95 protein-coding genes (2 of these 95 cut by a window edge) are annotated in these 115,343 nt (G+C 64.4%); 42 read left to right on the top strand and 53 right to left on the bottom strand.

Features of this window, described 5'->3' with window-relative positions; all coding sequences use genetic code 11:
- Together AABA84_RS19025 and AABA84_RS19030 are read right to left on the bottom strand one after the other, a co-directional pair.
- Positions 1-820, bottom strand: partial view of an efflux RND transporter permease subunit gene (locus tag AABA84_RS19025; RefSeq protein WP_212243850.1) — the beginning only. Its footprint begins 2,351 nt before the window's first position; only the first 820 of its 3,171 coding nucleotides appear in the window; the start codon lies at positions 818-820; its stop codon lies beyond the left edge, outside the window.
- A complete protein-coding gene (locus tag AABA84_RS19030) occupies positions 817-2,028 on the bottom strand; it encodes an efflux RND transporter periplasmic adaptor subunit (RefSeq protein WP_338312739.1) in 1,212 nt (403 codons plus the stop codon). Before AABA84_RS19030 ends, AABA84_RS19025 begins: the two co-directional genes overlap by 4 nt.
- 360 nt (positions 2,029-2,388) lie before the next feature.
- Here AABA84_RS19030 and AABA84_RS19035 point away from each other — a divergent pair, with 360 nt between their 5' ends.
- The 7 genes from AABA84_RS19035 (at position 2,389) to AABA84_RS19065 (ending at position 11,106) form a co-directional block, all read left to right on the top strand.
- The gene (locus AABA84_RS19035; RefSeq protein WP_338312740.1) at positions 2,389-3,543 is read left to right on the top strand and encodes an iron-containing alcohol dehydrogenase; all 1,155 of its coding nucleotides are present in this window, start codon (positions 2,389-2,391) and stop codon (positions 3,541-3,543) included.
- Positions 3,544-3,560: 17 nt separating this feature from the next.
- The gene (locus AABA84_RS19040) at positions 3,561-5,111 is read left to right on the top strand and encodes an AMP-binding protein (RefSeq protein ID WP_338312741.1); all 1,551 of its coding nucleotides are present in this window, start codon (positions 3,561-3,563) and stop codon (positions 5,109-5,111) included.
- A gap of 419 nt (positions 5,112-5,530) precedes the next feature.
- Positions 5,531-7,129: an ABC transporter substrate-binding protein gene (locus tag AABA84_RS19045; RefSeq protein WP_338312742.1), complete on the top strand. Its 1,599-nt coding sequence runs from the start codon at positions 5,531-5,533 to the stop codon at positions 7,127-7,129.
- Positions 7,130-7,256: 127 nt separating this feature from the next.
- Entirely contained in the window at positions 7,257-8,204 is a 948-nt protein-coding gene (locus AABA84_RS19050; protein ID WP_338312743.1) for an ABC transporter permease, read from the top strand.
- A 9-nt stretch (positions 8,205-8,213) separates the two neighbouring features.
- Positions 8,214-9,107 (top strand): ABC transporter permease, encoded by an 894-nt coding sequence (locus AABA84_RS19055; RefSeq protein WP_212243843.1) that lies wholly within the window; start codon positions 8,214-8,216, stop codon positions 9,105-9,107.
- Positions 9,107-10,114, top strand: coding sequence for an ABC transporter ATP-binding protein (locus AABA84_RS19060; RefSeq protein ID WP_338312744.1), 1,008 nt, complete (start codon positions 9,107-9,109; stop codon positions 10,112-10,114). Before AABA84_RS19055 ends, AABA84_RS19060 begins: the two co-directional genes overlap by 1 nt.
- Positions 10,111-11,106, top strand: coding sequence for an ABC transporter ATP-binding protein (locus tag AABA84_RS19065; RefSeq protein WP_338306017.1), 996 nt, complete (start codon positions 10,111-10,113; stop codon positions 11,104-11,106). The genes AABA84_RS19060 and AABA84_RS19065 overlap by 4 nt, the downstream gene beginning before the upstream one ends.
- 104 nt (positions 11,107-11,210) lie before the next feature.
- On the opposite strand, the gene AABA84_RS19070 is transcribed toward AABA84_RS19065, so the two are convergent.
- The 7 genes from AABA84_RS19070 to AABA84_RS19100 form a co-directional block, all read right to left on the bottom strand.
- Entirely contained in the window at positions 11,211-13,187 is a 1,977-nt protein-coding gene (locus AABA84_RS19070; protein ID WP_338312745.1) for an acetyl-CoA carboxylase biotin carboxylase subunit, read from the bottom strand.
- A complete protein-coding gene (locus tag AABA84_RS19075) occupies positions 13,184-14,800 on the bottom strand; it encodes an acyl-CoA carboxylase subunit beta (protein WP_338312746.1) in 1,617 nt (538 codons plus the stop codon). Before AABA84_RS19075 ends, AABA84_RS19070 begins: the two co-directional genes overlap by 4 nt.
- A gap of 89 nt (positions 14,801-14,889) precedes the next feature.
- The gene (locus tag AABA84_RS19080; RefSeq protein ID WP_338312748.1) at positions 14,890-15,756 is read right to left on the bottom strand and encodes a 3-keto-5-aminohexanoate cleavage protein; all 867 of its coding nucleotides are present in this window, start codon (positions 15,754-15,756) and stop codon (positions 14,890-14,892) included.
- A gap of 198 nt (positions 15,757-15,954) precedes the next feature.
- Complete coding sequence (locus tag AABA84_RS19085; protein ID WP_338312749.1) at positions 15,955-16,755, bottom strand: helix-turn-helix domain-containing protein; 801 nt, start codon at positions 16,753-16,755, stop codon at positions 15,955-15,957.
- A 172-nt stretch (positions 16,756-16,927) separates the two neighbouring features.
- Complete coding sequence (locus tag AABA84_RS19090; RefSeq protein WP_338312750.1) at positions 16,928-17,584, bottom strand: glutathione S-transferase family protein; 657 nt, start codon at positions 17,582-17,584, stop codon at positions 16,928-16,930.
- Positions 17,584-18,747, bottom strand: coding sequence for an acyl-CoA dehydrogenase family protein (locus AABA84_RS19095; RefSeq protein WP_338312752.1), 1,164 nt, complete (start codon positions 18,745-18,747; stop codon positions 17,584-17,586). Before AABA84_RS19095 ends, AABA84_RS19090 begins: the two co-directional genes overlap by 1 nt.
- A gap of 123 nt (positions 18,748-18,870) precedes the next feature.
- Positions 18,871-20,007: an acyl-CoA dehydrogenase family protein gene (locus AABA84_RS19100; RefSeq protein ID WP_338312754.1), complete on the bottom strand. Its 1,137-nt coding sequence runs from the start codon at positions 20,005-20,007 to the stop codon at positions 18,871-18,873.
- Positions 20,008-20,271: 264 nt separating this feature from the next.
- Here AABA84_RS19100 and AABA84_RS19105 point away from each other — a divergent pair, with 264 nt between their 5' ends.
- Together AABA84_RS19105 and AABA84_RS19110 are read left to right on the top strand one after the other, a co-directional pair.
- On the top strand, positions 20,272-21,822 hold the full coding sequence (locus AABA84_RS19105) for an acyl-CoA synthetase (RefSeq protein ID WP_338312755.1): 1,551 nt from the start codon (positions 20,272-20,274) through the stop codon (positions 21,820-21,822).
- Between the two features lie 74 nt (positions 21,823-21,896).
- Positions 21,897-23,117, top strand: a complete 1,221-nt coding sequence (locus AABA84_RS19110; RefSeq protein ID WP_338312756.1) for an ABC transporter substrate-binding protein — start codon at positions 21,897-21,899, stop codon at positions 23,115-23,117.
- A 126-nt stretch (positions 23,118-23,243) separates the two neighbouring features.
- Here the strand turns inward: AABA84_RS19110 and AABA84_RS19115 are convergent, their stop codons facing one another.
- A complete protein-coding gene (locus AABA84_RS19115) occupies positions 23,244-24,728 on the bottom strand; it encodes a glycosyltransferase family 2 protein (RefSeq protein WP_212243826.1) in 1,485 nt (494 codons plus the stop codon).
- A gap of 48 nt (positions 24,729-24,776) precedes the next feature.
- Complete coding sequence (locus AABA84_RS19120; RefSeq protein WP_212243819.1) at positions 24,777-25,547, bottom strand: helix-turn-helix transcriptional regulator; 771 nt, start codon at positions 25,545-25,547, stop codon at positions 24,777-24,779.
- A 186-nt stretch (positions 25,548-25,733) separates the two neighbouring features.
- On the opposite strand from AABA84_RS19120, the gene AABA84_RS19125 reads away from it, so the two are divergent.
- The 3 genes from AABA84_RS19125 (at position 25,734) to AABA84_RS19135 (ending at position 29,820) form a co-directional block, all read left to right on the top strand.
- On the top strand, positions 25,734-27,995 hold the full coding sequence (locus AABA84_RS19125) for a marine proteobacterial sortase target protein (RefSeq protein ID WP_338312757.1): 2,262 nt from the start codon (positions 25,734-25,736) through the stop codon (positions 27,993-27,995).
- Between the two features lie 100 nt (positions 27,996-28,095).
- The gene (locus tag AABA84_RS19130) at positions 28,096-28,665 is read left to right on the top strand and encodes a class GN sortase (RefSeq protein ID WP_338312758.1); all 570 of its coding nucleotides are present in this window, start codon (positions 28,096-28,098) and stop codon (positions 28,663-28,665) included.
- A gap of 162 nt (positions 28,666-28,827) precedes the next feature.
- Positions 28,828-29,820, top strand: coding sequence for a glycosyltransferase (locus AABA84_RS19135; RefSeq protein WP_212243814.1), 993 nt, complete (start codon positions 28,828-28,830; stop codon positions 29,818-29,820).
- 11 nt (positions 29,821-29,831) lie between these two features.
- Here the strand turns inward: AABA84_RS19135 and AABA84_RS19140 are convergent, their stop codons facing one another.
- Positions 29,832-31,478, bottom strand: coding sequence for a glycosyltransferase family 2 protein (locus AABA84_RS19140; RefSeq protein ID WP_338312759.1), 1,647 nt, complete (start codon positions 31,476-31,478; stop codon positions 29,832-29,834).
- Between the two features lie 199 nt (positions 31,479-31,677).
- Here AABA84_RS19140 and AABA84_RS19145 point away from each other — a divergent pair, with 199 nt between their 5' ends.
- Both AABA84_RS19145 and AABA84_RS19150 read left to right on the top strand, forming a co-directional pair.
- Positions 31,678-33,897: an acetate--CoA ligase family protein gene (locus AABA84_RS19145; protein WP_338312760.1), complete on the top strand. Its 2,220-nt coding sequence runs from the start codon at positions 31,678-31,680 to the stop codon at positions 33,895-33,897.
- Between the two features lie 146 nt (positions 33,898-34,043).
- Complete coding sequence (locus AABA84_RS19150; protein WP_212243811.1) at positions 34,044-34,874, top strand: MlaD family protein; 831 nt, start codon at positions 34,044-34,046, stop codon at positions 34,872-34,874.
- Between the two features lie 40 nt (positions 34,875-34,914).
- On the opposite strand, the gene AABA84_RS19155 is transcribed toward AABA84_RS19150, so the two are convergent.
- From AABA84_RS19155 to urtA, 9 genes are all read right to left on the bottom strand, one after another.
- The gene (locus AABA84_RS19155) at positions 34,915-37,905 is read right to left on the bottom strand and encodes an autotransporter outer membrane beta-barrel domain-containing protein (RefSeq protein WP_246549925.1); all 2,991 of its coding nucleotides are present in this window, start codon (positions 37,903-37,905) and stop codon (positions 34,915-34,917) included.
- Positions 37,906-38,225: 320 nt separating this feature from the next.
- Entirely contained in the window at positions 38,226-39,266 is a 1,041-nt protein-coding gene (locus AABA84_RS19160; RefSeq protein ID WP_212243804.1) for an aliphatic amidase, read from the bottom strand.
- Positions 39,267-39,309: 43 nt separating this feature from the next.
- Complete coding sequence (locus AABA84_RS19165) at positions 39,310-39,687, bottom strand: FmdB family zinc ribbon protein (protein ID WP_212243803.1); 378 nt, start codon at positions 39,685-39,687, stop codon at positions 39,310-39,312.
- 94 nt (positions 39,688-39,781) lie between these two features.
- Positions 39,782-41,011: a formamidase gene (gene fmdA, locus AABA84_RS19170; RefSeq protein WP_212243802.1), complete on the bottom strand. Its 1,230-nt coding sequence runs from the start codon at positions 41,009-41,011 to the stop codon at positions 39,782-39,784.
- A 28-nt stretch (positions 41,012-41,039) separates the two neighbouring features.
- Entirely contained in the window at positions 41,040-41,729 is a 690-nt protein-coding gene (urtE, locus tag AABA84_RS19175; protein WP_212243799.1) for an urea ABC transporter ATP-binding subunit UrtE, read from the bottom strand.
- A gap of 10 nt (positions 41,730-41,739) precedes the next feature.
- On the bottom strand, positions 41,740-42,495 hold the full coding sequence (gene urtD, locus AABA84_RS19180) for an urea ABC transporter ATP-binding protein UrtD (protein ID WP_338312763.1): 756 nt from the start codon (positions 42,493-42,495) through the stop codon (positions 41,740-41,742).
- A gap of 65 nt (positions 42,496-42,560) precedes the next feature.
- Entirely contained in the window at positions 42,561-43,703 is a 1,143-nt protein-coding gene (gene urtC, locus AABA84_RS19185) for an urea ABC transporter permease subunit UrtC (RefSeq protein WP_212243793.1), read from the bottom strand.
- 17 nt (positions 43,704-43,720) lie between these two features.
- Complete coding sequence (urtB, locus tag AABA84_RS19190; protein ID WP_018316774.1) at positions 43,721-44,647, bottom strand: urea ABC transporter permease subunit UrtB; 927 nt, start codon at positions 44,645-44,647, stop codon at positions 43,721-43,723.
- A gap of 131 nt (positions 44,648-44,778) precedes the next feature.
- Positions 44,779-46,038 (bottom strand): urea ABC transporter substrate-binding protein, encoded by a 1,260-nt coding sequence (urtA, locus tag AABA84_RS19195; RefSeq protein WP_338312764.1) that lies wholly within the window; start codon positions 46,036-46,038, stop codon positions 44,779-44,781.
- A 170-nt stretch (positions 46,039-46,208) separates the two neighbouring features.
- Between urtA and AABA84_RS19200 the strand changes: the two genes are divergently transcribed.
- On the top strand, positions 46,209-49,580 hold the full coding sequence (locus AABA84_RS19200; RefSeq protein WP_338312766.1) for a hybrid sensor histidine kinase/response regulator: 3,372 nt from the start codon (positions 46,209-46,211) through the stop codon (positions 49,578-49,580).
- Positions 49,564-50,490, top strand: a complete 927-nt coding sequence (locus AABA84_RS19205) for a response regulator (protein WP_212243789.1) — start codon at positions 49,564-49,566, stop codon at positions 50,488-50,490. Before AABA84_RS19200 ends, AABA84_RS19205 begins: the two co-directional genes overlap by 17 nt.
- A gap of 244 nt (positions 50,491-50,734) precedes the next feature.
- On the opposite strand, the gene AABA84_RS19210 is transcribed toward AABA84_RS19205, so the two are convergent.
- Positions 50,735-52,237: a flavin-containing monooxygenase gene (locus tag AABA84_RS19210; RefSeq protein ID WP_338312767.1), complete on the bottom strand. Its 1,503-nt coding sequence runs from the start codon at positions 52,235-52,237 to the stop codon at positions 50,735-50,737.
- Between the two features lie 124 nt (positions 52,238-52,361).
- A complete protein-coding gene (locus AABA84_RS19215; protein ID WP_338312768.1) occupies positions 52,362-53,108 on the bottom strand; it encodes a S1 family peptidase in 747 nt (248 codons plus the stop codon).
- Between the two features lie 110 nt (positions 53,109-53,218).
- Here AABA84_RS19215 and AABA84_RS19220 point away from each other — a divergent pair, with 110 nt between their 5' ends.
- Entirely contained in the window at positions 53,219-53,854 is a 636-nt protein-coding gene (locus tag AABA84_RS19220) for an HAD-IA family hydrolase (RefSeq protein WP_338312769.1), read from the top strand.
- 130 nt (positions 53,855-53,984) lie between these two features.
- Here the strand turns inward: AABA84_RS19220 and mtnA are convergent, their stop codons facing one another.
- The 3 genes from mtnA to AABA84_RS19235 form a co-directional block, all read right to left on the bottom strand.
- Complete coding sequence (mtnA, locus tag AABA84_RS19225; RefSeq protein WP_338312770.1) at positions 53,985-55,091, bottom strand: S-methyl-5-thioribose-1-phosphate isomerase; 1,107 nt, start codon at positions 55,089-55,091, stop codon at positions 53,985-53,987.
- Between the two features lie 18 nt (positions 55,092-55,109).
- The gene (locus AABA84_RS19230; protein ID WP_338312771.1) at positions 55,110-55,985 is read right to left on the bottom strand and encodes an S-methyl-5'-thioadenosine phosphorylase; all 876 of its coding nucleotides are present in this window, start codon (positions 55,983-55,985) and stop codon (positions 55,110-55,112) included.
- A 275-nt stretch (positions 55,986-56,260) separates the two neighbouring features.
- Positions 56,261-56,533 (bottom strand): phosphopantetheine-binding protein, encoded by a 273-nt coding sequence (locus AABA84_RS19235; RefSeq protein ID WP_212243778.1) that lies wholly within the window; start codon positions 56,531-56,533, stop codon positions 56,261-56,263.
- A gap of 357 nt (positions 56,534-56,890) precedes the next feature.
- Between AABA84_RS19235 and AABA84_RS19240 the strand changes: the two genes are divergently transcribed.
- From AABA84_RS19240 to AABA84_RS19270, 7 genes are all read left to right on the top strand, one after another.
- Positions 56,891-58,108: an acyl-CoA dehydrogenase family protein gene (locus AABA84_RS19240; RefSeq protein ID WP_338312772.1), complete on the top strand. Its 1,218-nt coding sequence runs from the start codon at positions 56,891-56,893 to the stop codon at positions 58,106-58,108.
- 39 nt (positions 58,109-58,147) lie between these two features.
- Positions 58,148-59,128: an amino acid--[acyl-carrier-protein] ligase gene (locus tag AABA84_RS19245; RefSeq protein WP_212243775.1), complete on the top strand. Its 981-nt coding sequence runs from the start codon at positions 58,148-58,150 to the stop codon at positions 59,126-59,128.
- A gap of 114 nt (positions 59,129-59,242) precedes the next feature.
- Positions 59,243-60,118 carry an acyl-CoA acyltransferase gene (locus AABA84_RS19250; protein ID WP_338312773.1) on the top strand — a complete coding sequence of 292 codons (876 nt, stop codon included), beginning with the start codon at positions 59,243-59,245 and terminating at the stop codon, positions 60,116-60,118.
- 326 nt (positions 60,119-60,444) lie between these two features.
- Positions 60,445-63,312, top strand: coding sequence for a PAS-domain containing protein (locus tag AABA84_RS19255; RefSeq protein ID WP_338312774.1), 2,868 nt, complete (start codon positions 60,445-60,447; stop codon positions 63,310-63,312).
- A gap of 207 nt (positions 63,313-63,519) precedes the next feature.
- Positions 63,520-64,497, top strand: a complete 978-nt coding sequence (locus AABA84_RS19260) for a tripartite tricarboxylate transporter substrate binding protein (protein WP_212243772.1) — start codon at positions 63,520-63,522, stop codon at positions 64,495-64,497.
- 157 nt (positions 64,498-64,654) lie between these two features.
- Positions 64,655-65,140 carry a tripartite tricarboxylate transporter TctB family protein gene (locus AABA84_RS19265; RefSeq protein WP_338312775.1) on the top strand — a complete coding sequence of 162 codons (486 nt, stop codon included), beginning with the start codon at positions 64,655-64,657 and terminating at the stop codon, positions 65,138-65,140.
- A gap of 4 nt (positions 65,141-65,144) precedes the next feature.
- Positions 65,145-66,653, top strand: coding sequence for a tripartite tricarboxylate transporter permease (locus tag AABA84_RS19270; protein WP_338312776.1), 1,509 nt, complete (start codon positions 65,145-65,147; stop codon positions 66,651-66,653).
- 105 nt (positions 66,654-66,758) lie between these two features.
- Here AABA84_RS19270 and AABA84_RS19275 read toward each other — a convergent pair whose 3' ends face one another.
- On the bottom strand, positions 66,759-68,453 hold the full coding sequence (locus tag AABA84_RS19275; RefSeq protein ID WP_338312777.1) for a bifunctional diguanylate cyclase/phosphodiesterase: 1,695 nt from the start codon (positions 68,451-68,453) through the stop codon (positions 66,759-66,761).
- 223 nt (positions 68,454-68,676) lie between these two features.
- On the opposite strand from AABA84_RS19275, the gene AABA84_RS19280 reads away from it, so the two are divergent.
- Complete coding sequence (locus AABA84_RS19280) at positions 68,677-68,937, top strand: hypothetical protein (protein ID WP_212244123.1); 261 nt, start codon at positions 68,677-68,679, stop codon at positions 68,935-68,937.
- 6 nt (positions 68,938-68,943) lie between these two features.
- Here the strand turns inward: AABA84_RS19280 and AABA84_RS19285 are convergent, their stop codons facing one another.
- The 3 genes from AABA84_RS19285 to mtgA form a co-directional block, all read right to left on the bottom strand.
- Positions 68,944-69,588 carry a hypothetical protein gene (locus AABA84_RS19285; protein ID WP_338312778.1) on the bottom strand — a complete coding sequence of 215 codons (645 nt, stop codon included), beginning with the start codon at positions 69,586-69,588 and terminating at the stop codon, positions 68,944-68,946.
- A 143-nt stretch (positions 69,589-69,731) separates the two neighbouring features.
- The gene (gene rpmF, locus AABA84_RS19290) at positions 69,732-69,914 is read right to left on the bottom strand and encodes a 50S ribosomal protein L32 (RefSeq protein ID WP_007598106.1); all 183 of its coding nucleotides are present in this window, start codon (positions 69,912-69,914) and stop codon (positions 69,732-69,734) included.
- Between the two features lie 168 nt (positions 69,915-70,082).
- Positions 70,083-70,757, bottom strand: coding sequence for a monofunctional biosynthetic peptidoglycan transglycosylase (mtgA, locus tag AABA84_RS19295; protein ID WP_338312779.1), 675 nt, complete (start codon positions 70,755-70,757; stop codon positions 70,083-70,085).
- A gap of 161 nt (positions 70,758-70,918) precedes the next feature.
- Between mtgA and AABA84_RS19300 the strand changes: the two genes are divergently transcribed.
- Positions 70,919-71,842 (top strand): polyprenyl synthetase family protein, encoded by a 924-nt coding sequence (locus AABA84_RS19300; protein WP_097668290.1) that lies wholly within the window; start codon positions 70,919-70,921, stop codon positions 71,840-71,842.
- A 9-nt stretch (positions 71,843-71,851) separates the two neighbouring features.
- Entirely contained in the window at positions 71,852-72,544 is a 693-nt protein-coding gene (locus AABA84_RS19305; protein ID WP_338312780.1) for a DUF1345 domain-containing protein, read from the top strand.
- A 45-nt stretch (positions 72,545-72,589) separates the two neighbouring features.
- On the opposite strand, the gene AABA84_RS19310 is transcribed toward AABA84_RS19305, so the two are convergent.
- Complete coding sequence (locus AABA84_RS19310) at positions 72,590-74,437, bottom strand: caspase family protein (protein WP_338306064.1); 1,848 nt, start codon at positions 74,435-74,437, stop codon at positions 72,590-72,592.
- 162 nt (positions 74,438-74,599) lie between these two features.
- On the bottom strand, positions 74,600-75,028 hold the full coding sequence (locus AABA84_RS19315) for a GFA family protein (RefSeq protein ID WP_338306065.1): 429 nt from the start codon (positions 75,026-75,028) through the stop codon (positions 74,600-74,602).
- A gap of 95 nt (positions 75,029-75,123) precedes the next feature.
- On the opposite strand from AABA84_RS19315, the gene AABA84_RS19320 reads away from it, so the two are divergent.
- From AABA84_RS19320 to AABA84_RS19330, 3 genes are all read left to right on the top strand, one after another.
- Positions 75,124-75,498 carry a nuclear transport factor 2 family protein gene (locus AABA84_RS19320; protein WP_212243760.1) on the top strand — a complete coding sequence of 125 codons (375 nt, stop codon included), beginning with the start codon at positions 75,124-75,126 and terminating at the stop codon, positions 75,496-75,498.
- A gap of 170 nt (positions 75,499-75,668) precedes the next feature.
- Positions 75,669-76,538: a class A beta-lactamase gene (gene bla / locus AABA84_RS19325; protein ID WP_338312781.1), complete on the top strand. Its 870-nt coding sequence runs from the start codon at positions 75,669-75,671 to the stop codon at positions 76,536-76,538.
- Between the two features lie 48 nt (positions 76,539-76,586).
- On the top strand, positions 76,587-78,194 hold the full coding sequence (locus AABA84_RS19330) for a Na+/H+ antiporter (RefSeq protein ID WP_212243757.1): 1,608 nt from the start codon (positions 76,587-76,589) through the stop codon (positions 78,192-78,194).
- 151 nt (positions 78,195-78,345) lie between these two features.
- On the opposite strand, the gene AABA84_RS19335 is transcribed toward AABA84_RS19330, so the two are convergent.
- The 3 genes from AABA84_RS19335 to AABA84_RS19345 all read right to left on the bottom strand — a co-directional run bounded on the left by AABA84_RS19335 (position 78,346) and on the right by AABA84_RS19345 (position 80,422).
- Positions 78,346-79,161 carry an N-acetylmuramoyl-L-alanine amidase gene (locus tag AABA84_RS19335; RefSeq protein ID WP_338312782.1) on the bottom strand — a complete coding sequence of 272 codons (816 nt, stop codon included), beginning with the start codon at positions 79,159-79,161 and terminating at the stop codon, positions 78,346-78,348.
- 3 nt (positions 79,162-79,164) lie between these two features.
- Positions 79,165-79,329, bottom strand: a complete 165-nt coding sequence (locus AABA84_RS19340) for a hypothetical protein (RefSeq protein ID WP_338312783.1) — start codon at positions 79,327-79,329, stop codon at positions 79,165-79,167.
- Between the two features lie 196 nt (positions 79,330-79,525).
- Entirely contained in the window at positions 79,526-80,422 is an 897-nt protein-coding gene (locus AABA84_RS19345; RefSeq protein ID WP_338312784.1) for a TauD/TfdA dioxygenase family protein, read from the bottom strand.
- A gap of 134 nt (positions 80,423-80,556) precedes the next feature.
- On the opposite strand from AABA84_RS19345, the gene AABA84_RS19350 reads away from it, so the two are divergent.
- Together AABA84_RS19350 and AABA84_RS19355 are read left to right on the top strand one after the other, a co-directional pair.
- Positions 80,557-80,946, top strand: coding sequence for a DUF7662 domain-containing protein (locus AABA84_RS19350; RefSeq protein ID WP_212243754.1), 390 nt, complete (start codon positions 80,557-80,559; stop codon positions 80,944-80,946).
- Positions 80,939-81,361, top strand: a complete 423-nt coding sequence (locus AABA84_RS19355) for a type II toxin-antitoxin system VapC family toxin (RefSeq protein ID WP_212243753.1) — start codon at positions 80,939-80,941, stop codon at positions 81,359-81,361. The genes AABA84_RS19350 and AABA84_RS19355 overlap by 8 nt, the downstream gene beginning before the upstream one ends.
- Positions 81,362-81,371: 10 nt before the next feature.
- Here AABA84_RS19355 and ispG read toward each other — a convergent pair whose 3' ends face one another.
- The 3 genes from ispG to AABA84_RS19370 are packed head-to-tail and all read right to left on the bottom strand — an operon-like array spanning position 81,372 to position 84,151.
- Positions 81,372-82,655 (bottom strand): flavodoxin-dependent (E)-4-hydroxy-3-methylbut-2-enyl-diphosphate synthase, encoded by a 1,284-nt coding sequence (gene ispG, locus AABA84_RS19360; RefSeq protein ID WP_338312785.1) that lies wholly within the window; start codon positions 82,653-82,655, stop codon positions 81,372-81,374.
- Positions 82,656-82,667: 12 nt separating this feature from the next.
- The gene (locus AABA84_RS19365) at positions 82,668-83,621 is read right to left on the bottom strand and encodes a DMT family transporter (RefSeq protein ID WP_338313013.1); all 954 of its coding nucleotides are present in this window, start codon (positions 83,619-83,621) and stop codon (positions 82,668-82,670) included.
- A 35-nt stretch (positions 83,622-83,656) separates the two neighbouring features.
- Complete coding sequence (locus tag AABA84_RS19370; RefSeq protein WP_212243748.1) at positions 83,657-84,151, bottom strand: Fur family transcriptional regulator; 495 nt, start codon at positions 84,149-84,151, stop codon at positions 83,657-83,659.
- 155 nt (positions 84,152-84,306) lie between these two features.
- Here AABA84_RS19370 and AABA84_RS19375 point away from each other — a divergent pair, with 155 nt between their 5' ends.
- Genes AABA84_RS19375 through AABA84_RS19385 form a run of 3 tightly spaced genes read left to right on the top strand, consistent with a single transcriptional unit; the run spans position 84,307 to position 87,519 of the window.
- Positions 84,307-84,789 carry a MarR family winged helix-turn-helix transcriptional regulator gene (locus AABA84_RS19375; protein WP_212243746.1) on the top strand — a complete coding sequence of 161 codons (483 nt, stop codon included), beginning with the start codon at positions 84,307-84,309 and terminating at the stop codon, positions 84,787-84,789.
- Complete coding sequence (locus tag AABA84_RS19380) at positions 84,782-85,945, top strand: HlyD family secretion protein (RefSeq protein ID WP_338312786.1); 1,164 nt, start codon at positions 84,782-84,784, stop codon at positions 85,943-85,945. The genes AABA84_RS19375 and AABA84_RS19380 overlap by 8 nt, the downstream gene beginning before the upstream one ends.
- Before the next feature lie 17 nt (positions 85,946-85,962).
- The gene (locus AABA84_RS19385; RefSeq protein WP_338312787.1) at positions 85,963-87,519 is read left to right on the top strand and encodes an MDR family MFS transporter; all 1,557 of its coding nucleotides are present in this window, start codon (positions 85,963-85,965) and stop codon (positions 87,517-87,519) included.
- A 175-nt stretch (positions 87,520-87,694) separates the two neighbouring features.
- Here AABA84_RS19385 and AABA84_RS19390 read toward each other — a convergent pair whose 3' ends face one another.
- The 6 genes from AABA84_RS19390 to pcaF all read right to left on the bottom strand — a co-directional run bounded on the left by AABA84_RS19390 (position 87,695) and on the right by pcaF (position 94,418).
- On the bottom strand, positions 87,695-88,789 hold the full coding sequence (locus AABA84_RS19390; RefSeq protein ID WP_338312788.1) for a phosphotransferase: 1,095 nt from the start codon (positions 88,787-88,789) through the stop codon (positions 87,695-87,697).
- 48 nt (positions 88,790-88,837) lie between these two features.
- Positions 88,838-90,526: a methyl-accepting chemotaxis protein gene (locus AABA84_RS19395; RefSeq protein WP_338312789.1), complete on the bottom strand. Its 1,689-nt coding sequence runs from the start codon at positions 90,524-90,526 to the stop codon at positions 88,838-88,840.
- Between the two features lie 255 nt (positions 90,527-90,781).
- Positions 90,782-91,384 (bottom strand): protocatechuate 3,4-dioxygenase subunit alpha, encoded by a 603-nt coding sequence (gene pcaG / locus AABA84_RS19400; protein WP_212243730.1) that lies wholly within the window; start codon positions 91,382-91,384, stop codon positions 90,782-90,784.
- Positions 91,385-92,086, bottom strand: coding sequence for a protocatechuate 3,4-dioxygenase subunit beta (pcaH, locus tag AABA84_RS19405; protein WP_212243729.1), 702 nt, complete (start codon positions 92,084-92,086; stop codon positions 91,385-91,387).
- Positions 92,087-92,178: 92 nt separating this feature from the next.
- A complete protein-coding gene (locus tag AABA84_RS19410; RefSeq protein WP_212243728.1) occupies positions 92,179-93,072 on the bottom strand; it encodes a dioxygenase family protein in 894 nt (297 codons plus the stop codon).
- Between the two features lie 137 nt (positions 93,073-93,209).
- The gene (gene pcaF / locus AABA84_RS19415; protein ID WP_063199236.1) at positions 93,210-94,418 is read right to left on the bottom strand and encodes a 3-oxoadipyl-CoA thiolase; all 1,209 of its coding nucleotides are present in this window, start codon (positions 94,416-94,418) and stop codon (positions 93,210-93,212) included.
- Positions 94,419-94,634: 216 nt separating this feature from the next.
- Here pcaF and mutS point away from each other — a divergent pair, with 216 nt between their 5' ends.
- The gene (gene mutS, locus AABA84_RS19420) at positions 94,635-97,373 is read left to right on the top strand and encodes a DNA mismatch repair protein MutS (protein ID WP_338312790.1); all 2,739 of its coding nucleotides are present in this window, start codon (positions 94,635-94,637) and stop codon (positions 97,371-97,373) included.
- Positions 97,374-97,484: 111 nt separating this feature from the next.
- On the opposite strand, the gene AABA84_RS19425 is transcribed toward mutS, so the two are convergent.
- The 6 genes from AABA84_RS19425 to AABA84_RS19450 all read right to left on the bottom strand — a co-directional run bounded on the left by AABA84_RS19425 (position 97,485) and on the right by AABA84_RS19450 (position 104,004).
- Positions 97,485-99,161: a methyl-accepting chemotaxis protein gene (locus AABA84_RS19425; RefSeq protein WP_338312791.1), complete on the bottom strand. Its 1,677-nt coding sequence runs from the start codon at positions 99,159-99,161 to the stop codon at positions 97,485-97,487.
- A 378-nt stretch (positions 99,162-99,539) separates the two neighbouring features.
- Complete coding sequence (locus tag AABA84_RS19430) at positions 99,540-100,349, bottom strand: hypothetical protein (RefSeq protein WP_338312792.1); 810 nt, start codon at positions 100,347-100,349, stop codon at positions 99,540-99,542.
- 168 nt (positions 100,350-100,517) lie between these two features.
- Positions 100,518-101,027 carry an OsmC family protein gene (locus AABA84_RS19435; protein ID WP_028139616.1) on the bottom strand — a complete coding sequence of 170 codons (510 nt, stop codon included), beginning with the start codon at positions 101,025-101,027 and terminating at the stop codon, positions 100,518-100,520.
- A gap of 54 nt (positions 101,028-101,081) precedes the next feature.
- On the bottom strand, positions 101,082-101,867 hold the full coding sequence (locus AABA84_RS19440; protein ID WP_212243724.1) for an ABC transporter ATP-binding protein: 786 nt from the start codon (positions 101,865-101,867) through the stop codon (positions 101,082-101,084).
- 4 nt (positions 101,868-101,871) lie between these two features.
- The gene (locus AABA84_RS19445; protein ID WP_338312793.1) at positions 101,872-102,717 is read right to left on the bottom strand and encodes an ABC transporter permease; all 846 of its coding nucleotides are present in this window, start codon (positions 102,715-102,717) and stop codon (positions 101,872-101,874) included.
- Between the two features lie 315 nt (positions 102,718-103,032).
- Complete coding sequence (locus AABA84_RS19450) at positions 103,033-104,004, bottom strand: aliphatic sulfonate ABC transporter substrate-binding protein (protein ID WP_338312794.1); 972 nt, start codon at positions 104,002-104,004, stop codon at positions 103,033-103,035.
- A 188-nt stretch (positions 104,005-104,192) separates the two neighbouring features.
- On the opposite strand from AABA84_RS19450, the gene AABA84_RS19455 reads away from it, so the two are divergent.
- Positions 104,193-106,982: a [protein-PII] uridylyltransferase gene (locus AABA84_RS19455; RefSeq protein WP_212243720.1), complete on the top strand. Its 2,790-nt coding sequence runs from the start codon at positions 104,193-104,195 to the stop codon at positions 106,980-106,982.
- A gap of 52 nt (positions 106,983-107,034) precedes the next feature.
- Here AABA84_RS19455 and AABA84_RS19460 read toward each other — a convergent pair whose 3' ends face one another.
- Positions 107,035-107,940, bottom strand: coding sequence for a LysR family transcriptional regulator (locus AABA84_RS19460; RefSeq protein ID WP_212243716.1), 906 nt, complete (start codon positions 107,938-107,940; stop codon positions 107,035-107,037).
- Between the two features lie 179 nt (positions 107,941-108,119).
- Here AABA84_RS19460 and AABA84_RS19465 point away from each other — a divergent pair, with 179 nt between their 5' ends.
- Positions 108,120-108,488 carry a nuclear transport factor 2 family protein gene (locus AABA84_RS19465; protein WP_246549924.1) on the top strand — a complete coding sequence of 123 codons (369 nt, stop codon included), beginning with the start codon at positions 108,120-108,122 and terminating at the stop codon, positions 108,486-108,488.
- A 77-nt stretch (positions 108,489-108,565) separates the two neighbouring features.
- Here the strand turns inward: AABA84_RS19465 and AABA84_RS19470 are convergent, their stop codons facing one another.
- Complete coding sequence (locus tag AABA84_RS19470; RefSeq protein ID WP_212243714.1) at positions 108,566-109,096, bottom strand: methylated-DNA--[protein]-cysteine S-methyltransferase; 531 nt, start codon at positions 109,094-109,096, stop codon at positions 108,566-108,568.
- Positions 109,097-109,136: 40 nt separating this feature from the next.
- Here AABA84_RS19470 and AABA84_RS19475 point away from each other — a divergent pair, with 40 nt between their 5' ends.
- The 3 genes from AABA84_RS19475 (at position 109,137) to AABA84_RS19485 (ending at position 112,359) form a co-directional block, all read left to right on the top strand.
- Entirely contained in the window at positions 109,137-109,550 is a 414-nt protein-coding gene (locus AABA84_RS19475) for a DUF1304 domain-containing protein (RefSeq protein ID WP_212243713.1), read from the top strand.
- A gap of 177 nt (positions 109,551-109,727) precedes the next feature.
- Complete coding sequence (locus AABA84_RS19480) at positions 109,728-110,969, top strand: ABC transporter substrate-binding protein (protein WP_212243711.1); 1,242 nt, start codon at positions 109,728-109,730, stop codon at positions 110,967-110,969.
- Positions 110,970-111,138: 169 nt separating this feature from the next.
- The gene (locus AABA84_RS19485; protein WP_338306099.1) at positions 111,139-112,359 is read left to right on the top strand and encodes an ABC transporter substrate-binding protein; all 1,221 of its coding nucleotides are present in this window, start codon (positions 111,139-111,141) and stop codon (positions 112,357-112,359) included.
- 241 nt (positions 112,360-112,600) lie between these two features.
- Here the strand turns inward: AABA84_RS19485 and AABA84_RS19490 are convergent, their stop codons facing one another.
- Complete coding sequence (locus AABA84_RS19490; RefSeq protein ID WP_338312795.1) at positions 112,601-113,026, bottom strand: DUF1330 domain-containing protein; 426 nt, start codon at positions 113,024-113,026, stop codon at positions 112,601-112,603.
- 182 nt (positions 113,027-113,208) lie between these two features.
- Here AABA84_RS19490 and AABA84_RS19495 point away from each other — a divergent pair, with 182 nt between their 5' ends.
- On the top strand, positions 113,209-115,343 hold the 5' portion of the coding sequence (locus AABA84_RS19495; protein WP_212243707.1) for a transglycosylase domain-containing protein. Its footprint extends 79 nt past the window's final position; only the first 2,135 of its 2,214 coding nucleotides appear in the window; its start codon is at positions 113,209-113,211; the stop codon falls past the right edge of the window.

The following is a 115,343-nucleotide window of genomic DNA, read 5'->3' on the forward strand; positions in this document are numbered from 1 at the left end:
CACCGAGCTCGATGCGGGCGACGTCACGCAGACGCACCGTGCGGCCGTCGGAGCCGGCCTTGATCAGGATGTCCTCGAACTGCTTCTGGTCCTTCAGGCGGCCCGTGAAAGTGAGGTTCGGCTGGAAGGCGCGATCGGCAATCGGCGGCTCGGCGATCTGGCCGCCCGCGATCTGCACGTTCTGGGCACGGATCGCGGCCAGCACCTCCGCAGAGGTCAGGCCGAGATTGGCAATCCGATCAGGATCAAGCCACAACCTCATCGAATAATCGCGTGCGCCAAAAATCTGGATGTCGCCGACGCCGTCGAGGCGCAGCAGCTGGTCGCGGACCTGGAGCAGCGCGTAGTTGGAGATGTAGAGCTGGTCGAAGGTGTCGTCCGGCGACAGCATGAACACGACCATCAGGATGTCGGGCGAGTTCTTGCGGGTGGTGACGCCGTTGCGCTGGACCTCCTCGGGCAGCCGCGGCTGCGCGATCGCGACGCGGTTCTGCACCAGCACCTGGGCCTTGTCGAGATCGGTGCCGAGCTTGAAGGTGACGGTGATGGTGAGCTGGCCGTTCGAGGTCGCCTGGCTGTAGAGATACAGCATGTCCTCGACGCCGTTGATCTCCTGCTCGATGGGAGCCGCGACCGTGTCGGACACGGTCTGCGCGGAGGCGCCGGGATATTGCGTGGTGACGACGACGGTTGGCGGCACCACTTGCGGATATTCGGACACCGGCAGCGTGGTGTAGGCGAGCGCACCGACGATCAGGAGCACGATCGACAGCACCATCGCCAGGATGGGCTGGTTGATGGAGAGACGACCGAGATTCATGACTTGTCACCGGGCTTGCCACCGGCTGGCGCAGTCTGCGGGGCAACCTTGGCGCCGACACGGGCACGCTGGATGCCGTTGACGATGACTCGGTCCTCGGCCTTCAATCCTTCGCGGATCACGCGCAGGCCGTCATCGAGCGGGCCGAGCACCACGGGACGCGCCTCGACGGTGTCGTCCGGTTTCACCACGAACACGATCTTGCGGGACTGGTCGGTCGCAACAGCGACGTCCGGAATCAACAGGGCCTCATAGGGCGCGCTGCCGATCAGCCGGACGCGACTGAACTGGCCGGGCAGGATCGACAGATCGGTGTTCTTGACCACGGCGCGGCTGCGCAACGTGCCGGTCGAAACGTCGAGCCGGTTGTCGAGGAAGTTGATGGTGCCTTCATGCGACGGCTTGGTTTCGCCGGCCAGCGTCACCTGCACCGGATTCGCCGTGTCGCGCGAGCTCGGGCGCCGCCCTTCGAACCACAGCTTGCTGTATTTGATGAAGGTCGCCTCATCCATGTCGAAATAGACGTAGATCGGGTCGAGCGTGACGATCGAGGTCAGGAGGGTCGAAGAACCATTGTCGCTGCCCTGCACGAGATTGCCGGGGCTGACGAAATGGCGGCTGACGCGGCCGGTCAACGGTGCCGTCACATGCGTGAACTCGATGTTCAGTCTGGCGGCTTTCAGCGCGCCTTCAGCCTGCACCTCCGCGGCATGCGCAGCTTGCAGGGCCTGACGGCGCTGATCGACGACCTGCTCGGAGACCGCGCTGGTCTGCACCAGGCTGAGGCCGCGGTCGAGCTCGCGCTTGGCCAGCTCCACCTTGGCGCGGGCATCCGACAGCTGTCCCTCGGCCTGCGTGGCCACTGCCTCGAACGGACGCGGGTCGATCACGTAAAGCAGATCGCCCTGATGCACGATGGCGCCGTCCTGAAATTCGACCGAGTTGACGAAGCCGCCGACGCGCGGACGCACCTGCACCTCCTCCACCGCTTCGAAGCGGCCGGTGAACTCGTCCCAATCGGTGACGGTGCGCTTGACCGGCTGGGCGACCGTCACGGGCGCGGGCGGCGGGGCAGCGCCTTGCGAGGCAGGCTGCCCGCAACCGGCGAGCGCGAATGTCGCGCCGACAAACGCGGCGATTGCGCCCAGTCGAGCCAGAACGAAATCGTGCTTTTTGACAAACTGCTCGCTTCCGTCCGGTCCGCTCATCTCAGGTCCTCGCCTAAAAGCCGCAGAAACAGCAGGGTACTCGCCTACCCGCGGGGGACACAAGATGGGTTTCAATGATGAACTCTTCAAGACCGCAGGGTGTGCAATGCTCGGACGGACGCCCTGGCCGGATGGCGGGTTGACAGCCAGATAGCGGGCTTGGCGCAAGGTGATTAGTGGGCGGATTGCGAATGGCGTTATTCGCCGTGCTCATGAATTGGGGAGATGCGATGCGAGCGTTCTGCTCACCCTCCCTGGAGGGGAGGTAAGAAGCGCCAGCGCCTTCACACATGACGGGCGCGATGGGCTCGGCTAGATTGCTCCCACAAGAACAAGACGAATTGTCCGGGGAGGACAGGCGTGCACCAGGGACGTGTCGTTTTCGGCGCGATCGAGGAGGTCGTGTTCGGCCATCCTGCAACTGAGGCCATCGTCGCGCAGATGGACCGGCTGGGAACGCGCCGCGCCTTCCTGATGGTTTCGGGCACGCTGAACCGGCAGACCGACGAAATCGAGAAGATCAAGCAGGCTTTGGCCTCCCGCTGCGCCGGCCTGTTCGATGCCATGCCGGCGCACACGCCGCGCGAGGCGGTGATCGCGGCAACCAACGCGGCGCGCGAGGCCGGCGCCGACCTGATCGTCACGGTGGGCGGCGGCTCGATCACCGACGGCGCCAAGGCGGTGCAGCTTTGCCTCGCCAACGGCATCGACGATATCGACGGCATCGAGCGGATCCGCGTGCACAAGGGCGTCGCACCGGAGATGACGGCGCCGACGGTGCGCCAAGTCAGCGTGCCGACCACGATCGCCGGCGGCGAGTTCTCATCCATTGCGGGCGTGACCAACCGCAGCGCGCATGTGAAGCAGATGCTACGGCATCCGCTCGCCGTGCCGCGCGCGACCATCCTCGATCCCGCGATCACCGTCCACACCCCGGAATGGCTGTTCCTGTCGACCGGCATCCGCGCCGTCGATCATTGCGTCGAGGCGATCTGCTCGCGCGAGACGCATCCCTACGCCGATGCGCAATCGGTGAAGGGACTTGCCATGCTCGCCGACGCGCTGCCGCGGGTGAAAGCCGATCCCGCCGATCTCGACGCGCGGATGGACGCGCAGATCGGGACGTGGCTGTCGATGGGCGCGCTCGCCGCCGGCGTTCCCATGGGCGCGAGCCACGGCATCGGCTACGTGCTCGGCGCAGCCTTCGACGTGCCGCACGGCTACACCTCCTGCATCATGCTGCCGGCGGTGATGCGCTGGAATGCGAGCGCCAATGCCGAGCGGCAGATGATCGTCGCGGCCGCCATGGGCTTTCCCGGCCACAACGCTGCCGACGTGCTCGATGCCTTCATCCGCTCGCTGGGCATGCCGCGCAGCCTCACTGAGGTGCAGGTGTCGCCGCAGCATTTCGACGCCATCGCCGAGCAGGCGATGCGCACGAACTGGATCCCGCGCAATCCGCGCAAGATCGAAGACCCGGCGCAGGTGCGCGAAATCCTGCTTCTCGCCGCATAACCAAAGCCGGAGGATAGATGTACCCAGGTCAGCATGCCCGCCTACGCCCGCTGCAGCCCGCCTTCATCATGGCGGCCACAGGCGAGGCCGTCACCTATCGCGAGCTCGATGCGCGCAGCAACCGGCTGGCCCACCTGTTCCGCAAGCACGGCTTGAAGCGGCTCGACCACTACTCGATCTTCATGGAGAACAATTCGCGCTATCTGGAGGCCTGCGGCGCCGGTGAACGCTCCGGGCTGTACTACACCTGCATCAACTCCTTCCTGACGCCGGGCGAGCTCGCCTATCTGCTCGTCAACAGCCAATCCCGGATCCTGGTCACGTCGGCGGCGAAGCTCGACATCGCCCGCGAGGCGATAAAGGCCTGCCCCGACATCAAGCTCTGCATCGTCGCCGACGGCCCGGGCGAGAGCGAGCGCATCGTCGGGCTTGCGGACGTGACCGCTGACATGCCGGCGACACCGATCGCGGATGAACGGCTCGGCACGGCCATGCTCTATTCGTCCGGCACGACGGGACGGCCGAAAGGCATTTTGCGGCCGCTGCCGGATGAGCCGCCGAAGCACAATCTGCCGCTGTTCGATTTCCTCACCAAGCTCTGGCACTATCGGGAGGGCATGGTCTACCTCTCGCCGGCGCCGCTCTATCACTCGGCGCCGCAGGCGGCCGTGAACCTCACGATCCGCATGGGCGGCACCGTGATCATCATGGAGAGTTTCGATCCCGAGCGTTACCTCGAGCTCGTCCAGCGGTGGGGCATCACCCACACCCAGCTGGTGCCGACCATGTTCTCGCGCATGCTGAAGTTGCCGGCGGAGGTGCGCGGCCGTTACGACCTGTCCTCGCTGGAGATCGCCATCCACGCCGCCGCGCCCTGCCCGGCGCTGGTCAAGGACGACATCATCAAATGGTGGGGACCCATCATTCACGAATATTACGGCGCGACGGAGGGCCTCGGCTTCACCGCCTGCAACAGCGAGGAATGGCTTAGCCATCGCGGCACCGTCGGCAAGGTGCTGCTCGGCGACCTGCACATCCTCGACGAGAACATGCGGGAATGTCCGACCGGCACCCCCGGCCAGGTGTGGTTCAAGACCGCCTCGCCGTTCGAATATTTCAACGATCCGGAAAAGACCAAGGAAGCGCGCTCGGCGGACGGCAGCATGAGCACGGTCGGCGATGTCGGCTATGTCGATGCCGACCGCTTCCTGTACCTGACCGACCGCGCGACCTTCATGATCATCTCCGGCGGCGTGAACATCTATCCGCAGGAATGCGAGAATTTGCTGATCACCCATCCGAAGGTCGCCGACGCCGCAGTGTTCGGCGTGCCCAATCCCGATCTCGGCGAAGAGGTGAAGGCGGTGGTACAGCCGATGCCTGATGTCGTGCCGGGCGAGGCGCTCGCCGAAGAGCTGATCGCATTCTGCGCAAGATCGCTGTCGCGACAGAAGGTGCCGCGCTCGGTCGATTTCGAGAAGGAATTGCCGCGGCTGCCGACGGGGAAGTTGTACAAGCGCCTGCTGCGGGACCGGTATTGGGGGAACAAGGTGTCGCGGATCGTGTGAGAGCGTCTGTCCGCTCGTGGGCATCATGCGCGAGACGTGACCAAACAAATGGTGTCGTCCCGGGGCGCGACGAAGTCGCGAACCCGGGATCCACAACCACAGGGAATAGTTGTGGCGCGAGCAGGTCACCCCGAGTCTTCGCCAAACGTCTCCCTGTGGCTATGGGTCCCGGATCTTCGCTGCGCTCGTCCGGGACGACAGCGAGATTGTTGATCCTGCATCGCGCAACATCCGCACAGGAACCATCTCTTCGCACTGCACTGTCACATTGTGAGACGATGAAAGCCCTGCGGCCTTGCGTCATCCGAATTGTCGAGGCGGCATGCGGCCTTACGGGTTGCCTCCCTCGACTTGCGTGCTATCGTCAGCACAAACAGGCCGCAAAAGGCCCAAAAGACTGGTGTCCAGGGAGGATGAGCATGCGGAGCGTGTGGGCGCTCGCCGCAATGGCGACGCTATCTGTGCTGACGGCCTCAACCACCACGCTCGCCGGCGAGCCCAAGCAGGGCGGTGTCCTGCGGATGTATCACCGCGACAGTCCGGCCAACGCGTCCATCCTCGAAGGCGCGACCTATTCGGTCAACGTGCCGTTCATGGGCGTCTTCAATAACCTCGTCATTTACGACCAGCACATCGCGCAGAACAGCCCTGACACCCTGCGGCCGGAGCTGGCCGAAAGCTGGTCCTGGGGCAACGACAACAAGAAGCTGACGTTCAAGCTGCGCCAGGGCGTCAAATGGCATGACGGCAAGCCGTTCACATCGGCCGACGTCAAATGCACCTTCGATCTCCTGATGGGCAAATCGCAGCAGAAGCTTCGGCAAAATCCGCGCAAGGCCTGGTACAATGAAGTCAACGAGATCACGACGAGCGGCGATTTCGAGGTCTCCTTCGACCTGAAGCGGCCGCAACCCTCGCTGCTGGCGATGCTCGCCTCCGGCTATACGCCGATCTATCCCTGCCACGTCTCGCCCGCGGACATGCGCACTCATCCGGTCGGAACCGGACCGTTCAAGTTCGTCGAGTTCAAGGCCAATGAATCGATCAAGCTGACGCGAAATCCGGACTATTGGAAGGAGGGCCTGCCCTATCTCGACGGCATCGAGTACACGATCATCACGAACCGCTCGACCGCGATCCTCGCCTTCGTCGCCGGCAAGTTCGACATGACCTTCCCCACGCACATCACGATCCCGCTCCTGAAGGATATCAAGTCTCAGGCGCCGAACGCGACTTGCGTCGTCGAGCCGACCAACGTTTCGACCAACATCATCGTCAATTCGACCTCGGCGCCGTTCGACAACCTCGATATTCGCCGGGCGGTGGCGCTTGCGCTCGACCGCAAGGCGTTCGTCGATATCCTGTTCGAAGGCCAGGCCGATATCGGCGGCACCATGCTGCCACTGCCTCAAGGCGTCTGGGGCATGCCAAAGGACAGGCTCGAGACCATTCCCGGCTATGGCCGCGACGTGAACGCGAACCGGGAAGACGCGAAGAAGCTGATGCAGAAGGCGGGCTACGGCCCCGACAAGCACCTCGCGGTGAAGGTCTCGACACGCAATCTCGCGGAATATCGCGACCCCGCCGTGATCCTGATCGACCAGCTCAAGAGCATCTATATCGACGGCGAGCTCGACGTCGTCGAAACCGCGAACTGGTTCCCGAAAGTCGCGCGCAAGGACTACATGCTCGGCCTCAACCTGACCGGCAATTCCGTCGACGATCCCGACCAGTCCTTCTACGAAAACTATTCCTGCGGCTCGGAGCGGAACTACACCAATTACTGCAACAAGGAGATCGAGAAGCTGTTCGACGTGCAATCGCAGGAGACCGACACCAGCAAGCGCAAGCCGCTGGTCTGGGATATCGACAAGAAGCTGCAGGAGGACGTCGCCCGCCCGATCATCTTCCATGCACGGGCCGGCACCTGCTGGCAGCCCTACGTCAAGGGCATCACGATCATGTCGAACAGCTCCTATAACGGCTTTCGCTACGAGGACGCGTGGCTCGACAAGTAGCGCGGCAGGCTGAAGCCTTTGGGATTTTGGTCTTGAGCATGATCTTGTCGGAAAACCGCTGCGCACTTTGCGCTAGCGCGGCCCTTCGGGTCCGGATCATGCTCTAGCGGCTCGCGGAGGGCGAAGGATGTTTGCCTATCTGGTGCGACGCCTGTTCCTGATGCTCGTGACCCTGTTCGGGATCTCGATCGTCATCTTCCTGCTGCTGCGCATCGTGCCCGGCAATATCGTCGACATCCTGTTCGCCGCGGCCGGCTATGTCGATCCCGCCGACAAGGCCAACCTGGAGAAGGAGCTCGGCATCGACCAGCCGCTGATCGTGCAATATTGGCATTGGATCAGCGGTTTTCTGCGCGGCGATTTTGGTTATTCCTACGTCTCCGAGAAGCCCGCGCTGCAGGAGATATTGCCGCGGATCCCGATCACGGCGCGGCTCGCCGGCCTCGCGCTGTTGTTCTCGACCTCGATCGGCATTCCGCTCGGCGTCATCAGCGCCGTGAAGCAAGGCACACGGCTGGATTACGCGTTGCGTGTCGTCAGCTTGAGCGGCTTGTCGCTGCCCTCGTTCTGGCTCGGCCTGCTCATCCTCACCGCGTCGGTGGCGATGTTCGGCCAGATGCCGATCTTCAATCCGAATCCGCAGACCTGGCTCGAGGCGTTCGCAACCTATGCCGTGCCCGCTGCCGCCGTCGGCTTCCGCAGCGCGGCGCTGACCATGCGCATCACCCGATCCTCGATGCTGGAGGTGCTGCGGCAGGACTACATCCGCACCGCCCGCGCCAAGGGCGCCTCCGATGCCGCAGTGAACTATCAGCACGCGCTGAAGAACGCGATGCTGCCCGTCATCACTGTGATCGGCATCGAGGCGGCGTTCCTGATCGGCGGCCTGATCGTCACCGAGACGGTGTTCAACATCCCCGGCGTCGCCCGCTTCCTGGTCGAGGCGATCCGCTGGCGCGACTATCCGATCGTGCAGAACCTCGTGATGCTGATCGCCGTCGTGGTGGTGAGCGCGAATTTTATCGTCGACATGCTCTATGCCGTGTTCGATCCGCGCATCAGGTACACGGATTAGGAGATCAGCTTGGCTGCGATTGACTATGATCTCGAACTGCGGCGGGCCGGCGCGTACGCGACGGGAGGCTGGCGGCGCGTGCTGTTTCTGGCACAGCGGCATGTGCTGGGCGCGGCTGGCCTCGTCATCATGACCGTGTTCGTGTTCACGGCCATCTTCGCCGATTTCATCGCGCGCTATGATCCCCTGTCGATCGATTCGGCCCGCGCTCTGGCCCGCCCGAGCCTGGCGCACTGGATGGGAACGGACTCCTTCGGCCGCGACGTGTTCAGCCGCATCATCCACGGCGCGCGGATCTCGCTTGCGGTCGGGATCGGCTCGACCGCGCTCGGGGGCACGATCGGCGTCATCGTCGGGCTGACCTCCGGCTATCTCTCCGGCTGGGTCGATCTCGTGTTCCAGCGCGTCTCCGACGTCCTCCAGGCGCTGCCGCTGCTGGTGCTGGCGCTGGTGATGACGGCGGCACTCGGCCCGTCGCTGCCGAACGTGATCATTGCGATTGCCATTCCGCTGATCCCGACGGTCGCGCGTGTCATCCGCGCCAACACGCTGGCACTGCGCGAACTCCCCTTTATCGAAGCCGCCAAGTCGATCGGCATGAGCGAAGTGCGCATCGCGCTCCGCCACGTGCTGCCGAACACGCTGGCGCCGCTGATCGTGCTCGCGACCGCGCAGCTCGGCTCGACCATCCTGACGGAAGCTTCCCTCTCCTTCCTCGGCCTCGGCATTCCCGAGCCTTATCCGTCCTGGGGCCGCATGCTCTCCGAGTCCGCCGCCGAGTATGTCCGCACCGCGCCGTGGCTGGTGATCTTCCCGGGCATTGCGATCAGCCTCGCCGTGTTCGGCGCCAACCTGTTCGGCGACGCCCTGCGCGACATCCTCGATCCCCGGCAGCGCGGCTGATGGCACAAAAATCCGATCTCGTGCTTGAAGTGAAGAACCTGAAAACGGTGTTCTTCACCAATTCCGGTCTGTTCAAAGCCGTCGACGACCTCTCCTTTACCGTGAAGCGCGGCGAGACGCTGGCGATCGTCGGCGAATCCGGCTGCGGCAAGAGCGTCACCGCGCTGTCGCTGATGCGGCTCGTGCCCGATCCGCCCGGCCGCATCGTCGGCGGCTCCGTCTCGCTCGAGGGCACCGACCTGCTGACACTGGATGAAACGCAGATGCGCGCCGTCAGGGGCAACCGCATCTCCATGATCTTCCAGGAGCCGATGACCTCGCTCAATCCGGTGATGCGGATCGGCGACCAGATCGTCGAGGCGGTGCGGCTACACCGGAACATCCCGGCCAAGGAGGCCCGGAATATCGCCGTCGAGATGCTGCGCCTGGTCCGCATTCCCGAACCGGCGCGACGCGCGAGAGAGTATCCGCATCAACTCTCCGGCGGCATGCGCCAGCGCGCGATGATCGCGATGGCGCTGGCCTGCCGGCCGGTGCTGCTGATTGCGGACGAGCCGACCACCGCGCTCGACGTCACCATTCAGGCGCAGATCCTAGCGCTGATCCTCGACCTTCAGACGGAGCTCGGCACCGGGCTCGTGCTGATCACGCACGATCTCGGCGTCGTCGCGCAGACGGCGCAGCGCGTGATCGTGATGTATGCGGGCCGCAAGGTCGAGGAGGCCAGTGTCGAGGCGCTGTTCGCCGCGCCAAAGCATCCCTATACGCGCGGGCTGATGGCCTCGATCCCGGCGGTGCCGGCCGCCGGCGTCCCGGCACAGGCGCGACTGAACGAAATTCCCGGCACCGTGCCGTCGCTGGTGCGGCTGCCGAAGGGGTGCGCCTTCGCGCCGCGCTGCAAGCTCGCGATCAAGCGCTGCGAGGCCGAATATCCGCCGCTGGAGGATTGGGGCGGCGGCCATCTCGCCGCCTGCTGGCGCGCGGCAGAAGTCGCGGAGGTGGCATGAGCGAGGCACTGCTCGAGGTCACCGACCTCAAGAAGCATTACCCGGTGCGCGCCGGCGTGCTGCGGCGGCAGGTCGGCACCGTGCATGCGGTCGACGGTGTCTCGTTCTCGGTTGGGACCGGCGAGACCCTCGGCCTCGTCGGTGAATCCGGCTGCGGCAAGTCGACGGTGGCACGCAGCGTGCTGCGGCTGGTCGAGCCGACCTCGGGCCAGATCCGGCTCGACGGCGAGGACATTACCCATCTGTCCAAGGCGGAGCTGCGGCCGCACCGGCGCTCGATGCAGATCGTGTTCCAGGATCCGTTTGCCTCGCTCAATCCGCGCATGACGGCCGGCGACATCGTCGGCGAGCCGCTTATGGTGCACGGGCTCGCCAGCGGCAAGGAGCTGGAGGCCCGGGTCGCGAAGCTTTTCGAACAGGTTGGCCTGCGCCCTGACCAGATGCGCAATTTCCCGCATCAATTCTCCGGCGGCCAGCGTCAGCGCATCTGCATTGCGCGGGCGCTCGCGCTGGAGCCGCGGCTGATCGTCTGCGACGAGCCGGTCTCGGCGCTCGATGTCTCGATCCAGGCGCAGGTCATCAACCTCCTGATCGACCTGCAACGCCAGCACGGCTTCTCCTATCTCTTCATCGCCCACGACCTCGCCGTGGTCGCTCATATCAGCCATCGCGTCGCCGTGATGTATCTCGGCCGCATCGTCGAGATCGCAGGCAAGGACGAGCTGTTTCGCAATCCCAGGCATCCCTACACGCAAGCGCTGCTCGCCTCGGTGCCGGTTGCCAACCCGCTGGCGAAGAAGCTCGCGCCGCTGGTCGACGGGGATGTGCCGAGCCCGGTCAATCCGCCGCCCGGATGCGCGTTTCACACCCGCTGCCGATATGCGATGGAGCGATGCGGGGTTGAGCGGCCCGCACTGCTGGATGCGGGCAACGGGCATCAGGTCGCGTGTCTGCTCAATGAGGGGACGGGGCGGAGCAACACGCTCTCGTAGGGTGGGTAAGCGGAGCGTGCCGACCACGCCTCTCCACATTTGACGTCGATGGTGGGCACGGCGCTTTGCGCCTTTGCCCGCCCTACGATATCGCGTTCGTCGCGCTAACTTGCCCCGATCTCCGCGACGATCCGCCCCGTCGTCACCTGCTCGCCCTCGGCAACATCGATCGCCGCCACCACGCCGTCGACGCCGGCCTTGTGGACGTGCTCCATCTTCATCGCTTCCAGTGTCATCACGGGTTGGCCGGCTTTGACACGGTCGCCCGGCTTGACCAGCACGGCGACGACACGCCCGTTCATGGCGGCGCGCACCTTGCCGTCACCGCCGTTACTTGCGGCGGCCTTCGGCGCGGCGAGGGTGAGATCGGTGACCGCGAGCGGAATGCCGCGGTGCTGGAGGTAGAGCCGGTCACCGTCGCGCAGGAACTTTGCGCTGTCCATCACACCATCGTGGCGGAAGCGGACGGCATCGGCGTCGAGTTGGTCGATCTCGAACTTGTCTTGCCGGCCGTCGGTGGCGACGATGTAGCTGCCGTCGCGCTCGCGCGTGACTTCGAGTTCGTATGTCTGACCGGCGATCTCGATTTTCGCTGGCAACGGAAAGGTGGCGGCGAGGCTCCGCCCGCCCTGCCATGACGGTGTGCGCGGGTTGGTGACATAGAGCAGCAGGCCCGCGAGCGTCATGTCGAATGCCGCGTTCGCACGCGGCGCCAATAGCTCGTCGCGATGCGTGCCGATGAAGGCCGTCGTCGCCTCGCCCTTGGCAAAGCCGGGATGGCGCAGGCACGACATCAGGAACGCCTGATTGGTGGTCACGCCGAAAGCCGTGAGCTGCTCCAGGCCGACGACCAGCCGCCCCCTCGCCTCCTCGCGCGTGGCGCCATGGCTGATCACCTTGGCGATCATGGAATCGTAGAACGGCGGGATCTCCGAGCCCGATTGCAACGCGTGCTCGACGCGGAGGCCGTCGGGCACCTGCCAGCGCGCCATGCGGCCCGACTGCGGCATGAAGTCGTGCCCGGCATCTTCCGAGCAGAGCCGCACCTCGATGGCATGGCCGGAGAACTTGATGTCCTGCTGCTTCACCGGCAACGGCTCGCCGCGCGCGACGCGCAGCTGCAGCTCGACCAGATCGAGCCCGGTGATCGCCTCCGTCACGGGATGCTCGACCTGGAGACGCGTGTTCATCTCCATGAAGTAGAACGCGCCGCTCGCATCGAGCAGGAATTCCAGCGTGCCGGCGCCCTCGTAACGCAGCGCCTTCACCGCCGATACCGCGACCTCGCCCATTTTCGCGCGCAACTCCGGCGTCACGGCGGGCGACGGTGCCTCCTCGATCAGCTTCTGGTGGCGTCGCTGCACCGAGCAGTCGCGCTCGCCGAGATGGATGGCATTGCCGTGGCTGTCGCCGAACACCTGGATCTCGATGTGGCGCGGGTTCTGGATCGCGCGCTCGAGGATGACGGTGGGATCGCCGAACGCCGCCTTCGCCTCCGACCGCGCGCTGCGCAGGGCATCAGGGAACGAGGCGGCGTCGATCACGAGCCGCATGCCACGACCGCCGCCGCCGGCGACCGCCTTGATCATCACGGGAAAGCCGATCTTCCCGGCCTCCGCCAGCATGACTTCGTCACCCTGATCGGCGCCTTGATAGCCGGGCACGACGGGCACGCCGGCCTTCTTCATGATCTCCTTGGCGCCGGCCTTGTTGCCCATCGCCTCGATCGCCTGCGGCGAGGGACCGATGAAGATCAGGCCGGCATCCTTGCAGGCTTGGGCAAAATCCTCGTTCTCGGCAAGGAAGCCGTAGCCTGGATGAACGGCATCTGCGCCGCTCGCTTTCGCCGCGGCGATGATCGCGGGGATGTTGAGATAGGATTGCGCCGGCAAGGCATCGCCGATGCGCACGGCCTGGTCGGCCTGTTGCACGTGGAGTGCGTCGCGATCCGCGTCCGAATAGACCGCGACGACGCCGAGGCCCAGCTGTCGCGCGCTGCGCATCACGCGAAGCGCGATCTCGCCACGATTGGCGACCAGGACCTTGAAGAACGGCCGGTGCTGCACTGATCCGTTCCTCATGGGCGGGCCACCGAAAACTGCATGCGCTGGGGCGTCCGTGCGTCACCCTCGCGGCAAATCGCGAGCACTTCGGAGAGGACCGCGCGGGTGTCGCGCGGGTCGATCACGCCATCGTCGAGCACGCGGGCGCTGGTCGAGAACACGTCCATCTGGCCGTCGAACACACCGACGATCTGCGCCTTCATGGCATCGAGTTTTTCCTTTTCGACCGGCTTGCCGCGCCTCGCGGCGGCGGCCTCCGTCACAATAGCCATGGTTTCAGCCGCCTGCTCGCCTCCCATCACGGCGGTCTTCGCGTTCGGCCAGGAGAAGCAGAAACGCGGATGGAAGCCGCGGCCGCACATGCCGTAATTGCCGGCGCCGAACGAGGCGCCGCAATAGATCGTGATCTGCGGCACCGTCGCCGAGGTCACCGCCTGGATCATCTTCGAGCCGTGCTTGATCATGCCGGCTTCTTCGTAGGCTTTGCCGACCATGTAGCCGGTGGTGTTGTTGAGATAGAGGATCGGCGTGCGGGTCTGACAGCAGGCCTGGATGAAATGCGTCGCCTTGTTGGCGCCGGCGGGATCGAGCGGCCCGTTGTTGGTGATGATGCCGATCGCCTGTCCTTCGATGCGGGCGTGGCCGCAGACGGTGGCCGGACCGTAATTCGGCGCCATCTCGGTGAAATCGGAATCGTCGACGATGCGTGCGATCACCTGCTTCATGTCGACGGAGCGCTTATGGTCCATCGGCATGATGCCGAGCAGTTCGTCCTGGTCGTAGCGCGGCGGCTTGAATTCCGACGCTGTCCTGCCCGGGCGTTCCCATTGCAGCGCCGCCATGATCTCGCGCGCGATACGCAACGCGTCGCGATCGTCCTCGGCGAGATAGTCGCCGAGGCCAGACACCTGCGTGTGCATCTCGGCACCGCCGAGCTCTTCCTCGGTCGCGATCTCGCCGGTCGCGGCCTTCAGCAGCGGCGGCCCGGCGAGGAAGGCGCGGGTACGGCCGCGCACCATGACGATGTAATCGGACAGGCCGGTCTGATAGGCGCCGCCGGCGGTCGAGGAGCCGTGCGTCACGGTGACCACGGGCAGGCCCGCCGCCGAGAGCCGCGCGAGATTGCGAAAGATGTTGCCGCCGCGGACAAAATCCTCGACGCGGTAGCGCAACAGGTTGGCGCCTGCGCTTTCGACCAGCTGCACGTAAGGCAGCTTGTTCTCCAGCGCGAGCTCCTGCACCCGCAGCGTCTTGTCGAGGCCGTAAGGCTGCAGCGCGCCGGCGTCGATGCCGGCGTCATTGGCGCTGACCATGCAGCGGATGCCCGAGACGGAGCCGATGCCGGCGATGACGCCGCCGCCGGGCACGCTCTTGGCCGCATCCGGCACATCGAACATGTAGCCGGCGAGCGTCGACAGCTCGATGAAGGGCGCGCCGGGATCGAGCACCAGCGCGACGCGTTCGCGCGGCAGCAGCTGCCCGCGCTTGTGGAAGCGGTCCTTCGCCGCCGCCGATGCCGCGCGCGTGCGCTCCTCCAGCGCGCGCATGCGGTCGATCAGGCCGAGCATGCCGTCGCGGTTGGCGTGGTAGGCGGCGCTGCCGGGGGAGATGGTGTTTTCGAGAATGGACACGTTTACTCCGTCATTCCGGGGCGATGCGCAGCATCGAACCCGGAATCTCGAGGTTCCGGGTTCGCGCCATGCGCGCCCCGGAACGACAATTACCTGTTCGTCCCAAAGATCTTCCGCGCTTCGGCCGGAGACGCGATCTCGCGGCCCGCACGCCTTGCGCAGGTGGCGATGGCCTCGATCAGCTGGCCGTTCGACGTCACCTTCTTGCCGTCGGCGAGATAGAAGGTGTCTTCGAGACCGGTGCGCAGGTGGCCGCCGAGCTCGGCGCAGCGCTGATGCAGCGGCCAGATCTCCTCGCGGCCGATCGCGGTGACTTGAAAATGCGCCTCGGGACGCTTCAGCTTGATCAGGATCGGCAGCAGCTCCGGGTCCGAAGGCATTCCCGAAGCGACGCCCATCACAAAGTTATATTCGAGCGGTCCCTTGTACATGCCGACCTGGGTGTACATGCCGACGCAGCGGACGATGCCGACGTCGAAGCATTCGAACTCGGGGATGGTACCGACCGCGTTCATGACGTCGAGATAGTCCTTCACCTTCTCGACCGCGTTGTCGAACATCATCGGCGGCCAGGCCCAGGTATTGTCGGCCTTCACCTTCAGGTAATTCAGCGAGCCGGCGTTGCAGGCGGCGATCTCCGGCCTGGTCTCACGGATGCAGTCGAGCGCGCCGGAGTAATTCGGCCCCGACACCCCCGAGGTGTGGTTGATGATCACGCCGGGACAGGCTTCGCGGATCGCCTGCTGGATCTCCCTGCTGACGGCGACTTCCCAGGACGGCAGATGTCCCTTGCCCGGCGCCTGCTGGCGCAGGTGGATGTGCATGACGGACGCGCCGGCATCGAACGCAGCCTTGGCCTCGCGCGCCATCTGCTCGGGCGTCACGGGCACATTGTGCTGCTTCGGGTCGGTGAGCACGCCGTTCAGCGCGCAGGTGATGACGGCCTTGTCGCTCATGCCAAAAATGTCTCGCACGTTGAGAATTCAACGCTTGCGATCATGGGATGGGCGGCATGCGGCTTCTTGCGCGGAGAAGCTGAAGAAGGACGAGCTTTCGTAGGGTGGGCAAAGGCGCCTTGCGCCGTGCCCACCACGTCTCGATAGTTGGCGAAGATGGTGGGCACGCTCCGTTTTGCCCACCCTACGGCAGCGGAGCTAGCTCGCCTCCGCCAATCGCACCGTCTCGGTGCTGCGATAAATCGCAAGGTCGCGCGAGCCAACGAAGATCGCGCGCGGCTTCAATCCGTAGAAGCGTCGGATCGAATGGCTGAAATGCGTGGAATCGGGATAGCCGATATCCTGCGCGAGATGGGCGAGGTTGAGGTCCTGATTGGCGAAGTGCAGCAGATGCCGCGCGCGCTTCCAGGCGCGGAAGGAGCGGAACGAGATGCCGGTCTCCTCCTTGAACAGATGCAGGAAGCGCGAGGCCGAGAGCCCTGCTTCCGCCGCGCAGGTGTCGGCCGTCACCGGCTCGCCGGAGAACCGCCCGATGCGGGCGACCGCCCGGGTCACACGCGGATCGAGCACGCGGCGGGCGAGCGCCTCGCCGAAGCACATCTCGTCGAACTCGGCGGTGGTGATGTCGCCATAACGACGCTGGCGCAGCAGCGCGTAGGCGGCGAGGATCTTGCGGGCATAGGCGGCCTTGTCGGGCCCGCGCAGCCGCTCGGCCAAGGCCTCGATCACGCCATCCGGCATGCTTTCCGGTTCAAGCGTCACGCTGATCACGGTGCGATAGTCGCTGGTAATGGTGTGCCGCTGGTTCGGCAGGGTCACGATCAATTCGTCCGACGTGTGGACGTCGTCGATCGTCAGATGCAGGCTGCCTTTCACCGCGACGTAGATATGGCAGCAGCCGGGGGTCCGCTTGCGAGGGCGGCCGAGCAGGCCGGCATAGAATACCCGCTCCGGCGTGATCAGCATCAGATGGTCGGATTCGCGACCTATATCTTCCATTGGGGTCCTCCTCGCGCGGCTCTCTGGCCGCTGCGGACGGGGTCACCTTAGCGGAAATTTGGGCGCTGTCACGACGGGATAGCGCTGTCATGGCGCAAAGCGTTGGCATCCCAGGACCGCGCTGTGTCAGTCCGGAACCATGGTGAGGCTTATAGTCCTGACCTGCGGAGGTTCATGCCCTCACGCGCGGTGCAACATTCTGCTCGGCGCCAGCCTTCTGTTCCGCAGCAACTGCGCGCTTGAAACCGTCGCGCTGCTGCAGGCGCGCCCAATATGCTGCGACATTTGGCCCGAAATCCTTGGCTAGCCCGATATTGTCGGCCAGCCGAAGCGCATAACCGATGACAATGTCAGCCGCGGTGAAGCGGCCCGCGCACAAGGTTTCGGCATTGGCGGTCGCTGCCTCGACGGCGCGCAGTCTCCCTAGGAACCATTTCGCATAGTCGCCGGCGACCTGCGGGTTGCGGCGCTCTTCCGGCTCGAGCTGGGTGTATCGGAGCACCAGCGTCTGCGGAAAGGTTAACGTGGCGTCGCTGAAATACATCCAGTTCAGGAACGCGCCATAGGCGGGATCTTCGGGTCCGACCATCAGCGGCGTCGGGCCGTGCTTGATGCCGAGATAGTGGCAGATGCCGGAGGATTCGGTCATCTTGGTCTCGCCGTCGACCATGAAGGGAATCGTGCCGAGCGGATTGATCGCGAGATATTCCTTGGCGAAGACCCGCGGTGGAAACGGCAGCATCTTCAGCTCATAGGGCAGCCCCATCTCCTCCAGCATCCAGAGCGGACGGAACGAGCGCGCGGCGTCGCAATGATAGAGCGTGATCATCAGGAACTTCCCTTGCTGCCGGGCAGCGTGCCCATCATCTTGCACAGGACCATCAGCATGACCTCGTCGGCGCCGCCGCCGATGGAGGTCAGGCGGCTGTCGCGATAGGCGCGGCTGACCGGCGTTTCGTTGGTAAAGCCCATTCCGCCCCAATATTGCAAGCAGGCATCGGTGAGCTCGCGGCCGAGACGGCCGGCCTTCAGCTTGGCCATGGTCGCAAGCTTCGTCACATCCTCCCCGGCGACCAGCTGCTCGGCCGCGCGATAGATCAGCGCGCGCAGCAGCTCGACCTCGGTCTGCATCTCAGCCAGCTTGAAGTGCACGACCTGGTTGTCGAGGATGCTCTGGCCGAACGCCTTGCGGTTGCGGGTGTACGCGATGGTCTGGTCGATGATGTATTCATGCGACTTCAGGCAGGCGGCGGCGCCCCAGAGCCGCTCCTCCTGAAACTGGATCATCTGGTAGGTGAAACCCTTGCCTTCATCGCCGATCCGGTTGCGCTTGGGCACCCGGACATTGTCGAAGAAGATCTGCGCGGTGTCGGAGGAGCGCATCCCCATCTTGTCGAGCTTGCGCGCAACGGTGACGCCCTTGCTCTTCATGGGCACGCAGATCAGCGACTTGTTGCGGTGAACCGGCCCATCGCCGGTGTTGGCGAGCAGGCAGATCCAGTCGGCCTGGGTGCCGTTGGTGATCCACATCTTGCCGCCGTCGATCACGTAATCGTCGCCATCGGTGCGCGCCTGGGTCTTGATCGAGGCGACGTCGGAGCCCGCGCCGGGCTCGGAGACGCCGATGCAGGCGACGAAATCGCCCGAGATCGAGGGGGCCAGAAACTCGCGCCGCACCTCGTCGGAGCCGAATCGCGCCAGCGCCGGCGTCGCCATGTCGGTCTGCACCCCGATCGCCATCGGCACGCCGCCGCAGGTGATGGCGCCGAGCTCCTCGGCCATCATCAGCGCGTAGGAATAGTCGAGGCCGGAGCCGCCGAACTCCACCGGCTTGTTCAGGCCGAGAAAGCCGAGGCTGCCCATCTTCTTGAACAGCTCGTGGGCGGGGAAGATGTCGGCCTTCTCCCAATCATCGACATGAGGGTTGATCTCGTTGGCGATGAACTTTTGCAAGCTGCGGCGGATGTCGTCGTGGTCGGCGGTGAATAGCATTTTTGTCCTCTCGTCATTCCGGGGCATCGCGAAGCGAAGAGCCCGGAATCCATTTCTCTACGGCATCTGCGGCACGATGGATTCCGGGCTCGCGCTGCGCGCGCCCCGGAATGACGGTGAGGGTCACAACCCCATCTGCCGCGACGCCAGATCCTTCATGATCTCCTCGGTGCCGCCGCCGATCGCGTTGACCTTGACCTCGCGGTAGATGCGTTCGGCCTTGATGCCGCGCATGAAGCCGGCGCCGCCAAAGATCTGCACCGCTTCCGAGGCGCAGAACGCCATGGTCTGCGTCGACTGGTTCTTCATCATGCAGATTTCGGCGACCGGACTTTCGCCCTGCTCCAGCCGCCACGCCAGCATCTCCAGCATGGACTGTGACGCGGCGACCTTCTGCGCCATGTCGACGATCTTGTGGCGGATGACCTGATGCTGCGCCAGCGGCTTGCCGAACGTCTTGCGCTCTCTGGCATAGGCGACCGCCTCGTCGAGACAGACGCGGGCGAAAGCCGTGCAGCCCGCCGCCATGCCCATGCGCTCGCTGTTGAAGTTCTGCATGATGATCTTGAAGCCCTGCCCCTCCTCGCCGATCAGGTTTTCCGCCGGCACGCGGCATTCGTCGAAATGCAGCGTCGCGGTATCGGAGGCCCACCAGCCCATCTTCTTCAGCTTCGTCCGGGACAGGCCGGGCGTGGTGCCCTCGATCAGGAGCAGGCTGACACCGCCGGCACCTTCGCCGCCCGTGCGTACCGCAACGGTCAGATAGTCGGCCCGCATCCCTGAGGTGATGAAGGTCTTCTCGCCGCTCACGACGTAGTGATCGCCATCACGACCCGCCTTGGTGCGGAGCCCCGCGACATCGGAACCGCCGCCCGGCTCGGTGATCGCTAGCGCGGAGATCTTCTCGCCTGACAGCACCTGCGGCAGCACGCGTGCCCTCACCTCGGGTCGCGCAGCCCGCGCGATCGGCGGCGAGCCGATGGTGTGGCTCATCAAGCTGGCGCTGACGCCGCCCGCGCCGGCCTGCGCCAGCTCCTGGCTTGCCACGATCTTCATGAACTGGTCGGCGGCGATGCCGCCATATTCCGCGGGAAATCCCAGCCCCAACAGGCCGATCTCGGCCGCCTTGCGGTACAGCGCGCGCGGGAATTCGCCGGCCTCGTCCCATTCATGGGCAAACGGAGTGATCTCCTTCTCGACGAAGCGGCGCATCACGTCGCGGAAGGCGTCATGCTCGGCGGTATAGAACGGGCTTTTCATCGCACTCTCGCCTCGCGGACGGATTCGTCTCTCCCACCATGGCCGGAACATCGGCGGCTCACTTGCGCAGAGTGGCTGACCGGCGAACCGCTTCGACGCAGGCTCTCGCCTAGCAACTCAACGCAAGACGATTTTGCCCCCTCGCGCGCCAACTCCAAATAAAAAAGACGTCGATGCACCAACTCCGGCTGGCCCAAGGCCATGCCGGGCATGGTGCACGGCAATAAGGATGCAGGCGGCACAAGACCGCCGAGGGAGGAATTCTTGGCCGTTCGTTACTACGACTGGATCGTTCATCATGGCCGCCGCACGCCTGACAAGGTTGCGGTGATCGACCTCGCGAGCGAGCGCCGCTTCACCTATGCGCAGCTTGACGCCCGAGTCTCGCGCCTCGCCTCTTTCCTGCGCCACACGCTGAACGTCTCACGCGGCGACCGTGTCGCGGTGCTGGCGCTGAACACGACCGATACGCTGGAGGTGCAGTTCGCCTGCGGCCGCCTCGGTGCCATCTTCGTGCCGCTGAACACCCGGCTCACCGTTCCCGAGCTTCAGTTCATCACCGGCGATTGCGCGCCGAAGGTGATGATCCACGACACCGATCTCGCCGAGACCGCGCTTGCCGTCGCAAAGCTGTGCGGCATCGCGACCTGCCTGCTGCTCGGCCCCGGCGGGTCCTATGAGGCCGGCATCGCGAGCGCAAAACCGCTCGCGGCGATCGAGCAGGTCACGCTCGATGACGTCTCGACCATCATGTACACGTCGGGCACGACAGGACATCCGAAGGGCGCGACCATTACCCATGGCATGACCTTCTGGAATTGCGTCAATCTCGGCGGTCCCGCCTGTATCGGACCGTCCTCGGTGCTGCTCACCGTGCTGCCGCTGTTCCACACCGGCGGGCTGAATTGCTACACCAATCCGGTGCTGCATGCCGGCGGCACCGTGATGATCATGCGCGCGTTCGATCCCGGTACCGCGCTCGGCCTGATCAACGATCCCGCGCAGGGCATCAACGTGTTCTTCGGCGTGCCCGCGATCTACCAGTTCATGGCGCAACACCCCGCTTTCCCAACGACCGATCTCGGCCGGCTGATCGTCGGCGGTGTCGGCGGCGCGCCGATGCCGGTACCGCTCTTGAAAGTCTGGGAAGCGCGCGGCGTCGCGCTCCAGCAGGGTTACGGCATGACCGAGACCTCGCCGGCCGTGCTGGTGCTCGACCGCGAGGATGCGGCGCGCAAGGCCGGCTCCGCCGGCAAGCCCGTGCTGCACACGGAAGTGCGCATCGTGCGGCCCGACGGCAGCGATGCAGATGTCGGTGAACTCGGTGAGCTCTGGGTCAAGGGGCCGAACATCACGCCGGGCTATTGGAACAGGCCGGAGGCGAACAAGTCTTCCTTTACCGACGGCTGGCTGCACACCGGTGACGCGACGCGCGTCGACGAGGAGGGCTTCTACTACATCGTCGACCGCTGGAAGGACATGTACATCTCGGGCGGCGAGAACGTCTATCCGGCCGAGGTCGAGAACGTCCTGCACCAGCTCGCGGCCGTCGCCGAAGCCGCCGTGATCGGCCTTCCCGATCCGCAATGGGGCGAAGTGGGCCTGGCCATCGTCGCGGCCAAGCCGGGCCAAAAGCTGACCGAGGCCGACGTCTTCGCGCATTGCGCGGCCAATCTGGCGCGCTTCAAATGTCCACGCCAGATCCGCTTCGTCGACGCGCTGCCCCGCAACGCCACGGGCAAGATCCACAAGCCAACCTTGCGCAAGGAGTTCTCGGTGGCCTCCGAAGTCGACAGGAAAGTCGCCAACGCCTGACCCAAGCGCCCCTCGCGGGCGCTTTTTCTTTTGAAGTGCCTGCCCTACCCAACAAGAAACCCCAAGGAATTTCCATGAAGAACAAGAAACTCGTCCTGCTCGCCGCGGCAACTGCCCTGACATTGCTCTCCACTCAGGGTGCTTTCGCGCAGAAATACGACACCGGCGCCAGCGACACCGAGATCAGGATCGGCAATGTCGAGGCCTATTCCGGTCCCGCTTCCGCCTACGGCATCATCGGCAAGACCGAGGAAGCCTACTTCAAGATGATCAACGATCAGGGCGGCATCAACGGCCGCAAGATCAACTGGATCTCTTATGATGATGGCTATTCGCCGCCGAAGACCGTGGAGCAGGTCCGCAAGCTGATCGAGAGCGACGAAGTGTTCCTGATCTTCAACGCGCTCGGCACCCCGACCCAGACCGCTGTGCAGAAGTATCACAATGCCAAGAAGGTACCGCAGCTGTTCCTCGCCACCGGCGCCAGCAAGTGGAACGATCCGAAGAATTTTCCCTGGACGATGGGCTTCCAGCCCAGCTACCGGGTCGAGGCCCAGATCTTCGCCAAGTACATTCTGAAGGAGAAGCCGGACGCGAAGGTCGCGATCTTCTATGCCAACGACGATTTCGGCAAGGACTACCTGGCCGGCATCAAGGACGTGTTCGGTGACAAGGCATCGAAGCTGATCGTGGCCGAAGAGAGCTACGAGACGTCGGAGCCGTCGATCGACGCCCATATCGTCAAGCTCAAGGGCACCGGCGCCGATGTTTTCGTGAACATCGCCACCCCCAAATTCGCGGCGCAGGCCATCAAGAAGATCGCTGAGCTGGAATGGAAGCCGATGCATTTGATGACCGACGTTTCGGTGTCGATCGGCGCAGTGATGAAGCCGGCCGGCCTCGAGGCATCCGAAGGCGTGCTGTCGGCCGGTTATCTGAAGGACGCGTCCGATCCGCAGTGGAAGGACGACGAGGGCATGAAGAAGTTCATGGCCTTCATCGACAAGTACATGCCCGGCGCGAACATTTCGGACGCCAATCTGGTTTACGCCTACGCCGCGGCCCAGACGATGGTGCAGGTGCTGAAGCAGTCGGGCGACAACCTGACCCGAGAGAACGTGATGAAGCAGGCCGCCAGTCTCAAGGACTTCGTCCCCGACACCTTGATCCCGGGGATCAGGATCAACACCTCCGCCACGGACTTCGCGCCGATCGAGCAGCTCAAGATGTGGCGCTTCAAGAAGGGCCAGTGGGAACTGTTTGGCGATATCATCAGCGCCGAAACCGGAGGCTAGCTCCACGCCCACCAACCTTGCGGGACTGAAGCGCGATGAGATCAGGATGGATCGTCATCGCGCTTTAGGTCGTTGTCTGAGCATAATCTTCTCGGAAAACCGCCAGGCACTTCTCCGGATCAGGCTCTAGGCTGAGATTGAAGCTCCGGCATCCTGGCTCACCTCGATGGATGCCACGGAAAGGCCAAGACGGCGGGAATCGCCAATCCCCGTCAACACGGGGCAGGACCATGCCAGGATGGCGATGCCCGAGGGCGGCAGATCGAGGTCCATCGTATAGCTATCGGGGCCGATTGCGATCGCGGAGGCATCAACGCGCACGCCGTCGAGATAGAAATGCGCACCGATCTCGCGCAGCGGCGCGCGCAAGGCGGGACTTCGGATCCGAACGGTGTTGCGGCCCGCGCCCCCCTGGATGCGAACGGCGGCCTGGGGCTCGCTCCAGCGGAAGGTGTGCCCCGCTGACGATTCGAGCGCATGGAATCCGGCTTGCCCGAGAACGCGATCTCCCAGGAATTTCACCGCCGGCCCGGCATGACCGCGAATGCGACGAATGCATTCGAGCCGCTGCAGATGGATCAGCGAGGCGATGTAGCGTCTCATCCATCGCGCGATCGCCTCGCTCGACCCGATCATCGTCAGCGCTCTCAGACCGAGATGAGATTGCAGGACGGCCAGGCGCGCGGCGAAGCGCGCCGGAAGATCGCCGCACAGAGCCAGTGCCCCCCAATGCCAGAAGGCGCGCAGTTTTTCCCCAGGCTGCCTCCAGCCGCGGCCTGCAAAGCAGTAATGCACGAGCGCATTCAACGCCGCGCGGGCGAGCGATACGTCGAATCCGGCCCATTCGACCCATTCGACTGGAACTTCGAGCAGCTCGCTGCCGGGTTCGCGGCGAGCCTCGCCGAGATAGCGGATCTCGCCCTCGACGAAATCGAGCGTGAACGTCTTGAGCTCGCCGATTTCGCCGATGTAATAATGATGGAAGCGCGCCTCCTCCAGATAACCGATGGCGTGGCCTCTCGCGTGGTAGGCCGCGGCCAGCACCCATTCGGCGAAATGGCCGAGCTCCTCGCGCAGGCCTCCGCATTCCCAATAGACGTCACGCCGCGTCACGAAGCACTGATCGAGCACCTTGCGCCAGGGATGCTGCTTCATGCCGAATTCGATGTCGGCCTGGTACATTGTGGCCTCGGCTTCCGAGAGCCTGTTATGGCAGATCGGCACCGAGCGGCAGGAGAAGGCGGCCCAGTCGGGATGCGCGTCGATCGCGCGGATGCACAGCTCGATTACGTCGGGTTCGGGCCAGCAATGCGACTCCGTGAAGAACAGATAACTACCGCGGGCCTTGGCGGCGCCAAATGCGCAGAGCCCGATGTCGTGATCCGAAGCGGTGAATTCCAGGCGCGCCTCGTCGCCAGCCAGCACCTTCAGCCCCTCGCGCGCGGCGAAGCCCGGCGGCACCACCAGGATTATTTCGTAAAGCGATCTATCTGCGGTCTGCGACGTCCAACCGAGCCAGGACTGCTCCCATTGCCCGCGGTGATATTCGAGCGGGATGATGATGGAAAACAGCGGAGATTCGCCGCTGCATGGCGCGGGCGCGTCCTGCATGCCCCCTTATAGACGCAGGCAACGCCATTCCGGATTCTTTCTCGCGGACTATACCGACAGAAACTGTGCGAACGATTCTTCCACCGTGCGGCGCAGATGCTTTCCGTACAACGTATGATTGATGTCGCCGGGCCCGACCCGTCCCAGCGATGGCTTCGGGACGTTCCGGAGCGGCACATAGGCGATCGGCGCCGCGATGGGTGTGAGTTGCGAGCCAGGACCGGCCCGGAGCGTCGAGATGATGCCGTACATCTCGCCGGCAACCGTCGGCCGCGACACCGTGATCACGCGATGCTGGCCGTGCTTGATGATGACGAGGTAGATGAAGCCTGACTGATGCGGGACGGCGACCTCGCCGGTGTGCTCGTAGGCGGCATCGGTCCGATCGCCCTCCCGGAAGACCAGCGAAGACACCTTCGGCTCCCAGACGATCTCGGTGCGGTACGCGAAAATCGCGTCCTTGTCGCCGAACGACGGCCGCAGCGTGATGTAGACGTCCTCGAGCCAGGTCACGGCGCGATGCGCATAGGAGCCAAGACTGTCGGGAGCGACATCGTTGGCGGCCTGAGGCGCCGCCACGACCGGGCTTTTGCGCAAGGAGACGCCCAGCGCCTGCTCCAGCCGCACCGTCGTCGCCAGCGTAAACGGCCGCCGGCCGCCGAGCACCTTCTCCAGCGTCGACAGGCTGAGCTTGGCCTGCTCAGCCAGGGCCTGCCGGGAAATCCTGCGCCTGGCGAGTTCCTCGCGAATCGTCTCGGCGATCTCGCGGCTCTGCTCGTCCGAAAGCTGCTTGTCGGTGAGTTTATCCTGCGTCTGCATTGTCGACCCTGCCCTGGGAGCGTCATTCTAGCAGGGCGGACAAACCAGCACAAAACCGCACATGAGCGCCCCACGGCGGCCTGCCCGGGCCGGCCGCGGCGGAACATGACCGATCATTCTGCTCGCGAAATCGGCCCCTCCCGGCGAATGCTCAGAGCCAGCAAACGTCCTCCGGGAGCAGGCCAAATGAACACCTACGACACAGCCGATAGCGACGAGCACCCCATGTTAAAGGGGCTGATCAAGCTCGGATTGTTTCTTCTCGCGCAGGGCGTCGCCGTGATGCTGATGGCCTTCGTGGCCCTGCTCGTCAGCTTCGGGACGAGCTGGTCGGCAACGAGCGAGCAGGCCAGCCTGCTCCAGCCCGGCGATGCCAAATCGGGCTCCCTCCTCCTGAAGGAGGACGGCGCCTATACCGAAGCGGTCCGCCTCGGCATCGATGTCGACATCACGGTATCGGGCCCGACGCTGCGCGCGCGGGTCACCCAGATCTTCCGCAATCCGACCAAGGACTGGGTCGAAGCAACCTATGTCTATCCGCTCGCGACCGGCGGCGCCGTCGATACGCTGAAGATGGTGGTCGGCGACCGCGTCATCGTCGGCAATATCAAGGAGCGGCAGCAGGCCCGCGTGATCTATGAAGAGGCGCGCCGCACAGGCCAAAGGGCGGCGCTCACGGAGCAGGAGCGGCCGAACATCTTCACCAACTCGGTCGCCAATATCGGCCCCGGCGAGACCGTGCTGGTGCAGATCGAATATCAGGAGCCGGTGCATCAATCCGGCAATGAATATTCGCTCCGCCTGCCGCTGGTGGTCGGACCGCGTTACAATCCGGCGCCAATCGTCCAGAGCGTCGACTTCCGCAAGGACGGATCGGGCTGGGGCGCGGCGACGTCGGATCCGGTACCGGACCGCGACCGCATCTCGCCGGAAGTCATGGATCCCGCCAGGAATGCACCGGTCAATCCGACCAGCATCACGGTGCGCCTGAAGGCCGGCTTTGCGCTCGGCGAGGTCAAGAGCCACCACCATAATGTCAAGATCGAAAGCCCGGACAACATGGCGCGTGTCATCACGCTCGCCGACGGCGTCGTCCCCGCTGACCGCGACTTCGATCTGACCTGGAAGCCCGCCGCCGAGAAGGCGCCGTCGGTCGGTCTGTTCCGCGAACATGTCGGCGATGCCGATTACCTGCTCGCCTTCGTCACTCCGCCCAGCGCCGAGCAGACGACGCAAAAGCCGCTGCCGCGTGAGGTCGTGTTCGTGATCGACAATTCGGGGTCGATGGGCGGCACGTCGATCGTCCAGGCCAAGGCGAGCCTCGCCTACGCTCTGTCCCGGCTCCAGCCGACCGACCGTTTCAACGTCATTCGCTTCGACGATACCATGGACATGCTGTTTCCCGCCTCCGTGCCGGCAGACGCTACCCATGTCGGCGAGGCGACCTCGTTCGTGAGCGCGCTGCAGGCGCGCGGCGGCACCGAGATGGTGCCGGCGATGCGCGCCGCGCTGGCCGACAAGCTCGGCGACATCGGCATGATTCGCCAGGTCGTCTTCCTGACCGACGGCGCAATCGGCAATGAGCAGCAATTGTTCGAAACGATCACGGCGATGCGCGGCCGCTCGCGCGTCTTCATGGTCGGCATCGGATCGGCGCCAAACACCCATCTGATGACACGCGCCGCCGAGCTCGGCCGTGGTGCCTTCACCCATATCGGTTCCGTCGAGCAGGTGGAGGAGCGCATGCGCGGCTTGTTCGCCAAGCTCGAAAATCCGGCCGTCACCGGGCTCACCGCGAAGTTCTCCGAGGCCAAGGCCGACGTGACCCCGGCGATCATCCCCGACGTCTATCGCGACGAGCCGCTGGTGCTGGCAGCAAAGCTCGACAAGCTCGCAGGCTCGCTCGAGATCAAAGGGCGCATCGGCGATCGTCCATGGTCGGTGACGCTGCCGCTGCAAAATGCCGCCGAAGGCAACGGCCTGTCGAAACTCTGGGCCAAGCGCAAGATCGGTGACGCCGAGGTGGCGCGCGCCATGCGGGAACTCGCGCCCGAGGAGGCCGACAAGGCGATCCTGGCGCTGGCGCTCGACCATCAGATCGTCACACGCCTGACCAGCCTTGTCGCCGTCGACAACACGCCGAGCCGACCCGAAGGCGCGCCACTCAAGCTCAGCGAATTGCCGATCAACCTGCCCGCCGGCTGGGATTTCGAGAAGGTGTTCGGCGAACGGCCGCAGATCCCCGCGCAGTTGCGTGAACGCCATGCCGATGCGCGTACCTCGCCAGCTACACGGCGCCCGACACCTGCAGCGCCCGACGCGATCCGCCTGCCCAAGACAGCAACTTCGGCCGAGCTGAAGATGATCGCAGGCCTGGTCCTGATCGTGCTTGCCCTGATCCTGTTCGTGTTCAACCGGCGTCGGCTCTTGCTCACCGACGCCGCTTGAGAGAGGAGCCTCCCCGAACTCCTCTGTTAGCGCGCGCGGTCGCCCGTCCCACAGCAACGGCCGCGCGCGCCTTTTTGGGTCACTGCGAGTGTAGAGACAAATGCCCCGCCTCATATCGCCCCTGGTTCTGACACTGATCGGCCTCATCCTGTTCGGCGACGGCGCCTACATCCATGCCAAGGCGTGGCTGGCGCAGGTGCTGCTGGAGCGCGCCTTCGACAAGAGCCTTGCGACGGGCGAGATGATCAAACCGTGGTCATGGGCCGACACCTGGCCGGTCGCGCGAATCGAGGTGAAGCGGATTGGCGCCAGCGCGATCGTGCTGGAAGGCACGAGCGGCCAAGCGCTTGCCTTCGGGCCCGGCCATATCATCCGAACGGCTGATGCGGGCGAGCGCGGTGTTGCCGTATATGCAGCGCATCGCGACACACATTTCCGCTTCTTGCGGAACGTTTCCGTCGGAGACGTCCTTGAAGTCACCCGCCGCGACGGCAAGCATTTTCGCTATCGGGCAGATTCTTCGGCGGTCGTCCGTTTCGACGCGTCGGGCATCGATCCCTCGACGCAGGGTGTGGAACTCGTGCTCACGACCTGCTGGCCGTTCGACGCCGTTACGTCCGGCCCGGAGCGCTATGTGCTGCATGCCACCTTGATCGAATCGCGTGAATAGCGGTTCGCAATCGGCCCGTCCGGGAACAATCGAGCCCTCCCGAATCGCGCCGGACGCGCCGGACCATCGGGTTTGACGCGACCGTGAACTGGCGCTACCGGCCAGGACCTGCAAGAATGGTCCATTGATTTTTGTACGTTGTGATTTGCGGAAGATCGATAGATGGACGACGAGTTCAGGCAGCGCCTCGAACAGCGGTTGGAGCAGCTCGAAAATCGCGTCGCGCTGCTGGAAAGGAATCAGGATCTCATCGCCGCCGGGCAAAGGCGATCTTCGCTCCGGAGCCTCTGGCGGCGTCCGCCGATGTGGACCTTCGAGCAATATCCGCCGCGCCTGCTCAACCTGACGGCTTTCCCGCCAGCACCCTCGATCCACCAGAATGCACCGCGGATCGCGATGGTGACGCCGAGCTACAACCAGGCGCAATATCTCGGCGCCACGATCGACAGCATCGTGAGCCAGAACTATCCGAACCTGTATTATCACGTGCAGGACGGCGCCTCGATCGACGGCACCGCTGACCTCCTGAAGGGCCGCGGCGAGAGCATCAGCTGGAAGAGCGAACCTGACAGCGGGCAGTCGCACGCCATCAATCTCGGCTTCGCCGGCGTCGACAGCGAGATCATGGCCTATCTCAACAGCGACGACATGCTGCTGCCGGGGACGCTGGCTTATGTCGCCAACTACTTCACGTCGCATCCGCATGTCGACGTCGTCTATGGCCATCGCGTCTTCGTCGACCGCGAGGGGCTCGAGGTCGGCCGCGCCGTGCTGCCGCCCCATGACGGACGCGCGCTGCAATATGCCGACTATATCCCGCAGGAGACGATGTTCTGGCGCAAGCGCGTGTGGGACAGGATCGGTCCGATCGACGAGAGCTTTCACTACGCGATGGATTGGGACTTCATCCTGCGGGCGCAGGCCGCAGGATTCAAATTCGTGCGCCTGCCGCGATTTCTCGCCTGCTTTCGAATCCACGATGCCCAGAAGACCGCATCGACCTACGCGATCGGCGTCCGGGAGATGGGCATCTTGCGGCGCCGCGCTCTCGGCTTCGATCCGACACAGATGCAGATCCGCCGCGCCATAGCCCCCTATCTCGCGAGGCAGGCCGTCTTTCACTACGCCCACAAGCTGAGCCTGCTACGGTACTGAGCAGGCGGCGATCACCGGCCCCGAGACGCACGGACATCGTGATCGAGCCAGATCCGCTCGAGGCCGATGCCGAGGGGTCGCGCGTCGGAGCTCAGTCCGAGATCGGCGGGCGAGCGTGGATCGGAGAGCGACAGGCTGATGGTCAACGTCCCGTCGGGGGCAATCGCGGCAGGATCGAGCATCAACCTGCGCAAGCCCGCGAACGCTTCTCTCGAAAATGTCAGTTGCTGCAGCGCTCCGTTGCCGACGCGGCATGCCGCCAGCAATTGCGGATTTCTATCGGAAACGAAAGCCCGGCACGCCAGCACAAGCTCGACCGGTCGTGACGGAATGGGGTGGACCTCGAATCGGAGCACGCAGTTCCTGGCAATGGACCAGGTGCCCCATTGCTCCGGCTCGCTCCACCCCTCGATCAACGCGGCGACGCCCGCTCCGCCGTGTGCGAATTCGAGCTCCTCTGCGCCGAGGACCGGCGCGGAGGAGGGAGCTTTCAGAGCGGCCGGATCGAGCGGCCCCTGACCCGGAATGAACTGCGCGATCACGCGTACTGCATCCGCAATCGAATTGAGCCCAAGCGCAGAACCATCCAGCTCGTAAACCACACGGTTCGGTCCGGTCACGCGAACACCCCGGCCGGGTGGCGGCCGATCCGCAAGGCGGGCAGGAATGATGATGTCGGCGACGTCGAACCCATGCGTGCGGGCGAGTTCGCCGATGGTCTGCACGGTTCGATCATACAGGGACGGCCGATCGTTGATATCGGTCGCGAGCGCCTGTGCCAGCGCCTTGAAGTCGAGCCGCACATCGTCGTCATCCGCCAGCAGCAGACGTTTGAGGACGAGCATGTCCTTGGCGATGAAGAGCTGGAGGGCGTTGAGATCGGGGAGCCAGGGCTCGTCGTCAATGGTTCCGAAATCGCGCGCCCCTCGCGGCGTCTCGAGCAGATCAGTGGTCTCGAAGAACAGCGCGTGACCGGTGCTGTGCTGCGAGATCCCGGCCATGCTCAGCGGCCGCGACAGTCGGATGAAATTGTCGGTCAGCGCAGCGTTGGCGATACCGGATGCCACGTCGGGCGACAGGCCGATGAAATAGCGGCCACAGATCGCACGCATCCGATCGATGACGCTGCGGCGGACGAACGAATTGTAGATCATCGGCAGACGCGCATAATGCGCCTGGAAGCCGAAGATGCGCGCCAGCTCGTCGCGTGACGACACTCGCTTCACGGACGAGGTCAGATCGATCTCGGCGAGCAGCCGGTTGCGGAAGGCTGGATGGTAGTAGCTCGGCCAGTGATAGGTGTAGGCGCTCCAGCTCAGGAGATCGATGTTTCGGCCGGAGAGCATCTCCGATGCCGTGGCACATGCATAGGGCATCAGCCCGTCGTCGTCGCCGATGAAGGCGACGTACTCGCCTGAGGCGTGGCCGAGCGCCGCCTCCCAATTATCGGTCATGGTCAGAACGGTCTCGCTGGCAAAATGCCTGAAGCGCTCGTCCTGGAGACCCGCGACGATTCTAGCAATCTCGGGATTGCCGCCATTGTTCTGAACGATGAACTCGCAATCCGCATGCGCAGGCTGGCACGCCATGGTCGCGAGCGCGTGGCGAAGCGTGTCGGGACGATCGAGGGTCGGCACCACGATGGACAGCAGCGGCATGATCACCATTTGAGAGAATGAGGGTCAGGGTTTCCTAGCATCTTGCCGGACCGTTCGCACTTTCGCCAAAAGTCGCGTGATGCTAGCCTTATCGTCAAACTCTGCCCATTCCGTCTCGCGGCATGGAGCGGCCACGATCAGCCCCCGAAGCAGGCGCGCGACGGCGCGTTGCAACAAGAACAAGAAGTGAGGGAAGCGCATGGAAGCTCAAGTGCCCGCCGCATCGGTTTCTCCGCGCCCATGGTCTCCTTCGCCCGACGCCGGAGACATCGTCAAGGGCATCCACGCCATGCTGCACCCGCACAACATCGTGCTGGTGGGCGCGACCGACAAGCCCGGCAATTATGCCGAACGCATCTGGAATAATCTGATCAAGTACCGTTACGAGGGCGGCCTCTATCCGGTCAACGCCAAGCGGGAGACGATCTGGGGCGTCCCCTGCTACAAGGACTTTGCGAGCCTCCCCGAAAAGCCGGATCACGTTCTAGTGCTGGTGCCGGCGCGCTTTGCGGTCCAGGTGATCCGCGATGCCGCCGCAGCCGGCGCACGATCGGCCACCATCGTCACCTCGGGCTTCAGCGAATTGCAGGACGAGGAAAGCCAGAAGCTCGCGGCCGAATTGCAAGCGGCGATACGTGAGACCGGACTTGCCGTCACCGGCCCGAATTGCCTCGGCAACTTAAGCGCCGGCGAAAAGCTCTTCACCAACATCGACGATCGCGTCGTCACCATGGAACAGGGCGCGGTGGCGATCGCCGGGCAGTCCGGCGCCATCGTCATGGCGATCCGCCAGGCGCTGGAGGATCGGGGTGTCGGCGTCGGCTACATGGTGACGACCGGCAATGAGGCCGGGCTCGAGACGCCGGATTTGATGCGCTATTTCGCCGAGGATCCGAGCATCAAGGTCATCGTCGTCTACCTCGAAGGCGTGCGCAACACCAAGGCGTTTCGCGATGCCTGCAAGGCGGCGCGCGCTGCCAGCAAGCCCGTGATCGCACTTAAGCTCGGCGCGTCCGAGGGCGGCCGCGCCGCGGCGATGGCGCATACCGGCGCGCTTGCGGGCTCGATCGAGACGTTCGACGCCGTCGCGACGCGCGAAGGCGTGATCCGCGTGGGTGGCCTCGACGAGCTGATCGAGACGACCGAATGCTTCGTTCATTCCGCCGTTCCCGGGGGCGACCGGCTTGCCGCCGTCACGCTGTCCGGCGGCAAGCGCGGCATGCTGCTGGATGCTTTCTATGCCGAGGGCCTGAACTTTGCGCCGCTCAGCCCGCACGTCGGCTCCGAACTTGCGAAGATGCTCGGGCCGGGGTCTATCGTCGGCAACCCGCTCGACGCCGGCTTTGCCGCGGTGGTCGATCCCTCCGTCTACATGAAGTCGATCAAGCTCATGATCGACGATCCCGATATCGACATCGTCATCGTCGATGCCGAACTGCCGAAGACGCCGCACGAGCTGCGCGAGCGCAACTTGCGCATCGTCAACGACATGGCGGGCCGCGCCGGCAAGCCCGTGATCTATATCAGCGCGATGTCGATCGGCTTCACCGAGTTCACCAAGGCCTTGCGCAAATCGCTGCCGCACCTGGCGGTCATGCAGGGCATGGACCGGGCGGTGACCGCGATCAAGTCGCTGCTCGACTACGCCAAGCTGCGCAAGGAGGTGCCCGATATCGTCTCGAGCTCGAAACCTGCCGCGCGCGCCGTGCTGGAGAAGGCGCTGAGATTGGCGAGCGGCGCCGCGCTCGACGAAGTTGCCTCGAAGAAGCTCCTGAAAGCCTATGGCATTCCGATCTCGAAGGAGGCGATCGCACAGACGGCGGCCGAAGCAGTGAAGATCGCCAAGCAGATCGGCTTTCCGGTCGTGGCAAAACTCGTCAGCGCCGAGATCCTGCACAAGTCCGACATCGGCGGCGTGGTGTTGAACCTCAACAGCGCCGCCGAGGTGAAGAAGGCGTTCGCCGATATCACGGCCCGGGTGAGCAAGTTGAAAGGCAAGCCGAGGCTGGACGGCATCCTGATCGCGCAGCAGGTCAAGGCCGAGCTCGAGCTCGTGGTCGGCGCCTCGCTCGATGCCGAGATGGGGCCTGTCGTGCTGTTCGGTACCGGCGGCATCGACATCGAGTTGATGAAAGACGTCGCGCTCGCCGGCGCGCCGCTGGACGAGGCTGAGGCGCGGCTCCTGATCGGCCGCACCAAGGCTGGCATCAAGCTGCGCGGCTATCGCGGCAAGCCAACCCTGCACGAGGCCTCCGCGGTGAAGGCGCTGGTCGGCCTGTCCAATCTGATCGCGGATGCCGGCGACCGGATCGCCTCGATCGACATCAACCCGTTCCTGATCAACACCAGGACGGGCGTAGCGGTCGATGCCCTCATCGTCCTCAACAACGCCGCGGCGAAACGCGCGTCCGGGCATTGAGGCCGTCGGGCGGATCAGCGCCAGCGTAATCCGCCAATTTGCACCAGTGCTGAGGCGAAAACGGCGGGTTACGCTTCGCTAACCCGCCCTACGTACCATCCGGGCTCCTTCCAACTTTACTGCTTTGGCCGTAAAACCTTCCCCGCATGGCACGCGCGAGCAATCTGGTGATCGGAACGGCAACGCTGGCGGTGATCGCCGTGGCGTTCGGCGGCCTGCTCGGCGTGCAGAAATGGCGCACCATCCAGAGCCGCAGCCAGTTGCGTGTGGTATTCGAAGGCGGCTCGGCCAGTGGACTGCGCCGCGGCGGGCCGGTCAATTTCGACGGCGTGCCCGCGGGCCAGATCCTGTCGATCAAGCTGGACAATCCGCGCAGGATCGTGGCGCTGGTGATGCTCGACAACACCGCGCCGATCCGCAAGGACACCGTGGCGGGCATCGAGTTCCAGGGCTTGACCGGCGTTGCCGCGATCTCGCTGATCGGGGGCGCGCCCTCCGCGCCGCCGGTGCCGCTGGACTCGGACGGCGTCCCCGTGCTGACCGCCGATCTCAGCGACGCCGAGTCCATCGTCGACACCCTGCACGGCGTCGACCGCACCATCGTCAGCAACGCCCCCGCGATCAAGGAAGGCCTGCGCACGTTCGAAGACTACACCGCCGACCTCCGGAGCAAGGGTGGCGAAATCGACTCCGTCATGGCCAAGGTCGACAGCGCCTTCGCGGGCTTCGACAAGGCGGTCACGAAGATCGAGGGCGTGGTGCCGGGCTTCGTCGACGGCAAAGCCGACGAGCTGTTCGAGAAGATACAGGGGCTGCACGAGCTCGCCGACACCATGAGAAAGAAATCGGCCGGCTACCTCGAGGACATCCGCCGCTCGCTGCTCGACGTCAGCGAGGCCGCCAACAAGATGAGCGGGACGCCGCCCCCTGCCGCCGCCCCGCGCCCGCCGCGCAAGCCTGCACAGCAGAAGCGGTGACGCTCTGCCTTCCCCGCCCGCGGGAGGCGGTGACCACCCCTCACCAGGCGTAGCGCACGACGCCCTTGCCGGCGTAGGAGCGGGTGAGGTTCGAGAACTCTCCCTCGAAGGTCGCCGACGCAGACCAGCCGTTCATCCAGTTCATCTGCGCAGATGCGGTGGTCAGAGCCGAATCGCGCGCCTGGGCGGCACCGTTCACGACGAAAGCCGATCCCGGCAGCGTCTGGAAAACAGCGCCGACGGTGCGGTCCGGGTTGTAGTCATGCGCCCAGGCGAGGCGGCCGCGCAGGGTCAGCAGGCCGCCGGCCGCGGCAAACGACCTGTCCGCGCGCAGGCCGAGTTCGGTGCGGGTGCTGGTCACGTCCTTGGCGGCATAGTTGAGTGCGAAGACGTTGCTGCCGACCACGGCTGCCTCTGCATAGCTCGGAAGGCTGAACAAGGTGGCCTGGAGCGCGGCATAGGGCGTGACGCCGGCCCACTGCATGGCATAGCGATAGCCGCCCTCGATGCGGCCCGAGAGCGCATTGGCGTTGAACTGCGCCCGCAACTGGTCGTAGCCGGCCGCGGTCACGACGCGGTTGGTCGTGACGTCCTGCCAGCCATAGGCGAGCGCCGCCGTGATGTAGGCCGGCCCGGCCGTATGACGCACGAACGCGCCGGCCTGGAAGAGATCGGAGCGCCCCCAACCGAGTCCGCTTACATTGAAGCCGGTTCCGCCGCCCGCGAGCGCAAAGCCCGCAATCGTCGACGGCGAGAAGCGGTAATCGAGGCCCACGGCAGTGCCGTAGACGCTGCTGCTCGTGTTGTTCGAGCCGAGGCCGGCATTGCCGTCGGTGGTCTGCGAGCCGCCATAGCCGGCCGCCCACACATCCCAGCGCTGCTCGAACGTTACCGCCGGTGCCTTGCGGTAGATCGAGGCGAAGGCGTCGCGCGCGCTCTTGTCGCGCGCATTCGCGTCCGCGGCAAATGGCGACGCGCCGGGCGTGCCGCTGCGTCCGGAGCTGAAGACGTCGGTCAACAAGCTCATGAACAGGTTCATCGCATTGAACGTCGTCTCCTGCGATCCCGTTACGGATTCACCCGAGGCCTGCGTCAGGCCCCCGGGACCAAGGCCCGCGAGTTCGGCCCGCAGGAAGCCGTTGGTGTTGAAGAAATTCTGAAGCGTCGTGGCGACGTTCTGCTGGTTGACGTTGAGCGCGTATTTCGCACCGTAGTTCAGCGTGAAATCAAGGAAGACCTCGTTCGACCCAACGGTCGTCGTGCCGATGAGGCCACCCGGCGCGGCAACGCCGGAAAAATTGCCAGCGGCGGTGCCGAAAAATTCCATGATCGAATAGTGCTTCATCACCGCAGCGCCAGGATACAGCGCGACGCCGACAATGCCGCCCAGCGCGACATTGCCCGTGACGAGAGCATGGCTCGTACTGGATCCGCTGCCGACCTGCACCGCATAGACCGAGCCGGACTGAAGGGTGAGATCGCCCTGAACCTGCATGCTCGAGCCCGGGCCGCCGTCGCCGGGCGCATAGATGCCGCCGTTGGCGATGAGGGTATTGCCGACGATTCCGGCGCCGAACAACGCACCGCCTGCATTCACGGTGGTCAGGCTCGACTGCGAGATATTGCCATCGACCCGCAGGATGCCGCCGTTCACCGTCGTGGTGCCGGTGTAGGTATTCGTCCCCGAGAGGATCAGCGTGCCGCTGCCGACCTTTTCCAGCGAGCCGGGGCCGGCGGGACCGCAACCGCAGGTATCACCGATGACGCCGCTGACCTCGGTCGAGAGGTTGTTACCGCCGACGACGAGGGTATTGCCGCCGCCGATGTAGTAGAAGCCGCTGCCTTCGATCGATCCTGCGGTGATGCGACCATCGCCGGCCGGACCGGTGCCTCCACCGAAATCGACGACGCCGGTCCCGGTGGTGATGAAGCGTGCGTTGCCGCCGGTGGAGTTGTCGAAGAATTCGGTCCTGCCGCCGTCCTTGGTGATGATCGTGGCATTGCCGGCCGTGGTGAACGCGCCGAAGTCGGTGAGACCATCCGCTTCATTGATGATGGTTGCATTGCCGGCGGTCGCCGTGTCGGAGCCGGCGAACGTCCCGAACACGGTCCCGCCAAAATCCTTGTTCACGATCGTCGCCGAGCCCGCCGAAGATTGCTCGATGAATATCGTGCCGCCGCCATTCTGGTTGGTGATGTTGGCCGTGCCTGCATTAGTCCGTCCGAAGAAGCCGATCAGGCCGCTGTCATTGATGATGGTGGCCCGACCGGCCGTCGCGGTGTCGGCTCCACCCCCGAGCGGATCGCCGAAATACACCTGGCCGTTGTTGGTGATCACGATCGAACTGGCGGAGCTGGCGTTGAGAAAGATCGTCGTGCCGGAGAAGTCGTTCAGGATCGACGTGATCCCCGACGTGTCGGCATTGACGATAGTGAAGAGGCCTTCGTTGGTGACGGCGCCGACAATGCTCGCGGTATGGGTCGCGTCGCCGAGCTGCAGGGATCCGCAATTGCAGATGAAGGTGCCACCGGCATAGGTATTGGCGCCGAGCAGCGCCAGGATACCTGAGCCCTGAACATTGATCCCGTCGCTGCCGACGATGCGCGAAGCGATGATGGCCGACGGATCGCTGGTGCCGGTCACGTCATTGGTGACGAATATGGTGCCCCCCGAGGCCAGCCTGAGATCGCCGCCCTGGATGGTGTAGATCGAACCATCGGCAGTGAGGTCGAAACCCACGAGACCGGTGAGCTGAACACCTCCCGGTGTGACCGTCACCGTGCCGCCTGTGGCCGGTGTCGAAGGACCGCTGCTGCCGAATAGCGTGCCGACTGACGCGGGATTATAGGCGGTGCTGACCGCGCCGAAGAAGTCGGTCCAGTTGGTCGTGGTGTCGTCCCAAACGCCGCCTCCGCCGTTGACGGTGCCGTTCGGCGTAGTCTGAGATCCGTTGAAGACCTGTTGTGCCTGGACGGGATCGATCAGAGCGATCGCGCTCAAGACGAGGCCCGCCCCGGATGCCGCGCGCATGACCGCGGCACTCCGAAGCAGGCAACCCCGCCCGCCTGCTCGCAACCAAGCCCCCAAAGCTCGTCCCCCAACCTGCGGCGCTCCCCAATGGCGCCGCGGGAACTTAGGCGATGAAGGCGGGCGGTAGAACTACGGAGGCATGAGAATCCGCCAACGCGACCGCAACTCGGGCAGATTCAACAGCCCATGTTGCAGCCGCGCCACGATTTTACCGAGAGCGACCCCGTCCCGCCCATAGGCGGACGCGCCAGAACGTTCGCCATTATGGACGGCCATTCACATCCCTGGCTTGTCGTCCCACGCGTGGCACCGGCAGGGGCTCAATAGTTGCTCGGAGAGGACCCATTCGGGATGCCGTCGATCGGACACTCATCGGTCCCCGGCGTCGCGCGGGTCATGGCCTCGACCATGTCGCGCGTGCCCTCGGGGTCTTTGATCCAATTCTTGTAGAAATCATACGGGCAGGCTGCGACGCCGCGCGGGCTTTCGCCGGAATTGATCATGCCGGTGTAGCCGCGGTGAACCAGCTTGTAGAGATGGTTCTGCGACTGGCCGTTGCGGCGCGCGTCGCGGATCAGATGTTTCGACAGCTGCGCGTATTGGATGCCGTAATCCTCCTCGCCGCATTCGCCGAGCGTGCGGCCGTCGAAGCCGATGATCGCGGAGTGGCCGAAATAGGAATAGACGCCGTCGAAGCCGGCGGCATTGGCGACCGCCACATAGACATTGTTGGCCCATGCCATGGCCTTCGAGATCAGGACCTGCTGCTCCTTGGCCGGATACATATAGCCTTGGCAACGCACGATCAGCTCGGCACCCTTCATGGCGCAGTCGCGCCAGATCTCCGGAAAATTGCCGTCGTCGCAGATGATCAGGCTGACCTTCATCCCCTTCGGACCCTCGGAGACATAGGTACAATTGCCGGGATACCAACCCTCGATCGGCACCCATGGCATGATCTTGCGGTACTTCTGCACGATCTCGCCCTTGTCGTTCATCAGGATCAGGGTGTTGTAGGGCGCCTTGTGCGGATGCTCCTCATGGCGCTCGCCGGTCAGCGAAAACACGCCCCACACCTTGGCCTTGCGGCAGGCCTCGGCGAAGATCGCGGTCTCTTCGCCGGGCACGGCGCATGCCGTCTCGTACATCTCCTTGGAGTCGTACATGATCCCTTGCGTGGAATATTCGGGGAAGATCACGAGGTCCATGCCGGGCAGGCCGGACTTCATGCCCACCACCATGTCGGCGATCTTGCGGGCGTTGTCGAGCACCTCCGCCTTGGTGTGCAGGCGGGGCATCTTGTAGTTCACCACCGCGACGCCGACGGTGTCGTTGCTGCTGGAAATGTCGCCGTGAAGCATTTGAGCGCTCCTGCCTTCTATTCGTTCGAGGTCATCGCGGGCGTTAGTGGCTGATCATCCAGGGCCGCGCCGTGGGGAAACCCTTGGCGCCGCTTTTGGTCTTGGTCACCAGTCGCGCCGGCTTCTTGCTGTCCGGGGCGCTCTTGTCTTTCGCGGTCTTGCCCGACGAGCAGCAACCGCAGCCTGGGCCGTGCGAGGCCTTGTATTGCGCGAGCGTCTGCGGCGCGTGGGTGCTGCGCTCGTTGACGGCATGCGCCTTGCGCTTGTCCGACGGCATGCAGAAGAATTTCGGCGCGGTCAGGATCACGCGCGGCGCCGAGGTCTCGCAGTGCGGACAGCTTTGCGGATCGTCGCACTCGGCCATCGGGCGCAGATCCGTAAAAGGTCCGCAGTCGTCACAGAGATATTCGTAGACCGGCATCGCATGATCCCCACGCTCTTGGCTGTTCAGAAATGATCCGGCGGCGGGTGCGGGGCGGCAGAAAGACGCCGCCCCGCATCCTGTCGCGCAGGGACTACTTGTCGGGCGAGATCGGCATCTGGATATCGCCGGTGATGTGCTTGATGGGACCTGCCGCCGACGGCATCACGTCGAAGTCGAAGATCTCCGTCGGCAGCCACAGCGTGGCGCAGGCATTGGGCACGTCGACAACACCCGAGATGTGGCCCTGGCACGGCGCGGTGCCGAGGATCGAATAGGCCTGGGCGCCGGAATAGCCGAACTTCTTCAGGTACTCGATGGCGTTGAGGCAGGCCTGGCGATAGGCGATGTGGACGTCGAGATAATGCTGCTTGCCGGCCTCGTCGACCGAGATGCCCTCGAAGATCAGATAGTCCTTGTAGTTCGGCGTGATCGGCGATGGCTTGAAGATCGGATTCTTGATGCCGTATTTCGCCATGCCGTCCTTGATCACCTCGACCTTCAGATGCAGCCAGCCGGCCATTTCGATGGCGCCGCAGAAGGTGATCTCGCCATCACCCTGGCTGAAGTGCAGATCGCCCATCGAGAGACCCGCGCCGGGCACATAGACCGGGAAATAGATCTTCGAGCCACGCGAGAGGTCCTTGATGTCGCAATTGCCGCCATGCTCGCGCGGCGGCACGGTGCGCGCGCCTTCCGCGCCGATCTTGTCCTTGACGTCGCCCTTGGCACGGCCGCCATGGGCGGTCGCCGCGAAGGGCGGATTGGCAAGGCCCGGCACGCGGGTCGGATTGGTCGAGATCAGCTCGGCCTCGCGCTTGTTCCAGGTCTCCAGCATCTTCGGATCCGGAAGACAGCCGATCAGGCCGGGATGGATCAGGCCGGCGAAGTTGACGCCAGGCACGTGGCGCGAAGAGGTGTAGAGACCCTTGATGTCCCAGATCGACTTCTGCGCCAGCGGGAAGTGGTCGGTGAGGAAGCCGCCGCCATTCTGCTTGGAGAAGAAGCCGTTGAAGCCCCACAGGCTTTCCTTCATCGGGCCGACGTCGAGCAGGTCGACGACGAGGAGATCGCCGGGCTCCGCGCCCTTGACGCCGATCGGGCCCGACAGAAAATGCACGATCGACAGATCGATGTCGCGCACGTCGTCGGCGGAATCGTTGTTCTTGATGAAGCCGCCGGTCCAGTCATAGGTCTCGATGATGAAATCGTCGCCGGGATTGACCCAGGCCACGATCGGGATGTCGGGGTGCCAGCGATTATGCACCATGTCATTTTCGTAAGCCGACTTGGTGAGATCGACCTTGATCAGTGTCTCTGGCATCGAGATGCTCCCCTTTTACTACGGTTGGTTAGACGGACAGATATTTCGAGACCTGCGCGGCATCGACGGCGTGGCGCGGGTCGTCGCGCACGATCTCGCCGTTCTCGATCACCAGCACGCGGTCGGCGATGTCGAGCGCGAAGCTCAGGACCTGCTCGGACACGACGATCGAGAGCCCCTTCTCGTCGCGAATGCGCTTCAGGGTTCGCGCCATCTCCTTGATGATGGAGGGCTGGATGCCTTCGGTCGGCTCATCCAGCAGCAGGACCTTCGGCTTGGTCGCGAGCGCACGCGCGATCGCGAGCTGTTGCTGCTGGCCTCCCGACAGATTGCCGCCGCGGCGGCCCTTCATCTCGAGCAGGACCGGAAACAATTCGTAGATGTCGCCGGGCACCTCGGATTCGCCCGCGACCACGAGGCCGGTCTCGATGTTCTCCTTCACTGTCATGGTGGAGAAGATCATCCGGCCCTGCGGCACATAGGCGAGGCCCTTGGCGACGCGCTCGTAGCTCTTGAGGTTACCGAGCTCGGCGCCGTCCATGGTCACCGAGCCGCTTTTCGCGGGCAGGATGCCCATCAGTGACTTCATCAGCGTGGTCTTGCCCATGCCGTTGCGGCCCATGATCGCCACGATCTCGTTGGGCGCGACCTTGACGTTGAGCCCGTGCAGCACCTCGCTCTGGCCGTAGGCGACGTGAAGATCTGAAATTGCCAGCATGAAGCGCTCCTTAGTGACCGAGGTACACTTCGACGACCTTGGGGTCGTTCTTCACCTTCTCCATGGTGCCATCGGAGAGGATCTGGCCCTGGTGCAGCACGGTGACCTTGTGGGCGATGTCTTCGACGAACTTCATGTCGTGCTCGATCACCAGCACCGAACGGTTCTTGATGATGCGGTTGAGCAATTCGGCGGTCTTGGCGCGCTCGGACACGCTCATGCCGGCGACGGGCTCGTCGAGCATCAACAGGTCCGGATCCTGGATCAGCAGCATGCCGATCTCGAGCCATTGCTTCTGGCCGTGGCTGAGCTCGTCGGCGTAAGTATTGAGCTTGTCCTTGAGGAAGATCATCTCCGCGACCTCCTCGACCCGATCCTTCACCGGTTGGTCGCGCTGAAAGGTCAACGAGCCGAACACGGTGCGGCCGCGCGGGAACGAGATCTCGAGGTTCTCGAACACGGTGAGGTCCTCGAACACCGACGGCGTCTGGAATTTGCGCCCGACGCCGGTTTGCACGATCTCGTTCTCCTTCATCTTCGTGAGCTCCTTGCCACGAAACTGGATCGAACCCGAGGTCGCCTTGGTCTTGCCGCAGATCAGGTCGAGCACGGTGGTCTTGCCGGCACCGTTGGGACCGATGATGACGCGAATCTCGTTCTCCTCGACGTAGAAAGAGAGATCGTTGACCGCCTTGAACCCGTCGAACGAGACGGTCAATCCGGAGACAGCGAGCAGGAAGTCCTTGGGCTGATGACCGACGAGCATGATCTACCTCCTCACTGCCAGCGTGGCATCGGCATCGTGATGACCGACGAGCATGATCTATCTCCTCACTCTGCCGGTGCGCCGTCGGCGACCGAATTGTCGTTCCAGCCCGGCTTCCGCTTGCGCGAGACGAACAGCCGATCGATGCGCGGCTGGACGTAGTCGGCCCAGAGCCCGGACAGACCGTTCGGGAAGGCGAGCACGACCGCGATGAACAGCGCGCCGAGGCCGAACAGCCAGAGTTGCGGGAAGGATTCCGATAGGCTGGTCTTGGCGAAATTCACCAGGATAGCGCCCCATATCGCGCCGAAGATCGACATCCGCCCGCCGACCGCGGTGTAGATCACCATCTCGATCGACGGCACGATGCCGACGAAGGACGGCGACATGAAACCGACATTGAGCGCGAACATGGCGCCGCCGATCGCGGCGAACACCGCCGCCATGCAGAAGGCAAAGATCTTGAAGTTGGCAACGCTGTAGCCGGAGAAGCGGACGCGGTCCTCTTGCTCGCGCATCGCCACCAGGATGCGGCCGAGCTTGGTCAGCCGGATGAACTGCGCGATGCCGATGCAGGCGAACAGCAGCACCACCTCGACGAAGTACAGGATGACCTTGGCGTGGTCGGGCCGGATGTCCCAGCCCTTGAGGGTGCGCAGATCAGTCATGCCGTTGATGCCGCCGGTATAGCCCTGCTGCCCGACGATCAGGATGGTGAGGATGGCGGCGACGGCCTGGGTGATGATCGCGAAATAGGTGCCGCCGACACGGCGCTTGAACATCGCGGTGCCGATGATCAGGGCGAAGATGCCGGGGACCAGGATGATGGCGAGGATGGTAAAGGTGAGGCTGTGAAATGGCTGCCAGAACAGCGGCAGCGACGTGATCTGATTCCAGTCCATGAAATCGGGGATGCCGGGCGTCGACTGGATCTTCGTGTTCTCGACGCTGGAAGCCTCCAGCTTCAGGAACATCGCCATGCAGTAGCCGCCGAGACCGAAAAACACGCCCTGGCCGAGGCTCAAGATGCCGCCATAGCCCCAGCACAGCACGAGGCCGAGCGCGACAAAGGCGTAGGTGAGGTATTTCGCGACCAGGTTGAGGCGGAACACATCCAGCGACAGCGGCAGGATCACGAACAGCACGGCGGCCAGAACGATGAAGCCGATGAGCTCGGACCGGTTGAAGAAGCGTGAGTTGATGATCATGACTTGCCTGCTTCTCGTTACTTGCGGACTTTGAGGGCGAACAGACCCTGCGGCCGCAGCATCAGGATGCCCACGACAGCGAGCAGCGTCAGGACCTTGGCCATCGAGCCCGACATGAAGAATTCGAGCGTCGATTGCGTCTGCGAGATCGAGAACGCGGAGGCGATGGTGCCGAGCAGGCTCGCGGCGCCGCCGAATACGACGACCAGGAACGTGTCCACGATGTAGAGCTGTCCGGAGGTCGGCCCGGTCGAGCCGATCATGGTGAAGGCGCTTCCGGCGATCCCGGCGATGCCGCACCCGAGCCCGAACGTGTAGCGGTCGACCTTCTCGGTGTTGATGCCGACTGCGCCGGCCATGATGCGGTTCTGCACCACCGCACGGACCTGGCGGCCCCAGCGCGACATGTACATGACGTAAGCGACCGAGAGCGTGATCAGCACGGTGAGACACATCACGAAGACGCCGTTGATCGGCACTTCGATGCTGTCAGTGACGTGCAGCGATCCCAGCATCCATTGCGGCAACTCGACGCCGACCTCACGCGCGCCGAACACGGAACGATAGGCCTGCTGCAGCATCAGGCTGAGGCCCCAGGTGGCGAGCAGCGTATCGAGCGGGCGCTTGTAGAGATGCCGTATCAGCACCCATTCCACCAGCATCCCCAATGCGCCGGATGCGACAAAGGCCAGGATCATCGCGAGGAAGAAATATCCGCTGAACAAGCCAGGCAAATAGGACTGGAAGACATTCGAGGTCATCCAGGTGACGTAGGCCCCCAGGATCATGAACTCGCCATGGGCCATGTTGATGACGCCCATCTGGCCGAAGATGATGGCAAGCCCGAGCGCCATCAGGACGTAGACCGAGAACAGGATCAGTCCTGCAAAGCCTTGCATGACGAAGATGGAGCCAAGGTCACCAAGCGAATAGTCGCCGAACATCGATGTTCTCCGTCAGGGAAAGGGTCCCGCGTCGCGAGCAGGTTCGCGACGCGGGGGTCTTGGGCGTGGATTTGCTGTCCACGCCAGGGAGAGGCTTGGTGTTTGGAAGAAAGCGCGACTGCGAGCGCTTCCTACTGGTAGCCCTTCGGGAACGGATCCGGCTCGACGAGATCGGCGGTCTCGTAGATCAGCTCGAACTGGCCATCTAGCTTGGCGCGTCCCACCCGGGTCTTCGACCAGAGGTGATGGTTCTCGTGGATGCGCACATAGCCTTCCGGCGCGCCCTTGAACTCGACGCCGGGCGAAGCCGCTGCGATCTTGTCGACGTCGAAGGAACCCGCCTTCTCCACCGTCAACTTCCACAGCCACGGGCCGAGATAGGCAGCCTGGGTGACGTCTCCAATCACCGTCTTCTCGCCCCACGCCTTCTTGAACGCCGGCACGAATGCCTTGTTGTTCGGATTGTCGAGCGACTGGAAGTACTTCATGCAGGCATAGGCGCCCGCGATGTTCTCGCCGCCGATGCCGTCGATCTCGTCCTCGGTCACCGAGATCGTCAGCAGCGCTTGCTTGGAGAGGTCGATGCCGGCGGCCTTGAGCTGCTTGTAGAACGCGACGTTCGAGCCGCCCACGACGTCGGTGAAGATCACGTCGGGCTTGGTCAGCTTGATCTTGTTGATGACCGAGTTGAACTGGGTGTTGCCGAGCGGATAGTATTCCTCGCCGACCACCTTGCCCTTCAGCACGTTCTCGACGTGCTTGCGCGCGATCTTGTTCGAGGTGCGCGGCCAGATGTAGTCGGAGCCGATGAAGAAGAACGACTTCGCGCCCTTCTCCTTGGCGATCCAGTTCAGGCCCGCGAGAATCTGCTGGGTCGCTTCCTGCCCGGTGTAGATGACGTTCTTGGACTGCTCGAGGCCTTCGTAGAAGGTCGGGTAATAGAGCATGCCGTTATACTGCTCCATGACGGGCAGCACGGCCTTGCGCGAGGCCGAGGTCCAGCAACCCATGATCGCCGCGACCTTGTCGTTGACCAGCAGCTTCTTGGCCTTTTCGGCGAAGGTCGGCCAATCGCTGGCGCCGTCTTCCTGGATGAACTTGATCTTGCGCCCGAGCACGCCGCCGGCGGCATTGATCTGCTCGATGGCAAGCTTTTCGGCCTCGATCGACCCGGTCTCGGAGATGGCCATGGTGCCGGTCGCCGAATGCAGGATGCCGACCGTGACCTCGGTGTCGGTGACCGCAAGGCCCGTGGTGTTGACCGCCGAGGTTGCCGGAGCCTGCGCAAAGGACGCCCGCGGCAGCATCGTGATGGCCGGCACGGCGGCCATCCCCATCAATAGTTTGCGCCGGAGCGGCGACAAAAGGCCCTTGGTTGGTTCGTCTGACATGAGCACCCCACTTTTGTTCGAGGACACGCGATTGGTGCCGTGAGGATGGCTCGGATCTGGGCGGCGGAAGCATACGCAAGATCGCGTATACTGCACCGCAAAATGCCGACGTAGGCTTTTGGTACGGAATTTGCGAGGGATCCGGGTTCGTATCGGGAGTGGGGTAAAGCGTGGCAGGGCGGCAGCGAATAGACCGCGTCAGGCGACAATACAACCAGTGGGTCGCCAACCAGACGCTGGAGGACTACGCGCTGCGTTTCACGGCCAAGAGCGCGCGCCGCTGGTCCGCCGCCCGGGTCGCCAACACGGCGCTGGGCGCGATCTCGTTCCTGGCGATGGAGGCGATCGGGGGCACCATCACCCTGAACTATGGCGTCACCAACGCGGCCGCCGCCATCCTCGTGGTCTCGACCATCATCTTCTGCTGTGGCGTGCCAATCGCCTACTATGCCGCCAAATGCGGCATCGACATCGACCTGCTCACGCGCGGCGCCGGCTTCGGCTACATCGGCTCCACCGTCACCTCGCTGATCTACGCGTCCTTCACCTTCATCTTCTTTGCGATCGAAGCCGTGATTCTCGCCTCCGCGCTCGAGATGTGCTTCGGGATTCCGCGGCCGATCGGCTACCTCATCAGCGCCGTCGTCATCATCCCGCTGGTGGCCTACGGCATCACGCTGATCAGCCGCTTCCAATTGTGGACGCAGCCGCTGTGGATCGTGCTCCACATCATTCCGTTCGCGGCGATCGCCTGGCACAACCCGCACTCCTTCACGGAGTGGCGCAAGTTCTCAGGCGAGCACGGCGACCTCAACGGGCATTTCGACCTACTGCTGTTCGGGGTTGCGGCCTCGGTGGTGTTCTCGCTGGTGGCGCAGATCGGCGAGCAGGTCGACTTCCTGCGATTTTTGCCGCGCGACCGGCGCGCCTCCAGGGCGTCGTGGTGGGTGGCGATGATGAGCGCAGGGCCAGGCTGGATCGTGCTTGGCGCCCTGAAGCTCCTGGCGGGTTCGTTCCTCGCCTTCTTCGCGCTCAGCCACGGCGTGCCGCCCGAGGAGGCGGCCGAGCCCGCGCATATGTATCTCGAAGCGTTCCGCTATGTGCTGTCGCAGCCTGACCTCGCGCTGGCATTGACCGGCACGTTCGTGATCCTGTCCCAGGTCAAGATCAACGTCACCAACGCCTATGCCGGCTCGATCGCCTGGTCGAACTTCTTCTCGCGCCTGACCCACAGCCATCCCGGCCGCGTCGTCTGGCTGGTCTTCAACGTCATCGTGGCACTGCTGTTGATGGAGATCGGCGTCTACAAGGCCCTGGAGCAGACGCTGGCTCTGTATTCGAACGTCGCGATCGCCTGGGTCGGCGCGCTGGTCGCCGATCTCGTCGTCAACAAGCCGCTTGGATTGCGGCCACAGCAGATCGAATTCAAGCGCGCGCATCTCTACGACGTCAATCCGGTCGGCGTGGGTGCGATGACGATCGCGACCATTGTCTCCATCAGTGCCTTTTACGGCCTGTTCGGGCCGACCGCGAAGGCGCTGTCGGCCTTCATAGCGCTGGCCGTTGCCTTCCTCACCGCACCGTTGATCGCGTGGGCCACCGACGGCAAATACTACATCGCACGCAAGCCGAAGCGGAGCTGGCAGAACATCGAGTCGATCCAGTGCTGCATCTGCGAGCACGCGTTCGAGCCGGAGGACATGGCCTCCTGCCCTGCTTACGCCGGGCCGATCTGCTCGTTGTGCTGTTCGCTGGATGCCCGCTGCCACGATCTCTGCAAGCCGCACGCGCGGATCCAGGCGCAGGTGTCGGAGACGTTGGGCAAGCTGATGCCGCAGCCGATCTACGCACGGATCAACTCGCAGCTCGGCCACTATATCGGCGTGTTCGCGGTCTCCGCCGGCCTCGTCGCGCTGGTGCTGGGCCTGATCTATCTGCAGACCTCGGCGAGCGTGCACGGCGAGAACACGCTCGTCTCCGACGTGCTCTGGAAGGTGTTCTTCTCCCTCAGCATCATCATCGGCGTGGTGGCGTGGCTGTTCGTGCTGGCGCAGCAGAGCCGCCGCGCCGCCGAGGAGGAGACGCGGCGGCAGACCGCGCTGCTGATCCAGGAGATCGACGCGCACAAGCGTACCGACGCCGAGCTGCAGCGCGCCAAGGAGGTTGCCGAATCCGCCAACCTCGCCAAGAGCCGTTATGTCGTCGGCCTGAGCCACGAGCTGCGCTCACCGCTGAACGCGATCAGCGGCTATGCCCAGCTGCTGGAGCAGGATACGACGCTGAGCACGAAGCCGCGCGACCAGGTTCGCGTCGTCCGCCGCAGCGCCGACCACCTCTCCGGCCTGATCGACGGCATTCTGGACATCTCCAAGATCGAGGCGGGACGGCTGTATCTGTCGCGCGACGAGGTGCGCCTCAGCGAGTTCCTCGACCAGCTTGTCGGCATGTTCCGCCTTCAGGCCGCTGCCAAGGGCATCGACTTCGTGTTCAGGCGGCCGGCGTATTTGCCGCTGGTGGTCTATGCCGACGAGAAACGGCTGCGCCAGGTGTTGATCAATTTGCTCTCCAACGCCATCAAGTTCACCCAGACCGGCAGCGTGCAGTTCGTCGTGCACTATCGCAGCCCCGTTGCCGAGTTCGAGGTGATCGACACCGGTCCCGGCATCCAGGGCGACGATCTCGAACGCATCTTCGCGCCCTTCGAGCGCGGTGCGCTCGGCGTCTCGCAGCCGCAAACCGGAACGGGACTCGGCCTGACCATCAGCCGGCTGCTCGCCGGCGTAATGGGCGGCGATATCAAGGTAATGAGCACGGTCGGCACCGGCTCAACGTTCAAGGTCAAGATCCTGCTCTCGGAGGTCACCAATCCCCAGCGCATCGCGCCGGTGGAGGCTCCCATCTCCGGCTATCACGGCGCGCGCAAGACCATTCTCATCACCGACGATGATCCCGTCCATCGCGATCTCTTGCGCGAGGTGCTGACGCCGCTCGGCTTCATCCTGCTGAGCGCCCCCGACGGCCCCGGCTGCCTCGCGCTGGCTCAGCATTGCCGGCCCGATTTGTTCCTGCTCGATATCTCGATGCCCGCCATGGACGGCTGGGCCGTCGCGGAGGCCCTGCGCGCGAGCGGCCATCACCAGGCGCGCATCCTGATGGTATCGGCCAGCGCGATCGAGGCCCACGGCGCGCCGCTGGCGCAACCCTTCCACGACGGCTATTTGATGAAGCCGATCGACATCCCGCGGATTCTGGAGACGATCCGCCAGCTCCTCAGGATCGAATGGCAATATGGCTCGGACGAGATTCCCGTGTCATTCTGGCGCCCCGAAAGCGGATCGAGGCCGCCGGCGCGGCACATCGAGGCCCTGATCGGGCTCGGCCGGATCGGCTACGTCAAGGGCATCCAGTTGAAGCTGGACGAGATCGGCAGCGAGCATCCGGAACATGCCGATTTCGTCGCGCAGATGCGGTCGCTGGTCGACCGCTTCGATCTCGAACAGTACATGGCCACATTGAAGACGTTGCATGCGCATGAACATTGAGTCGAAAAAGCGCGACGTCGCGCTCGTTGTCGATGACTCTCCCGAGACGCTGCGGCTGCTCACCGACGCGCTCGACGGCGCCGGCATGACGGTGATGGTGGCGCTCGACGGCGCGGCGGCAATACGCATCATCGACCAGATCACGCCCGACATCGTTCTGCTCGATGCCGTGATGCCCGGCATCGACGGCTTCGAGACCTGCCGCCGGCTCAAGCGCGACGCGGGACTAGCTAATGTCCCTGTGATCTTCATGACGGGGCTCGCTGAAACCGAGCATATCGTTCGCGGGCTTGAGGCCGGCGGCGTCGATTACGTGACAAAGCCGATCGTGATCGAGGAGATGCTGGCGCGCATCCGCGTCCATCTCGGCAATGCCCGCCTGACCCAGAGCGCGCGCGCAGCGCTCGACGTCTCCGGCCGCTTCCTGTTCGCGGTCGATCGCCAGGGCCATGTGCTGTGGGCGACGCCGCAGGCGCAGAAGCTGCTGTCCGATCATCACGGCGCACAGGCCGACGACTTCGTCCTCCCGCCATCGCTGCTGCAATGGCTGGAGCAGGCCAGAGCCAAGGGCAGCTCGAAGTCCCAGGCGGCTTCCTTACCCGACAACCTCCAGCTTCGGCTCTATTACATGGGCGAAACCGCGCCGAACGAGTTTTTGTTGCGGCTCTCCAGGGAGTCCGGCACCGCGCTGCCTCCGGAATTCACCAGCGAGCTCGGCCTCACCACCCGCGAGGGCGAGGTGCTGGCCTGGCTCAGCAAGGGCAAGACCAACCGCGACATCGCGCAAATCCTGGGCCTCAGCCCGCGAACGGTCGACAAGCATCTCGAGCAGATCTACGCCAAGCTCGGCGTGGAGAACCGCACGGCCGCCGCGGCGATTGCGGCGAATGCGACGCGAAGGAATTCGTGAGCTGCGGTGTGGATGAGTTGGCGCGCCGTTGATCCAACAATCGATGTCGTCCCGGACAAGCGAAGCGCCGATCCGGGGCCCATAACCACAGGAAGATGTTTGGCGCAGACTTGGAGTTACCTGCTCGCTCCATAACCACTCCCTGTGGTTATGGATCCCGGGTTCGCTTCGCGCCCCGGGACGACGGCGGAGTGTGGTGTGAGCGTCGCCGCCCCCTCACACGAACCCGCACCCACGAACTTCCTCACCCGTACACAAACGCCTTGTCATCCAGATCCGTCTTCGGGATCTCGTCCTTTTCGGTCCAGTAATCCTGGCTGTGCTGCCATTCCGGCTTGTCGCCGCGCTTGGGCAGCAGGTTCATGTTTCGCATCATGTAGCCGGGATTGAAGTTTTCCGGATCGATCCAGGGCAGGATCGGCATGTTGTGGTCTTCGGGTCGCAGCTTGACCTCGACCTTCTTCGCGCCTTTGTCCTTCATATGACCAAGCAGCCGGCAGACGAAGTCGGCGACGAGATCGACGCGCAGCGTCCAGCTGGCGCGGAAATAGCCGAACACCCAGACCATGTTCGGAACGCCCGTGAACATCATGCCGCGATAGGTGACGGTGTCGCCGAAGGCGAGCGGCTTGCCGTCGATCTCGAAGGCGATGTCGCCGAGCGCCGCGAGATTGAAGCCGGTCGCGGTGACGACGACATCGGCTTCGAGCAGCTTGCCGGATTTGAGCTGAATGCCGTTCTCGACGAAGCATTCGATCTCGTCGGTGACGACGGAGGCCTTGCCGCTGGCGATGCCCTTGAACAGATCGGCATCGGGCACGAAGGCGATGCGCTGCCGCCACGGCCGGTATGTCGGCGTGAAATGCGTCTCGACGTCGTAGTCGGGACCGAGCACCGCGCTGATCTGGCCGATCAGGTCCTTCTTGACCTGCTCCGGCTTGGATAGGCAGAGTTTTGTGAAGGCGTCCTGCTCGAACAGGATCTTGCGCCGAACGATCTCGTGGATCCAGGCCTCATCGACCTGAAGCCGGCGCAGCTCCTCCGCGATCTCGATGGCGTTGCGGCCGAGGCGAAAATAGGTCGGCGAACGCTGCAGCATGGTGACATGCGCGCAACTGTCCGCGATGTTCGGGACCAGCGTTGCCGCCGTGGCGCCCGAGCCGATCACGACGACCTTCTTGTTCGTGAGGTCGAGATCTCCAGGCCATGTCTGCGGATGGACGATGCGGCCCTCGAAGCGATCGGTGCCCTTCCATTCCGGCGTGTAGCCCTCCGAATGGCGGTAATAGCCCTGGCACATCCAGAGGAAGTTCGCGGTGAACGTCTTTGCTTCACCGGTATCGGTCGTCGTTGCCTCGATGGTCCAGAGATTCTGCTCGCTCGACCAGCTGGCGGAATTGATCTTGTGCTTGTAGCGGATGTGCCGGGCGATATCGTTGTCGTCGATCACCTCGTTCATGTAGGCGAGGATTTCTTCGGCAGTCGCGATCGGCGGGCCGACCCAGGGCTTGAAGCTGTAGCCGAACGTGTGGAGGTCGCTGTCGGAGCGGATGCCGGGATAACGATGCGTGCTCCAGGTGCCGCCGAACGTCGCCTGCGTTTCCAGGATCACGTAACTCGTGCCCGGAAGTTGCTTGTTGATGTGATAGGCGCTGCCGATGCCGGAGATGCCGGCGCCGACGATCAGCACGTCGAAATGTTCCGAAGCCTGTTTGGCCGTGGCGTGACTGCGAACAGCGACATTCATTGTTGCTTCTATGCCTTGCTTGTTTTTGTGGCCGCCCTTGGTGGACGACGCGTTTCCTCCGCGGCAGGCATGATCACCCGCCGCGCTTCCGCTTCAAAATGACATAGATCAAGTCGCGGTCAAATCACAGTGCCGCACCCCAGCTCCGTGCGGTCTGCAAGATCCAGTCGCGGTAGAGCGTGAGCGGCGTGACGCCGGTCAAACCGCCGCAGCCATCGCCGGCGTTCGGTCCCGTCGCCCAGCTGATGACACCGACAAGCACGGTGCCGTTCGGCTTGTCCTCGAACACGGGACCGCCGGAATCGCCGGTACAAGCGCCAATTCCGTCGCGAACACCGTTGGTTACGGGATCGACCAGGCGGATCTGAAGCGTGCCGGGCTGGCCCGTGACGACGAGGCCCGCGACGCGCGTGGCCCCGCCGCTCCTGCCATCACCGCGCACGGTGACACCGGTGCCGGCAATGACGAAACGGCTACCGACCTGGATTGGAATATTCGGCGCGCCGATCGGTACCGTCGATTTTCCCTTGAGTGGAATTTCCAGTTGCAACAGCGCCACGTCTGCGCCGGCGCGATGGACCTGCGCCTTGTAGCCCGGATGGATCGCGATGGTGCGCACGTTCAGCAATTGCGGTGCGCCACCGCTGCGATCGACGATCTTGTAGTCCGCGCCCGGCGGCACGCAGTGAGCGCCGGTCAATACGATCCTGGGCGCGATCAGAGTGCCGGTGCAGGAATTGCCGCGCGAGCCGACGATGGTGACGACGGCAAGTGCCACGCCATCGGCCTGCGGCGTGCCGCCGCCAACGATGGCATGAGCGGGCGTGGCGAGTAGCAGAGTGACCGCGGCGAATGTCGCGATTGTCTTCATAGGGAACATATCTTGTCAGTCGGTTCGGGGAGCGCCTGATTTGCTTCGGACTGGTCCTTGCCGATAGCGCATGCTAGCCCTCTTGGAAAGGAATTGACGAGGGCAGGATAGTGGCGATCGAAGCTGTGATCTTTGATTTTGGCGGCGTGCTGACGAGTTCGCCGTTCGAGGCTTTCGCGCGGTTCGAGACCGAGCGCGGCCTGCCGGTCGACATCATCCGGCGCACCAACGCCGCCAACCACCTGGAAAACGCCTGGGCCAAGTTCGAGCGGGCCGAGGTCGATATCGACACATTCGACGAATTGTTCGCCACGGAATCGCTCGCAATCGGCGCGGAGGTGCGCGGCCGCGACGTGCTGCCGCTGCTGCAGGGCGATCTGCGCCCCGAGATGGTCGAGGCATTGAAGCGCATCAAGGCGCAATTCAAGACCGGCTGCATCACCAACAATCTGCCTGCCAACGCCATCGGCAGCATGACCGGGCGCTCCCTCTACATCGCCGAGGTGATGGTGCTGTTCGACCACGTGATCGAATCCGCCAAGATCGGCTTGCGCAAGCCCGATCCACGCATCTACCGGCTGATGGTCGAGACGTTGAAGGTCGATCCGAACAATTGCGTCTATCTCGACGATCTCGGCGTCAATCTGAAACCCGCGCGCGAGATGGGCATGAGCACGATCAAGGTGACGAGCGGCACTCAGGCGATCGCCGAGCTCGAAGCGGCGACGGGGCTGAAGCTGATATAGTTCGCAACTGCCGTAGGGTGGGCAAAGCGAAAGCGTGCCCACCAAAACTGGCGCGACGGAGATGAAGGCCGTGGGCACGGCGCTTTCGCGCCTTTGCCCACCCTACGAGAGCTCGCAATGACGGCGGAGCCTATTCCGCCGCCGCCGCGATCCGCTCCGGAAACGCTGCCGCCAGCTCGTCGCGATCCGGCTTGAGCACGCCGCGCTCGGTGATGAGGCCGGTCACGAGTCGCGCCGGCGTGACATCGAAGGCGTAGTTCGCGACCGGCGATCCCTCCGGCACGATCCGCACCGTCTCCAGCCTTCCATCGGCGGTGCGGCCGGTCATGTCGGTGACCTCAACGCCGCTGCGCTGCTCGATCGGGATGTCGCGGATGCCGTCATGGACGGCAAAATCGATCGTCGGCGACGGCAGCGCGACATAGAACGGCACGCCGTTGTCGTGGGCGGCGAGCGCCTTCAGGTAGGTGCCGATCTTGTTGCAGACATCGCCATTGGCGGCGACGCGGTCGGTGCCGACGATGGCAAGATCGACCATGCCGTGCTGCATCAGATGCCCGCCGGTGTTGTCGGGGATCACCGTGTGCGGCACGCCGTGATGGCCGAGCTCCCAGGCGGTGAGCGAGGCGCCCTGGTTGCGCGGACGGGTCTCGTCGACCCAGACATGGATCTTGATACCGCGTTCGTGCGCAAGATAGATCGGCGCCGTCGCCGTGCCCCAGTCGACGGTCGCGAGCCAACCGGCGTTGCAATGGGTCAACACGTTGACGACCTCGCCCCGCTTCTTCGATGCGATTGCCTCGATCAGCTTCAAGCCGTTGCCGGCGATGCCGCGGTTGATCTCGACATCCTGCTCGACGATCTCGTCGGCACGCGCATAGGCCGCTTCCGCTCGTTCGATCGGATCGATCGGCGCGAGCGCCATGCGCATCTCGTCCAGCGCCCATTTCAGATTGATCGCGGTCGGCCGCGCCACTATGAGCGTGTCGTAAGCGCGCTTCAGGCCGGCGTCGGAGGCGTCCTCGCGCATGGCGAGCGCCATGCCATAGGCCGCGGTGGCACCGATCAGCGGCGCGCCCCGCACCAGCATGTCGCGGATGGCGACGGCTGCGTCTTCGGACGATATCAGCTTCGCGACGACGAACTCATGCGGCAGGCGGCGCTGGTCGATCGCACCGATGGACCAGCCGTCATGCTCGCGCCAGATGCTGCGAAAATGCTTGCCGTTGACCTTCATGGCATTCTGCCTTTCACTTCACGCGCGCAGGATGCGCCCGGCCACCGCGTCGAGCTTCTTCAGAAGCTCGGGATCGCGCGCCTCGGGGGCCGTGATGAGCGCGGTGTCGAGCGCGCGATCCGAGCCGATCGGACAGGGCTCATGCTCGCGCGGAAAGTCCTTTGCCAGCCGCGCCACCAGCGCCTTCGCCTTGTCGGCGTTCGAGGTCAGCACGCGGATGATGTCCTGCACGGTGACGGCATCGTGGTCGGGATGCCAGCAATCGAAATCCGTCACCATCGCCACGGTCGCGTAACAGATCTCCGCCTCGCGCGCGAGCTTCGCCTCGGGCATGTTGGTCATGCCGATCACGGAATAGCCCTGCGTCTTGTAGGTCATGCTCTCCGCATAGGTGGAGAATTGCGGCCCCTCCATGCAGACATAGGTGCCGCCGCGCGCGATCGCGATGCCTTCGGCTTCAGCGGCCGCGGCAAGATGAATGCGCAAGCGTGGAGAGACCGGATGCGCCATCGACACATGCGCGACACAGCCCCGCCCGAAGAACGAGCTTTCGCGCTTGTGGGTGCGGTCGACGAACTGACCGACGAGAACGAAGGTGCCCGGCGGCAGTTCCTCCCTGAAGGAGCCGCAGGCCGACAGCGAGATCAGGTCGGTAACGCCGGCCCGCTTCAAGACGTCGATATTGGCGCGGTAATTGATGTCGGAGGGCGACAGCCGGTGCCCCTTGTCGTGACGCGGCAGGAATACGATCGGCAGCCCAGCGATGGTTCCGCGGCGCACGGGTGCCGACGGCTCGCCCCAGGGGCTCTCGATCACCTCTTCGCGCGCACCCTCGAGGCCCGGCAAGTCGTAGATGCCCGAGCCACCGATGATGCCCAATACCGCCTGCGTCATGCCTGCTCCACCCTGTTCGCCACGTGCGACATGGTTAAGCTATGCCAGTTTTACGGCGGTTTTGGAACGGGGTGCGCGGTGATGCCGGTGCTGTGAGGAGCGCAAAATGCTCAACTCACACTCGACGTCGTCCCGGCGAACGCCGGGACCCATACCGCGGAATCTATCTAGGTGGTCGGTCGCAATCCCGAACGACCAGTCTTCGCACAACTGCGGCCTGGGGTTATGGCCCCTGCATTCGCAGGGGCGACCCGGGGAAAATTTGGTGCGCCTGACTAAGCCGCGGTCGCCAGCTGCAGCTGGGTCGCCACCATCCGCTCCAGCGTCTCGACGGACTGGAAGTTCTCCGGCGTGATCTCGGCTTGCGGGATAGTGAAGTCGAACTCGGCTTCGACGCCGAGCATCAGATTGACCATGTCCATCGAGGTCAGACCGACATCGACGAGCTTGGCGGACGGCGTGACGTCAGCGACGAGCGAATTCTGCTCGAGGATGCCCTTCACCAGCTTGATGATGCGATTGCGTACGTCGGTATCAAAGGCTTGCATCGGCAAATTCCCGTCTGTCTGTCAAAGGTCGGACCGGCTTGCCGCTACGATGGGCACGGCCTGCCGGTCCCGCAATGGGCGGCACCAATACTTCGCGTTTCTTAGTAAACGATGACTCAGATTGTCTGGAATTCGCGCTTCTTCCAGATTCCTAACGCGACGCCGGAAAAGCGGGTGATGCAAACAACCGGACCTTAACTGTTCGTTCGGAATTGGGCTTTGTTTACCCTCTATTTCATCGACGAATTTGAATTAAATCCGTAGCCTCGTCTCACAAGCAAAGATGGCCGGAGGATCGCTTACGCGCATCGCGAATGATGCGGGCGATCTCGAACGGCAAACCGGAGGCGGACGAGTATGAACGTGCGTGAAGCAGTCCTCACTGTCGATGAAACGCAGACGGGCCTCCTCGAGCAGGGTCCTTCCCTGATCGAGCGCGCCGCCCGAACCGCCGCAGCTGCCGCGGCCGACGCAGACGGGGTCGATCGCGACGCTCGTTTCCCGCACAAGGCATTCGAGGTCGCACGCGAGCAGAAGCTGCTCGGCGTCATGATCCCGGTCGAGTTCGGCGGCTTCGGTGCCTCCATCTACGACGTTACCGACATCTGCTACACGCTCGGGCGCGCCTGCGCCTCGACCGCAATGATTTACGCGATGCACCAGACCAAGGTTGCCTGCATCATCAGGCACGGCCACGGCATCCCCTGGATGGAAACCATGATGCGCCGGGTCGCCCGCGACCAGTGGCTGCTCGCCTCCTCTACCACCGAAGGTCAGAACGGCGGCAACATACGGGCCAGCGCCGCTGCCGTCGACCACGCTGGCGATACCGTTTCGCTGGTGCGCGACGCCACCGTGATCTCCTACGGCGCGGAAGCCGACGGCCTCGTCACCATCGCCCGCCGCGCCACCGAGGCCGCCGCCTCCGACCAGGTTCTGCTGGCGCTCGCCAAGGACGATTATTCGCTGAAGCGGACGCTGGGCTGGGAAACGCTCGGCATGCGCGGCACCTGCTCGACCGGTTTCGAGCTGAAGGTCGATTGCCCCGCCGACCGCGTCTTCCCGGAATCCTATGACAAGATCCACGCCCAGACCATGACGCCGTTCGCGCATCTGTGCTGGTCGTCGGCCTGGGCCGGCATCGCCGCCGCCTCCGTGACCCGCGCGCAGGCCTTCATCCGCAAGGCGGCCCGCACCTCCGGCGGCCAGATGCCGCCGGCCGCGGCGCATTTCACCGCCGCCAAGATGTCGCTGGCGAAGCTGCGCGCGCTGCTGTCGGCCAATATCGACGCCTTTGCCCGCGCCGAGCATGACGAGCGTGCGCTCGGCTCACTCGACTTCCAGTCCTCGATCACGCTGCTGAAGGTGCAGGCTTCCGAGCTCGCGGTCGAGACCGTGATGCATGCGATGCGCACGGCCGGCCTCTCCGGCTACCGCAACGACGGCGAGTTCACCATGGGCCGGCACCTCCGCGACGTGCTGTCGTCCCCGATCATGATCAACAACGACCGTATTCTGGCCAATGCCGCGACATCGACGCTGATGAGCGGCGTGCCGACAAGCCTTCACGACTGAATCAACAATAACAATTTTGAGATAGCAGGACATCGCGCCATGAATATTGCCATCCTTCCCGACTCGCCCGCGACCGCGCCGCAGATGATCGATCCGCTCGATCATCTCGCCGACAAGCTGTTCCACCGCATGGGCGCCGACGGCGTCTACGCCCGCACCGGGCTGTATGAAGGCGTCGTCGAGAAGCTCGCCGCGCTGATCACGAGCCATCGCGAGAGCGGCACCGAGGTGATGCGCTTCCCGCCAGTGATGAGCCGGGCTCAGCTGGAGAAATCCGGCTACCTCAAGAGCTTTCCGAACCTGCTCGGCTGCGTTTGCGGCCTGCACGGGACCGAGCGCGAGATCAACGCCGCGGTGAGCCGCTTCGATGCCGGCGGCGACTGGACCACCTCGCTGTCTCCCGCCGACCTCGTGCTGTCGCCCGCCGCCTGCTATCCGGTCTATCCGATTGCGGCGAGCCGCGGACCTTTGCCGAAGGGCGGCCTGCGCTTCGACGTTGCCGCCGACTGCTTCCGCCGCGAGCCGTCGAAGCATCTCGACCGGCTGCAATCGTTCCGGATGCGCGAATATGTCTGCATCGGCAGCCCCGACGACGTCGCCGATTTCCGCGAGCGCTGGATGGTGCGCGCGCAGAAGATCGCGACCGACCTTGGCCTGACCTTCCGCGTCGACTATGCCAGCGATCCCTTCTTCGGCCGCGTCGGCCAGATGAAGGCGGTGAGCCAGAAGCAGCAGCAGCTCAAGTTCGAGCTGCTCATTCCGCTGCGCTCGGAAGAGCAGCCGACCGCCTGCATGAGCTTCAACTATCACCGCGAGCATTTCGGCACGACCTGGGGAATTCAGGATGCCGGCGGCGAGCCGGCCCACACCGGCTGCGTCGCCTTCGGCATGGACCGGCTGGCTGTCGCCATGTTCCACACCCACGGCACCGATCTTTCAGCCTGGCCCGCCAGGGTGCGGGACGTCCTGGGCCTGCAGCCGCAGGTCACGGCCGACGCCCATGTCGAAGGCTGGCGCTAGCAGCATGATCCCGATCCGAAGGACCGCGTCAGCGAAAAGTGCGAAGCGGTCTTCCGAAAACATGCTGAAGCAATAGACCAAACGAGGCCTGTCATTTCCACGGGTAAGACGAGCGTGATTCACACCAAGGTGCGATGCCGCGAGATCACCGAGTCCGACGCCGAAGCGGTCGCGGACCTGCTGACGCGCGGCTTCGTCGGCCGCTCGCGGAACTATTGGATTCAGGGTCTGCGCCGGCAGGCCTTCCGGTCTGTCCCGGAGGGCTATCCGCGCTTCGGCTACATGCTCGAGAGTGACGGCACGCCGGTCGGCGTGCTGCTGCTGATCTACACGGCGCGGAAGGACGGCGCGGAGACCGCCATCCAGTGCAATCTGTCGAGCTGGTATGTCGATCCGGCCTACCGCAACTATGCCCCACTGCTGACCAAGATCGCGCAGCGGCACAAGGACGTGACCTATTTCAACATCAGCCCGGCGCCGTGGACTTGGCCGATCATCGAGACGCAGGGCTTTCGCGCCTATTGCCGCGGCATATTCTTCTCGGTGCCTGCCCTGGCGCGGCCCCCGCGCTGGAGCGAGATCGAAGTCATCTCGCCTCACGCCAAGACGATCGAGGGGCTTTCCGAAGCCGAAACCGAGCTGCTGACGCGGCATGCGCGCTACAATTGCCTCAGCCTCGTCTGCCGCACACCGAAGGGAACATTCCCCTTCATCCTGCAACCGGTCCGCATCCGCCGCGGCTTCCTTGCTCCCCCGGCGATGAAGCTGATCTATTGCCGCAGCGCCGCGGAATACGCCGCCTGCGCAGGCCGCATCGGCCGGCTGCTGCTTCGGCTCGGCAAGGTCGCGGTGGCGATCGATTCCAATGGGCCGATTCCCGGCTTGGTCGGTATTTATACCGAGCGGCGCGGTCGCAAATACTTCAAGGGCCCGCACCGGCCGCAGCTCGGCGATCTCACCGATACGGAACTGGTGTTGTACGGACCCTAATAGGACCCGCAGCCAGCATTCCAGCACCGTCATCCTGAGGTGCTCGCCACGCGCAGCGTGGTGAGCCTCGAAGGATGAACGGCCGGGATGCAGCCGGGCCGTCGTCCTTCGAGGCCTTCGCCTCGCTCCGGCACCCCAGGATGACGGTGAAAGGTCGGGGCCTGGGATTGGGCCCCACCGTGCCGATCGCGACACACACATCTCTCCATCGCCAGTCATCCTCCGTAAACTACTGCGCTTAAGGGAATTTTCCGGCCTCTTCGCTACCCTCGGTGGCTGAATTAGGTTGCGTTAAGTCTATTGCCCGCCGAGACCCCGCCAACCCCATGATTTCGACCCGCGACAACGAGCTTGGTGCACGCCGCGAGCAAGGCCCGGAGGCCCTGGTCGCGCTGAGCCAGCTTGCGCTCGACCACATGGAACAGGGTGTCTGCGTCTACGATGCCGACAACCGGATCGTGCTGGTCAACCAGCGTTATTTGAGCCTGTTCAACATGTCGGCCGAGATCGTGCGGATCGGCACGAGCTATCGCGACGTGCTCGCTCACAGCGCCTCGCTCGGCAACTTCCCGGTGAGCGAGATCGAGACGCTCTACACCAGGCGCGTGGAGCAGATCGCAGGGGGAAAGCCGTTCCGGACCGAGCAGCAGCTTGCGACCGGCCTCGTCATGTCGCTCGAGCTGAAGCCGCTTCCCGGCGGCGGCTGGATGACGATCTGCGACGATGTCAGCCGCCTCGCCCGACTCGAGGCGGAATTGCGCGTGCAGACCGAGCGCAGCCAGCACGCGCTCTCCAACATGTCGCACGGCCTCATCATGTACGATGCCGACAGCCGTGTCGTCGTCTGCAACGAACGGTTCCTGAACCTCTACAATCTCGACCCCGAGATCGTGAAGCCTGGGGTCTCGCATTGCACGGTGATCGACCATTGGGTGTCACGCGGCAATTTGCCGGGCATGGCGGCCGACGAATTCCAGAACTCCAGGTTGGAGGACGTGCGGGCCAGAAAGGCGAAATCCCTGCTGGTGATGCGTTATGACGGACGCATGGTGCAGGCGGTCTCCCGCTTCCTGCCCGACGGCGGCTGGGTGACCGTGCATGAGGACGTCACGGAGCGGCTGCAATACGAGGAAACGCTGAGGCAGCAGAACTTCATCCTCGATGCGGCGCTGGAGAATATGGCGCATGGGCTTGCCTTCTACGACAGCGACATGCGCCTTCGCGTCTGCAACACCACCTACCGCAAGATCTACCGGCTGTCCCCGGAGGAGACCAGGCCCGGCACGCATCTCGCCGAGCTGATCGAGCGCTCGATGACGAACGGCGCGTTCTCTTCCGAATACAGCCCGCAACAGCTGCTGGAAGCCGCCAGCGCGAGGATCGCCAATCACGACGCCTCCCCAATGCGCCGACGGATGTCGAACGACACCGTGATTTCGGTCAGGTACTGCGCTCTGGCCCAGGGCGGCTTCGTCGCCACTTACGAGGACATCACCGAACGCGAGCATGCGATCGAGGAGCTGAGCGAGCAGTATCGCCGCTTCGACGCGGCGCTGAACAACATGAGCCAGGGCCTGTGCATGCTCGATGCGAGCCTGCGCGTCATCGTGTGCAATCGCCGCTACATCGAGATGTACGGCCTGTCGCCGGATGTCGTGAAGCCCGGCGTCTCGATGCGCGAGATCATGGAGCATAGCTGCGAGCTCGGCATCCATCAGAACACCACAGCCGCGCGGCTCTATGCCGACTACGTCGAGCGGCTGCGCGAGGGCGAGCATACGCTGCACCGCCATTTGAGCGACGGCCGCATCATCAAGCTCAATCACAAGCGGATGGAGCATGGCGGCTGGGTCGTCACCTACGAGGACGTCACCGAGCGCCACAAGGCCCAGGCGCGCGTCGCGCACATGGCCCGGCACGATTCGTTGACCGACCTGCCCAACCGCACGCTGTTCCGCGAGAAAATGGGCGAGGGACTGAACCAGGTCGCGATCGCCGGCGGCGCCATGGCCGTGCTGTGCTTCGACCTCGACAATTTCAAGACCGTCAATGACCGCCTCGGCCACGCCGCCGGCGACCGGCTGCTGCGCTGGGTCGCCGCGCGACTGAAGGAGAATGTCGGCGAGCACGACACCGTCGCGCGCCTCGGCGGCGACGAGTTCGCCGTCCTCCAGCGCGGCCCGCAGCCGCAATCGGCGGAAAAGCTGGCCCGGCGCCTGGTCGAGGTCATCGGTCATCCGCCGCCGCTGGAAAGCCAGTCGATCCATGTCGGCGTCTCCGTTGGTATCGCGATCGCGCCCGACCACGGGCTCGATGCCGACGAGTTGATGAAATGCGCCGATCTTGCGCTGTACCAGGCCAAGGCCAAGGGGCGCGGCGCCTTTCAGCTGTTCGAGCCCGAGATGGAGGAAGAGGCGCGCAGCCGGCACGCGCTGGAGCACGATCTGCGCGGCGCGCTCGAGGCGCGTGAATTCCATCTGGTGTTCCAGCCGCAGGTGCGGCTCGATTCGTCCGAGCTCACCGGGTTCGAGGCGCTGCTGCGCTGGAAACATCCCTCGCGCGGCTTCGTCTCGCCGGCCGAGTTCATTCCGATCGCCGAAGAGACCGGGTTGATCGTTCCGATCGGCGAATGGGTGCTGCGCAGCGCCTGTGCGACCGCCGTGTCCTGGCCAAATGTCACCGTCGCGGTAAACCTGTCGCCGGTGCAGTTCCGCTCGCGCGGGCTGGTGGCGATGGTCACGAGCGCACTTGCCGAAGCCGGCCTGCCGCCGCAACGGCTCGAGCTCGAGGTCACCGAAACGGCGCTGCTCGACGACAGCGAGGCGACGATCGAGATCCTGCACCAGCTTCGCGCGCTAGGGGTACGCGTCAGCCTCGACGATTTCGGCGTCGGCTATTCCTCGCTGAGCTATTTGCGCAAATTTCCATTCGACCGCATCAAGATCGATCGCTCTTTCGTCGGCACGCTCGGCGAAAGCCCGGAGAGCGTTGCCATCGTCCGCACCATCGCGAGCCTCGGCTCCGTGCTCGGCGTCGAAACGACCGCGGAGGGTGTGGAGACCGAGGAGCAACTCGACTTCGTCCGCGAATGCGGCTGCACCGCTGTGCAGGGCTATTATTTCGGCAGGCCGTGCCCCGCATCGGAGGTCGGCCGCACCATCGAAACGCTGAGCACGGTCCGGCGCGTGGCATAACGGCTTCGGCTCCCTCAAAATTCCGCCTCTCGGCACACGACCAAACGACGAATTGTCGCATGTGCCGCCTCAAGAGGGATTGCCGCACCGCCCGGCGCCCGCAGTCCGCGCAACGCGCTTTTCTTCTCCCTCAATTTCAGGAACAATCGCCTCGCAAGAACGAAAGACGGCGGCCCGCGAAGAGGCCGCCGCGAGGGAGGAGTTTCGATGCCGCGATACGGGCTGAAGACGATCGCATTTGCCGCGATGCATGCTGTCATGGGCGCATTGCTCTCGACGGCCGCCAGTGCGCAGGACTATCCCAGCAAGCCGATCACGCTGATCGTGCCGTGGCCGGCCGGCGGATCGACCGATATCTCGATGCGCGCCATCGCCGACAGCGCCTCGAAGGTGCTGGGGCAGCCGATCGTGATCGACAACAAGGCCGGCGGCGGCGGCACGGTGGGACCTGCGACCATGGCGGCGGCCGCAAAGCCGGACGGCTACACCATCGCACAGATCCCGATCACCGTCTTCCGCCTGCCCCTGATGCAGGAAGTGTCGTGGGATCCGGCCAAGGATTTCAGCTACATCATCCATCTCACCGGCTACACCTTCGGCGTGACCACCAGCGCGGAGTCGCAGTTCAAGAGCTGGAAGGACGTGGTGGAGTTCGCAAAGGCGAACCCGGGCAAGGTGACCTATGCCACGCCGGGCGCCGGCACCTCGCTGCATATCGGCATGGAGCAGATCGCCGCGATGTCCGGCATCAAGCTGACGCAAGTCCCTTTCAAGGGCGGCGCGGAGACCAACGCCGCGGTGCTGGGACAGCACACCATGCTTCAGGCTGATTCCACGGGATGGCGGCCGCTGGTCGACGCCGGCAAGCTGCGGCTGCTGATGGTGTGGACCGGTGCACGCTCGCCGAACTATCCCGACGCGCCGACGCTGAAGGAGCTCGGCTATCCCATGGTCTATGATTCCCCGTTCGGCATCGCCGGCCCGAAAGGCATGGATCCAAAGATCGTCGCCAAGCTGCACGATGCCTTCAAGAAGGCGGTCGAGGACCCGGCGGTCGTCGCGACGCTCGCCAAATACGACATGGTGCCGAACTACAAGAATACCGAGGACTACAAGAAGTTCGTCGTCGAGGTCACGGAGTCCGAGCGCAAGGTGATCGAGACCCTCGGGCTCGCGAAGAAGTAGGGCTGAGCCAGTTCCGTGTCCCGGACGCGGTGCAGCGCTTCTTCAGCGGTGCACCGCAGAGCCGGGACCCACCTTTTGCCACGAACCTATGGGCCCCGGCTCTGCAGCGCACCGCTTCGCGCTGCGCAGCGTCCGGGGAACGGCCGAGAGAGCGCCGATGAACAATCAAACCAACGTCAAGCTCCGCCTCAGCAATTCCGAGCTCTGGGGCGGGCTGATCGGGCTCGCGCTCGGCGGCTTCGTGATCTGGTCCGGCATGAAGCTCAAGCTCGGCACCATCAACGATCCCGGCTCCGGCTATGTGCTATTCTACACGGGCATCCTGATGTGCGTGTTCGCAGGCGCCATCATCGTTTCGGCCGTCACCGAGGGCGCCCCGACGCTGGCCTCGCGCTGGGAGAACGTGCGCTGGAGCAAGCCGCTCCTGCTGATCGCCTGTCTCGTGGCATTCTCCATTGCACTGGAACCACTCGGCTTCCTGCTGTCGTCGATCCCCTTGGTGCTGCTGCTGTTGCGGCTGATCGATCCCGTTCGCTGGACGCTGGCGATCCCGATCGCCGTGCTGGTGCCATCGGGCATGTGGTGGGTGCTCAAGCGGTTGCTGTTGATCCAGCTGCCCTCGGGCCTGTTCGGGATCGGTTGATCGCATGGATACGCTTGTCAATGTCGCCCATGGCTTCGGCGTCGCGCTGCTGCCGATCAACCTGCTCTATTGCTTCATCGGCGTCTTCATCGGCACGCTGGTCGGTGTGCTGCCGGGCATCGGGCCGATCTCGGCGATGTCGCTGCTGCTGCCCGTGACGCTGTCGGGCACGCCGGAATCCGGCATCATCATGATGGCCGGCATCTATTACGGCTCGATGTATGGCGGCTCGACCACCTCGATCCTGGTCAACATTCCCGGCGAGGCAGCTTCCGTCGTCACCTGTATCGACGGCCACCAGATGGCGAAGCAGGGACGCGCTGGACCTGCACTCGGCATTTCCGCCTTCGGCTCCTTCATTGCCGGCACGTTCGCGCTGATCGCCTTGATGCTGGTCGCGCCGAAGCTTGCCAGCGTCGCCATCGCGTTCGGCCCGGCCGAATATTTCAGCCTGATGGCGCTCGGCCTCGTGGTGCTCACCTTCCTCACCCAGGGTTCGATGCCGAAGGCATTGCTGATGGCGTGCATCGGCGTCGTGCTCGGACTGATCGGGCTCGACAGCATCACGGCACAGCCGCGTCTGACCTTCGGCCGCATGGAGCTGATCGACGGCATCGGGCTCGTGCCTGTCGTGATGGGCCTGTTCGGCGTTGCCGAGGTACTGCTCAACACCGAGCAGGCGATCAAGCGCGACATCATCAACACCAGGATCACCCATCTCTTGCCCACCAGGGAGGACTGGAAGGCGAGTGCAGGTCCGGTCGGCCGCGGCACCATCCTCGGCTTCTTCCTCGGCATTCTGCCGGGCGGCGGCGCGGTCGTGGCGTCCTTTGCCTCCTACGCGCTGGAGAAGCGGCTATCGAAGACGCCCGAGCGTTTCGGCCATGGCGCGATCGAAGGCGTTGCGGGGCCGGAATCGGCGAACAACGCCGCGGCGGGCGGTGCATTCATTCCGCTGATGACGCTCGGCATTCCGCCGAATGTGGTGATGGCGCTGCTGCTCGGCGCGTTCGTCATTCACGGTCTGCAGCCGGGGCCGCTGCTGATCACGCAAAACCCCGGCCTGTTCTGGGGCATCGTCGCCAGCATGTATATCGGCAACGTCATGCTGCTGATCCTGAACCTGCCGATGATCGGCATGTGGGTGCAACTGCTCAAGCTGCCCTACAACATCCTGTTCCCCCTGATCATCCTGTTCACGATCCTGGGCGTCTACTGCTCCAGCAACAACGTGTTCGATGTCTATGTGATGATCGCGTTCGGCATCATCGGCTATTTCATGCGCAAGCTCGGCTACGAGCCGGCACCGCTGGTGCTGGCCTTCGTGCTGGGACCGATGATGGAGAACAATCTGCGCAAGTCGCTGATCCTGTCGCAGGGCGACCTCTGGACCTTTTTGCAGCGGCCGATCTCCGCGGTGTGCCTGGCATTCGCAATGGTGCTGCTGATCGCGCCGCTATTGCCGTCGCTACGCAAGAAGCGCGAGCTGGTGGCGCTGGATGAGGGAGCGTGAAGGCTTCGTAGGATGGGCAAAGCGAAGCGTGCCCACCATTCGCGCCGAATTGTTGGAGAGATGGTGGGCACGGCGCAAGTGCGCCTTTGCCCACCCCACGAGATCTCAGCTCGCTGCAGGCAGCGCGTTATCCGGCGGGGCGCCCCACGGGCGTTCCGCTGATGCCAGCCCGATCAACCTGCCCTGGATGTAGTCGCAGCCCCAGTCGCGCAGCATGTTGGCGGCCTCCTCGTCCTGCACCCATTCGGCCACCGTCTTGATGTCGAGGCGGCGGGCGAGATCGATCAGGGTGTGCACGAAGGCGCGATCGTCGGCGGAATGTGTGATGTTCTGCACGAACGCACCGTCGATCTTGACGATGTCGACGCCGAGCTTGCGCAAGTTTCGGAACGAGGTATAGCCGGCGCCGAAATCGTCGATGGCGATGCGGCTGCCGAAATGCTTGAGGCGGCCGACGAAGGCGCGGACGTCGTCGATGTCCTGGATCGCGACCGTCTCGGTGATCTCGACGATCAGCCGCTCGGCGACGCCCGGATGGGCCTGCATCAGCGATTCGATTCCCGCCCACCAGTCCGGATCCATGGTGGTATCGGGCGAGATGTTGAGGCTGAGGCAGATGTCGGGCGCGGCGGCGAGCTCGGCGACCACGAGCTCGAGCACGCGGTGATCGACCAGGCGGATCAGGCCGAGCCGCTCGGCGACTGGCACGATGTCGGGCGCGAGCAGCACCTGACCGTCGCCCTGGTCCATCCGCACCAGGCATTCATGGAATGCGCGCTCGCGCGAGCCGGCCGACACCACCGGCTCATAGGCGAGCTTGATGCGGCGCTCGTTCAGTGCGGTGACGATCTCGTCGGTGACGCGGATGTTGACGCGGCGCTGCGCATCGCGTGTGGCATCCGGACGCCATGCCGCGAACGAGCCGACGCGGCGGCGCTTGGCGGCATCCAGCGTCTCATGGGCGCGGTTGACGGCCTCGTCGGTGTTGCGGGCATAGCGCGGTACGCTGACCGCGCCGATCGAGGCGGTGACCGAGACCGGACCGGATTTGGTCGGCACCACCTCGTCGCGGATGCCGGCGAGGAAGCGCTCGGCGGCGACATTCATGTCGTCGACGGTGCAGTTCTTCAGGATCAGGCCGAACTTGTTGCCGGAAAAGCGGCCGAGCACGTCGCCGCCGCGTAGGCGCGAGCGGATGCGCTTGGCGACGTCGAGGATCACGGCGTCGGCAACGTCGAAGCCGAAGGCGTCGTTGACGCGGGCGAGATGGTCGATGCCGACCAGCATGAAGGCCGCGGTCGAGCGGAAGCGGGTCGTCTCCTCGATCGCCTCGGCCAGCGCGGCAATCAGATGAGAGCGATTGAGCTCGCCGGTCAGCGGATCGAGCCGGGCCAGCTTGGTCAGCTCCTCGTCGCGGGCGTGGCGCTCATTGTTGATTCGGACCGAGCCGATCGCGCGCACCGGGCGGCCGTCGGGGCCAGCGAACCAGCGGCCGGTCTCCTCGATCCAGATCACGGGATCGGCGGCGCTCATGCGCACGCCGTACTCGACCCGGTAGGGCGTGCCGTCGGCACCATGCACGGCGTAGGCTTGCGCCAGCGCGGCGGTCCGCAGCGATGGCGCGGGCTCGATCAGCTTGGCAAATTCGGCGCCCGTCGCCAGCCGCTCGGCGGGAATGCCGGGAAAGACGCTGGCGACCTGGTCGCCCCAGACGATCGCATCACTGCCGATATCCCAGGCAAATACGGCCTGGCCGAGGGCGGCCAGGATGTCGGAGGCTTGCGGCAATGCGGGGGTCAAAATCGCCTCGTTTCGGGACAGCGGGAAAGTCCTGAGCTGACACAGGATAGAGCCAGATTCGTCCCCAACCCTAGGCAAAGTTGATAAACAATTTGGAAACCACGTTTCTACAGGCCGGGGGAACCAAACCGGCCCATCCGGCATAGGCCTTGCGAGTACTGACACGCACCCGGCACCAGCGTCCCGAAACGCGACAGGCTCTGCCGGATCAACGGTGATGGCGATGTTGAGTACCGATCGATCGGACGCGGCGGACAACGGCACGGGCACGGCCCTGGTGCCGGTGCTTCCGATTTTGCAATGGGTCCACAAGACGCCGTTGCCGCGCCCCGATCCGAGCTTCGTCGCCCAGCTGATCGCGAATGCCGAACATCTGCCCCAGGCGAGCCGGCTGCGTCGCGCCTCTTCCGAAGATGCGCAGACGGCCTATGGCGGCAAGCGCCCGCTGCAGAGCGTCAGCGCGCGCACGCGGCAGGTGGCTTGAGATCGATCAGCGCGGCGGCGTGTCGGGGGACGGAGACGTGCCGTCGCCCGGCTGCAAATGCGGCGAGGGGACTTCCGGCGAGGGCGTGCTCTGCACCGGCTTCGGCGCGGGAGGATCCATCAGCACGGATTCGGCGACCGACTGTGCCGAGGGCGCGGGCGGTGCTGCGAGCGGCGAGGACACCGGCTCGAACTTGGGCTCGGCCACGGTATCTCCCGCCGGAGCTTCCACCTGACGCTTGGCCTTGCGTGGCGCCGGCACCGTTGTCTCGGCGACATAGGTGACGCGGCGGCGCGTGCGCTGGGCAATGCCGCCGAGGAAATCCGCCATCGCGAGCAGCACCAGCAGGAAAAAGATCGAGTTGCCGAATTTGGGCCACATCACGAATTCGGCAGCGGCCGCGCCGAACAGGATCAGTGACAGCAGATGATCCATCAGGAATTTCGAGCCGGGCCGCGCGCCCTTAACCACTTCGAGCAGCAGCAGCACGATACCGAGCGCCAGCATCACGTCGGCGAGCGTGACCGGCCAGGTCTCGCCTGACACCATCGGCACCTTGAACAGCACATCCGTGAAGGACACGCTCGGCATCAGGAAGGCGATGATGTTGTAGACCGCGAGCGGAATCAGAAGCAGCGGGAAACCGACCATCGGCGAAATGCCTTCTCGATCAAGATATCCAGACAGGACAATGCGGCGGCGAAGCATTAGCTCCGCCGCCGTCACTGTCATATCTCATGGGTTGGCCGAAATCAGGCAGGCCCGATTATCCTGCCTGGAGAAAGGTCCTTAACTCAGGACTCTTTCTTCTTCAGGACCTGACGGCCCTTGTACATGCCGGTCTTGAGGTCGAGATGGTGCGGACGACGGAGCTCGCCAGAGTCCTTGTCTTCCACATAGGTCGGCTTCTTGATGGCGTCTGCCGAGCGGCGCATGCCACGGCGCGACGGCGAGGTTTTTCTTCTCGGAACGGCCATTTCAATATCCTCTAGGGATTGGTGTTATCAGGGCATCGTCCGCGAGGGACGGCTCAGCACCCGCAATCCGAGGCGAGCTGAATGCCGATCAAGGCCGCGCTTATAGAGGAAGGCTGGCCGCAAAGCTAGGCTCTTGGGCCGGAAAATACGCTCGGAAAGGGCCCAAAATCAGCGATTTTCCCGCCAGCAGGTCGCAAGCGAAGAGGCCTGCGCCCTTGCCACATAGGTCCCGGCCAGCCGCCGGACGCCCGGACCGGGGGTTTTGGCGCTGCGTTTGACCGGATTCGGCAGGATCGAGGCCAGAAGGGCCGCCTCCCGGGGGGAGAGGCCGGCGGCCGATTTGCCGAAGGCATAGGCGCTGGCCGCCCCCACCCCGAACTGGCCCTGCGGGCCGAGCTCGGCGATGTTGAGGTAAATCTCCAGGATCCGCGACTTGGGCAGGACGAGATCGATCCAGAGCGCCAGCGGGAATTCGAGTGCCTTGCGGACGAAATCCCGGCCCTGCCAGAGGAACAGATTCTTCGCGACCTGCTGGGTGATCGTGGAGGCGCCCCGGAACGGCATACCATCCTCCTGCGCGTCGTCGATCGCCTCGCGTAGCGCGCCCCAATCGATGCCGTGATGCTTGCAGAAATGGGCATCCTCGGCTGCAACCACCGATCGCGGCAGCGAGGGCGACATCGCCGCCAGATCGATCCATTCCCGCTGCATCGGCGCGCCGCGAAGCGAGCGCCACGCCATCAGCGTCGAAACCGGATGGCCGGTGCGGTAGAACGGCGCGATCACATAGGGCGCGAGAATGACGACCGCGAGCGCTACCAGCAGGATTTTGACGATGCGCAAATCGACCTTTCCGGCACGGAACGAAACGCGGCCACGGCTCTCCCCATTAAGTCTGTGATAATCCGGGCCTTTTCCAGCACTTTTTAGGCCTTCCAAACGATTGACTGGGGCGGGCGCATAAAGGATTGTCCCGCCGAATTTTAGTTCTGGAGCCCTTCTTGATGACCGGCACGTCCCCGTCCGATTTCGCCAAGCGTCTGGACAAGACCGCTGATGACACCGAGGCCCTGCTCGGGCGCCTGTTGTCGGACGACATCCTGCACGATGAGATCGCCCGGCCCAAGCGACTGATGGACGCAATGCGCTATTCGAGCCTGAACGGCGGCAAGCGTCTGCGCCCGTTCCTGGTGGTCGAGAGCGCGGCTGTGTTCGGTGTTCCCCGTGAAGCCGCGCTGCTCGTCGGCGCCGCGCTCGAATGCATCCACTGCTATTCGCTGATCCATGACGATCTGCCCGCAATGGACAATTCCGACCTGCGCCGCGGTCGCCCGACCCTGCACAAGCAGACCGACGACGCCACCGCGATCCTCGCCGGCGACGGCCTCTTGACGCTCGCCTTCGACATCGTCACCCGCGACGAGATCCATCGCGACGCCAATGTGCGGCTACTGCTGACGCGCGCGCTGGCGCGCTGCGCCGGCATCGGCGGCATGGTCGGCGGCCAGATCCTCGATCTCGCCGGCGAAGGCCGCTTCGGCGGCAACGAGCCGATCGACGTCGCCCGCATTCAGCAGATGAAGACCGGCGCACTGCTGCGTTACGGCTGCATCGCCGGCGCGATCCTCGGCCAGGCCACGAAAAAGGAATATCAGGCGCTCGACGATTACGGCCGCGCGCTCGGCGAAGCCTTCCAGATCGCCGACGATCTGCTCGACGTCGAAGGCGATGCGGCTGCGCTCGGCAAGCCGGCCGGCGCCGATGCCGCACTCGGCAAGACCACCTTCGTCACCCAGCTCGGCATCGAAGGCGCCAAGCAGCGCGTGCGCGACCTGCTCGCGCGGGCCGACAGCGCGGTCTCGATCTTCGGTGAGCGCGCCGCCGTGCTGCAAGCGGCCGCGCGCTTCGTCGCCGAGCGGAAGAGCTGACACGCATCGATGGCGGCCGAGGGCAAAGAAGACCCCGTCCTCGCCCGCTTCCGCCAGATGTCGCGGCCGATGCGGCTGATCTATGCGCGGCCGCGGACATTCATCGCGCTCGCGGCTGGCGTCCTGGTCTGCCTGCTCTTGCCGGGCTCACACCGGCTGGTGACACGGCTCCTGTTCGGCTGGGATGCACTGATCGCGGTCTATCTCGTGCTGGTCTACGCAATGATGCTTTGCAACGACCATCAGCACATCCGCCGCGCCGCCGCGATGCAGGACGACGGCCGCTTCGTGATCCTGCTGGTGACGGCGATCGGCGCCTTCGCCAGCATCGCCGCGATCGTCTCGGAGCTCGGCACACCGCACCGGGGCGTGTTGGAGCTGACCATCGCAATCAGCACCATCGCGCTGTCATGGGCCGCCGTGCACACGACCTTCGCGCTGCATTACGCGCATGATTATTATCGGAGCGCCAAGCCGGGCGGCCTGCAGTTTCCGAGCGGCGACAAGGAAGACCACGCCGACTATTGGGACTTCGTCTATTTCTCGTTCGTGATCGGCATGACCGCGCAGGTCTCCGACGTCGGCATTACCGACAAGACGATCCGCCGCACGGCCACGGCGCACGGGATCGTGTCGTTCATCTACAACACGGCCTTGCTGGCACTGACGGTCAACATCGCGGCGAGTGCGATTGCGACCTGACGTCGTCCCGGCCTTTTGGGACGACGATCTGGATCATGCGCACCCTCAACGACACACTTCGGCATTGGCGTCGTTGCCGGGGCCGCCGCCGCCGCGATATTCGAGGTGACAACCGCGGCTGACCGGGCGGCAGCCAGTGCTATTGCAGATGACTTGCCCGCCACCTGCGGCGCGACCGGCGCCCGTGGCAGCCGCAATGCCGGCTGCGGCACCAAGGCCGTCCGCAGCTCCGACAGCCGCACCGCCGGCCTGGCGACGCTGCCGCGCCGGACGATCCTCGCTGTCGTCGCGCCGCGAGGTTGCGGGCTTGGAAGCTGCGGGCTTGGAAGCCGTGGGCTTGGCGGCGCGCTTCTTCTCGCACTCATTGTCGTCGTTCAGCGCATAACCGTCGCCGCAGACGATCCTGGTGCACTTGTCGCCATCGGCCTTGAAGCCGTGCTCGCAGACCAGCGGGCAGACGCGCGACGGCTTGGCCTTGACCGCATCCAGCGCGTCAGTGCTCGCTACCTTCACGTCGAGCTTGGTGCCGGCATAGCGGTTGAACTGCGACAGCGAGCGTTGCGAGGACGTACTCCAAGTGCCATCGGCAGCGCCCGAGAAGCAGCCAACGCGGCCGAGCTCGGTCTGCACCGAGCGGCTGAGATCGGCCGGCGCGGTCGCCGGCGTCAGCGTGGCAACGTTGGTGCCTGCAGGGCTCGCCGTGCTGGCCGGCGCCGCGCTCGGGGCCGCAGCGGCGAGGTTGACGCGCTGCTGCTCGGCGGCAGCTGCCTGCTGCTGCGCCTGCTCCTTGGCCTTCTGCGCAGCGAGCTGCGCCTGCTCGGCGGCCTTCGCATCGGCCGCGGCCTTGGCCTGTGCATCCTTCTGCGCGCCAAGCGCGGCGAGACGATCACGTTCCGCCTCGGCCTGTTTCGCCTTCTCGGTGGCAGCCGCATGGGCCTGCTCGGCACCAATTTTCTCGACCTGAAGCTTGGCGAGGCTGGCATAGAAGCCATCGGGATGCTGGGCGAGGAAGGCGGCCCACGCCGCCTTGTTACCGACCTGGAGGGCGAGCTCGTAATCGCGGCGGATGTCGGCCTGCGGGTTCGGTGCAGGCGCAACCGTTGCTGCGGCCGTCACCTTGACCGGAACCAGCGGCACGTCCTCACCACCGAGCGAGCCGTAGACGAACGGCTCCTGTTTGTTACCGGTCGACTTGAGCACGTCGTCGCGCACGAAGCCGAAGGCGCGGCGGACGTCGAGGCCCGGCGTCGTCAGATGCTTCGACAGCGCGACCGTAAAGGGACTGTTGGCCCCGTCGCCGTCCTGGGCGGTGAAGCCGGCCTTCGCCGAATAGGCGATCAGCGTGTTGGGGCTGGTCGGCTCGACCTGGGCAAGCCCCCGGCCGATACCGCGCGCGGCCACCGTGCGCTTCATGGTCTTGCCGAACGGATTATCGCGGCAGGCGTCCAGGATCACCAGCCGAAGCTGTTTTGCCGGTTCGACGGCGACCAGGACGCGGTCGAGCGAGAGCGCCTCGTCGTAGACGTCGGTGTCGCGCTCGAGCTTGGCGTCGACGGGGATCAGATAATTCGAGCCCTCGACCTCGATGCCGTGACCGGCATAATAGACCACGGCGATGTCCGCATTGCGGGTCGCATCGGCAAACTCGCGCAGCACGCGCCGCGTATCCAGGGCCGACAGGTCGTGGCGGAAATCGACGCTGCTGAAACCGGCCTCCTTCAGCGTCTTCGCCATCACGGCACCGTCGTTGACGGGATTGGCGAGCGACGGCGCGTGCTGATAGGCCGAGTTGGCGATCACCAGCGCGACGCGGTTGCCGGCAAAGGCGGGATCCGTGCCGAACAGCAGCACGGCGGCGAGGAGGAGCGGGCAGAGTCTGAGCAGGTTGCGCATGACACAACTTCCGAAGTTCGGGACGTTTCGGTCCCCTTTGGACCGCTTTAGCAGGATCCGGTGCCGGCGCTTGTGATGGAGGTCACCAAGGCCGCTCCGGCGACAGCCCGAAGGACCCCCTTTGTTTGTCGCGCCAGCGCGGTCGTGGTTCGCCGAATTCCCTTAGGCATCACCGATATGCCCCCGATATTGCGGCAGATTGTCCGTAATGTCGTGCCAGGGCGCCTTCGAGGCCACGAAGATATGGGCATTCGGCCGGATCGAGGGGGCATCAACCAGGGTTCCCATGGCGACATGGACCCATTGTCCTTCACGCACCCGGGAATAAAGCAGCGAGCCGCACCGGGCACAATGGGCGTCATGGGTGGTGTCGTCGCCGAAAATCATCCGCAGATCCCCTCCCCGGACGATGCGAAGCTTGTCCTGCGCGATGCCGGCGAACGGCTTGAAGGCGGAGCCGGTGGTGCGACGGCAGTTCGAGCAGTGGCAGTTCATCGCATAGGAGAACGCGTCGACCACCTCAAAGCGCACGGCGCGGCAGTAGCATTCGCCGATCAGGATACGAGCGTTCGAAGTTTCTGATCCGGTCATTCCAACACCCTCGCGCTATTAGCGAGAGACACCCATAGCGCATTTCGACGTGTACGACTAAGTTCCGCCCAAGCCATCATTCAAAGGGATGACCCATGAGCCAGAACCGTTCGAGTGTCGAAGCCGTCGTGCAATCCTATTTCGACGGGCTCTACGAGGGCGACGCCGAGAAGCTCGGCACCATCTTCCATCCCTCCGCTGACTTGCGCTGGGTCGAGAAGGGCGAGCTCCAGGTCCTGACCGTGCCCGACTGGCTCGACCGCGTCCGCAAGCGCGCCTCCGCCAAGGCCGAAGGCAAGCCGCGCGAGGATTTCATCGTCACCATCGACCGTTCGGACGACAAGACCGCCTTCATCAAGGTCCGTTGCCAACTGCCTCCGCGTTTCTTCACCGATTATCTGGTGGCGATGAAGCTCGCCGACGGCTGGCAGATCGTGTCGAAGTCGTATCGGTATGACCTGAAGGAGTGAGGAGACAAAGCCTTCCACTGTCCGACTTGGGAGGCACTCTCTTCTTCTCTTCGTCAGTACGAGCCCAACTCTCGCCACACGTCATTGCGAGGAGATCTTGCGACGAAGCAATGACGGCGCAAATAGCGCGTCCATTTCAACCCCACCTCCGGCTCCCCTGAAAGCCTGCGATGCCTCTCGACCGCCGTTCCCTGCTCGCCTCGCTCGCCTGGATGGCCGCGTCTCCGGCGCTTGCCGCGGAGGCGCCGCCCGAACTCGAATCCTATGAGCGCGAGAGCGGTGGTCGGATCGGGGTCTATGCAGAGAACCTCGCGACCGGCAAGAAGCTGGCCTGGCGCGCCGACGAGCGCTTCGTCATGTGCTCGACCTTCAAGGCCTCGCTCGCGGCTTGCGTGCTGGCCCGGGTCGATCGCGGCGAGGAGCAGCTTGCGGCCATGATCGCTTACGGCAAGGCCGACCTCTTGGACTACGCACCGGTTGCCAAACAGAATCTTGCGGCCGGCGCGATGTCGGTCGCCGACATGTGCAAGGCGATCGTCGAGCTCAGCGACAATACCTGCGCCAATCTGCTGCTGGCGCGGATCGGCGGCCCCGCCACGCTCACCGCCTTCTGGCGATCGCTCGGCGACGGCATTTCGCGGCTCGACCACAACGAGCCCGAGCTGAACCGTTCGCCGCCCGGCGATCCCCATGACACCACGACCCCAGCGGCGATGGCCGGCAATCTGCGGCGTCTGGTTACGGCTGAGGCGCTGTCGCCGGCCTCGCGTGCCCTGCTCACGGACTGGATGGTGAACTGCAAGACCGGTGCGAACCGGCTGCGCGGCGGCCTGCCCGCAGGCTGGACCATCGGCGACAAGACCGGCAACAACGGCAAGGATGCCTCGGGCGATATCGCGGTGGTCTGGCCCAAGTTCGACAACAAGCCCGGGGCGCCGATCCTGATCGCGGCCTATACCCAGGGCGGCACGCCGAATGCGGCGCAGATCGAAGCCGCCTTTGCACGCATCGGGCGGATGGTGGCCGAGCGGCTGGCGTAAGCCGCGCGCATTGACGGAGCAGTCGCTTCCGGGTCAAGACAGGCCATCATGGAAGCGAAGTTTCAGACCTTTCTCATCCTGCTCGCCGTACTGGCAAGCGTGGCGCTGGCCGCGCGCCGCTTCAACGTCGCCCCTGCCATCCTGCTGATGCTGGCCGGCGTCGGCCTCGCCTTCGTGCCCGGCATGCCTCCGGTGGAATTGCCGCCGGAACTGGTGCTGCTGATGGTGCTGCCGCCTTTGATCTACTCGGCGAGCGTCGCCATGAGCTGGCGCGAATTCAAGAACAATTTGCGCCCGATCGTGCTGCTCGCGGTCGGCGCGGTGATCTTCACCGCAGCAATGGTGGCGGCCGCCACGCACTATCTGATCGGCCTGCCCTGGACCATCGGCTTCCTGCTCGGGGCCATCGTCGCGCCGCCCGACGTGGTGGCTCCGCTCGCGATCGCACGCCGGCTCAACATGCCGCGCCGGCTCCTGGTCATCCTGGAGGGCGAAGGGCTCGCCAATGATGCCACTGCGCTGATCTTGTACCGCTTCGCGCTGGCCGCCATCATGGTCGGGCATTTCTCGCTGCCGCTCGCGGCCGGAGAATTCCTCCTCATCGTCGCCAGCGAGATCGCCTTCGGTATCGGCGTCGGCTGGCTCTCCCTTCGCTTCCGCAAATGGTCCGGGGATCCGCAGGTCGAGCTGACGCTGTCGCTGATCACCCCCTACGTGTCCTACTGGCTGCCCGAGCATCTCGGCGGCTCCGGGGTGATCGCGACGGTGGCCTGCGGTCTCTATGTGAGCTGGAACGGCCCGTTGCTGATCTCGTCGGCAACACGTCTGCAGGGCATCTTCTTCTGGGACCTCGTGATCTACCTGATCGAGGGCCTGCTGTTCCTGCTCACCGGCTTCCAGATGCGCGCGCTCTACGAGAAGTCGAAGGCATTCCCGCTCGACGACATTCTGATCGCGACTGCCGTGGTCGTGGTGATCGTCGTGGTCGCGCGCTTCGCCTGGCTCTATCCCGCAACCTATCTGCCGCGGATACTCAGCAGGTCGTTGCGCGCGCGCGATCCGTCGCCGCCCTGGCAATGGCCGTTCGTGCTTGCCTTCACCGGCGTGCGCGGCGCGGTGTCGCTGGCGGCGGCGCTGGCGCTGCCGTTCACGCTGCCCGACGGCGAGGCGTTTCCGTATCGCGACCTGATCCTGTTCGTGGCCTTCGGCGTCATCTTCGTCACGCTGATCGGCGTCGGGCTGACACTGCCGCCGGTAGTGCGGTGGCTCGGCGTCGCCGAGGCCGGCCGTAACGAGCATGCCGCCGAGCACGAGGCCGAGATCGCCGCACGCCGCCAGGCGCTCGATGCAGCACTGAAATCACTCGACGCGCTGACCGAGCAGAAGGACGTTTCCGACGAGGTCATGCGGCTGCTGCGCGCCCGCCACGACATCCGTGTCAACCAGCTGCCTGATTCACTCGATCCCACCCACCACGACGTCTCCGCCGCCGGCACCGCCCTGACCCGCGACCTCATTGCCGCCGAACGAAAATTCATCCACGATCTCCTGCGCGACGGCCAGATCACCGACGAGACGCGGCGGCGGATCGAGCGCGATCTGGATCTGGAGGAAGCCAGCCTGGCGAACCGGGAGTATCGGCGGACGCCGCTGTAGACAGCCCGTCATTGCGAGGAGCGCTTGCGACGAAGCAATCCAGACTGCCGCCGCGGAAAGATTCTGGATTGCTTCGCGGAGCTTGTCATCGGGCCACGCTACGCGCGGATCCGGTGGCTCGCAATGACGGCTATTGAAGCAGCGGAGCAATCTACCGCCTTGCGCAAAAGTCTCCTATTGCCGCCGCCACGGCCGCGGCAATCGTCTCATGCCGCTCCGGCGAGTTCATCATCATCTCCTCGTCGCGGTTGATGATGGAGCCGGCCTCGAGCAGCACTGCGGCACTGCTTGTCCGCGAGAGGACGACGAGCCCGTCATAGCGGTAGACGCCGAAATCCTTGTCGAGCAACTGGCGCCGGTAACGGCCCATCAGCGGCAAGGTGTACTGGCTGGCATAGCGCAGGCCTTGCTCTTTCAACTGTCTGCCGATCATCCGGGCCAGCATCAGGCTGGTGGCGAAGTGCGAATTCTGCTGCGACACGAACAGCGAGTGGCCCGAAAAGCGGTCGCTGAAATAGCTCTTTGCGCCGTCGAATTCCCACGTCTCAAGCAGCTTGTCCGGCACCGAATCGTGATGGATCGACAGGAAGAGATCGGCCCGGCCGTCATTAGCGGCACTGACCCGCTTGAACAGGCTCGGCCGCGCCTTGCCGTCCGTGACGAGCAGGCGGGTTGCCGCAAAGCCGTCGGACTTGAGCTTGGCCGTGATGCGTTTTGCAAGAACGAAATTGAAGCCGAACTCCGGATCGTTGCGCGCGCTGAGTGCGCCGTAGGAGTCCGGCGTATGCCCGACATCCACGACGATCCGGAATTTCGGCATCTCACATTTGGCAGATGATTGCGGCTGCTTCGGCCCGACCTTCGCAACCTTTCGCGCAGCAGCGGCCTCACTGCGACTGGCGGACGCAAGCGACGACAACAGGATCGCGGCGACCAGTCCGGCGAAGATGTTGCGCGATTGCCCCAAGCGTTACTCCGCTGCCGCGATGCGTGGCCGGCCAACGAAGCCCGCGACATCGCCGAATCGTTCCGGCATCTCGGCTGGCAGATCCTTGGTATTGCCGGTGACGCAGGCGCCTAAGCGCAGATGCGAGGACGGCAGCAGCGCCATTTCAAGCTCGGGCATGCGGAGCATGGCTGATCCTCCCGATCTGTTTCGGGAAGATTGGCGCGAGAGTGCGAGGACGTCAACGCAAGAACGGCTGGCGTGTCCCGGCCGCGTCGCGGCATGAAATGACGCGACGCAGAGCCGGGACCCGGTCTGGCCGCAAAATGGGCCCCGGCTAGCGCGTCACTACGTGCTTGCGCTACGTCCGGGGCACGAGAGCAGCCTAAACCGGCCTCTCCCCCTTCACCGTCACCCGCGTGCCCGAGCGCGTATGCGGCCAGTAGTCCCACATCGCACGGTGCTGGGTGCAGCGGTTGTCCCAGAACGCGATCGCGTTCTCGGTCCAGCGGAAGCGGCACTGGAATAGCGGGTTTTCGGCGTGCTGGTAGAGATAGGTCAGCATCGCATCGCTCTCGTCGCGCGGGATGCTGTTGATGTGGCGGGTGAAGCCGCGGTTGACGTAGAGCGCCTTCTTAGCCGTGACCGGATGCGTGCGCACCACGGGATGCTCGGCGTGCGGATAGGAGGGGCGGTCGGCGACACCATAGTTCGCGTAGAGCCCGCGATAGATCGGCTCGCCGTCATGCAGCGCCGTGAGCCCATCGAGGTAGGCCTTCATGCGGTCCGACAGTGCCTCATAGGCCGCATACATGTTGGCGAACAGCGTGTCGCCGCCACGTGGCGGACATTGCTTGATGTAGAGGATCGAGCCCATCGGCGGCTCGAGATCGCAGGACACGTCGGAATGCCAGCCCTCGCCGTTGGCGCGCGGCGAGTTCTTGTCGGCGTAGATCTTCATCAACGCAGGGTCTTCGTCCTCATGCGGCGCGGCGGGATGGATATGCAGCTCGCCGAATTTGCGGCCGAAGGCGAGATGCTGCTGCGGCGTGATCTGCTGGTCGCGGAAGAAGATGACGAGGTTTTCGGCGAGCGCACGGTGGATCTCGTCCATCTGCCGGTTGGAGCGGGCATCGCCATCGACGAGCGAACCGATGTCGACGCCGGAGATTTCCGCACCGATGATGGGTGTGAGCTTTTCAACCGCGATCGTCTCGTAAGGTGCGCCGTCCTCGGCCGCGTGGCGGTAGCGCGGACCCTGCTTGCCGGCGAGTGAGCTCATGGCGTGTCTCCCGATCGTTGTTAGTTGGAGACATCGTAGGCCCTGAGAGGGCGGACGCAAAGAGTGGGAGCCTCGATTGACGATTGACACACTTATGAAGCTTTAGTAGTGTTTTCGTCTATGGAGCCTTTGCGATGGGCAAATACGATCGACTCGGTGAATTTCTGAAGTCCCAACGGACCAAGGAAATCCCCATGACCTTCGCCGAAATCGAGCGGGTCATCGGAGACAAGCTCCCCCCTAACTCACCTCAATATCCGGCTTGGTGGAGCAACAATCCGACGAACAACGTCATGACCAAGGTATGGCTGGCCGCTGGATTTCGGACTGAACAGGTCGATACGAAAGCCCGCAAGGTCGTGTTTCGGCGGGTTGAGCCGAGTTCCGCGGAGCCGCCGCCCTCGCGCGCCAAGAAGACTGGCCGCCATCCGCTATTCGGCGCACTCAAAGGATTGGCACATATCCCGTCGGGCGTGGACTTGACGGAGCCGGCAGACCCCGATTGGGGCAAAGTCTATGAGTGAGCCAGCGCCGCTCTTGCTCGATACGCATGCCGCGATTTGGATTGTTGAGGACAAGCCCATCGCCTCGGAAGCAAAGGAAGCGATCGAGGCCGCCTATCGGGCAGGAACCGCAATCTTCGTGTCCGCGATTACCGCATGGGAAATAGGCTTGCTCGTTGCACGCAACCGGCTGGGCCTTTCCACAAGACCAGAGCGCTGGTTTCAGCGATTGCTTGCCGTCGAAGGAATACGGCTTGCCGAACTCACGCCCGATATCTTGATCGCGTCGTCATTCCTGCCGGGTGAACCGCCACGCGACCCCGCGGATCGAATCATCATTGCGACCGCTCGCGATCTTGGCGCGAGCGTGATTACGCGGGATGGCCTGCTGCTCAGATATGGTGAGACAGGCCAAGTCAGCACGATTACATGCTGACCTGAAGAAACTACTCCGCCGCGGTCACCGGCACCTTGGCGCCCTGGCCGTAACGCTGCTCGATGTAGTCGATCACCAGCGCCTTGAAGTCGGCGGAGATGGTCGGCCCGCGCAGGGTGCGGAACTTCTTGCCGTCGACGAACACGGGCGCGGCCGGCGCTTCGCCGGTGCCGGGCAGCGAGATGCCGATATTGGCGTGCTTGGATTCGCCGGGGCCGTTGACGATGCAGCCCATCACCGCAACGTTGAGCTCTTCGACGCCGGGATATTTCGTCTTCCAGGTCGGCATCTCGTCGCGGATGAAATCCTGGATCGAGCGGGCCAGTTCCTGGAACGTGGTCGAGGTGGTGCGGCCGCAGCCGGGGCACGCTGCAACCAGCGGCACGAAGGTGCGGAAGCCCATGGTCTGCAGCAGCTCCTGGCCGACCTGCACCTCGCGGGTGCGATCGCCGCCGGGCTCCGGCGTCAGCGAGATGCGGATGGTGTCGCCGATGCCCTGCTGCAGCAGGATGCCCAGCGCGGCTGAGGAGGCGACGATACCCTTGGTGCCCATGCCGGCTTCGGTGAGACCGAGATGGATGGCGTAGTCGGAACGCGACGCGAGATCCTGATACACGGCGATGAGATCCTGCACCGCCGAGACCTTTGCGGAGAGGATGATGCGATCCTTGGGCATGCCGAGCTCTTCGGCGCGCGCGGCCGAGAGCAGCGCGGACTGCACCATGGCCTCGCGCGTCACCGCGCGGACGTCGCGCGGATTGGCCGAGGCGGCGTTCTCGTCCATCAGCTTGGTCAGCAGCTCCTGGTCGAGCGATCCCCAATTGGCGCCGATGCGGACCGGCTTGTTGTTCTTGTTGGCGATCTCGATGATGTCGGCGAACTGGGTGTCGCGCTTGTCCTTGAAGCCGACATTGCCGGGATTAATGCGGTACTTGGCGAGCGCCTCGGCGCAGGCCGGATAGGCCGCGAGCAGCTTGTGGCCGATATAGTGGAAGTCGCCGATCAGCGGCGTGGTGATACCGCGCTTGGCGAGGCCGTCGCGAATGTGCGGAACGGCGGCCGCGGCTTCCTCGCGGTCCACGGTGATGCGGACCATTTCGGAGCCGGCGCGCGCGAGCGCTGCGACCTGGGCAATGGTACCGTCGATGTCGGCGGTGTCGGTGTTGGTCATCGACTGCACGACGATCGGCGCACCGCCGCCGACGGCGACGTCACCGACCTTGACCTGGGTGGTATGATGGCGCGGCGCAGGCCCCGCGATGTCGGAATCGATGGTGGTTTCGGGCTTGTTCATGGGGTCCAAATATCAGGTTTTGGTGACGTTCAGCAATGCATCGCGCGGCGCCGTAGCGACTTGGCTCGGACGGTTAACCAGAAAAAGCCCAGCAATTACAAGGACGGCTGCCGCCCCGAAGGCCAGGCTTAGGGTGTCGTGCATGATGAAATAGCTACCCACCACGCCAAACAAAGGGGTGATGAAGGTAAAAGCCGACAATTTGCTGGCCGAGTAGGCCTTCACCAGGGCGAACCAAAGCGTGAACGTGGTTCCCACCACCCAGATCGCCTGGAAGGCCATCAGGCCGAGCGACAGCGGCGCCGGGGTGTGCGTGATGGTCTCGCCGAACAGCCAGGCCGCCAGCCCCAGGATCGGGATCGAGATCGCCACCTGATAACCCAGCGCCTTCTCGGGCGCGGCGAACCGCAACCTCGTGCCTTTGGCAACCAGTGTCGTCGCCGCCCACAGCGCGGCGCCACCGACGATCATGAGGTCGCCGAGCAGGACATGCGAATCGACATTGGGCTGCGGCACGCCGATCGCGAGGGCGACGCCGGCAAAGCTGATGGCAAGGCCCAGCCATTGCGAAGCGCCAAGCCGCTCGCCAAGCACCTGGTAGGACCCGAGCGCAACGAAGAACGGCGCAGTATAGAGGAACACCACCGCGCGCGAGGCTGAGGTAAGGCGCAGCCCCTGGAAGATCAGCACGAATTCGATGCCGAACATCAGCCCGGCAATCAGGCCCGGCTTCCAGGTGTCGTCGTTCTCGAAGAATTTGACGCCGCGAAGCGTGCCGATCAGGAACAGCACCGGCAGCGCGCCCGCCGACCGGATCGTGGCCTGCAGCATCGGCGGAATGTCCGGCAGCACCAGCTTCACCGCGATCTGGTTGAACCCCCAGGTCAGGCACAGCATGAGCATCAGGGCGATGGCGCCGGCACTGAGGGGACGTGCGGCGGAATTTATGGCTTGTGGTGAGGACATCTCTTCCCGATTACCGGCTTTGCGCCGTTGTTGCTTTATGCAGCTTTCTGACAATGGGTGCAGACGCCCGTGATCTCCACCACGGACAATTTAGGCGCAAAGCCCGAGCTGCGCGCCGCGGCATTGAGGTCCCCGGCGAAGGAGGCCGACGGAATCTCGCCGACCAGGCCGCAGCGCTCGCAGATCAGGAACGCCACCGCCGAGGTCGCATCGTGGTCGTGAGCGGCACAGGCAAGGTAGGCATTGCGGCTTTCGATGCGGTGCACGAGGCCGTTGGCCATCAGGAAATCGAGCGCGCGATAAACCGTGATCGGCGCCGGCCGCGACATCGATTTGGCAAGCTCGTCGATCACCTCATAGGCGCCGAGCGGGCGGTGGCTGGAGAGCAGCGCTGCCAGCACGTGGCGGCGGATCGGCGTGAATTTCTGCGCGCGTTGCTCGCAGACCTCCTCGGCATGCGCCAGCGCGTCCGCGGTGCAGCGGCCATGATCGTGATCGGGCGCGGGAAATGCCGGCTTTGCGAGGGTCATGCGGCCATCTTCTAGCATTTGGGCCCTGGAACCCAAAGCACGACCCTGCGAACTTCTGCCAGCCATGCTCGCGCTGCGGGACAGCATCCTGTTAATCGGCCATGGAATAATCATAAGCTTGCTTATTATATCCGAAGCTTATGGAGACCAAGCTTATGACCCGCGGGTCCGTCGACCAGAACTTCCTTTTCACGCTCGGTGAGCTCTACCGCCTCTTGCGCGTCTATGCCGACAAGGAGGCATCGCGGTTCGGCATCACCCGCGCGCAATGGGCGGTGCTGGCCAAGGTCGAGCGCAGCGAGGGCATGAAGCAGTCGGAACTCGCCGAGCTGCTCGAGATGCAGCCGATCACGCTGACCCGCTTGATCGACAAGCTCTGCGACAGCGACTGGATCGAGCGCCGCAACGATCCTTCAGACCGCCGCGTCAAGCGGCTGTATCTGAAGAAGGCTGGCCGGCAATTGCTGGGCCGGATGAGCGGGCTGAAGTCCGAGCTGACGGCCAACGCGCTCGACAGCATCACGCCGGCGGACGCCCATCGTCTCCTGACCCAGCTCGAAACCATCAAGGAAAACGTGCGTACCGCGATCCAGACCAGCGGCGCGGAACAGGCGCGCAAGGAGCAGCGCTATGGCTGATCAAGTCCTCAAGTTCCAGCCCGAGCAGAAGACCGACGGCGGCAAACCCACCAAGAAAGCCGGCACCGATCCGCGCCGCCGCCTGGTCGCTGCCTTGCGGCGTTACCGCCGCTTCCTGCTCCTGGTCGTGCTGCCTGTCATCGCCGCCATCGGCGGCATCACCTTCTACCTGCATGGCGGCCGCTATGTCGGCACCGACGACGCCTATGTCGGCGCGCAGAAGGTGCTGGTGACGCCCGACATCTCCGGCAAGATCCAGAAGGTCGTCGTGAAGGAAGGCCAGTCCGTCAAGCAGGGCGACGAGCTGTTCGAGATCGACCCCGCTCCGTTTCGCCACGCAGTGGACGAAGCCAAGGCGCAGCTCGCGCAGGCCCGCACGACCTACGACAACCTCGTCGCCAACATCAAGATCTATGGCGACATGCTGGGCCTCGCCCAGCAAGGCATCGATTTGAAGCAGCGCGATGTCGAGCGCAAGCAGGCGCTGGTGAAGAACAATTACGGCTCGCAGCTCGATCTCGACAACGCCTCGAATGCGCTGGTCACCGCCGGCGCGCAGGCGCAATACATCAAGCAACAGCTCTCCAACGCCAAGACGCAGCTGCTCGGCGACCCCGAACTGCCGCTGGAGCAATTTCCGCCCTACGCCCAGGCGAAAGCCAAGCTGGACGATGCCCAGCGCAACCTCGACCATACCGTGCTGCGCGCGCCGATGGACGGCGTGGCGACGCAGGTCGAGCAGATCCAGCTCGGCCGCTATGTCGCCGCCGGCACGCCGGTGTTTTCCATCATCGACGTCGCCCACCCCTGGGTCGACGCCAATCCGAAGGAGAGCGACCTCACCCACGTCACCGAAGGCCAGCCCGTTACGCTCGAGGTCGACGCGTTCCCGAACCACGTCTTCAAGGGCAAGATCGGCTCGCTTTCGCCCGGCACCGGCGCGCAATTCGCGATCCTGCCGCCGCAGAACGCCACCGGCAATTTCGTCAAAGTGGTGCAGCGCGTGCCGATCAGGATCTATTTCGACGAGACCGACAGATATGTGCGGAAGCTGAAAGCCGGCATGAGCGTCTACGCCACCATCGACACCGGCCATCAGCGCTCGCTCGCCGGCCTGCTCGGCCTGTCGGCGACAGCGAGCCAGGATAAAGACTGAGCGCAAGGACTGATCCGATGTCCGGTTCCAATGCCAATTTGATGGTCCCCGGCCTACGCCGGAACATGGTGACAATCTGCGCCATGACCGCGACCATCATGCAGGCGCTGGACACCACCATCGCCAACGTTGCCCTGCCCTACATGCAGGGCACGCTGTCGGCCTCGCAGGACCAGATCAACTGGGTGCTGACCTCCTACATCGTCGCCGCCGCGATCATGACGGCGCCGGTGGGCTGGATCGCCAACCGCTTCGGCCGCAAGCGCATCTTCATCATCTGCTCGGCCGGCTTCACCATGGCCTCGGTGCTGTGCGGCCTCGCCCAGGACATCAACCAGATGGTGCTGTTCCGCCTGCTGCAAGGCGTGTTCGGCGCCGCCTTGGTGCCGTTGTCGCAATCGGTGATGCTCGACTATTACACGCTCCAGGAACGCGCCAAGGCGATGTCGATCTGGGGCATGGGCGTGATGATGGGTCCGATCATGGGTCCCTCGCTGGGCGCCTGGCTGACCGAGACCTATTCCTGGCACTGGGTGTTCTTCGTCAACCTGCCGTTCGGCTTCATCACCGTGCTCGGGCTGATCGTTTTCATGGACGAGACGGACAGGAATCTCAGCCTCAAATTCGACTGGTTCGGCTTCGCCGCGCTGGCGGTTGCGATCGGCTCGCTGCAGCTCGCGCTCGACCGCGGCGAGCAATTGGGCTGGCTGGAATCGAGCGAGATCGTGGCGGAGTTCATCGTCTCGGCGGTCGCCTTCTACTTCTTCCTTGCGCACTCCTTCACGACCTCGACGCCGTTCATCCGCTTCGCGCTGTTCCGGGATCGCAACTTCGTCACCGGTTGCATGTTCATGATCGTAATGGGGCTCGTGCTGTTCTCGACCATGGCGCTGGCCTCACCCTACATGCAGAACGTGATCGGCTATCCCATCATCACCGCCGGCTTGCTGCTGGCGAGCCGCGGCTTCGGCACCTTCTTCGCCATGATGCTGGTCGGCCGCATGATGCGTTATTTCGAGGCGCGCACGCTGATCATCACAGGCCTGACGCTGACCGCGGGCTCGCTGTTCCAGATGACCGGCTGGACCGATTTGACCCAGGTGCCGGAGATCGTCACCGTCAGCATCATCCAGGGCTTTGGCTTCGGCCTCGTCTTCGTGCCGCTCTCGACGGTGGCATTCCTGACGCTGTCGAACGATCTGCGGACCGACGGCACCGCGATGCTGACCTTGATGCGCAACGTGGCGAGCTCGGTCGGCATTTCCGTCGTCATCGCCGAGCTGACCCAGGGAACGCGGCGGACCTATGCGATCCTGTCCGAGCACATCAACCCGTTCAACCACGCGCTCCAGATGCCCAGCGTCAGCGGCATGATCAACCTGTCCACCGACGTCGGACGCGCCATGGCCGACAGGATGGTCAGCGTGCAGGCGCAGATCATCGCCTTCGCCTACGACTATCAGCTGGTGATGTTCTTCATCCTCTGCACCATCCCGCTCGCCTTGCTGATCGGCTCGACCAAGGCCACGCTGCGCAAGCAGGCGGCGGGACCGGAACATGCGGTGATGGAGTAAAGGCTCGGTCTCCCAATCTCCGCTGTCGTCCCGGACAAGCGAAGCGCAGATCCGGGATCCATAACCACAGGGAGACGCTTTGCGAAGACCCGGAGCTACCAGTCTCGCGCCAAACGTCTCCCTGTGGTTATGGGTCCCTGCGTTCGCAGGGACGACACCGAAATTGTGGCGCGATCTACCCCAACAACTCCTCACACCCCAGATCCTCGACCGCCGCAAATATCCGCTCCAGATTGTTCCACCAGATCACCGGAGGGATGTTGATGCTCCACTGCCAGACCGGCCTCGTGATCTGCCAAAGCACCGCCCAGCGGTAGTCGCGATCGAGCGCACCGCGCGTGTAGCCGCTGACACCGCACTGTATCAGCGTCTCGTGATAGAGATTGAGCAGCGAGCGTTCGAGCGCCTGCCGGCGCTCCGGATACCAATGCATTGCCATCATGTAGGCGAGGTCGTGGGTTGGAACGTTGATGCTCCACAGGTCGAAATCGAAGACGCGCACGGTATCGGCAACGCCTGCGCGCGGAAGCAGAAAATTCCAGACATGAGCATCGCCATGGGTGATGCTCAGATGACGGCGGGAATGGTAACGCTGAGAGAGCCGATCCGACTGATCGATAAGGCGTCGATAGAGGGGGCGCCGCTCCTCGCTGAGGCGGTCACCGAGAGAATCGGCGAAGCGATCGTAATGGTCCGCGAACATCTCCATGCGCTCCGCGCTGTCCTCAGGGCTCGCCCAGGTGCCGATGGTGTCGCCGAGGCTCGGATGGTCCCACCACGCCGCGTGCCAGCGTGCGAGCGTGGTCACGATCGCGATCGTCTGATCGCGCGATGGCGGCAGCGGCCAGGCTGCCGCGATGTCGTGGCTGTCCGTGAGGTCCTCGAGCAGGAGATGCCAGGTGAGGCTGTCCTCGTCGAAATGTCCGTCGAAGCAGCGGGGCACCAGTCCCGGCGGCATGCTCGGCGTCAGTTCCGTGTAATAGGCGACCTCCTGCCGACCGCCATTGGCAAGCTTCTCGGCGAACGCTGCGTTTGCCGTCTTCAGGATCAGCGATTGCGGGGCCCCGGCGGCCTCGCCGACATAGCGCAGGCCGAGACGCACGATATGTGACACGACGGTGTCGCGCTGATGCAGCACCTTCACCTCGCGCACGGCGCCGGCGTCGAGCACGCCGCCCCTGCGCAGCGCCGCCGTCAGTCGGGCTGGCTCAACGACATCAGGCAGTTGTGGAGGTGTCATGAAGTTCACGATGCCCCTGTCCCGCGCCATACTGCACGATCGCAACCCCACGCACCAGCGGCCGAACCCATGCCGCGCTCAAGCCGCCGCGGTCGAGTCCCGCACGGTCCGCACCACGACCGAGCGGAGCTGCTCGAGATTGGCCGCCATGCCGGCGATCGCCTGCCTGACCTCGGCGGCGCGCTCGTTCACGGACGCGGCGTCGCGGCTGACATTGCCGATCTTGGCCGAGACCTCCTTCGCCGCCGACGCCGATTCGGAAATCGACCGCGTGATCTCCCGCGTCGCGGCGTCCTGCTGCTCCATCGCGGCGGCAACCGAGGTCGCCACGCCGTCGATCTCGACGATGTGCCCTCCCATCGTCTCGACGGCATCGACCGCGGCTTGCGTCGAGGTCTGGATCTCGGCGATCAGCCGCGTGATCTCCTCGGTGGATTTGGCGGTCTGGTCGGACAAGGACTTCACTTCGGCGGCAACCACGGCGAAGCCGCGGCCGGCCTCGCCGGCGCGGGCGGCCTCGATCGTGGCGTTGAGTGCCAGAAGGTTGGTCTGGCCGGCGATACCGCCGATGAGGTCGGAGACCTCGGCGATCTTCTTCACCGATCCGGCCAATGCCTGGATGGTCGAACGCGCCTGCTCGCGGCCGGCGACCGCCGATTTTGTGACGGTGCTGGTCCGCACGACCTGGCTTGCGATCTCGCGGATCGAGGCGCTCAGTTCTTCGGCCGCGGCCGAGACGGTCTGCGAGCTGCCGAGGGCCTGGGTGGAGGCCGCCGCGACAGCCTGCGACTGAGCGGAGAGCGACCTTGCGATCTCGGACAGGCTGGAGGCGGCCCGCTCGACGCCTTGCGTCGCCGCTCCTGCCGTGTCGACCGATCGGCCGGTCTCGCGCTCGACGGTCTCGGCCATCTGGTGCAGGGCGGAGCGCTTGGCGAGCGCCGCCTCCTGCTCCTGCCGCAACTGCTCCTCGCGCAGGCGGGAATTCTCGACCGCCGCCCGCTTGAACACCCCAAGCGCCCCCGCCATCGAGCCGACCTCGTCCTTACGGTCAGCGAAAGGAATGTCGGCGGCGAGATCGCCGGTCGCAAGCTTCTGCATCGTATCCGTCATGCGCACGATCGGGCGCACCACGCCGAGGGCGACACCGAGCAGGCCCGCGGCAACGAAGGCGAGGACAGCGGCGGAGACGCCGAGGAGGATATAAAGCATCGAGCTGTCGCGGTCCGCCGCCAGCTTCTCCATGGCGGCATTCTGCTTGTTGGCGCTCTCGACGATGCTGTCGATCACGGCGCGATGCGCGGTGTAGGCGTCCTTGAGCTGCGCATAGGCGCGCTCGGAAGCGGCCGCGTCCTTGGCCTTGAGGGCTGGCAGGAGCTGGCCGGACGCCGTCCAGAACTTCTGCACCTCGGCGTCGGACTTGGACACCAGCGCGGTCTTCAGGTCGGCCGAGAGGCTGGAGGTGACCCAGAACGCCTTGCGCTCGTCGTAGTCCTTGCGGAGCTGCACCAGGCGTTCGCCGTGGGCCGCCAGCTGGTCCGGCTCGCGCATGGCCAGCGTCGCCTCGAGATAGGCCTCGATGACATATTCCGGCGGCGGCAGAATGTCCGCGATGAGATCGTTGCCGAGCTTGATGTCGGAGTAGAGCGGACCGCCGACCTTGAGCTCTTTCAAGGCGTACAGGCTGGTCGAAACCACGGCGGCAAAACCGATGGCGAGAACGATGCCGAACGCGACAATCGCAGAGGACAACGACAGACGAAATTTCATGAAACAATCCGGGGCGGCGTCGAAACTACGGCCACCCTAGACGAATACGGTAAATACGGGATTGCTTCGCGCTGGAATTGTATCGCGCGAACCCCGCACAACTACGGGAATTTAACGTCAAGCCATCGGTATTTGGGTCAGAGAGGCTGACGCACACACGTGCGGGAGGATCGTTTCGGCCGGAGGCAGCCTCGGCTGCGATGCGCCAGACGAGGCATGCGTGCCGAGGATCTAACCTCCCCGGCACGCATTGCCTCACACGTCGAAGAACACCGTCTCGTTGTCGCCCTGAAGCCGCAGGTCGAGCCGGTAGGCCGGCTTGCCGGCCTCGCGCACCGCGGTCAGCGTGGCGCGGCGCTCGGTGGGCACCAGCGCCAGCACCGGATCGGCGGCGTTGCCGGCCTCGTCGCTGAAATAGATCCGGGTGTAGAGATGTCGCAGCATGCCGCGGCCGAACACCGCGAGGAGGATGTGCGGCGCCTGCGGCTTGCCGTCGGGATCCGGCACCGCGCCCGGCTTGATGGTCTCGAACGCGTAATTGCCGTCCTTGTCGGTGCCGCAACGGGCAAAGCCGCGGAAGCTCGCATTCGGCAGCGCACGCTTGTCCTGCGGGTCGGCAAAGCGGCCCTGCGCGTCCGCCTGCCAGATCTCCAGCATGCAATCCGGCACGGCAACGCCGTCACCGTCGAACACACGCCCCTCGATGCGGATGCGCTCGCCGGTGACGTCCGGCGTCAGCGTCGAGTTGGTGAACGCGTCGTTCCAGGCGTATTCGCCGTTCGGCGTGAGGCCGTATTTGAAGAACGGACCGACCGTCTGCGATGGGGTGATCCCGTCGGGCGTCACAGAATCCTGCACTTAGTGATTCTCCATGGGGGTGGCGTTCTTGCCGCGCAGCACGACGTCAAAGCGGTAGCACAGCGCCCATTCGGGCTGGGTGTTCTCGAGATCGAACGAGGAGACCATCCGCGCCCGCGCCTTCTCGTCCGGCACCGAGTTGAAGATCGGATCGAACGGGAACAGCGGATCGTTCGGAAAATACATCTGCGTCACGAGGCGCGTGACGAAGGAATGGCCGAACACCGACAGATGGATGTGCGCGGGACGCCACGCATTGTGGTGATTGCCCCAGGGGTAGGCACCCGGCTTGATGGTGACGAAGCGGTAGTAGCCGGCAGCATCGCTCACGGCGCGGCCGGCCCCCGTGAAATTCGGATCGAGCGGTGCCGGATGCTGGTCGCGGACATGGACGTAGCGGCCGCAGGAATTGGCCTGCCAGATCTCGACCAGCGAGTTCGGCACGCCGCGGCCGTCCTCGTCGCGCACATGGCCGTGCACGATGATGCGCTCGCCGATCGGCTCGCCCTTGTGCTGGGTGGTAAGGTCGTTGTCGCCCTCGCGCACGGTCTCGTGGCCGTAGACCGGACCGGTCAGCTCCGACAACGTGTGGCGCATCGGGATCAAGGGCTTGTTCGGCGCACGCTTGATCGAGCTCTTGTAGTCGGGCGACAGCGGCAGCGGATGCGCCTTGTTGCTGTCAGTGGGATAGATGAATGTCATGGGCGAACTCCTCCCCGGCCATTGTGGCCCGGCCGGACAACTTCCGCCAATCATTATAGGATATAACTAATTGGGGGAAGCGGGTTTGAGCCCTATTTGATCGGCGGACGCGGCAGCACGGCTTCCCCGACTTCGAGCCGGTAGACATGGTCGAGCGAATACCAAGGCGTCGCAACATCGCGTTCGGTCGGATGTGGCGCGTCATGCCGCAGGAACTTGCCGATCAGCGCCTGCGTCACGCCGAACTGCACGTCGCTGTCGATATGGGGATCGTTGGGATCGTAGACCTGCGAGATCAGGACCTTGAAGCCCGGCTTGAAGATCAGGGCATGCAGATGCGCGGGGCGATAGGGATGGCGGCTCTGCGCCTCCAGCAGGCGGCCGACCACGCCGTTGGTCGGAATGGGATAGCCGATCATCATTACCGAACGAAACGAGAAGCGCCCATCCTGGTCGGTCGCGAACTTGCCGCGCAGGTTCATGTCGGCCTGGTCGGGATCCTGGTTCTCGTAAAGGCCCACCGGAGAAGCGTGCCAGACATCGACCTCGGCGCCGACGACTGGACGGCCGTCCTTGTCCACGACGCGGCCGTTCACGAACAGGGGCGCGCCGGGGGTCTCGGAGCGGACGATCGATCCGCCATTCTCGACCCGCGGCGAGTTCAACCGCCAGAACGGCCCGAGCAGCGACTGATCGGTTTCGGTATTACCCTGATCGCCGTTGTTGAGCAGGCACACCAGCGGCGAGACGCCGAGTGAGCCCGCCATCAGCACCACTTCGTTGTGCGTATCGGTGGTCAGCTTGCCGAGCTCGGCGATGACAGCAGTGGCATCGCGAAACTCCTTCTCGGTCAGGCGGACGTCGCGCACGAAGCCGTGCAAATGCTTGACCAGGGAGATCATGATCTGACGGAGCCGCGGATCCGATGTCCGCTCCATCACCGCCAGGGCCGCGGCCGTGACGTCCTGCTCGCGCTCGATGATCATGGGACGGTCCTTGAAGCGACCCGTGTAACGCCAACACTGTCATTCCGGGATGGTCCGAAGGACCAGACCCGGAATCTCGAGATCCCGGGTTCAGCCCTTTCGGGCTGCCCCGGGATGACGGGACGCGTAGCGTCCCGTCAGTTCAGCTTCTCGATCGCGACCGCGACGCCCTGGCCGACGCCGACGCACATGGTGGCGAGCGCGAGCTTGCCGCCGCGCTTCTCCATGCCGTGGACGGCGGTGAGCGCGAGGCGCGCGCCGCTCATGCCGAGGGGATGGCCGAGCGCGATGGCGCCGCCATGCGGATTGACGAAATCCGCATCGTCAGCGACGCCGAGCTGGCGCATGCAGGCAATGCCCTGCGAGGCGAAGGCCTCGTTGAGCTCGATCAGGTCGAAATCGCTGATCTTCTTGCCGAGCCGCTCCATCAGCTTGCGGGTCGCGGGCACCGGGCCGATGCCCATGATGCGCGGCGGCACGCCGGCCGAGGCGAGGCCGAGGATGCGCGCACGGGGCGTCAGGCCGTGCTTCTTCACCGCGGCTTCGGATGCCAGGATCATGGCCGCGGCGCCGTCATTGACGCCGGAGGCGTTGCCGGCGGTGACCGTGCCGGGATTGCGCACGATCGGCTTCAGTTTTGCCAAACCTTCCAGCGTGGTCTCGGGACGCGGATGCTCGTCCTTGTCGACCGTGATCGGGCCAGCCTTGCCGCCGGGAATGGTGATCGGGATGATCTCTTCCGCAAAATAGCCGGCGGCGATCGCCTTGCCTGCGCGCTGCTGCGAGCGGATGGCGAAGGCGTCCTGGTCGGCGCGCGAGACCTGGAATTCCTCGGCGACGTTCTCGCCGGTCTCCGGCATGGCATCGACGCCGTACTGCGCCTTCAGCAGCGGATTGATGAAGCGCCAGCCGATGGTGGTGTCGAAGATCTCGGCCGAACGCGAGAAGGCTTCCTGTGCCTTGCCCATCACGAAGGGCGCGCGGGTCATGGATTCGACGCCGCCGGCAATGGCGAGCTCGATCTCGCCGGAGCGGATGGCGCGGCCGGCCGCACCGACCGCATCCAGGCCGGAGGCGCAGAGCCGGTTGAGCGTCTGGCCGGGAACCGAGTCCGGCAGACCTGCGAGCAGCAGCGCCATGCGGGCGACGTTGCGGTTGTCCTCGCCGGCCTGGTTGGCACAGCCGAAGAAGACTTCGTCCACCTGCGCCCAGTCGAGATTGGGGTGTTTTGCCATCAGCGCCTTGATCGGGGCCGCCGCAAGATCGTCGGCACGCACTTTGGCGAGCGAGCCGCCGAAACGGCCGATCGGGGTCCGCACGGCATCGCAGATAAAGACGTCACGCATCGCTGTTCTCCCTGAATGCCGCGGTTCGGCCAGAATTCTTCAATGACGGCGGAGTTTTAGGAGGGCGCCCGCAGCAGGTCAATTGACCGATACACGCGTGTTCCGAGGGGGCCACACGCCGGCCACGCATGCCGCGATGCGGACAACGTGGAAAACCCGCTCCTCCCGGCCAAAGCGATAGGAGCAGGAGGCGAAATTTTGTAGGTTGCGCCGCCCATGACAGTACAACAGCCGATACCCGTGCCGCCCCCCGACGAAGTGCCCGCCTCGCCGGCGGAAGCCATCGCGCGCGTGACGCCGATGATGGAACAGTACCTGGAGATCAAGGCGGCGCATCGGGGCCTGCTGCTGTTCTACCGGATGGGCGATTTTTACGAATTGTTCTTCGAGGACGCCGAGATCGCCTCCAGAACGCTCGGCATCGTCTTGACCAAGCGCGGCAAGCATCAAGGCGCGGACATCCCGATGTGCGGCGTGCCGGTCGAGCGCTCCGAGGATTATCTGCACCGCCTGATCTCGGCCGGCCACCGCGTCGCGGTGTGCGAGCAGACCGAGGATCCTGCGGCCGCGAAAGCGCGCGGCAACAAGAGCGTGGTCCGCCGCGGCGTGGTGCGGCTGGTCACGCCGGGCACGCTGACCGAGGACACGCTGCTCGATGCCCGCGCCAACAATTATCTGCTCGCGATCGCGCGCGCCCGCTCCTCTGCCGGCGGCGACCGCTTCGGCCTCGCCTGGATCGACATCTCGACCGCCGAGTTCACCGTGATGGAATGCTCGGGCGGCGAGCTCGCCGCAACGCTGGCGCGCATCAACCCGAACGAGGCCATCGTCACCGACGCGCTCTATAACGACAACGAGCTCGGACAGACCTTGCGCGAGCTGCCGGCCGTGACACCGCTGACCCGCGACGTCTTCGACGGCGCCACCGCCGAGAAGCGTCTCTGCGACTACTTTGCCGTCGCGACCATGGACGGGCTGGCGCAGCTGACGCGGCTGGAGGCTACCGCAGCCGCAGCAGCCGTCACCTATGTCGACCGCACTCAGGTCGGCAAGCATCCGCCGCTGTCGCCGCCCGCGCGCGAAGCCTCGGGCGCAACGATGGCGATCGACCCGGCCACGCGCGCCAATCTGGAACTGACGCGAACGCTCGCCGGCGAACGCCGCGGCTCGCTGCTCGATGCGATCGACTGCACGGTAACCTCGGCGGGCTCGCGCCTGCTTGCCCAACGCCTGGCCGCGCCGCTGACGGATGCGCCGGCGATCGCGCGTCGGCTCGATGCGGTCAGCGTCTTCGTCGCCGATTCAGCTGCGCGCGAAGACATCCGCAGCATCCTGCGCGGTGCGCCCGACATGTCGCGGGCGCTGGCGCGTCTATCGGTCGGCCGCGGCGGCCCGCGCGATCTCGCGGGGCTCCGCGACGGCATCATCGCCGCCGACCAGGTGCTGGCGCGGCTTGGCGAACTCGATCAGCCGCCGCAGGAGATCGCGGCGGTGATGGCGGCCTTGCAGCGACCGTCGCGCGAGCTCGCATCCGAATTCGCCAGCGCGCTCGACGAGCAGCTGCCGCTGATCAAGCGCGACGGCGGCTTCGTTCGACAGGGCTATGAGCCCGCGCTCGATGAAGCCCGAAACCTGCGCGATGCCTCGCGTCTCGTCGTCGCCTCGATGCAGGCGCGCTACGCCGACACGACCGCCGTGAAAGGACTCAAGATCCGGCACAACAACGTGCTCGGCTATTTCGTCGAGGTCACCGCGCAGCACGGCGACAAGCTGATGTCGGCGCCGCTGAACGCCACCTTCATCCATCGCCAGACGCTGGCGGGCCAAGTGCGCTTCACCACTTCGGAACTCGGCGAGATCGAAGCCAAGATCGCCAATGCCGGCGACCGCGCCCTCGGGCTCGAGCTCGAGATTTTCGAGCGGCTGTCAGCCAAGGCCATGGCGATCAGCGACGATCTGCGCGCCGCCGCCCACGCCTTCGCCTTGCTCGACGTTGCGACATCACTGGCAAAACTCGCGGTCGACGACAATTATGTGCGGCCGGACGTGGACGACTCGCTCGGCTTTGCGATCGAGGCCGGCCGCCATCCGGTGGTGGAGCAGGCCTTGAAGCGCAATGGCGAGCCGTTCATCGCCAATGCGTGCGACCTCTCGCCAAGCCCTGCGCAAAAGTCCGGCCAGCTCTGGCTGCTCACCGGTCCCAACATGGCCGGTAAATCGACCTTCCTGCGCCAGAACGCGCTGATTGCCCTTCTTGCCCAGATCGGCAGCTTCGTGCCGGCCACGCGGGCGCGGATCGGCATCATCGACCGCCTGTTCTCCCGCGTCGGCGCCGCCGACGATCTCGCCCGCGGCCGCTCCACCTTCATGGTGGAGATGGTCGAGACCGCGGCGATCCTGAACCAGGCCGGCGAGCGCTCGCTCGTGATCCTCGACGAGATCGGCCGCGGCACCGCGACCTTCGACGGCCTCTCGATCGCCTGGGCCGCGATCGAGCATCTGCACGAAAGCAATCGCTGCCGCACGCTGTTCGCCACGCATTATCACGAGCTGACCGCGCTCTCGGCCAAGCTGCCGCGGATGTTCAACGCCACCGTGCGGGTGAAGGAATGGCAGGGCAATGTCGTGTTCCTGCACGAGGTGCTGCCGGGCTCGGCCGATCGCTCCTACGGCATCCAGGTGGCCAAGCTCGCCGGCCTGCCGCCGGCGGTGATCACGCGCGCGAAGTCGGTGCTCTCCAAGCTGGAGGCGCAGGACCGCGGCCAGACCGCGCGGGCGCTGGTGGACGACCTGCCTCTGTTCGCCGTGCCCTCGCGCGCGGCGGCCGAAGCCGCTCCGCCGAGCGAGGCGGACCTCTTGATGGACGCCGTGAAGGCGCTGCATCCGGACGAGATGTCGCCACGCGAGGCGCTGGATGCGCTCTATGCCTTGAAGGCCAAGCTGCCGAAGCAGTGAAGGTGCAGCAGGGTGGGTTAGCCGAAGGCGTAACCCACCACGTCCGTCACCGCAGAAACTGAAGAGGTGGGTTACGCTGCGCTAACCCACCCTACGCTTCCGAGCGTTTGCCTACGCCCTCGCCGCGATCGCCGCGGCCTCGGCGGCCGCGCGCTGCATGCTGGTCGACATCTCGTTCGTCACCGTGCTCTGCTCTTCGACGGCAGCTGCCGTCGAGGTGACGTATTCGCTGACATTGTTGATCGCCTGCTTGATCGAGCCGAGCGCGCTGACGACGTCGCCGGAGATGCCGTTGAGGCTGCCGATCTCCTGGCCGATCTTGTCGGTGGCCTGCTTGGCCTGATTGGCGAGGCTCTTCACTTCGGAGGCGACCACGGCAAAGCCGCGGCCGGCTTCGCCGGCCCGGGCGGATTCGATCGTGGCGTTCAGCGCCAAGAGGTTGATCTGGCCGGTGATGCTGTTGATCATCTCGACGATGCCGCTCATCGACTGCGCCGCCTCGGTGAGGCGCTGGGCCTGAGCGTCGGCGGAGGCGACCTGCTCCACCGCGCTCATCGCGGTCTCGCGGGACTTGGTCATCGCCTCGGAGATCTCCCGCACCGACGCGTTCAGCTCCTCCGAACCGGCGGCGACGGATTCCATCATGCCGCGCACGCGCTCGTTGCCCATGCGGACCAGCACCTGCTTCGTGGTGTCGGTGGCATATTTCACGACCTTGAACGGCCTGCCGTTGAGGTCGAGGATCGGGTTGTAGGAGGCCTGGATGTAGACCTCCTTGCCGCCCTTGCCGATGCGCTTGTATTCGGCCGCCTGGTATTGACCGCGGTTGAGCGCGGCCCAGAACTCGCGATAGGCGGCGCCGTCGCGCTCCGAGGGCTCGACGAACATGCTGTGGTGCTTGCCCTTGATCTCGGCCAGCGAGTAGCCGAGCGTGCCGAGGAAGTTGGCGTTGGCGGTGATGATCGTGCCGTCCATGTTGAACTCGATCACGGCCTGCGCCTTGTCGATGGCCGCGATCTGACCGGCGAGATCGGCGTTCTTCAGCTTCTCCGCAGTCACCTCGGTCGCGAATTTGACGACACCGTACGGCTTACCCGTCTCGTCGAGCAGCGGATTGTAGGACGCGAGAATCCAGACCTCGCGGCCGCCCTTGCCGATCCGCTTGAATTCACCGGCCTGGTAGTCGCCGCGGTTGAGTGCGGCCCAGAACTCGCGATAGGCCGCGCCGTTGCGGTCGGCCTCGGCCACGAACAGGCTATGATGCTTGCCCTCGATCTCGGCCAACGAATAGCCGAGCGCCTTGCAGAAATTCTCGTTGGCGGTGACGATGGTGCCGTCGAGCCTGAACTCGATCACGGCCTGGGCGCGGCTGATGGCGGCGATCTTCGAAGCATCCGTCATGCTCCGCATCTTCTTCGCGGTGATGTCGGTCGCGATCTTGGCGACCATCACCGTCTTACCATTGCCGTCGAGCACCGGATTGTAGGCTGCTTCGATCCAGACTTCGCGGCCGCCCTTCGCGATCCGCTTGAACTCGCGGGCCTGACACTCGCCACGGTTCAACGCAGCCCAGAACGCCTTGTACTCGGCGCTGTCGCGCTGGTCGGCCGGCAAGAACATGGAATGATGCTTGCCCTGAATCTCGTCAAGCTGATAGCCGAGGGCGTCGAGAAAGTTCTTGTTGGCCGTGATAATCGTGCCATCCAGATTGAATTCGATCATGGCCTGGGAGCGGCCGATCGCATCGAGCCGTGCTTGTGCATCAATCTGGGACTTGCGACCGAACATCAAAGAATCTCCATCTCGAAATTACGTGGACAGCTCGTAGGGGAAGTGACCGTCGCGGCGAAACAGCCGTACTCAAATAACAATTCCCGCGAGTCCCGGCACTCGGATGCAGCTGGGACGAGTTCGCGCCGATGACAGCGGAGCGGGTATGCAGGATCATTCCTACGGTAAAAGCTCGAATAAAGTTCTAATAGAAGTGTCGGAAACCAGCAGGACCGGGAACGATCCGGCGGGCGTCGAGAGCAGCCATCCGCGGCCCTGCGACTTGAAATGACGTTTCTCATTCAATGGCTTGGGAAGATGCTGCGCTGCCAATCGGCATGAGACGTAGTCTCCGACACGTCCTTTCGCGACGCGATGTCGCGCGTGTCCGTAGTCTCACGGCCCTTGCCGCGCCTTGTGCATCGCGCGTCGGCCGATTCCCCACAGCGTCAGATTCCAGGCGACGCAGGTGCCGAGCGCGAGACACAGACCGGCGGCCGAGCCGAACGACACCACTGCAACGTGCAGGACGGCGATTGCGGTGCCGAATCCGAGCAGACCCCAGGCGGAGTTGGCGAGCACGGCGGCGGTCGGGGGGCCGCCGATCCGCGGATGCAGGATCACCATGATGCTGGAGAACACGACGGGATACAGCGCGATGATGCCGCTGATGCGGGGGCCGACCCAACCCGAGGTCGAGACCACGATGGCGACCAGGGTCGCGACCAGTGCAGCCCGCATCGGCACGTCGTACCAGCGACGCGTGACCAGCGGCATCTTCACATGGCGATAGCCCGCCAGCAGCGGAATGCAGATGCCGAAGGCGATCAGATTGGCGGCGAGCCCGGCGGTGAGCGACCAGTCGAATTGGCGGATGATCGAGGCAAGCACGATCCAGACGGCAACCGCACTTCCACAACTCACCGCGAGACCATGCCGCTGCGCCAGCACGACATAAATGAGGCACATGAAGATCGTCGCAGCATTGATCGGAAGGCTCGCCAGCGAGCCCTGCGCGATGAAGGCGGCATCGTGGTCGAGCGCGAGGAAGACGTAGGAGGGACCGGCCGAGATCGGCAGGGTCGCGACCAGCGCGCCGATCACCGGACCGGCGCGCTCGGTGATGATCGAGGCCGTCACGACGAACGCCGCCGCGATCGCCATGCGCAGGAGAAGAAAGAGGAGGAAGTGGAGATCGGGGGACATTCTGTCTGTCATTCCGGGGCGCGCGAAGCGCGAGCCCGGAATCCATAGCCACAGGCCGTACTGGTTTGAGAGCTGGAGCAACGACCGTGCGAAATCACGACGGCCTGGGGTTATGGGTTCCCGCCTCCGCGGGAACGACACCATCCGTGGAGTAGCGGCTTTCGCCCCTCACATCCGCTGCATCGACACCGAAACCTTCGGGCCGTTCTTGATGGTCTGGTAGACCACGCAATAGCGCTCGGTCAGCTTGAGCAGGAGATCGAGCTTGTCCTGCGGCGCCGATGTGTCGACCTCGAAGCGTAGACGGATCTCGGCGAAGCCGACCGGGGTCTCCTTGTCGACGCCGAGCGTGCCGCGGAAATCGAGATCGCCCTCGGCATAGACGTTGCCGGTTTTGAGCGGCACCTCGATCGCGGTCGCGACCGACTTCAGGGTGACGCCGGCACAGGCGACGAGCGCCTCAAGCAACATGTCCCCGGAGCAGAGCTCGAGGCCGGAACCGCCGGTCGCCGGATGCAGGCCGGCAAGCGCGATGGCGCGGCCGGTCTCGACCTTGCAGGCGATGCCTTCGCTGTCGGTGGAGCCCTTGGCCTTCAGCGTGATCAGCGCGGTCTTGGGATCGGTCTTGTAGCGCTCCTTGATCGGAGCCTGCATCTGGCGCAGCTCTGCAGCGTCCATTTTCGTTCTCTCCCGGAAAATTGCCCCTCGATGTACCGGTTCAGAGCGAAATTGTCACCACCACATGGCCTGACCGGGACCCTGGGTTGCGTCACGGTCGGGCACATTGCGGTCGAGCGAACGGTCGAGTGACGTCAGCACACTTCGCTTGAAATTCTCGAACAGCGGCGAATTGCGGTCGCGTGGGCGGCCGAGATTGATCTCGATCTGGTCGAACAGCCGCCCCGGTCGCGGCCGCATCACCAGGACGCGGTCGGCGAGCACCACGGCCTCGTCGACGTCGTGTGTGACGAGGATGAGCGTCGGCCGCGTATCGGCCCAGAGGTCGAGCAGATGATCCTGGAGATCCCTGCGGGTGAAGGCGTCGAGCGCGGAGAACGGCTCGTCAAGCAGCAGCACCTCCGGCTGCGGCACCAGCGCCCGCGCGATCGCAACCCGCTGCGCCTGCCCGCCGGAGAGCTCGCGCGGCCAGGCCTGCGCCTTGTCGGCGAGACCAACGCGTTCGAGCGCGCGCGCCACCTTCTCGCGGCGCTCGGCCGCGGGCAGATCGGCGAGTCCAAAACCGATATTGTCGGCGACGCTGAGCCAGGGCAGCAGCCGCGGCTCCTGGAAGATGATGCCGATCTTGGCATGCGGCGAGACGATCGCCTCATTGTCGAGCGTCACCGTGCCCGAGCTGGCGCGGTCGAGCCCGGCGACGGCGCGCAGCAGCGTGGACTTGCCACAGCCGGAGCCACCGATGATGGCGATGATCTCGCCTTGCCTGATTTCGGCGGAGAAGCGCGAAAGCGCCTGCACGCCGTTGGGATAGGTCTTGCTGACCCGGTCGAGCGCCAGCATTGCCTCAAGCTCCCTTCGCGCGCCCGAAGGCATCCTGCCAGCGCAGGAACGGTGCGGCCGCAACCTCGATCAGCCAATCGGTGAGCTTGCCCAGGATGGCGAAGATCACGATGGCGGCGAGGATCTGCGCGGGCTTGCCGAGCTGCTGGCCGTCGAGCAGGAGATAGCCGAGGCCTTCGGAGGCGCCGATCAGCTCGGCCGCGACCACGAACATCCAGCCGAGGCCGAGACCGACGCGCAAGGACACGACATAGGCCGGCAGCACCGCCGGCAAGAGGATGCGGCGGATCATCGCCGGGCCGGACAGGCGGAAGGTACGGCCGACCTCGACGATCTTGCGATCGACGATGAGGATCGCCCCCATCACACCGAGATAGACCGGGAAGAACACGCCGACCGCGATCAGCGCGACCTTCGAGGTCTCGAAGATGCCGAGCCAGAGGATGAACAATGGCACCCAGGCGAGCGAAGGGATTGCACGCAGCGCCTGCACGGTCGGATCGAGCAGCCGGCGCGCCAGCGACCAGTAGCCGGAGACGGCCCCCAGCAACGTGCCGGCGATCACGCCGAAGGCGAAGCCGAGCCCGACGCGCCACAGCGTTGCGGTGATGTGGCGGACCAGCTCGCCGGAGCGGGCGAGCTCGGCGAGGGTGGCAAAGACGCGCGAAGGCGGCGGCACCAGCCGGCCGTTGGACCAGCCGAGCCACACCACGAGCTCCCAGCCGATCGCAAGCGTCAGCGGCAGCAGCAGCCCCAGCACCGGCCGCGCATAGCGCGCGGCGCGCGAAGGCGCGGCGGCGGTCTCGGCCGGTTCCGAAGTCTGTTGCAAGGCTGGCGCGTCGGAGATCATGGCCGGTAGGAAGCGCGTCTTGTGTGGGATTGCAACAGTGTTGCCAAGTCTCAGCCGTCGTCCCGGCGAAGGCCGGGACCCATAACCACAGGAAGGAGTGGTTATAGGGACTCGGAGTTACCACGTTCGCGCCAAACCGCTCCCTGTGGCTATGGGTCCCGGGCTCGCTTCGCGCCCCGGGACGACGGCGGTGGTTGCCGCACGTGCTCTTTCCACCTGCGTAGCCCGGATGGAGCGAAGCGCAATCCGGGAATCGCATCGCGGGAAAGACCGTCCCGGATTACGCTGCGCTCCATCCGGGCTACGAGACCGAGATCAATTCGTCGGCAGCGGGACCTGGTCGTCGATCAGGGCGTCGAGCGTCGCCTTCACATCAACCTTGGCATCGACGACGCCCGCCTGCTGCAAAGCGAGGCCCGCGGCGAGGATCGACTCGCGCTGGGCTGCGCCGATGCGGCTGTGGGTGAGCTCGGTGCGCTCCTTGAGCTGCTTGTCGACGACCGCGTCGGGGAGTTTTGTGACCGCGATGAAGGTCTTCTTGAGCTCGTCGTAATTCGCCAGCGAGTATTTGCGCGCCTCTTCGTACACCGCGAGCACGCGGCGGGCGGCATCGGGATAGTCCTTCAAGAACTGCTCGCGCACATTGAGGATGCCCCAGGTGTTGGCATCGGCCTTGCGATAGAACAGTTTTGCGCCCTCCTCGACCTCGGCCTGCGCCATCATCGGATCGAGGCCGGCCCAGGCGTCGACGTCGCCGCGGATCAGCGCGGTCTTGCCGTCGGCGTGCTGGAGCAGCACAGGGGTGATGTCCTTTTCGGTGAGGCCCGCCCCGAGCAGCGCGCGCACCAGGAAGATGTGCGGATCGGTGCCGCGCGTCACTGCGACGCGCTTGCCCTTGAGGTCGGCCACACCGGTGATCTTGGAATCCTTTGATGTCACCAGCGCCGTCCACTCAGGGCGCGAATAGACATAGATCGACTTGATCGGATTGCCGTTGATGCGGGCGACCAGCGCCGCCGAACCCGCGGTCGAGCCGAAATCGATCGAGCCGGCATTGAGGAATTCGAGCGCCTTGTTGGAGCCGGCCGACTGCACCCAGGTGACGGTGATGCCGTCCTTGGCGAACTCCTTCTCCAGGAGCCCCTTCTGCTTCAGAACCATCGACACCGGATTGTAAGTCGCCCAGTCGATGCGGATTTCCTTGAGCGGATCGGCCGCCTTGGCCGCGGGGGTCATTGCGAGCGCAACCGCTCCCGCCAACAGAATGCGTCGCGTAATTCCGGTCATGCCCAGCCTCCTCCAAAACTTCATTGTTTTTCAATGAGTTATATCTAGAGGTCAACGAGAAAATCCGCCCCTTGAAAGCGCACCGGCCGAGAACAGATTTGCCCAAAGCCGCAGCTTTCCAGCATGGAACGACTATTGCCAGAGAATGGCGGGTGACAGCGCCTGTCACCTCTTATATCCGGTGAGACATGGACAGCGTCGCGACTGAGCACAAGGCCGAGGTGGACGATCGTTTCGACACTGCGCGGATCACCGCCGCGGTCGATGCGCTTGCCGAAAAGCACCAGGGACGCGAGGACGCGTTCCGCACGGCCATGGCGCAATTGCTCAAGGCCGAGCTGATCGCGGCACGCGCTGCGGCACAGGAAATCCTCCTGAAGGACCGCCACGGGAGGCGCTGCGCCGAGCGGCTGTGTCACGTGCAGGACGAGATCATCCGCATCCTGTATTCGGCGGCGACCCGCCATCTCTACCGCTCGCCGATCCCGAGCGGCGCCGAGCGCATGGCGGTGGTCGCGACCGGCGGCTACGGCCGCGGCCTGATGGCGCCCGAATCCGACATCGATCTTTTGTTCATCCTGCCCTACAAGCAGACCGCCTGGGGCGAGCAGGTCGCCGAAGCCATTCTCTATTGCCTCTGGGACATGGGGCTGAAGGTCGGCCACGCCACGCGATCGGTGGACGAGTCGATCCGGCAGGCGCGCGGCGACATGACCATCCGCACCGCGATCCTGGAAACGCGCTTCCTCACCGGCGACAAGCCGCTCTATGAGGAGCTGGTCGAGCGCTTCGACAAGGAAGTCGTGCAGGGCACCGCGTCCGAATTCGTCACCGCAAAGCTGGCCGAGCGCGAGGAGCGCCATCGCCGCGGCGGCCAGTCGCGTTACCTGGTCGAGCCCAACGTCAAGGACGGCAAGGGCGCACTTCGCGACCTGCACACGCTGTTCTGGATCGCCAAATACGTCTACCGCGTCCGCGACACCGGCGAGCTGGTCGAGCGCGGCGTGTTCGATGCGCAGGAATACCGCAGCTTCCGCCGTTGCGCCGATTTCCTCTGGTCGGTGCGTTGCAATCTGCACTTCTACTCCGGCCGCGCCGAAGAGCGTCTCTCCTTCGACCTCCAGCGCGAGATCGCGGTGCGGCTCGGCTACACCTCGCATCCCGGCATGCAGGACGTCGAGCGCTTCATGAAGCACTACTTCCTGGTCGCCAAGGAAGTCGGCAACCTCACCGCCATCCTCTGCGCCAAGCTCGAGGACCAGCAGGCCAAGCCCGCGCCGGTCTTGAGCCGGATGATGGCGCGGCTGCGGCCGACCGCGGCGAAGCGGCGCGTCCCCGACAGCGACGACTTCATCGTCGACAACAACCGCATCAACGTCGCCGCGCCCGACGTGTTCAAGCACGATCCGGTCAATCTGATCCGGATCTTCCGCCTCGCGCAGAAGAACAACCTCGCCTTCCATCCGGATGCGATGCGCGACGTGACGCGGTCGCTCGGCCTGATCAATGCGCAGATGCGCGAGAATCCCGAGGCCAACCGGCTGTTCATGGAGATCCTGACCTCCGACAACGCCGAGATCGTGCTGCGGCGGATGAACGAGACCGGCGTGCTCGGCCACTTCATCCGCGCCTTCGGCAAGATCGTCTCGATGATGCAGTTCAACATGTATCATCACTACACCGTCGACGAGCATCTGATCCGCTGCATCGGCTTCCTCCAGGACATCGAGCGCGGCGGCATCGAGGAGTTCACCCTCGCCAGCGACCTGATGCGCAAGTCCCGGCCCGAGCACCGGTCGGTGATCTACATCGCGACGCTGCTGCACGATGTCGCCAAGGGCCGGCCCGAGGACCATTCGATCGCCGGCGCCAAGGTGGCGCGGCGGCTGTGTCCGCGGCTCGGGTTCAGCCCGGCCGACACCGAACTCATCGCCTGGCTGATCGAGGAGCATCTGACGATGTCCACGGTCGCGCAGTCGCGCGACCTCTCCGACCGCAAGACCATCGAGAATTTCGCCGCCGTGGTGCAGTCGGTCGAGCAGATGAAGCTGCTGACGATCCTGACCACCGCCGACATCCGAGGCGTCGGTCCCGGCGTGTGGAACGGCTGGAAGGCGCAGCTGTTGCGCTCGCTGTACTACGAGACCGAGCCGGTGCTGACCGGCGGCTTCTCGGAAGTCGACCGCGGCAAGCGCCTCACCGCCGCCTACGCCGAATTCCGAAATGCCTTCGCCGAATGGCCGGCGGAGGAGCTCGATGCCTATATCGGCCGGCACTACCCGGCATACTGGCTCAAGGTCGAGCTGGCGCGCAAAATTCGCCACGCCCGCTTCGTCCGCTCCAGCGAACAGGCCGGCCATAAGCTCGCGATCAATGTCGGCTTCGACGAGGTGCGCGGCGTCACCGAGCTGACGATCTTCGCGGCCGACCATCCCTGGCTGCTGTCGATCATCGCCGGCGCCTGCGCTTCGGCCGGCGCCAACATCGTCGACGCCCAGATCTACACCACGACCGACGGCCGCGCGCTCGATACCATCTCGATCTCGCGCGAATACGACCGCGACGAGGACGAGGGACGACGCGCCACCCGCATCGGCGAGATGATCGAGGACGTGCTGGAAGGCAAGCTGCGCCTGCCTGAAGTGGTGGCGCGGCGCACCGTGCGCAGCAAGGCGCGCCCCTTCGTGATCGAGCCGGAAGTCACCATCAACAATCAATGGTCCGACCGCTACACCGTGATCGAGGTGTCCGGCCTCGACCGGCCCGGCCTGCTCTACGAGCTGACCACCGCGATTTCGAAGCTCAACCTCAACATCGCCTCAGCCCATGTCGCGACGTTCGGCGAGCGCGCGCGCGACGTGTTCTACGTCACCGACCTCCTGGGCGCGCAGATCAGCGCGCCGACCCGGCAGGCCGCGATCAAGAGCGCGCTGACCCATGTGATGGCCAGCGACAAGGCGGTCCAGCCGGCGGCGTGACTTTCTTTCGTCATTCCGCGCTCGTCGGCCAATAGGACCTAACTCCCAACTATCATCGTGCCGATTTTTGTTCAGAGTATCGCAGCGCGTTCACGAGCGCAGACAGCGCGGCGGGTTGATGCTGACGGCTGGGATAATACATGAAGAAGCCGGGAATTGGCGGCGTCCAATCCTCCAGCACCCGAACAAGGCGGCGCTTCGCAATATATTCGGCGACCTGCTCTTCATAGGCGAGCCCGATACCAACTCCAGCGAGCGCTGCCTGAATTACCAGGTGTGTGTCGTCAATGATGAGCGGGCCGTTCACGTTGATCGTGACCGACTTACGTCCTTGCTCAAACTCCCATCGATATGGTCCACCTGCAAGACGCAGGGTAATGCACCGATGATCGTTCAGATCCCTCGGCTGTTCGGGGATCCGTCGTGAAGCGAAATAGCGCGGCGACCCTATGACCGCCAATCGCAGTTCGGGTGTGACGCGAACCGCGATCATGTCCTTTTGAATGTACTCGCCAAGCTGAATACCGGCATCGAACTCGCCTGCAACGAGGTCCACGGGGCCCGTGACGGTGACGACGTCCAGAACGATGTCAGGGTAGGCCTCAGCGAAGGCTCTGAGCCGCGGCAACAATACCATCACCGCAGCCGATCGCGACATGACGATTCGAAGGCGACCTTCGGGTCGGCGCCGAATGCTTCGGGCTTTGTCGAGGGCATGACGGATTTGCTCGAGCGCCGGAGACAGATCTTCCAGGAGAGCGGCCCCCGCAGCGGTCGGTGCAACGCTCTTGGTCGTTCGAGCGAGCAGCTTCAGCTCAAGCCGTTGCTCGAGCCTCCGAATTGTGTGGCTCAAGGCAGACTGAGACACACCCAGCCTTGTCGCAGCGCGTGTGAAGCTTCGTTCCCTGGCCACGATCGCAAACGCGGCAAGCTCGTTCATTTCGTTTGTCATCATCATGAATATTGCTCATGAGCCCATGCCATTCAAGACGCCTATTCTCATAAGCTACCTTGCCGTAGGTTTTGCACGAGCACGGGAGACGATCTGCACTGCTTCTGCCCGTGGGGCAGGTGGACGCTCGGCACAGCCGGCCGGACGGCATGAATGAGTCCGGTGCAAAAGCTTTGAGGATGACAATGGATACGGACGTTCCCGCCTTGCGCTCCCTTGCGCAGACTTATTTCGATGCCGCCTATGAAATGGATGCCGAGAAATTTGCATCCATATTTCACCCATCGAGTTCCGTGACGAGGGTTGCCGACGACGGCAACGTGGGCGTGACGCCGATTGCGTCCTGGCTGGCGGTGGTCCGCAACACGAAAGCTCCGAAGCAACAGGGCTCCGAGCGAGAGGATCAGATCTTATCGATCGACGTTGAAAGCGAGCTCGCGCTTTTGAAAGTCAAATTGCGTATTCCGCCGCGCACATTCACCGACCTGTTGTCATGCTTGAAGGTGAACGGGACCTGGAAGATAGCGCAGAAAGTGATGACGTCGAAAGTCTGACGATTTCGGTTACGGCAGAGCAGCGTCCATGAGGCAGGTGCTGGCACGGTTCGCTCAACGCATTCTCGAGCGGACTCTCAGACCTGCACCCCTTCATGCCGCAGCAGCCAGCGCTTGCGCGCGAGCCCGCCGCCGTATTTCACCAGCGAGCCATCTGCGCCGATCAGGCGATGGCAGGGCAGCACCACGCTGATCGGATTAGAGCCGTTGGCGTGGCCGACGGCTCTAATGGCTCTTGGCAAATCGATTTTTGCGGCGAGCGCGCCGTAGCTCATCGTGGTGCCGGCGGGGATGTGAGCCAGCGCGTTCCAGACCTTCTGCTGGAACGGCGTGCCGGCGATGCGCCATGCGATGGCCGAGAGCTGACCGAGATCGCCGTCGAAATAGCCCGACAGCGCAATCCGTATCGCCGTCGGCGCAGGCTGATCACTCAGATCCACTGCGCCATAATGCAGGCGCAGCAATTCGCGCATGCGGTGCTCGTAATCCTCCCAGTCGAGCGCCCGCAAGGCGCCCTCCGCATCGGTCACGAGCAGCGCGACGCCGATCGGCGTCACCAGGCGATCGAGGCCGAAGCGTTCAGGCGTCTTGGTTGATCGGGCGGGCATCGCGGCACCAGGCAATCGAAACACACCCATCGCACTTGCCATGCCGGCCGTGCTATCGTCCACCCGAAAGCTGACGCTGGGGGAGCTCAACTTGATCCTGATCGCCAATATCCTGGTGGCGCTGGTCGCCGCACTGCACGTCTTCTTCCTGATCCTGGAGATGTTCCTCTGGGACAAGCCGCAAGGAATGAAGGTGTTTCGCAACACGCCGGAGAAGGCCGAGATCACGAAAGTGCTGGCCGCCAATCAGGGCCTCTATAACGGCTTCCTCGCCGCGGGTCTGATCTGGGGTCTCGTCCACGGCAACCCGGCCTTCGCATTCCAGATCAAGGCGTTCTTCCTGCTTTGCGTGATCGTGGCCGGGGCCTATGGCGCTGCGACCGTCAGCACCCGCATCCTGATGGTGCAGGCCCTTCCGGCGGCGGTCGCGCTGGTCGTTTTGTTCCTGGCCTGAGACGCCTGACCCAGGACTCCCTGACCCAGGGCTCCCTGACCTGAGACGCTACGGCGCAGCGCTGCGATCCTTGCGCGGCGGCGAAGCTTCCTCCACAATCTTCGGCAGCGATGGCGACCGTTGCAATCAACGGGAAAAGACCATCGACCGAAAATTCCGTCAGGAGGAACAACCAACATGACCAATCGCAGAGCTTTCTTAGCTGCCACGACAGCGCTCGCCTTCGCGTTCTCCGCGAACCAAGCCTTCGTAAGTGAAGCCTTCGCCCAGAAGAAATACGACACCGGGGCGACCGACACCGAGATCAAGATCGGCCAGACCGTGCCGTTCTCCGGCGCCTACTCCGTCTACGCCAATATCGGTAAGACCCAGGCCGCCTACTTCAAGATGATCAACGATCAGGGCGGCATCAACGGCCGCAAGATCAATCTGATCCAGTATGACGACGCCTATTCGCCGCCGAAGACGGTGGAGCAGGTGCGCAAGCTCGTCGAGGGCGACGAGGTGCTGTTCACGTTCCAGCTGATCGGCACCGCGGCCAATGCCGCCGTGCAAAAATATCTCAACGGCAAGAAGGTGCCGCAGTTGCTGGCCTCGACCGGCGCGGCCCGCTTCAACGATCCCCAGAACTATCCCTGGACCATCGCCTACAATCCCAACTACGTGTCCGAGGGCCGCATCTACGCCAAGTACATTCTCAAGGAGCATCCGAACGCCAAGATCGGCGTGCTCTATCAGAACGACGACATGGGCCGCGACTATCTCGCGGGCCTCAAGAGCGGCCTCGGCGACAAGGCCGCCAGCATGGTCGTCGGCGAGGTCTCCTACGAGGTCACCGACCCGACGGTCGACTCCCAGGTGGTCAAGCTGAAGTCGATGGGCGTCGACGTGTTCTTCGATGCCTCGACGCCGAAATTCGCGGCACAGGCGATCAAGAAGCTGGCCGACCTCGGCTGGACGCCGGTGCACATCCTCGACATCAATGCGAGCCCGATCTCGGCAACGCTGAAGCCGGCCGGCCTCGACATCTCCAAGGGCATCATCTCGACCCAATATGGCAAGGAGCCCAGCGATCCCCAGTGGAAGGACGATCCCGGCGTGAAGGCCTTCTTCGCCTTCATGGACAAGTATTTCCCGGAAGGCGACAAGCTCAACACCGTCAACACCTATGCCTATTCGGTGGCGGAGTTGCTGGTGCAGGTCCTGAAGCAATGCGGCGACGATCTGACGCGTGAGAACATCATGAAGCAGGTCGCCAACATCAAGGACTTCACGCCGAGCTTCGCCCTGCCCGGCATCAAGATCAACACCGGACCGAACGACTTCCGCGTCAACAAGCAGATGCAGATGATGAAGTTCAACGGCGAACGCTGGGAGCTGTTCGGACCGATCATCGAGGATTCGGGGCCTGCGGGTTAGCTCCAATCTCTTGGGGTGGGTTACGCTGCGGCTAACCCACCCCACAAAGGATGTGCGCCGCCCACCTTGCGTCGCAACAATCGTTCCTCCACACTCGCCCTCAGCGATGGCATCGGACGCGTCCTGCGGCCGGCAGATCATCGGCGATAACAAATTGAGGGAATTGCGAATGAGGAATGGAAAGCTGCATTTGGCCACGGCGCTTGCTCTGGCGCTGTCGATTTCAGCGGCCAATGCCCAGAAAAAATATGATCCGGGCGCGAGCGACACCGAGATCAAGGTCGGACAGACCATGCCGTTCTCGGGACCGGCGTCAGCCTATTCGTCGATCGGCAAGACGCAGGCCGCCTATTTCAAGATGATCAACGACCAGGGCGGCGTGAACGGCCGCAAGATCAATTTGATCCAGTATGACGACGCCTATTCGCCGCCGAAAGCCGTAGAGCAGATCCGCAAGCTGGTCGAGAGCGACGAGGTGTTGCTGACCTTCCAGATCATCGGCACGCCCGTGAACGCGGCCGTGCAGAAATATCTCAACGCCAAGAAGGTGCCGCAGCTGTTCGCGGCGACCGGGGCCTCGAGGTTCACTGATCCCAAGAACTTTCCGTGGACCATGGGCTTCAATCCCAATTACTTCGTCGAGGGCCGCATCTACGGCCAGTACATCCTGAAGGAGCATCCGAACGCCAAGGTGGGCGTGCTCTATCAGAACGACGACCTCGGCAAGGACTATCTGAACGGCATCAAGGCCGGCCTCGGTGACAAGGCCGCCAAGATGATCGTGACTGAAGCCTCCTACGAGGTGTCCGATCCCACCGTCGATTCGCAGGTCCTCAAGATCAAGGATGCCGGCGCCGACCTGTTCTTCAGTGCGACGACGCCGAAGCAGGCCGCGCAGGCGATCAAGAAGATCGCCGAAATGGGCTGGCATCCGGTCCAGATCGTCGACATCAACGCCACCTCGGTCGGCGCGGTGCTGAAACCCGCAGGCCTTGACGCCGCCAAGGGCCTGATCAGCGTCAACTACGGTAAGGAACCGCTCGATCCGACCTGGAAGGATGACCCCGGCATGAAGAAGTATTTCGACTTCATGGCGAAGTACTATCCGGATGGCGACAAGGATTCGAACTTCAACACCTACGGCTACAGCACCGCGCAGTTGCTGGTGCATGTGCTGCAGCAGTGCGGCGACAACCTGACGCGCGAGAACGTCATGAAGCAGGCAGCGTCACTGAAGGACGTCGTCAGCGACACTGCGCTGCCCGGCATCAAGGCCAACACGTCGCCGACCGACTACCGCGTCAACAAGCAGCTTCAGATGATGAAGTTCAACGGCGAGCGCTGGGAGCTGTTCGGCCCGATCCTGGAGGACGCGGGCCCGGCGGGCTAGCGGTTGCTCGATCTCTGAATGACGATCGGCGGCCTGCGGGCCGCCGATTTTTTTTGCCCCGTCTCTCACACCGTCACCCTGAGGCGGCCGCCCCTTTGGCGGCCCTCGAAGGGCGACGGCCCGGCTGATGGCCGCGCGGAAACATCCGGCCCGTACATCCTTCGAGGCTCCCGGCGCGATGCGTTGCATCGCGCCGCTCGCACCTCAGGATGACGGAGAGAGATCGCCGATTTGGCGGCGTCTACTCCGGTATCTCTCCAAAATTCTTCCCGATCGGCAGCACGGCGTGCCGGATCAGCCGCGAGTCCTCCACCGCGGCCTGGCGGTGCTTCACCGCTTCGCGGTAGACGGGATCGCGGATCATCTCGACGAAGGCTCCGACGCTCGGATATTCGGCGATGAAGCAATGGTCCCAGCGCTCGTCCTGCGGACCGATCAGCATCAGCTCGAATCTGCCTTGCCAGATGATGCGGCCGCCGAGGCGTTCGAACACCGGGCCACTCTCGCGGCCATAGGCCGCGTAGGCTTCGGCGCCGCTCGCCTTGCGGCCGTCCGGGTAGGCCGCCTCCTTGCGCAGGCGCACCAGGTTGAGCATGTGGATCGGACCCGGGCGGTCATTGTCCCGGAATTGCGCGAAGATCTCCTTGGTCGGATCGATATGGCCCATGTGGGTTTCCTCTGCGTGTTTCCTCGTGTTTTGTGCCGGCGATCCTAGCTCCGGCAAGCGATCGGCGGAACTGCGGCGGGCGAATGCCGCACCTCCTAATCGCGCGTTAAGGTCTGGGTAACCGGGCCTTAAACAGCGACCGCTAGCGTGCGGCGGGGCGGAATGACCGGGCGTTTTTGCGTATGGCGTGGGGAAAGAAAAAGGGTGGGCGGAAGGAGCCGCTGTTCGGCTTGCCCGCGGCGCTCGCCGATCTGCGCCTGACCGCGGCGGACCGCATCCCCGGCGGCGACGACAAGCCGAAGAAATCAACGAAATCATCCGCAAAGCGCAAGAGCGAGGATTCCGGCGACGAGCCGCCGCGCGAGCGCAAGGCACAAGCCAGCCGCAGCGGTGCCAAACGCCGCACCAAGTCACGCATCGGCGCCAGCCTCGGCCGCCTGGTCTATTGGGGCGCAGTGCTCGGCCTGTGGGGCGCGATCGCGGTGGTCGGCGTCGTGATCTATGTCGGCGCCCATCTGCCGCCGATCCAGTCGCTGGAAATCCCCAAGCGGCCGCCGACGATCCAGATCGTCGGCATCGACGGCAGCATGCTGGCGCAACGCGGCGAGATGGCCGGCGCCAACGTCGCGCTGAAGGACCTGCCGCCGTATTTGCCGAAGGCCTTCATCGCCATCGAGGACCGCCGCTTCTATTCGCATTTCGGCATCGACCCCGTCGGCATCCTGCGCGCCCTCGTCACCAACGTCATGCATCGCGGCGTCTCGCAGGGCGGCTCGACGCTGACGCAGCAGCTCGCCAAGAACCTGTTCCTGACCCAGGAGCGCACCATGCAGCGCAAGCTGCAGGAGGTGGAGCTCGCGATCTGGCTCGAGCGCAAGCATTCCAAGGACGAGATCCTGGAGCTCTATCTCAACCGCGTCTATTTCGGCTCCGGCGCCTACGGCGTCGAAGCTGCCGCGCAAAAATATTTCGGCAAGTCGGCGAAGAGCGTCACCATCGCCGAGGCCGCGATGCTGGCCGGTCTCGTCAAATCGCCCTCGCGCCTCGCGCCGAACCGCAACCCCGAAGGCGCCGAAGCGCGTGCGCAAATCGTGCTCGCGGCGATGGCCGATGCAAAGTTCATCACCGATGCGCAGGCGCAGGCCTCGATCGGCCATCCCTCCTACAATGTGAAGCCGGTCGGCGCCGGCACGGTCAATTACGTTGCCGACTGGATCGGCGAGGTGCTGGACGATCTGGTCGGCCAGATCGACGAGAGCATCAAGGTCGAGACCACGATCGATCCGAAGCTGCAGAGCGTGGCGGAAGCCGCCATCATCGACGAGCTCGCGGCCAAGAGCGTGAAGTTCAATGTCAGCCAGGGCGCGCTGGTGGCGATGACGCCTGATGGCGCGGTGCGCGCCATGGTGGGCGGGCGGAACTATTCCGAGAGCCAGTACAACCGCGCTGTGACGGCCAAACGCCAGCCGGGCTCCTCATTCAAGCCGTTCGTCTATCTGACCGCGCTCGAGCAGGGCCTGACGCCTGATACGATGCGCCAGGACGCGCCGATCGAGGTCAAGGGCTGGAGACCCGAGAACTACACCCATGAATATTTCGGCGCGGTAACGCTGACGCAAGCGTTGGCGATGTCGCTCAACACCGTCGCCATTCGCCTCGGCCTCGAGGTCGGGCCGAAGAACGTGGTGCGCACCGCGCACCGGCTCGGCATCTCCTCCAAGCTCGAGCCCAACGCCTCGATCGCGCTCGGCACCTCGGAAGTCTCCGTGGTCGAACTGGTCGGCGCCTATGCGTCCTTCGCCAATGGCGGTCTCGCGGTGGCACCGCATGTCGTCACGCGGATCAGGACGCTGGGCGGCAAGCTGCTCTACATGCGCCAGCCTGAGGAGCGCAATCAGGTCATCGACCCCCGCTATGTCGGCATGATGAACGCGATGATGCGGGAGACGCTGATATCAGGCACTGCCAAGAAGGCCGAGATCCCCGGCTGGCCCGCGGCCGGCAAGACCGGCACCAGCCAGGACTACCGCGACGCCTGGTTCATCGGCTACACCGCGAGCCTCGTCACCGGCGTCTGGCTCGGCAATGACGACAATTCGCCGACCAAGAAGGCGACCGGCGGCGGCCTGCCGGTCGAAGTCTGGTCGCGCTTCATGAAGACGGCGCACGAGGGCGTGCCGGTCGCAGCATTGCCGAGCACACAAGGTGGCTGGGGCCTGTCCAATCTCGCGCAGGCGGCCTCGCAGGTGTCGCCGCCGACAGCGGCAGCGCCCGGGCCGGCACCCGCAAGCAATGGCGGCTATCGCCCGCCGCCGAC

It is taken from the genome of Bradyrhizobium sp. TM239, assembly GCF_036247985.1.
Taxonomy (GTDB): Bacteria; Pseudomonadota; Alphaproteobacteria; order Rhizobiales; family Xanthobacteraceae; genus Bradyrhizobium; species Bradyrhizobium ottawaense.

Coding starts and splice junctions, on each gene's coding strand:
- AABA84_RS19355 (WP_212243753.1), top strand. CDS start 80,939: ATGAGTGAGCCAGCGCCGCTCTTGCTCGATACGCATGCCGCGATTTGG.
- mutS (WP_338312790.1), top strand. CDS start 94,635: ATGACAGTACAACAGCCGATACCCGTGCCGCCCCCCGACGAAGTGCCC.
- AABA84_RS19265 (WP_338312775.1), top strand. CDS start 64,655: ATGAACAATCAAACCAACGTCAAGCTCCGCCTCAGCAATTCCGAGCTC.
- AABA84_RS19330 (WP_212243757.1), top strand. CDS start 76,587: ATGGAAGCGAAGTTTCAGACCTTTCTCATCCTGCTCGCCGTACTGGCA.
- AABA84_RS19260 (WP_212243772.1), top strand. CDS start 63,520: ATGCCGCGATACGGGCTGAAGACGATCGCATTTGCCGCGATGCATGCT.
- AABA84_RS19320 (WP_212243760.1), top strand. CDS start 75,124: ATGAGCCAGAACCGTTCGAGTGTCGAAGCCGTCGTGCAATCCTATTTC.
- AABA84_RS19460 (WP_212243716.1), bottom strand. CDS start 107,940: ATGATGATGACAAACGAAATGAACGAGCTTGCCGCGTTTGCGATCGTG.
- AABA84_RS19455 (WP_212243720.1), top strand. CDS start 104,193: ATGGACAGCGTCGCGACTGAGCACAAGGCCGAGGTGGACGATCGTTTC.
- AABA84_RS19280 (WP_212244123.1), top strand. CDS start 68,677: ATGTTGAGTACCGATCGATCGGACGCGGCGGACAACGGCACGGGCACG.
- AABA84_RS19465 (WP_246549924.1), top strand. CDS start 108,120: ATGGATACGGACGTTCCCGCCTTGCGCTCCCTTGCGCAGACTTATTTC.
- AABA84_RS19110 (WP_338312756.1), top strand. CDS start 21,897: ATGAAGAACAAGAAACTCGTCCTGCTCGCCGCGGCAACTGCCCTGACA.
- AABA84_RS19095 (WP_338312752.1), bottom strand. CDS start 18,747: ATGCTATTCACCGCCGACCACGACGACATCCGCCGCAGCTTGCAAAAG.
- AABA84_RS19345 (WP_338312784.1), bottom strand. CDS start 80,422: ATGAGCTCACTCGCCGGCAAGCAGGGTCCGCGCTACCGCCACGCGGCC.
- AABA84_RS19100 (WP_338312754.1), bottom strand. CDS start 20,007: ATGAAAAGCCCGTTCTATACCGCCGAGCATGACGCCTTCCGCGACGTG.
- urtA (WP_338312764.1), bottom strand. CDS start 46,038: ATGTCAGACGAACCAACCAAGGGCCTTTTGTCGCCGCTCCGGCGCAAA.
- fmdA (WP_212243802.1), bottom strand. CDS start 41,011: ATGCCAGAGACACTGATCAAGGTCGATCTCACCAAGTCGGCTTACGAA.
- rpmF (WP_007598106.1), bottom strand. CDS start 69,914: ATGGCCGTTCCGAGAAGAAAAACCTCGCCGTCGCGCCGTGGCATGCGC.
- AABA84_RS19375 (WP_212243746.1), top strand. CDS start 84,307: ATGACCCGCGGGTCCGTCGACCAGAACTTCCTTTTCACGCTCGGTGAG.
- AABA84_RS19150 (WP_212243811.1), top strand. CDS start 34,044: ATGGCACGCGCGAGCAATCTGGTGATCGGAACGGCAACGCTGGCGGTG.
- mtnA (WP_338312770.1), bottom strand. CDS start 55,091: ATGAAGGTCAACGGCAAGCATTTTCGCAGCATCTGGCGCGAGCATGAC.
- AABA84_RS19245 (WP_212243775.1), top strand. CDS start 58,148: ATGAATATTGCCATCCTTCCCGACTCGCCCGCGACCGCGCCGCAGATG.
- AABA84_RS19390 (WP_338312788.1), bottom strand. CDS start 88,789: ATGGCGCGGGACAGGGGCATCGTGAACTTCATGACACCTCCACAACTG.
- AABA84_RS19045 (WP_338312742.1), top strand. CDS start 5,531: ATGCGGAGCGTGTGGGCGCTCGCCGCAATGGCGACGCTATCTGTGCTG.
- bla (WP_338312781.1), top strand. CDS start 75,669: ATGCCTCTCGACCGCCGTTCCCTGCTCGCCTCGCTCGCCTGGATGGCC.
- AABA84_RS19230 (WP_338312771.1), bottom strand. CDS start 55,985: ATGACGCAGGCGGTATTGGGCATCATCGGTGGCTCGGGCATCTACGAC.
- ispG (WP_338312785.1), bottom strand. CDS start 82,655: ATGAACAAGCCCGAAACCACCATCGATTCCGACATCGCGGGGCCTGCG.
- urtE (WP_212243799.1), bottom strand. CDS start 41,729: ATGCTGGCAATTTCAGATCTTCACGTCGCCTACGGCCAGAGCGAGGTG.
- AABA84_RS19480 (WP_212243711.1), top strand. CDS start 109,728: ATGACCAATCGCAGAGCTTTCTTAGCTGCCACGACAGCGCTCGCCTTC.
- AABA84_RS19065 (WP_338306017.1), top strand. CDS start 10,111: ATGAGCGAGGCACTGCTCGAGGTCACCGACCTCAAGAAGCATTACCCG.
- AABA84_RS19395 (WP_338312789.1), bottom strand. CDS start 90,526: ATGAAATTTCGTCTGTCGTTGTCCTCTGCGATTGTCGCGTTCGGCATC.
- AABA84_RS19130 (WP_338312758.1), top strand. CDS start 28,096: ATGCCCCGCCTCATATCGCCCCTGGTTCTGACACTGATCGGCCTCATC.
- AABA84_RS19305 (WP_338312780.1), top strand. CDS start 71,852: ATGGCGGCCGAGGGCAAAGAAGACCCCGTCCTCGCCCGCTTCCGCCAG.
- pcaH (WP_212243729.1), bottom strand. CDS start 92,086: ATGACATTCATCTATCCCACTGACAGCAACAAGGCGCATCCGCTGCCG.
- AABA84_RS19430 (WP_338312792.1), bottom strand. CDS start 100,349: ATGTCCCCCGATCTCCACTTCCTCCTCTTTCTTCTCCTGCGCATGGCG.
- AABA84_RS19240 (WP_338312772.1), top strand. CDS start 56,891: ATGAACGTGCGTGAAGCAGTCCTCACTGTCGATGAAACGCAGACGGGC.
- AABA84_RS19085 (WP_338312749.1), bottom strand. CDS start 16,755: ATGGAAGATATAGGTCGCGAATCCGACCATCTGATGCTGATCACGCCG.
- AABA84_RS19030 (WP_338312739.1), bottom strand. CDS start 2,028: ATGAGCGGACCGGACGGAAGCGAGCAGTTTGTCAAAAAGCACGATTTC.
- AABA84_RS19155 (WP_246549925.1), bottom strand. CDS start 37,905: ATGCGCGCGGCATCCGGGGCGGGCCTCGTCTTGAGCGCGATCGCTCTG.
- AABA84_RS19340 (WP_338312783.1), bottom strand. CDS start 79,329: ATGCTCCGCATGCCCGAGCTTGAAATGGCGCTGCTGCCGTCCTCGCAT.
- AABA84_RS19135 (WP_212243814.1), top strand. CDS start 28,828: ATGGACGACGAGTTCAGGCAGCGCCTCGAACAGCGGTTGGAGCAGCTC.
- AABA84_RS19145 (WP_338312760.1), top strand. CDS start 31,678: ATGGAAGCTCAAGTGCCCGCCGCATCGGTTTCTCCGCGCCCATGGTCT.
- AABA84_RS19385 (WP_338312787.1), top strand. CDS start 85,963: ATGTCCGGTTCCAATGCCAATTTGATGGTCCCCGGCCTACGCCGGAAC.
- AABA84_RS19410 (WP_212243728.1), bottom strand. CDS start 93,072: ATGATCATCGAGCGCGAGCAGGACGTCACGGCCGCGGCCCTGGCGGTG.
- AABA84_RS19315 (WP_338306065.1), bottom strand. CDS start 75,028: ATGACCGGATCAGAAACTTCGAACGCTCGTATCCTGATCGGCGAATGC.
- AABA84_RS19450 (WP_338312794.1), bottom strand. CDS start 104,004: ATGACCGGAATTACGCGACGCATTCTGTTGGCGGGAGCGGTTGCGCTC.
- AABA84_RS19165 (WP_212243803.1), bottom strand. CDS start 39,687: ATGCCGGTCTACGAATATCTCTGTGACGACTGCGGACCTTTTACGGAT.
- AABA84_RS19040 (WP_338312741.1), top strand. CDS start 3,561: ATGTACCCAGGTCAGCATGCCCGCCTACGCCCGCTGCAGCCCGCCTTC.
- AABA84_RS19120 (WP_212243819.1), bottom strand. CDS start 25,547: ATGCAGACGCAGGATAAACTCACCGACAAGCAGCTTTCGGACGAGCAG.
- AABA84_RS19140 (WP_338312759.1), bottom strand. CDS start 31,478: ATGCCGCTGCTGTCCATCGTGGTGCCGACCCTCGATCGTCCCGACACG.
- AABA84_RS19365 (WP_338313013.1), bottom strand. CDS start 83,621: ATGTCCTCACCACAAGCCATAAATTCCGCCGCACGTCCCCTCAGTGCC.
- AABA84_RS19125 (WP_338312757.1), top strand. CDS start 25,734: ATGAACACCTACGACACAGCCGATAGCGACGAGCACCCCATGTTAAAG.
- AABA84_RS19470 (WP_212243714.1), bottom strand. CDS start 109,096: ATGCCCGCCCGATCAACCAAGACGCCTGAACGCTTCGGCCTCGATCGC.
- AABA84_RS19215 (WP_338312768.1), bottom strand. CDS start 53,108: ATGAAGACAATCGCGACATTCGCCGCGGTCACTCTGCTACTCGCCACG.
- AABA84_RS19435 (WP_028139616.1), bottom strand. CDS start 101,027: ATGGACGCTGCAGAGCTGCGCCAGATGCAGGCTCCGATCAAGGAGCGC.
- AABA84_RS19445 (WP_338312793.1), bottom strand. CDS start 102,717: ATGATCTCCGACGCGCCAGCCTTGCAACAGACTTCGGAACCGGCCGAG.
- AABA84_RS19475 (WP_212243713.1), top strand. CDS start 109,137: ATGCCGGCCGTGCTATCGTCCACCCGAAAGCTGACGCTGGGGGAGCTC.
- AABA84_RS19310 (WP_338306064.1), bottom strand. CDS start 74,437: ATGCGCAACCTGCTCAGACTCTGCCCGCTCCTCCTCGCCGCCGTGCTG.
- AABA84_RS19060 (WP_338312744.1), top strand. CDS start 9,107: ATGGCACAAAAATCCGATCTCGTGCTTGAAGTGAAGAACCTGAAAACG.
- AABA84_RS19485 (WP_338306099.1), top strand. CDS start 111,139: ATGAGGAATGGAAAGCTGCATTTGGCCACGGCGCTTGCTCTGGCGCTG.
- AABA84_RS19090 (WP_338312750.1), bottom strand. CDS start 17,584: ATGATCACGCTCTATCATTGCGACGCCGCGCGCTCGTTCCGTCCGCTC.
- AABA84_RS19350 (WP_212243754.1), top strand. CDS start 80,557: ATGGGCAAATACGATCGACTCGGTGAATTTCTGAAGTCCCAACGGACC.
- urtB (WP_018316774.1), bottom strand. CDS start 44,647: ATGTTCGGCGACTATTCGCTTGGTGACCTTGGCTCCATCTTCGTCATG.
- AABA84_RS19235 (WP_212243778.1), bottom strand. CDS start 56,533: ATGCAAGCCTTTGATACCGACGTACGCAATCGCATCATCAAGCTGGTG.
- AABA84_RS19380 (WP_338312786.1), top strand. CDS start 84,782: ATGGCTGATCAAGTCCTCAAGTTCCAGCCCGAGCAGAAGACCGACGGC.
- AABA84_RS19205 (WP_212243789.1), top strand. CDS start 49,564: ATGCGCATGAACATTGAGTCGAAAAAGCGCGACGTCGCGCTCGTTGTC.
- AABA84_RS19300 (WP_097668290.1), top strand. CDS start 70,919: ATGACCGGCACGTCCCCGTCCGATTTCGCCAAGCGTCTGGACAAGACC.
- AABA84_RS19490 (WP_338312795.1), bottom strand. CDS start 113,026: ATGGGCCATATCGATCCGACCAAGGAGATCTTCGCGCAATTCCGGGAC.
- AABA84_RS19080 (WP_338312748.1), bottom strand. CDS start 15,756: ATGAGCGACAAGGCCGTCATCACCTGCGCGCTGAACGGCGTGCTCACC.
- AABA84_RS19160 (WP_212243804.1), bottom strand. CDS start 39,266: ATGCTTCACGGCGACATTTCCAGCAGCAACGACACCGTCGGCGTCGCG.
- AABA84_RS19425 (WP_338312791.1), bottom strand. CDS start 99,161: ATGTTCGGTCGCAAGTCCCAGATTGATGCACAAGCACGGCTCGATGCG.
- AABA84_RS19285 (WP_338312778.1), bottom strand. CDS start 69,588: ATGGTCGGTTTCCCGCTGCTTCTGATTCCGCTCGCGGTCTACAACATC.
- AABA84_RS19050 (WP_338312743.1), top strand. CDS start 7,257: ATGTTTGCCTATCTGGTGCGACGCCTGTTCCTGATGCTCGTGACCCTG.
- AABA84_RS19115 (WP_212243826.1), bottom strand. CDS start 24,728: ATGCAGGACGCGCCCGCGCCATGCAGCGGCGAATCTCCGCTGTTTTCC.
- urtD (WP_338312763.1), bottom strand. CDS start 42,495: ATGCTCGTCGGTCATCAGCCCAAGGACTTCCTGCTCGCTGTCTCCGGA.
- AABA84_RS19255 (WP_338312774.1), top strand. CDS start 60,445: ATGATTTCGACCCGCGACAACGAGCTTGGTGCACGCCGCGAGCAAGGC.
- AABA84_RS19440 (WP_212243724.1), bottom strand. CDS start 101,867: ATGCTGGCGCTCGACCGGGTCAGCAAGACCTATCCCAACGGCGTGCAG.
- AABA84_RS19070 (WP_338312745.1), bottom strand. CDS start 13,187: ATGAGGAACGGATCAGTGCAGCACCGGCCGTTCTTCAAGGTCCTGGTC.
- AABA84_RS19210 (WP_338312767.1), bottom strand. CDS start 52,237: ATGAATGTCGCTGTTCGCAGTCACGCCACGGCCAAACAGGCTTCGGAA.
- urtC (WP_212243793.1), bottom strand. CDS start 43,703: ATGATCATCAACTCACGCTTCTTCAACCGGTCCGAGCTCATCGGCTTC.
- AABA84_RS19370 (WP_212243748.1), bottom strand. CDS start 84,151: ATGACCCTCGCAAAGCCGGCATTTCCCGCGCCCGATCACGATCATGGC.
- AABA84_RS19270 (WP_338312776.1), top strand. CDS start 65,145: ATGGATACGCTTGTCAATGTCGCCCATGGCTTCGGCGTCGCGCTGCTG.
- pcaF (WP_063199236.1), bottom strand. CDS start 94,418: ATGCGTGACGTCTTTATCTGCGATGCCGTGCGGACCCCGATCGGCCGT.